This window comes from Micromonospora sediminicola (genome assembly GCF_900089585.1).
Lineage (GTDB): Bacteria > Actinomycetota > Actinomycetes > Mycobacteriales > Micromonosporaceae > Micromonospora > Micromonospora sediminicola.
Window position 1 is genome coordinate 386,606 of the sequence record NZ_FLRH01000003.1, and the last position, 113,653, is coordinate 500,258.

Here is a 113,653-nt window from a genome sequence, read left to right on the forward strand (position 1 = left end):
GGCAGGGTGAACCGGGCGCTGCCGCAGACCAGCTCCAGGTGGGCGCCGACGGCGGCGATGTCCACCGGCTTGGCCGGCAGGGCCTTGGTGATCTCGGCGAGCAGTCGACCGGAGACCAGGGCGGCGCCGTCCGCGTCACCCTGCACCTCGACGGTCACCTGGCTGGAGACCTCGTAGTCGAAGCCGGAGACCTGGAGGTTGCCGTCGGTCACCCGGAGCATCACCCCGGCCAGCACCGGTACGGAGGGTCGGTTGGGCAGGCTCTTGGCGGTCCACGCGACCGCCTCGGCGAGCGCGTCGCGCTCCACTCGGAACTTCATCAATGCCTCCGCGTCGACGTCAGCGACAACTCTCTCATGCCGACCGCTGCCACCCGTCCCGCCCGACCGTGCGGGTACCCATCGCACCTTAGGGCGCGTGGGCATCGGCTGTGCGCCCGACCCCGTGGATCCAGGTGCCCGGGCGACTGCCGGCGGCAGTGCTCCGGCCCGATCCACAGGAAGTCCAACGGTGATGATTGGTTTTTGTTGTTTAGAAGAGATAACTCATCGTCTTCATCGCACCTGTGCAAACTGTGGAGAACCCGCGTCCGCGCAGGTCAGACAGGTTATCCACCGGTGGTTTGGCTGTGGAGAACCAGGGGTACAACCCGTGTCCCGGTCCACAGCCGTCGCCAGCTCCCGGGTTTTCCACGGCTGTCCACCGGTTGTCCACCGGTAATCCACCGGGTTTCTCCCCAGTGCTGTGGACAGCGCCGACGCCGTCGACCGCAGTTGTCCCCAGAACCTTCAACAGGCCGCCCACAGGCGGACCGTCGTCGGTGGACAACGGAGCCGTCGTCCCCAGGCATCCACAGCGTCGTCCCCAGGAGTTGTCCACAGTCTGTGGGTAACCGGCCGAATGCACAGGGTGGTTTTCCACCGCCTGTGACACAGGGGGTGTGGACAACGGGCACGAGCTGTGGACGAGCACGCGACCGATCCTGTGCCCTTCACCGGGTCGAGGGTCAACCGCTCCCGCCGCCCGCTCCCCGCAACCACGGATCTCGGCCCCTCCGGAGGCGAACACGTCCATGACCGGTGGCCCGTCCGGGCGGAAAGAGTGCGCGAGCGGGTCGCGCGGCAGGACGACCGGCCACCCGCGCGGCCGATTTTTCGTGTCGCCCGAGGAGTCCGGGTCACCGAGAACGGGGCGCCCCGACACAAAGGCCTTGATCACCGCGCCGGAGTGACGGGCGGGAGGGCGGGAGGGCGGGAGGGCGGGAGGGCGGGAGGGGTGGGGCTCAGGTGTTCTGCTTGATGCGGTTGGTCAGCTCGGCGATCTGGTTGTAGAGCGAGCGTCGCTCCGCCATCTGCTGACGGATCTTGCGGTCGGCGTGCATCACCGTGGTGTGGTCCCGGCCACCGAACGCCTGGCCGATCCGGGGCAGCGACAGGTCGGTCAGCTCACGGCACAGGTACATGGCCACCTGCCGGGCGTTGACCAGCACCCGGGAGCGGGAGTGACCCCGCAGGTCCTCCAGGCTCACCCCGAAGTAGTCGGCGGTGGAGACCATGATCTGGTCGGCGGTGATCTCCGGGCCGGCGCCGTCCGGGATGAAGTCCCGCAGCACCTCCTCGGCCAACGACAGCTCGACCGAGGAACGGGTGAGGCTGGCGAACGCGGTGACCCGGATCAGCGCCCCCTCCAGTTCCCGGATCGAGTTCGACACCCGGGACGCGATGAACTCCAGCACGTCCGGCGGGGCGTAGAGCCGCTCCTGCGCCGCCTTCTTCTGCAGGATCGCGATCCGGGTCTCCAGGTCCGGCGGCTGGATGTCGGCGAGCAGTCCCCACTCGAACCGGGTCCGCAGCCGGTCCTCCAGCGTCGCCAGCTGCTTCGGCGAGCGGTCGGAGGTGATCACGATCTGCTTGTTGGCGTTGTGCAGCGTGTTGAAGGTGTGGAAGAACTCCTCCTGCGTCCGTTCCCGGTTCTCCAGGAACTGGATGTCGTCGATCAGGAGGATGTCCACGTCCCGGTAGCGGCGCTGGAACGCGCTGGTCTTGTCGTCCCGCAAGGAGTTGATGAAGTCGTTGGTGAACTCCTCGGTCGAGACGTACCGGACCGAGCGGGCGTTGCCCAACGTGGTGGCGTAGTGCCCGATGGCGTGCAGCAGGTGGGTCTTGCCCAGCCCCGAGCTGCCGTAGATGAACAGCGGGTTGTACGCCTTGGCCGGCGACTCGGCCACCGCCACGCTCGCCGCGTGGGCGAAGCGGTTGGACGAGCCGATGACGAACGTCTCGAACATGTACTTCGGGTTGAGCCGGTTGCCACCGCTGTCCCCGGCACCGGGCAGCCGGCGGTCGGCCTGGCCGCCGGGACGGTGGTGGTCGGCGCCGCCGCGACCCGGGCCGCTGTCCGTCGCGCCGTCGCGGGGCAGACCGCGCATCGGGGGAGGGTCGACCGGTCCCGGGGCCTCCCGGTAGCGGGGCTCGTACCCGCCGGCGTCGGGAGCGGCCGGCTCGATCCGGGGCCGCTCGTCGTAGGGGCGGCGTTCCGGCGCGGCCCGCATCGGCTCGGCGAACGCGGCGCCGAACAGGGTGTCCTGTCCGTCCCGGCCGGCCGGGATCAGCTGGGGTCGTCCGCCGTCGGCGGTCCGCTGCCGGGGGGCGGGCTCGTCCACCGGCTGCTCCGGCCGCACCTCGGCGAACCCGGGCTCCTGGCGGGGCGCGGGATAGGCCGGTGCGGCCGGCTGGTCGAAGCCGGGAAGCAGGTCCGCGGGGCCGTCCGGTTCGGCGAGCGGTTCCGGAGCGCTGCGGTACACCGTGCCGGCCGGGCGTCCGGCCGGGTCCTCGGCGACCCGCACCGTGACGGCCACCTGGATCGGCCGGCCGAGCCGGCGACTCAGGGCTTCCGTGATGGCGGGGCGGAGACGGGACTCGATCACGTCCCGGGTGAAGGCGTCCGGGACGGAGAGCAGGGCGGTGTCCTCGACGATCGCCCGGAGCCGGGTGAGCCGGAGATACGCCCGCTGCTGCGCGGAGATGATCTCGTCGGCGAGTTCCTCGGTGGTCGCCGTCCACACCGCGGCGAGGTCGTTCGCTCCGGTCACCGTCGTGCCACCCCCTCGCCTGATCCTCACGCCCGCCCGGACGGCTGACCGGTCGTCATCCACAAGTTATCCACAGCCTGTGTGTACCGACCGATTGTGGCCGCCCACCGGACGCGGGTCGGACCTGCCCCCTGGTTCGCGGAGGCGTTGAAGCGGGTTCACCGTGCCGAACGATTCAACAGCTTGTCCGGTCTTGCCGGTCGGCGACAAACTCGGACCCCCGACGCCGACCGCAATCGCGCACGCTAACAGCGGGGACCCCACACCATCAACCGCCGACACCCTGGCGGCGTTGGCAACATCAGTGAAAACCGCCCCTTCGGTCGCCATTCCGGCGCAGGTCGGAGCCGGAGTGTGACGTTTGACGGTCGTTGCGCCCCTGCGTAGGCTGGAGCGGCTGCTCTCTCGCCCTCTGCTAGGGTGATGGATGCTTGCTGTCCGTGGCTGTCGCCCCGCACCGTCGGGGGTCGCGTCACCGGGCAGCGCCGATCGGAGGTCACCGCCGAGGTGATCTGGACCAGCACACGACCCCGGGCGATCCGCCGCGCGGGGCGTACGACAACGGAGAGCCTGACGTGAGCAAGCGCACCTACCAGCCGAACAACCGCCGGCGCGCGAAGACCCACGGCTTCCGGCTGCGCATGCGCACCCGTGCCGGCCGCGCCATCATCTCGACCCGTCGCACCAAGGGCCGCACCCGCCTGTCGGCCTGAGGCCGACCGGTCCGGTCCGGGGACGTGGGCAGTCGTGCTGACCGCCGCGCAGCGACTGCGGCGCAGTAGCGACTTCGCCGCAGCGGTTCGCGGTGGCCGACGCGTCGGCCGTGGGGCCGTCGTGGTCCACCTGAGCCTCCCCGAGCCGACCAGCCCCACCGGGACCACCTCGCCGGAGCCGGCGCGGAGCAGCGGTGCGGAGAACTCCGCACCCCGCCGCGCCGGCTTCGTCGTGTCCAAGGCCGTCGGCGGCGCGGTGGTCCGCAACACGGTCCGCCGCCGCCTGCGGCACCTGGTCCGGGAACGCCTGGCCGAACTGCCCGCCGGCACCACCCTGGTGGTACGCGCGCTGCCCCCGGCCGCCGACGCCACCTACGCCCGGCTCGGGGCCGACCTGGACGCCGCCCTCGCCGCCGCGCGGTCGCCCCGGGGACGGCGGTCGCGGTGAACGGCGCGCCCCCGACCCCGTCGCCGACTACCGGTGCCCGCATGCTGCTGGCGCCCATCATCGCGTACCGTCGGTGGATAAGTCCGGCGCTGCCGGCCCGCTGCCGGTTCTACCCGTCGTGCAGTGCCTACGCCGTGGAGGCGGTGTCCCGGCACGGTGCGCTGCGGGGGGCCTGGCTGACGGTCCGGCGGCTGTCGCGCTGCCACCCCTTTCACCCAGGTGGTCACGACCCGGTGCCGGAGCCGGGCGATCGCCGCCGTGCCGACGTGACTGGAGCCTGAGAATTGAGTCTCGACTGGATCTACTACGCGATCTCGTGGATCCTGCTGACCTGGCACTCGGCCTGGGACGCCATCGGCGTGCCCGTCGACGCGGTGATCGGCACGAACTGGGCCTGGATCCTCGCCATCGTCTTCCTCGTGGTGACGGTCCGGGTGATCCTCTTCCCGGTCTTCGTCAAGCAGATCAAGTCGCAGCGTGCCATGCAGGCGCTCCAGCCCAAGGTGAAGGAGCTCCAGGAGAAGCACAAGGGTGACCGGGAGACGCTCCAGAAGGAGATGATGGAGCTCTATCGGAAGGAAAAGGCCAACCCCCTGATGGGCTGCCTTCCGATGTTCCTCCAGATCCCGGTCTTCCTGGGCCTGTTCCACACGCTGAAGCGGCTCAACCCCGACAACCCGGGCAAGACCCTGTACGGCTGGACCGTCGAGCAGTTCAACAGCGCGTCCAACGCGAGTCTCTTCACCGCCCCGATCTCCGGCAAGTTCGGCTCGACCGCCGAGGAGCTGTCCCGGCTGGGCGCGAACACCGGCACGGTCAAGGTGGTCGCCGGCATCCTGGTGCTCATCATGATCGCCACCACCTACCTGACCAGCCGGCAGATGATCCTCAAGACCGGCTGGGCCGAGGACCCGCAGCAGCGGATGGTGCAGCGGCTGATGCTCTACGGCATCCCGCTCTCCCTGCTGGTCTCGGGCGCGATCTTCCCGATCGGCGTGATCATCTACTGGGTCACCAACAACCTGTTCACGCTGGGCCAGCAGCAGTGGGTGCTGCGGAAGTTCCCGCCGCTGGTGCCGCCGAAGAAGAACGCCACCCCGGGCAAGAGCCCCGTCCAGCCGGCCAAGACCGGTCTGCTCGGCCGCAAGACCGCCCAGCCCGCGGTCAAGGCGCCGGCCGCCGCGCCGAAGGTGGCCGGTCCGAAGCCGGGCGCCAAGCCGGTCAACCCGAAGAAGGGCACCGGCCGACCCGCCAAGCGTCAGGGCTGAGCCCCGCCGGGCCACCGCCACCCGGCGGTGGCCCGTCCGGTTCCCGAGCTGCCACCGAGGGTCGGCGCCGGGCCGGAACCGCCGCGCGCAGCGCGGCCACGGGCGAAACTGGCCCGTACAGACGTGCCCGTGGGCACCCGGCGAACCTCCCGCCGGCCCCCGGGAGACCAGCGGACCCCGACGGTCCGGCCGAGCGAGTACGGAGATGAGACCGTGACCGACACCAGCATCCCCAGCGCCGACCAGTCCCTGGACGAGGAGACCCCCACGGCCACCGCCACCGAGACCGAGGAGGGCACGGCCGAGGCCCGGGAGAAGAAGGCCCCGGCCGACAGCGACCTGTTCCGGCAGAGCGAGATCGCCGCCGACTACGTCGAGGGCCTGCTGGACATCCTCGACTACGACGGCGACATCGACGAGCTGGTCTCCGGCGGCCGCCCGGTCGTCGAGGTGGTCGGTGGCCGCCTGCAGAACCTGGTCGGCCAGCGCGGCGCCACCCTGGAGGCGCTCCAGGAGCTGACCCGCCTGGCGGTGTTCCGGCAGACCGGTACGCCCAGCCGGCTGCTGCTCGACGTCGGCGGCTACCGGGCCGCCCGGCGCAAGGAGTTGGCGGCGGTGGCCAAGAACGCGGTCGAGAAGGTCAAGGAGCACGGCGAACCGGTGCGCCTGGAGCCGATGTCCGCGTTCGAACGCAAGTGCGTGCACGACGTGGTCAACGCGATGACCGACGTGGAGAGCGAGTCCGAGGGTGTCGAGCCGAACCGGCGCATCATCGTCCGCCCGGTGGCGGACTGAGGCAGTGGTCTCCGACGACACGACGGCTGACGCCGTGGCCGGCCCGGGCGGTACGCCGCCCGGGCCGTCCGCTGTGCGGCCCGACCCGAGCGCCGACCCGGTCTTCTCCGACGAGGACCGGTCGGCCGACCCGGCGTACCGGCCCGCCGCGTCGGTCGAGCCCGCCTTCTCCGGCGAGCCGGCGGCGACCGGCGATGCCGTGGCGACCGATCCCGCGGCCGACGTGACGCCGGCCTTCTCCGGTGAACCGCCGGTGGACGCGGCGTCCGACGCCCCGGCAGGCCCGGTCGGCCCGGTCTTCGCCGAGCCCGCACCGTCCTCGGTGGACGGTGCGGACGCGCCTCTCGGGGACGCGGCGCCCGATCCGGCCGAGGCGACCCTGCCACCCGAGCTGGCGGAGGCGGCCAGGACGCTCTTCGGTGAGCGGCTGGACCTCGCCGCGGCGTACGCCGAGTTGCTGGCCACGGAGGGCGTGGTGCGTGGTCTGATCGGACCTCGCGAGGCGCCCCGGCTGTGGGACCGGCACCTGCTCAACTGCGCGGTCATGGCGGAGCGGATCCCGGAGGGGGCCAGCGTGATCGACGTCGGCTCCGGAGCCGGACTGCCCGGTCTGGTGCTGGCGATCGCGCGCCCCGATCTCACCGTCACCCTGGTCGAACCGCTCGCCCGTCGGGTGTCGTTCCTGATCGAGGCGGTGCAGCGGCTCGGACTCACCCGGTCCGTTCGCGTCTTCCGGGGACGGGCCGAGGAGGCGGCAGCCGGGTCGCGGGACCGGGACCCGTTGGCCGCCGACATCGTCACCGCCCGTGCGGTCGCCGCGCTGGACCGGCTCGCCGCCTGGTGCCTGCCGTTGACGGTGCCGGGTGGTCGACTTTTGGCGCTCAAGGGCGCCTCGGCGGCGGACGAGATCGCCGAACACACCGACGCGGTGGTCCGCCTGGGTGGCGGGACACCCGAACTCCACCGATGCGGCGCCGGGGTGATCGAGCCGGCGGCGACAGTGGTCGAGGTGGTCCGGGAGCGCGTGGTGAACCCGCCGCGCGCGAAGAAGCCGAAGCGTTCGCGTGGGGGCCGCAATCGGGGCGGTCGTAACCGGGATCGCTGACCCGGGCGGGCTTTCCCGGCACCCCACCCGGTCGTTGGACCGGGTGGGCGTGACCTGATCGATCGCAACCCGACGTGGACCCGCCGCGCCCGTCGGCCGTAGGCTGACCGCGCGTCGATAGTGTGGAGCGGCGGTGCCGGGCGGCGTCCGAACCCGACCGCTCCCACCGGGCCGATGACGTCGCGCGAAGCGCGAGGCCTGATTGACGGGGTGCGGACCGACCATCCGGAGCGGGTAGGGATGACAGGTGCATGACGACGGCAGGTACGACGATCCACGGCTGACCGGGCCCGACGGGCAACCCACCGGTGATCCCGTTTCACGTGAAACCAGCTACCAGGAGTGGGTGGTGAACGATCCCCACGACGCGGCACCGCATCAGCCCGTCGACCCGACGCCGCGGCGGGACGCTCCCGCGGCGGGCGCCGTACGCCCGGTGTCTTCTGTTCCGGTCAACGTGCCGCCGGCCCGCGACCCGCTCGACCCGAGCGAGGGCCCGGTGAACGCGCCGACCCCCCGTCCGGCGGTCGCGCGGGGGAACGCGGCGGTGTCGGGCCGGTTCGAGCCCCAACCGCCGGTGTCCGCAGTGCCGCATCAGCCCACCCCTGACTCCGCCCCCGTGTCGGCCGTGCCGGCCGACACGCCACCGGCAGCCGGGTACGGGGACGACACCGGGACCACCACGTACGTTTCACGTGAAACCCCGACGCGCGAAGAGGATGACCCACCGTTGGCTATGGAGGCGATGCGCGCCGTGCAGATCCTGAATCCCAGTGGCGAGGTCACCATGCCGCGCCCCGACCGGACCCGGGTGATGTGCGTCGCCAACCAGAAAGGTGGCGTGGGCAAGACCACCACCACTGTGAACTTGGCGGTGGCGCTCGCGCTGCACGGCAACCGGGTGCTCGTGGTCGACCTCGACCCGCAGGGCAACGCGTCCACCGGGCTCAACGTGCCGCACCACACGGGCGTGCCGGACGTCTACGACTGCCTCATCGACAGCGTGCCGCTGGAGGAGGTGGCCCAGGCGGTGGAGGGCATCCCCAACCTGTGGTGCGTGCCCGCCACCATAGATCTGGCCGGTGCCGAGATCGAGCTGGTCTCGGTGGTCGCCCGGGAGTCCCGCCTGGCGCGGGCCATCGCCGCGTACCCCGGTCACTTCGACTACGTCTTCATCGACTGCCCGCCCTCGCTCGGCCTCCTGACGGTCAACGCGCTCGTGGCCGCGCAAGAGGTGCTGATCCCCATCCAGTGCGAGTACTACGCGCTGGAAGGGCTCAACCAGCTGATCAACAACATCAACCTGGTACGCCAGCACCTGAACCCGCAGCTCGAGGTCTCGACCATCCTGCTGACCATGTACGACCGGCGTACCCGGCTGGCCGACGCGGTGGAGCAGGACGTCCGGAACCACTTCGGGGACAAGGTGCTGCAGGCTGTCATCCCCCGGAACGTGCGGGTCTCCGAGGCGCCCAGCTACGGCCAGTCGGTGATGACCTACGATCCCGGTTCGCGGGGTGCCACGAGCTACTTCGAGGCCGCCCAGGAGATCGCCGAGCGAGGCGTCAAGGAGCCGGTGAGCCGGAATGCGTAGTGCGGAGATGTCGCTGGGAGGCGTCGCATGAAGAACCGTCCCCGCGGCGGTCTGGGCCGAGGGCTCGGTGCCCTCATCCCCACCGGGCCGGTGGCAGGAGCCGACTCGGAAGGTGGCGAGTCGACGGCGGCGACCCCCGCGTCGGTGACCCCCGCCAACGGCGCCACGGCAGCAGTCACCCGAGCGAGCGGCGGGACCGCGTCCCCCGCCGTCGCGCCGGAGCCTCAGCTGAGCCCGGTGCCGGGCGCCCGCTTCGCCGAGATCCCGGTCGACGCCATCGTGCCGAACCCGAAGCAGCCCCGGCACGTCTTCGACGAGGACGCGCTGGAGGAGCTCAAGACCTCGATCCAGGAGGTCGGCTTCCTCCAGCCGATCGTCGTCCGGCAGCTCGACCCGGAGAAGTACGAACTCGTCATGGGTGAGCGGCGCTGGCGCGCCGCCCAGGCGGTCGGCCGGGAGAACATTCCGGCGATCGTCCGGGAGACCAAGGACGACGCGATGCTCCGGGACGCGCTGCTGGAGAACATCCACCGCGCCAACCTGAACCCGCTCGAAGAGGCGGCCGCGTACCAGCAACTGCTGGAGGAGTTCGGGGCCACCCACGAGGAGTTGGCTCGGCGGATCGGCCGCAGCCGCCCGCAGATCTCCAACACCATCCGGCTGATGAACCTCCCGGCCGCCGTACAGCGCAGGGTCGCCGCCGGCGTGCTTTCGGCCGGTCACGCCCGGGCGTTGCTCAGCCTGGAGGACGCCGAGGCCCAGGAGCATCTCGCCACCCGGATCGTCGCCGAGGGCATCTCGGTACGCGGCACCGAGGAACTGGTGGCGCTGGCGCTCGCGGACGGACCGGCGAAGGCACCCGCGGCGAAGCGGCGGACCAAGCCACACGCCCCCGCGCTCTCCGATCTGGCCGACCGGCTCTCGGACCGGTTCGACACCCGGGTGAAGGTCGACATCGGCCGGAGCAAGGGCAAGATCACGATCGAGTTCGCGACCGTCGACGACCTTGAGCGGATCGTCGGCATCATCGGCGTGGGCGAGGAAGAGCAATCCGGCGACTGAGTTCCGGCCCCCTCGTTCGTTCCCGGCCGCACCGCCCGTGAGGGAGGTGCGGCCGGACTCGTTCGGTCCGGCGTCTCGCGAGTCTCCGCGTTGCTCGGTCCTCGGCGAGCTGCGAGCCGAGCCGATGTCCGCAACGGGCGGCCAGGGTGAACGGTGCCCCGTGCCCCTCGCTGGCGGCCGGTTTCACGTGAAACGGCCAACCTGGATGTCGAAAGCAGAAAGAGGGGATTGTCGGAGGGGCGCGACGGTCGTCAGCCGACCGAGGTGGCGGTCGTGACGGCGTCCGACCGGCGGGGGTGGGCCAGTACTGCACCCCGGCGGCTGACAGGGGATCGCGTCTGGGGTTCACAGTCCGCCACTCGCGACCCGTCCTGGATCGCCTGGCCTTCGAGGGGCAGGGCTGTTGGTGGGCTCGGGCGACAGCGGCTCCCGGCCCAACCGTCGTCGGTCACCACATCCCCGAGTTCGCCGAGCGGCCGTGCCGACCTGTGACGGTCCACCGTGCGTCGAGCCGTCCTGTGTCGGGCGGGCCGGCTGGCGGATCGCCGGCTTTGGCGTCCTGCGGGCCGGGCCGCCGGGCCGACCGTCGACGGACCGCCTCTCCGCCGAGGCCCCCACCTCCCCGCCACCCCCGCCCAGCCGGACCGGTAACGGCGGACGGTCGGCGTCCCGGCGCGGAGGCCGACCGCCGTCGCTGCTGCCCGACCGACGTCGGCCGTCACTGCTCGCGGTCCGACGTCGGCCGTCACTGCTCGCGGTCCGACGTCGGCCGTCACTGCTCGCGGTCCGACGTCGGCCGTCACTGCTCGCGGTCCGACGTCGGCCGTCACTGCTCGCGGTCCGACGTCGGCCGTCACTGCTCGGGGTCGGGCGAGCGGACGGCGTCGAACCGGCACCCTCGGGATGGCGGACCGCCAACGGCAGAGAGTCGGCCGACATCGCGAGCGCCCGCTCGCCCCCTGCCCTCAGCCCAGAGATTGCGCGTCGCCCCACCCCCGCCGCCGCCTTGACGCGCCCAGGCCGCTGAGTCGTCACCAGGCAGGCGAGATCGCCGAGCCGGGGTCTCAGGAGGCATTCGCCCCGGAACGGGCTTCCTGGGCACCTGAGGCCGCCGTTTCACGTGAAACGGCGGAGGGGAGCCGGACGCCCCGAACGCCCCTCCTGTCGGCGGCTACCCTGACCGGCCCGCCGCACGGGCCTGGGACCGGGTCCGCACCCGTTGCGCCCCGTCATTTCCGTGGCCCGGTTTCACGTGAAACGAACGCCGCAGCAGCCGGCGGTCGGCGACGAAAGCCCCCGGAGTCCCGGCCGCGACTACCGCCACCTTTCCGCACCGACAACGCCGGCACGGATCGATGCGTCGCTCGTTGAGAGGGGAGGGCCGAGGATCCGAACGATCTCCCTCGGTTATCCACAGGCGTTGTCCACAGGCTGGCTCCGTTTCACGTGAAACACGGCGCGGAAACCGTTGCTGAGCTGTGGATGACGGTCCGTACTGGTGATCTCGGCACCCTGTGGACAACGTGGTGGACAAGGGCTGTGGATCGTCGCTCAACTACCGATGGCCCGGGGGAACGGGTAGGGACAGGCGTCGCCAACTCGGTTAGGGTCAGCGTCGTGCAGGACACCCCTCCCTCAGTCCCGGACTTCACCCAGTGGCCCTCCTTCCCCTTCGAGGGCGATCTCCGCGTCAAGCAGATCGACGATCCCGTCGCGGTCGAACCTCCCCGCCGGGGAGAGGCGGACCGCGAGTGCACCGCCTGCAACGCGCCCGACGAGGCGTACATCTGGGTCGGCGAACGGTGGCGGGTGCGCGCCATGGACCGGCCGACCGGGCTGCCGATGGTGCTGATCCTGGAGTCCCGCTCCCACCTCGATCTCGGTGACCTGCCGAACCTCCTCGCCGCCGAGCTGGGCGTGATGACCGTCCGTCTGGAGCGGGCCGTCCGCTCGCTGGACGGGGTGGCCCGGGTGCACGTCAACCGGTGGGGCGACGGCTCGGCGCACCTGCACATGTGGTTCCTGGCCCGGCCGTACGGGCGACTGCAACTGCGGGGCACGTTCCTGTCGCTCTGGGACTCGATCCTGCCGCCGATCTCCGAGGAGCAGTGGCGGGAGAACCTCGCCATGGTCGCCGCGTGGCTCGCCGAGTTCGGTGGCCGTCCGCTCGCCGAGCCGCCCCGCATCCGGTGGGAGGCGCCGTCCACCCTCTCCCCGTCGCCCACGAGCGTGACCGAGGAGCCCGAGGAGGAGTCCGCGTCGGTGATCGAGGCGGCGGACGAGATCCCCGAGTCGGAGGCCGCGGAGCAGACCGCCGAGGCGGATGTCGCGGAAGACCTGGAGATGCGCAGCGGCCACCCCGCCGATGCCGCCGCCGACGAGCACGCCGACGGTGATCCGGTGGGCGAGGAGAGCGGGAGCGCCGAGACCGGAACCGCCGGACGCGCGGACGTGGGCGACGAGCCGGAGGGTGGGAGCGACGAGCCGTCCGCCGGCGTCACGGACGAGGACGGCCGGTCCGCCGGGAACGGCGGGCGGGCGGCGTCGGCGCGTACCGCCGGCTGACTCGGGTCAGCGGCGGCGGGCGGCCCGGCTCACCAGCGTGCCGAGCACCCGGCCGAAGTCGAGCCCGGCCGCCTGGATGGCGAGCGGCAGCAGCGAGGTCTCGGTCATGCCCGGCGACACGTTGACCTCCAGCACGTGCGGCCGGCCCTCCGCGTCGACGATCAGGTCGACCCGGGACAGGTCCCGCAGGCCGAGGGCGGTGTGTGCGGCGAGCGCCACCTCGGTCACCTGCGCGGTGGTCGCGGCGTCGAGTCGGGCGGGGGCGTGCCACGTGGTGCGTCCCGCCGTGTAGCGGGCGGCGTAGTCGTAGACGCCGTTGCGCGGCACGATCTCCACCGGCGGCAGGGCTCGCGGCCCCTCGCCCAGGTCGAGCACGGAGACCGCGACGTCCATCCCGGGCACGTAGCGCTCCACCAGCGCCGTCTGGTCGTAGGCGAAGCAGCCGACCATCGCGGCCGGCAGCGACGCGGCCTCCCGGACCACGGCGGCGCCCAGGCCCGACCCGCCCTGCGCCGGCTTGACCATCAGCGGCAGCCCGAGGCGGTCGACGATCCGGTCCAGCACCGCCACCGCACCCAGCTCGGAGAAACGGTCGTGCGGCAGGGCCACCCAGTCGGGGGTGGGGATGCCCGCCTCGCGCAGCACCGCCTTGGCCGACGGCTTGTCCCAGGCGAGCCGGGAGGAGCGGGCGTCGCAGCCGACGTAGGGCACGTCGCAGAGGTCGAGGACGCCGCGCAGCGAGCCGTCCTCGCCGGTCGCGCCGTGCAGGGCGATCACCACCGCGTCCGGCGGGTCGGCGGTCAGGGCGGGGAGCAGCGCGACGTCGGCGTCCCGGAGGTCCGCCTCCACGCCGACCGCGCGCAGCGCGTCGAGCACCCGGCGGCCCGACCGCAACGAGACGTCCCGTTCGTAGGAGAGTCCGCCGGCGAGCACCAGCACGCGCAGCTCGTCGGAGGTGGGTCCGGTCACGGGAGTCGGTGCGGCAGGGCTGTCGGCCATGCGGGAATCATGCCAAGTCGGGGCCGGGCGCGTCCGAGCCGCCCTGGCGTCGGCGCGGACCGGCGCCGCCGACCGCACCGAAGACCTTCCGCATCGCGATCTCCTGCTCCATCACGCCGGCCAGCCGGCGGACGCCCTCCCGGATCCGCTCCGGCGGCGGGAAGGAGAAGTTGAGCCGCATGTTCCCGGCGCCCGTGCCGTCCGCGTAGAAACCGGTTCCCGGCACGTACGCGACCCGGGCGGCCACGGCGCGCGGCATCATCGCCTTGGAGTCGAGGCCCTCGGGCAGGGTCGCCCAGACGAACAGGCCGCCACCCGGCGTGGTCCAGGTGGTGCCCTCCGGCATCAGGTCGGCCATCGCGTCGAGCAGCGCGTCCCGGCGCTCGCGGTAGACCTCCCGGTAGACCTTGAGCTGCTGCCGCCACGGCATCGTGCCCAGGTAGGTCGAGACGGCCGCCTGCGCGTAGCCGCTGGGACAGAGGATCTGCGCCTCGCTGGCGATGACCAGCTTGTCGCGGACCGCGTGCGGGGCGAGGATCCAGCCCACCCGCAGACCGGGCGCGAAGGTCTTGGAGAACGTGCTCAGGTAGAAGACGCCGTCGCGCCGCCGGGCCCGCAGCGGCGCGGGCGCCTCACCGGAGAAACCGAGCTGACCGTACGGGTCGTCCTCCACCACGAGCAGCCCCGCGCGCTCACAGATGTCGAGCACCCGCTCCCGCCGCTCCTCGCTCAACGTCACGCCGGTCGGGTTCTGGTAGGTCGGGATGGTGTAGAGGAACTTCACCCGCCGGCCGGCCCGGGCCAGGTCGGCGATCGCCACCTCCAACGCCTCCGGGATGAGCCCCTCGTCGTCCATCGGCACGTGGGCCACCTGAGCCTGGGCGGCCTGGAACACCCCGAGCGCGCCGACGTACGTCGGGCCCTCGGCGAGCACCACGTCACCCGGGTCCAGGAAGAGGCGGGCCACCAGGTCGAGCGCCTGCTGACCGCCGACGGTCACCACCACGTCCTCCGGGGAGGCGCCGCACGACGCGTCGATCCCGGACAGGGACATCACCTCGCAGATCCGCTCACGCAGCTCCGGGGTGCCCTGGCCGATGCCGTACTGGAGGGTGGTGGCGCCGTGCTCCGCGCCGAGCCGGCCGAGCATCTCGCCGACCGCGTCCAGCGGCAGCGCCGCGATGTAGGGAGCCCCACCGGCGAGCGAGACGACCTCCGGGCGGCTGGCGACCGCGAAGAGTGCCCGGATCTCCGACGCGGTCATCCCCCGGACGCGCCGGGCGTACCGGTCGGTGTAGTCGTCGAGCGTCGTGCCGGTCATGACATCACCTCGATCGGGTGTCGGCGGGGCTGCCGCCCGGTGTGGTACCCGCGATGCCGGCATCCATTGGCGGCGCGCGCGGCCGGTTGGTCGATCGTAGTCCCTGGTGACCGTCACGGGACCCACCGTGTGGACACGTCCACATCCCGGACCGGCGGTCCGCCGCCCGGGTGGAGGTTCGCGCGTCCTCTCCCGTACCGGCGGGTGGCGGCGTACGATCGCTCGTCGGGGGCAGGAGGGCTGCGGGACACCGCGCAGGCCGACGCTCCGAGACTTGTTGGTGGGGTGCGCTCATGTCGCGACGTCTGGTCAGCCTGACCCTGGACACCCTGGAGGACCTTCCCCGATCCTGCCGGCGGTGCGTCTACTGGGAGCTGGATCCGGTTTCCGCCGAGCGGGCCTGCGCGGCCGGCGACCCGGGCCTGGAGAAGGAGGCGTGGGTCTCCCAGACACTGCTGGAGTGGGGCTCCTGCGGCAAGCTGGTCTACGTCGACGGCATGCCGGCCGGTTTCGTCATGTACGCCCCACCGGCGTACGTCCCGCGCTCGATGGCCTTTCCCACCTCGCCGGTCTCGGCGGACGCGGCGCTGTTGATGACGGCGCACGTGGTGCCCGCCTTCGCCGACGGCGGCCTGGGCCGGATGCTCGTCCAGGGCGTGGCCCGCGACCTGACCAAGCGCGGCATCAAGGCGATCGAGGCGTTCGGTGACGCCAAGTTCGGCGACGACGCGGACAGCCCGACCCGGGCGTGCCTCGCGCCGGTCGACTTCTTCCTCTCGGTGGGCTTCAAGACCGTCCGCCCGCACCCGCGCTACCCGCGGCTGCGGCTGGAACTGCGCACGGCGCTGAGCTGGAAGTCCGACGTCGAGTACGCGTTGGAGAAGCTGCTCGGCTCGATGAGCCCGGAGACGCTGCTGCGCCCGGTGCGGCCGGCGCCGGCCACCCGCTCGACGAGCTGACCCGGTCAGTCGACCACGGTGCCGGCGGCCACGATCGCCCGCAGCTCGCTCACGTCGATCGAGCCGGTCGGCACGTCCCGCTCGATCGGCAGGTACATCCGCTGCACCCCGGCCACGATCGCCTCGACGACCCGGTCCCGGAACCGGGGGTCGACCAGCCGGCCCAGGTCGTCCGGTGAGGTCAGGTAGCCCACCTCGACGCGGACCGCCGGCATCCGGGTGAGGCGCAGCAGCTCCCACGCCTTCGCGTGGGTGCGGCAGTCGCGCAGCCCGGTGCGGGCCACGATCTCCCGTTGCACCAGCCCGGCCAGGCGTTCCCCGGTGGCCGAGGTGACGCCGTTGTCGGTGCCGTAGTGGTAGGTCGCGACGCCGTCGGCCTCCGGGTTGGCGTGCCCGTCGACGTGCAGCGAGATGAACACGTCGGCGCCGAGCGAGTTGGCCAGCTGGGCCCGGTCCGCGTCGGGCAGGCAGGCCGCCGGTGACGGACCGCGGGTCAGCTGCACCCGTACGCCGGCGGCGGCGAGCCGTCCCTCCAGTCGGCTGGCCAGGTCGTGCACCAGGTCCGCCTCGGTCCAGCGCAGCGTGCCGTCCGGCACCACCACGCCGGGGTCGGTGCCGCCGTGACCCGGGTCGATCACCACGGTCCGGCCGACCAGGGTCGGGCCGGCCTGGCGGATGGCGTCGGACTCGCGCAGCCACTGCGGCCGCCCGCCGACGACCTTGCGGCCGAGGCGGCGCAGCGCGTTGACGGTGTGCGGACCGCAGGAGCCGTCCGGCTTGAGCCCCATCTCGCGCTGGAACTGGGCCACCGCCCGGGAGGTGCGGATGCCGTAGATGGCGTCGGCCCGGCCGACGTCGTACCCCATCTCCAGCAGACGTTCCTGGAGGGACCGGACGTCCTCGCCGGTGAGCGGCTCGGGCACGGCGTGGTAGAGGGCGCGGGCGCCGAACCGCCAGCGCGCCGCGTCCAGCGCCCGCCAGGTCTCCGCGCCGACCCTCCCGTCGACGCTGAGGCCCCGGGACTGCTGGAAGGCACGGACGGCGCGTTCCGTCGCGGTGTCGTAGTCGTCGTGGCCCGGGCCGTCGGCCGGGAGAAGTTCCAGGCCGGCGAGGACGGTGCGGATCTCGGCCACCGCGGGTCCCCGGTCACCGGGTCGGATCGGACGCACGACGACCCCCTCTGCACGGACGTTGGCGGACCGGGAACTCCGACGGACGCTTACGGAGCGTACCGTGACCCGTCACTGTCCGGGTTCGTGTTCACGCAGGTCAGGAAAGCCGGAAGCCCCGCCACCCGGGTGGGGTGACGGGGCTTCCGACGGTGTCGGTCCGGGTCAGAGCGCCGACTCGATGAGTCGGACCAGCTCGCCCTTGGGCTTGGCCCCGGCGATCGACTGGACCGGCTCGCCGTTCTTGAAGATGGTCAGCGTCGGCACGGACATCACCCGGTAGGTGCGCGCCGTCTCGGGGTTCTCGTCGATGTTGAGCTTGACGATGGTGACCTGGTCAGCCATCTCGCCCGCGATCTCCTCCAGCAGCGGCGAGACCTTGCGGCACGGACCGCACCACTCCGCCCAGAAGTCGACCAGAACCGGCTTGTCGGACTTCAGCACGTCGCTCGCGAAGCTCGCGTCCGTGACCGCCTTGGTGGCTCCCACTATGAAACCCCTCCTCCTCGTGAAAATTCTCAGCCCTGCAGGGTGGCGATGAAGCGCTCGGCGTCCAGCGCGGCGGCGCACCCGGTGCCGGCGGCCGTGATGGCCTGCCGGTAGGTGTGGTCGACCAGGTCGCCGGCGGCGAACACGCCCGGCACGTTCGTGCGGGTGCTCGGCGCCTGGACCTTCACGTAACCCTCGTCGTCCATCTCGACCTGGCCGCGGAACAGCTCGCTGCGCGGGTCGTGACCGATCGCCACGAAGACGCCGGTGACGTCGAGCACCTTGCTCTCGCCGGTGTGCACGTTGCGCACCCGGACGCCGCTGACCTTGCCGTCCTCGCCGAGGATCTCCTCGACGGTGGTGTTCCACTCGACCTTGATCTTCTCGTTGCCCAGCGCCCGCTCGGCCATGATCTTGCTGGCGCGGAACGAGTCGCGGCGGTGCAGGATCGTCACCGACTCGGCGAAGCGGGTGAGGAAGCTCGCCTCCTCCATGGCCGAGTCGCCGCCGCCGACCACCACGATGTGCTGGTTGCGGAAGAAGAAGCCGTCACAGGTGGCACAGGACGACACACCGTGGCCCAGGTATTCCTGCTCGCCCGGCACGCCCAGCGGACGCCACGCGGAGCCGGTGGAGAGGATGACGGCCCGGGCCCGGTAGGCGGTCTCGCCCACCCAGACGGTGCTCACCGCGTCGGAGCCGATCTCGCCGGTGTCCTTCAGCTCGACCCGGGTCACGTCGTCGGTGAGGAACTCGGCACCGAACCGCTCGGCCTGCTTACGCATGTTGTCCATCAGCTCGGGGCCGAGGATGCCGTCCGCGAAGCCGGGGAAGTTCTCCACCTCGGTGGTGGTCATCAGCGCGCCACCGGACTGCACGCCCTCGATCACCAGCGGCTTGAGGTTGGCACGCGCGGCGTAGACCGCCGCGGTGTAACCGGCCGGCCCGGAGCCGATGATGATCAGGTTGCGGACCTCGTCCACTGCCGTCTCCCGATGTGTGTGTTCGTCACCGGTGCGCACCGATGTCGATCCCTAGTGCCGACGGCTCTCCGAGGCGCCGGCGCCTGACTTGCAGAACGCCATCGTACGAAGCGGGGATTCCCGAGCCGGTCATCCGGTGGGTCACGTCACGTGGCGGGACAGGCGCGGTGACCGCGGTTTCACCCTACCCGCGTACGGAACCGGGTGTCCGCGCCGGACCCGGGTACGCCGCATTCCGGGCCGCTCACCCACCCCCATCGGGTGCCGCCGGCGTCGGAGAACGTCACCACCAGCGCCGGCGCGCCCTGGAACCGGGCGTAGTCGACCAGGTCGACGGTGAGGGGTGGGGCGCCGTGCTCGGCGCCGATCGCGGTCAGGCAGCCGGCCAGCGCCTCGGGCCGGGCCAGCCGGTCCAGCCCGCCGACGGCGCCGAGGCGGTTCTTCTCGGCGGAGAGCGGGGTCTGCCGGCCGTCGTCCGCCGCACCCGACGGCCCAGCCATGTCCGGTCGCATCGACTTCGGCGACGGGACGGCTGCGGCGGCGGCGGCCCGGCTGCCGGCGAGGCGCTCCGGGGTCCAGTCCGTGCCGCTGCGCAGCGTCGGCCCGGTCGTCCGGTAGGGCGCGGCGGCCATCGGGGCCGCCTCCCCGGCCGCCCGGTCGGCAGTGCTGCCGGAGCTGTCACCCCCCACGTCCGCCAGCCGGCCCACACCCAGGCCCACCGCCGCGACCGAGGCCGCGGCCAGCGCCACCGGGCCGGCCAGTCGGGCCCAGCGTCGGGAGCGTCGGCCCGGACCGGTGCTCCGCCCGGGCCGCTCCGCCGCGCCCGGCGGGCGGGTCACCCGGCCCGGCTGTGCCGGTACGACGTCCCGCAGCGCGCGGTCCGGGTCGGTGGCCGGTGCCGGTCCGGCGCCGGCGAGCGCGGCGGTGATCCGGTCCGCCACCGCCACCGGCATCTCCGGCGCGGGCTCGGCGGCCCAGTCGGCCAGGTCGGCGTGCACCAGGTCGACCGCGTGGGCCAGGCTCGCGTACGCCTCGCGCCACGCCGGGTCCCGCTCGACCAGCCGGGCGACGGTCGCCTGCTCGGGGGTGCCGTCCAGCGCCCCGCCGAGGTAGTCGGCGAGCAGGTCGTGGTCGACCTCGCTGAACTCCCGGGACGTCACGGCTCCTCCTGGCTGACCGAGTGCCGGGACGCTCCCGACGAGGATCCGACGCCCTCGGACGGCCGGCGGTTCCCCGCCGTGACCCGGGGCACGTCCACGGCGTCGTCCGAGCCGGTGCGCAGGTGCCCGAGAAGCACGGCGAGTCGGGCCCGGCCCCGGGCGCAGCGGCTCTTCACCGTCCCCTCGGCGACGTCGAGCATCCGGGCCACCTCGGCCACCGGGTAGCCCTGCACGTCCACCAGGACCAGCGCGGCCCGCTGCTCCGCCGGCAGCGCCGCGAGCGCCTGCCGGACCACCAGCGCGGTCTCGTGGTCCCGGGCGGGCGCGGCCGGCTCGACCCCGCCGGTGTGCCGGCCCGGTTCGCCGTCGGTGTGCACCCCGTCGGGCAGCGGGACGGTGGCGTGGGTCTGACGTCGACGCATCCGGTCCAGGCAGGCGTTCACCACGATCCGGTGCAGCCAGGTGGTGACCGCCGAGTCGCCCCGGAAGCGGGCCGCGGCGCGGTGGGCCGACAGCATGGCGTCCTGGAGCGCGTCGGCCGCGTCCTCGCGGTCGCCGATGGTCCGCAGGGCCACCGCCCAGAGCCGGTCGCGGTGGCGGTGGAACAGCTCGGTGAAGGCGTCCCGGTCGCCCGCGACATGGGCCCGGAGCAGCTCCAGGTCGGATCTGCCCGGCTCGCCGCCGCCGGAGCCCGCCATCACCACGTCCGGCGGAGGTGGCGCGACGGGCACGGCGGACGGATCACGAGCCCTGGACCGTGATCTCCTGGACCCCGAGCTTCCACCCGCTGCCGTCGTCCTTCTTCGGCAGCTCGGTGACCCAGAAGAGGAGGTACTGGTACTTCTGGCTCGGGTCGAAGCCGTTGAACGTCATCGTGGTGCCGTCGTGGTCCTCGAACGGCTGCCCGATCACGGTCGGGTACGCCGCGACGAGGTCCTTGTCGCCCTTGGAGGTGGACGGGAACTCACCGTTGGTGCCGGCGCGCAGCTCGGCCGACGCGCCGGTGGACGACAGGCTGGCCTGGAGCGACTTGACCGTGTGCGGAGCACCGAGGTCGATCCAGATTCCCATGCCCTTCTTGAGGCCACCGAACTTGCCGTTGTTCCGGTAGGTCTGGGTCTCCCAGCCCTCGTCGTCGTTGCCGTCCATGACCTTCTCGGCGTCGCGCACCTCGGCGCGGTCCCCGCTGTCCGGGTCGATCACCCGGACGTCCTGGATGGTGAGCTTGCGGACCGGTGCGGCGGCCTCGCTGCTGCCTCCGCCGGCGGGCGCGCTGCTGGACGGCTGGGCCACCGGCTCCTTGTCGCCGTCGTCCCCGCCACCGAGGGCGTTGACGCCGATGAGCAGCCCGATCAGGGCGACCGCCAGGAGGCCGGCGATGCCCATGGCCACCCGGCGTCCGCCGGCGGCGGCCAGCGGCGACGGCTCCTCGCCGGGGTCGGCGGTGAAGCGCAGCGGGCCGGCCTGCTCCAGGAACTGCTCGTCGGCCGGGATGTCCAGCCGGCTCAGCTCGGCCGCCAGCACGTCCGACGAGGGCGGGGCGATCTCCGGGTCGAGCAGGTCCATGGTGAGGTCGTCGAGGTAGGCCGGCACGCCGGCGCGTACCTGCCGGGGCGCGGCGATGGCGCCGCTGGCGTCCCGGACGGCGTCCGGCAGGGCGGCCCGGCCGTGCCCGGCCGTGGCGCCGTGCAGCGGGGCCTCGCCGTGCGGCCAGTGCCCGGTGAGGGCGAAGTAGAGCACCCCGCCGACGGCCCGCAGATCGCTCTCCTGGCTGTCCGCCCCGTCGGTGCGCGCGTCGGCCAGGACCACCCGGCCGTCGTCGCTGATCATCACGGTGCCGGGGTGGAGGTTGCCGTGCACCATGCCGGTGGCGTGGACGGCGGCGAGGGCGCTGGCGACGGCGTTGCCGATCGCGGTGGCCCGGGTCGGGTCCATCGGGCCGTCGGCGGCGACGATCTCGCGCAGCGACTGCCCGTCCACCCACTCGCGGACCACGTACGCCCGGTCGTCCTCGTCGATCGCGTCATAGACGCCGACCAGGTTGGGGTGGATGACCCGGCTCGCCGCGACCGCGGCCTGGAGCATCTCGGTGGCGGAGTCGCCACCCGGGTAGCGGAGGACCACCGCGACGGGACGGCGCAGGATGACGTCGACCCCGCGCCAGACCAGCCGGCCCGCGCTGTCGTTGTTGATGTGCTCGACCAGCTCGTAGCGCTCGGCGAGGAGCTCACCGACCGAGGGAGCACCGAAGGTCACGACCGCAGGAGAGGTTTCCTCCGCTTCCTGACCCTCGCCGACCTGGGTCACCCGTCCTCCCTCGGTGATCGTGTCGATCGATGGACCCGTGTTGCTGGGCATGTGTTTCCCGCTCTGGCCTCGGTGGAACCGGCACGCCGGCGCCGACGCCCACGTCGGCACCTGCCGTACCCGTCGAGAGCGACCTTACCCGGGATGCCCGGTTCTCCGACATGTCATCTTCCCGCTGTGGCCGGTGGGAAGCCAGTCAGCGCGGTTCCGAACAGGTCGGAACACCCGCGCCGGCGCCCGACCCGGACACGCACCGCCAATCTAGAGGTTGACGGCAAGTAGCCGACGCAGGGGCCGTACCGGTGTGGCGGCCGGTCAGTTTCCCGGCTCCGGCCTGGGCACCCTCGTCCGTACGGTTGGTTGTCCACAGGCCGAGAGGCCCACTGGACGGCGGAATTCCGAGTTATCCACAGCCGTATCCCCAGCCTGGTGATCCTCGTTCACCGTCGGTCACCGGCGGCGTGTCAGCGCCCGAGTCGCCGCCGGACCATCCCGACCACCTCGGTGATCTCGCCGATCCGCAGCAGCATGGCCAGCCCGAGGTAGGTCGCGCCGATCGCCGCGCCGCCGATCACCAACTGGACCGCGGCGGCGGCCCAGCTCAGGTCCGCCGGGTCGCCGGGGAGCACCGCCACCACGAGCACGCCGACCAGCGCCGCACCCAGCGCGGCCACCACCACCCGACCCAGCGTCCGCATGATCCGGCCCAGCCCGATCCGGCCCACGCGGGGCCGCAGCAGTATCGCCGAGATGATCGCCGCGGCCAGGTACGACACCGCGTTGCCGAGCATCATCCCGGCCGCCGCGAACGTGTTTGAGAAGAGCAGGAAGAGGCCCACCTGGAGCAGGACACGCAGGATCACCACCGGGATGTTGACCAGGGCCGGGGTGCGGGTGTCCGGCAGCGCGTAGAAGGCGAACGTGAAGAGCTGGCTGACCGCGAACGGCACCAGGCCGAGCGCCGCCACCAGCAGCACGGTCGAGGTGGCCACCGCGTTGTCGCCGGTGAACGCGCCGTAGCGGAACACCACCACGGAGATCGGGGCGGCCAGCACCGCGTAGCAGACCGCGATGGGCGCGAGCACCGCGCTGACCATCCGGGTGCCCCGGGACAGGTCGGCGGTGACGTCGCCGAACCGGTTCTCGGCGGCGGCCGCGCTCATCCGGGGCATCAGCGCGGTGATGATCGAGACGGCGATGATGCCGTGCGCCATCATCAGCAGCAGGAAGACGTTGTTGTAGATCAGCAGGCCGGCGTTGTCGCCGCCGGCGGCGCGGGTGAGCAGGTTGACCACCACGAAGAGGCCGAGCTGGTTGACCCCGACGTAGCAGAACATCCAGCCGCCGAGCCGGGCCAGCTCGCTCAGGCCGAGGGCGCGGAAGTCGAACCGCCACTTCCAGCGGAAGCCGACCTTGCGCAGCGCCGGCAGCAGGCCGGCGGTCTGCACGGCCACTCCGAGCAGCGTGCCGCCGCCGATCAGCAGGATGCGGTCCCAACCCATCTCGCCGGGCTGGATGATCTTGGCGCCGAAGACCGCGATGTAGAGCGCGCAGACGCCGATGACCACGAGGTTGTTCAGGATCGGCGCCCACATCGGGGCGGCGAAGTGCCCGCGCGTGTTCAGCACCGCGGCGATCAGCGCGCTCACGCCGGTGAAGAACAGCATCGGCAGCATCAGGTAGGACAGGCCGGTGACGAGGCCCTGGTAGTTGTCGTCCTTGCCGCCCGCGTAGATGGAGGTCAGCACCGGCGCCCCGACCATGGCGATCAGCGCGACGGCGGCCAGCGCCAGCACGGCCAGCGTGAGCAACCGCTGGGAGTATGCCTCGCCCCGGTCCGGGTCGGCCTTGCGTCGCCGGACCAGCACCGGGATCAGCACGCTGGTGAGCACGCCGCCGAGCAGGAACTCGTAGACCTGGTTCGGCAGGAAGATGGCGGTGGTGAACGCGTCACCGACCAGCGCGCCGCCCAACGCCGCACCGATCATGAGGTTGCGGATGAAGCCCGTGCCCCGACTGACCAGGCTGCCGACCGCCATCACCGCGCTGTTCGCGGCGGCGCTGGTCTCGCCGACCACCTCCTGCGGCGGCGCGACCGACTCGACGCCGGGCTGGTTCAGCGGCTCCGCCGAGATGAAGGTCGCGCCGTCGTCCGGCGGCAGGCCGCCGTCGTGCGCGTTCGCGCTGCGGTAGAGCCCGCCGCCGCTCATCTCCACAGCCTCCAAGGGGTACGCCGGAACCGGGCCCCGCCGGCCCCGCACAACCGGAACCTTAGTCAACCTCGACCCGTTACCCGCGCCCGGCGCGGTCGATCCACCCCCGGCCCGATAGGCTGGCGCTCCCATGTCCGAAGCCTCCGCCTCCGCCGCCGCCGACCGCCGTGAGCTGACCGCCGCACAGCGCAACGCCGTCGCCGAGCTGCTCCGCGTCTCCCCGGTCGCCGACGAGCTGGGTCGGCGGTTCGCCCGGGCCGGTCACGAACTGCACCTGGTGGGCGGATCGGTCCGCGACGCGCTGCTCGGCCGGCTCGGCAACGACCTCGACTTCTGCACCGACGCGCACCCGGACGACACCGTCCGGATCATCCGGGGCTGGGCCGAGTCGATCTGGGAGACCGGGCGGGAGTTCGGCACCATCGCCTGCCAGCGCGACGGCCTCAACCTGGAGATCACCACGTTCCGCGCGGAGGTCTACGACCAGGTCAGCCGCAACCCGGTGGTGCAGTACGGCACCAGCCTGACCGAGGACCTGAAGCGCCGCGACTTCACCGTGAACGCGATGGCCGTGAGCCTGCCGGACCACCGGTTCACCGACCCGTACGGCGGCCTGGCCGACCTGGCCGCCAAGGTCATCCGTACCCCCGGCACGCCGCAGGAGTCGTTCCGCGACGACCCCCTGCGGATGCTGCGGGCGGCCCGGTTCGCCGCCCAGCTGCGCTTCGCCGTCCACCCGGACGTCCGGGCGGCGATGACCCGGATGGCGACGGACCTGGACCGGATCACCGCCGAGCGGATCCGCGACGAGTTCACCAAGCTGCTCTGCGGCGCCGACCCGATCACCGGGCTGCGGCTGCTGGTCGACACCGGCCTGGCCGAGCGCTTCCTGCCCGAGCTGACCGGCCTGAAGCTCACCATCGACGAACACGCCCAGCACAAGGACGTCTACGAGCACACGCTCACCGTGGTCAGCAACGCCATGTCGCTGGAGGAGGACGGCTGCGACTTCGTGCTGCGGATGGCCGCGCTGATGCACGACGTCGGCAAGCCGGCCACCAAGGCGGTCGGCTCGGACGGCCGGGTCAGCTTCCACCACCACGAGGTGGTCGGCGCCCGGCTGACCAAGGCCCGGATGAAAGCGATGCGCTACTCCAAGGAGATCACCTCCCAGGTGGTCAAGCTGGTCGGGCTGCACCTGCGCTTCTACGGCTACGGCCGGGGCGAGTGGACCGACTCGGCGGTGCGCCGTTACGTCACCGACGCCGGTGACCTGCTGTCCCGGCTGCACAAGCTCACCCGGTCCGACTGCACCACCCGAAACCGGCGCAAGGCGGCCCAGCTCGCGGCCGACTACGACGCGCTGGAGGAGCGCATCGCCCGGATCGCCGCCGAGGAGGACCTGGCCCGGGTCCGGCCCGACCTGGACGGCAACGCGATCATGGAGCTGCTCGGCGTGCCGCCCGGGCCGGTGGTCGGCCGGGCCTGGCAGCACCTGAAGGAGCTGCGCCTGGAGCGCGGGCCGCTGGACCGTGACGAGGCGGAGGCGGAGCTGCTGCGGTGGGCACGCGCCGAGGGCATCGTCGGCTGACCCTCCGGCGGAGAAACGACGACGATACGCCGGCGTGTCGACCGAACGGTTGACGCGTTCCGGTCGATGTCTCCCGCATGATGTTGGTCATCACCAGCCCCCCGGATCGACGGGCGCGGCTGTCCTGATCACATCCGCCCGTCCGATCCGGACGGTCGCTGGACACGGGGAGACAATTCGGTGTCACGTTCCGGCGCGCTGCGCCGCTCCGCGCTGGTGGGGCTCGCCCTCACCTCCGCCACCTCGATCATCTGCGCCGCCACCGGCGGCACCGCCTCGGCCGACCCGGCCGACGCGAAGCGGGCCCCGGTCCGGGGCGCCGACACGCCCGGCGCCGTGCCCGGCCGCTACATCGTCGTCCTGAAGGACGGCAAGGCCACGCCGGCCAAGGTGAAGTCCGCCGCGTCGGCGCTCGCCGGGGAGCACGGCGGCTCCGTCCGCCGGGTCTTCGGCAAGGCGCTGCACGGCTACTCGGCCGCCATGGACCGCCGGCAGGCCGAGCGCCTCGCCGCCGACCCGGACGTCGCGTACGTGCAGCAGGTCCAGCGCTACACGGCCACCGACACCCAGACCACCCCGCCGTGGGGCCTGGACCGCCTCGACCAGCTCAAGGCCAAGACCGACGGCAAGTACACCTACTCGTCGACCGGCGCCGGGGTGACCGCGTACGTCATCGACACCGGCATCGACATCGACCACCAGGACTTCGGCGGACGGGCCAGCAACGGCTACGACGCGGTCGAGTCCGACGACGTCGCGCAGGACTGCGACGGGCACGGCACGCACGTGGCCGGCACCATCGGCGGCACCACCTACGGCGTGGCCAAGAAGGTCAAGCTCGTCGCCGTCCGGGTGCTCGACTGTGAGGGCAACGGCACCACCGAGGGCGTGATCGCCGGCATCGACTGGGTCACCGGTCACGCCAGCGGCCCGTCCGTGGCGAACATGAGCCTCGGCGGTGACAACGACCCGGCCCTCAACGACGCGGTGGCCCGCTCCATCGCCTCCGGCATCACCTACGCGGTAGCGGCCGGCAACAGCTGGACCGACGCCTGCGGCTCCTCGCCGGCGAACGTGCCGGCCGCCATCACGGTCGGCGCCACCGACCGGCTGGACATGCGCGCCTGGTTCTCCAACTACGGCCCCTGCCTGGACACGTTCGCGCCGGGCGCGGGCATCGTCTCGGCGAAGGCCGGCACCACCTCCGGCTCGACGTCCATGAGCGGCACCTCGATGGCGTCCCCGCACGTGGCGGGCGCCGCCGCGCTGCTGCTGGAGGACCACCCCACCTGGACGCCGAAGCAGGTGCGCGACTCCGTCGTCACCACCGGCATCGGCGGCGCGGTGCACGACACCATGGGCTCGCTCGACCGGCTGCTGCACCTCGGCACGGTCCCCACGGCCCGCGGCTCGTACGCCCTCAAGGCCCGGGTCAACGGCCGCTACGTGGTCGCCGAGAGCGCCGGGGCGAAGCCGCTGATCGCCCGCGGGACCGCCATCGGCGCCTGGGAGAAGTTCGACGTGGTCGACGCGGGTGGAGGCCTCTTCGGCCTGCGGGCCCGGGTCACCAACAAGTTCGTGACGGCGGAGAGCGCCGGCGCGAAGCCGCTGATCGCCCGCTCGGCCACCATCGGCGCCTGGGAGAAGTTCCAGATCGTCGACAACATCGACGGCACGATCAGCCTCAAGGCCTCGGTCAACGGCCGGTACGTCACCGCGCCGAGCACCACCTCCCCGCTGATCGCCAGCAAGACCACCATCGGCACCGCCGAGAAGTTCGACTTCGACGCCCCGGCCCCGATCGTCGGTGTCAAGGCGGTCGTCAACGGCAAGTTCGTGACGGCGGAGAGCGCCGGCGCGAAGCCGCTGATCGCCCGCTCGGCCACCGTGGGCGACTGGGAGAAGTACGAGGTGGTCAGCGTCGGTGACGGCTTCTTCGGCCTGAAGGCGCTGATCAACGGCAAGTTCGTGGCGGCGGAGAGCGCCGGCGCGAAGCCGCTGATCGCCCGCTCCACCTCGATCGGGCCGTGGGAGGCGTTCGACTTCCTCGACTACAACGCCGACGGCTCGGTCTACCTGCGGGCCAACGCCAACGGCAAGGCGGTCACCGCGGGCAGCACCGGCACCAGCCAGCTCATCGCCGGCCGCGTCATCGACTGGGAGAGCGAGACCCTCGGTCTGGGCGCCGGCGAGAAGTTCGTCGTCAGCGTGCTCTGACCCGTACCACCACACGGCGCCCGCCGGCTCCCTTCGGGGAACCGGCGGGCGCCGTCGTCGTCACGGGGTGACGGTGCTGCCGTCCACGGTGTTCTTGCCGTTGGTGTGTGCGCTGCCCAGCCGCGCCAGCAGCCCGGCCAGGTCGATGCCGGTCAGGTCGCTGCCGAGCTGGAGGCCCTGGGCGACGTTGCCGGCCACCGACTTGGTCAGCGACGACGCGCCGTCGGTGGAGATGACGGTCATCTTGTCGATCGCGCCGATCGGGGCGCTCGCCGCGCCGACCACCTCGGGCAGCACCTTGACCAGCAGGTCCAGGACCGCGGCCTCGCCGTACGCGGCGAACGCCTCGGCCTTGCGGGCCATCGCGTCGGCCTCCGCCTGGCCCCGGGCGAGGATGGCCGCGGCCTCGGCCTGGCCCTCCCGCTCGACCGCCTCGGCGATCGCGGACCGGCGGCGCTGCTCCGCCTCACCTTCCTTGGCGCCCTCGATCGCGTTCGCCTCGGCGAGCGCGGCGCGCCGGGCCCGCTCACCCTCACCGGTCAGCCGGGACTGCTCGGCGACGGCCTGGGCGGCGGCGATGGTGGCCTGCCGCTCGGCGTCGGCGCGCAGCACCGCCGCGTTGCGGGCCGCCTCGGCCTCCTGCTCCACCTTGTACCGCTGGGCGTCGGCCGGCTTGCGCACCTCGGTGTCGAGCTGGCGCTGCTTGAGTTCGGCGTTGCGCTCGGCCACCTTCTGCTGCTCGGAGAGGATCGCCTGGTCCCGCTCGGCCTGGGCGAGCGGCCCGGCCGCGGCCGACCGTGCCTTCGCCGCGTCGATCTCGGCCTGGATGCCGGCCTGCTTGAGCGACAGGTTCCGGTTCGCCTCGGCGATCGCCTCCTCGGCGAGCAGCCGCTCCTGCTCGGCGGCCTGGCGGGCCCGGGCCTCGGCGATGGCGGCGTCCTTGAGCACCCGGGCGGCCTCCGGCCGGCCCAGGTCGGCCAGGTAGGAGCCCTCGGCCAGGATGTCCTGGAGCTGGAACGTGTCCAGCACCAGGCCCTGGTTGGTCATCGAGTGCTCGGCCTCCTCGGCGACCGCGCTGGCGAACGCGGCCCGGTCCCGGATGACCTCCTCGACGGTGAGCCGACCGACGATCGAGCGCAGCGCGCCGGCCAGCACCTCGCGGGTGAAGTTGTCGATCTCGTCCTGCTGGTGCAGGAACCGCTGCGCGGCGGCCCGGATCGCGTCCTCGGTGCCGCCGACCTTGACGATCGCGACGCCGTGCAGGTCGGCGCGGATGCCCTGCTTGCTCACCGCGCCCCGGATGCCGACGTCGATCCGCCGGCTGGACAGGTCGAGGGACTGCAGCTTCTGCACCACCGGCAGGACGAAGACCGAGGCGCCGAGCACGACCTTCTGCCCGGACATGTCGGTGGAGCGCTGGCCGTCGGCGGTCTGGGTGGTCCGGCCCTTGCGACCGGTGACGATGAAGGCCTCGTTCGGCCCGGCCACCTTGATCCGGGAGAGCACGAAGAGGACGAGCAGGACGGCGAGGAGGACCGCGCCGCCGATGGCGACGAGCAGGGGCATGGGGGTTCCCGTCTGTGCTGAGGGATCAGTAGGTCTCGACGTGCACGCTGGTCTCGCTGAGCGCTTCGACCACGAAGATGCGGGCGCCGATCGGGATCGGTCGGTCGGCTCGGGCGTTGAGCTTCACCGGCTGCCCGGCGAGGCGTACCCGGACCTCGCCGTAACCGCCGGTCGGGATCGGCGTGACCACCAGGCCGATCGCGCCGGCCAGGTGGTCGCGGGTGGGGGTGGGGTCCGTGCGCATGGTGCGGGCCGCGCGGCTCAACCGGGCCGCCAGCCAGGCGGTGGGCACGGCGGCGAGCGCGCCGCCGGCCGCCGCCACCGCGATCATCCCGGAGGTACGCCCTCCGAGCAGCTCGTTGACGATCGCGGCGCCGAACCCGAACGCCCCGGTGAACCCGGCGACCGCCTCCAGCGACACCGGGCCGTCGACGTCCGGGTGGCCCAGGTGCAGCACTCCCGAGCCGAGCAGGGCCAGCGTCAGCACGCCGACCCCGGCTCCGCCGATGATCAGGAAGATGAGCGTCCCCGTGGCCACGACCTGCACGGTATCGACGTCGCGCAACATCGACTACGTGCAGCGAACGTCCAGCTTCCGTCGATCGACCGCTCAGCGCGGTGCGATCGTCACCTCCAGACCGACCAGTTGCTTCGGCAGCGGCTGGCGGACCAGTTCCCGGCCGGTGGTGTCGGCGAGCACGAAGTCGCCCGCGCCGAGCGGCCGACGGTAGAGCAACCGGTCGTCGGTCACCCAGGCGACGTCGGCGGTGGGCAGCGGGTTCACCACCCGGCCGGTCGCCGTCTCCACCAGCAGCGGCTCCTGCCGGCCCTGGACCACCACCAGCTTCCCGTCCGGTGACCAGGCGTCCGGACCGACCGGACCGCCCGGCATGTCGATCAGGCGGGTGGGTCGGCCGTCGTCGACCGACAGGAGCTGCACACCCTTGGCGAGGTCCCGGGGCCACGCCTCCGACTTCTGCCTGCTCAGCGTCAGGGCGACCTCCCGACCGTCGCGCGTCCAGGAGAACTCGCACCGGTCGGCGCACGGCCAGCCGAGCAGGCCCACCGGATGCGTCCTCTTCGTGCCGTCCAGGTCGAGCACGACGAAACCGAAGTGGTCGACCTGCTGACTGGTGAACAGCAGCCGCCGTCCGTCCGGGGACCAGCGTGGGGCGGTCAGCGCGCGGCCGACCTCGTACCAGCGGGTCTGTCCGGTGGCCAGGTCGAACAGGCCGATCTCCCGGGGGCGGTCGTCGTCCCGGACCGCGACGAGGGAACCGGTCGGCGCCGGGAAGATGCCGTCGTAGCGGTCGGTGGCGAAGTATCGGCCGCGTCCGCGGTCGAGCAGGAGTCCGCTACCGGAGCCGCCCGCCACCTGGGCTCGGGTGACCACCCAGTCGCCGGGCAGCACCAGCGGCCGCTGCGCCCAGTCCGCGCCGGGCACGGCTCGGAGCGCGGGCGAGGGGGTGACGGTGACCTGCGGCGTCGTGGGCGTGGTCGGCGGTGGGCCGGTGCGGGGGCGCAGCAGCACGAACGGCAGGGTCACCGCCACCACGGCGACCAGCGCGGCGGCGGCCGCCGCGACGCGCCGGCGCCGGCGCAGCCGGCGGCCCCGACCGAGCGCCCGCGACGCCAGGTCCGGCGCGGGCGCGGCGCCGTCGGCGAGGTCGCGTACGGCGCTGCGGAGCATCTCGTCCAGCGGCGAGTTCATCGGGTCACCTCCGAGCGGTCGGCCAGCTCGTCGAGCGCCGGCACGAGGTGCCGGAGCCGGGCCAGCGCCTTGGCGCTCTGGCTGGCCACGGTGCCGGGCCGGCAGCCGAGCAGCGCGGCGGTCCGCTCGACACTCAGGTCCTCCAGGTAGCGCAGCGTCAGCACGGCGCGCTGGCGTGGCGGCAGCGCGCGCAGCGCGTCGCGCAGCAGCAGTCGCAGGTCGCTGTCGTCGCCGGCCGCCGGCCGCTCCGGCAGCTCCGGCACCGGCACCTCCGCCCGTCGCGCCCGCCGTCGCCAGCCGGAGACCTGGTCGTGGTACAGGATCCGCTTCACGTACGGCTCCGCGTCGCCGCGGATCCGGGGCCACCGGGCGTACGCCTTGGCCAGCGCGTTCTGGAGCAGGTCCTCCGCCGCGTGCTGGTTTCCGGCGAGCGCGTACGCGACCCGCAGCAGGACCGCTCCGCGCTCGCTGACGAACGCGGTGAACTCCCGGTCGACCTCCGCCACCGTCCACCTCCGTCTCTCCGACGCCCGGGGTGGGGAAAACTTTGCCCGCCACGCGACAATGGGTGGCATGCGCTGGACCGTGCTCGACTCGCCGATCGGGGAGTTCTCCGTGGGGACCGACGACGACGCCGTGCGCGGCGCGCACTTCGGCCGGGTGGTGTCGGCGGCCGACGAGCCCGGCGACGACCTGGCCCGGCTGGCCGTGGCCGAGTTGCGGGCCTACTTCGCCGGTGAGCTGACCGAGTTCAGCGTGTCGGTGTCGGCGCCCCGGGGCTCGGAGTTCGAGCGCGCGGTCTGGCGGGAGATGACCCGCATCCCCTACGGCGAGACGACCACCTACGGCGAGGTGGCCCGGGCGCTCGGCGACCCGGGCGCGGCGCGGGCGGTCGGGGTGGCGTGCAACCGCAACCCGGTGCCGGTGATCGTGCCCTGTCACCGGATCGTCGGCGCGGGCGGCAAGCTGGTCGGCTTCGGCGGCGGGCTGCCGCGCAAGGTGACGCTGCTGGAGTTGGAGGCGGCCTCGGCGCTGCGGCGCGCCTGGTCCTGACGTACCGAAGAGGGAAGGCCGGGTCCGTGCGGACCCGGCCTTCCCTCGGTGTCGTTCAGCGCGTCAGCGCTCGACCTCGCCGGCGATGAACGCCTCGACGGCGGCGTGCGCGTCGTGGTCGGCGTACTGCTCCGGCGGGGACTTCATGAAGTAGGACGAGGCGGAGAGGATCGGGCCACCGATCTTCCGGTCCAGCGCGATCTTCGCGGCCCGGACGGCGTCGATGATGACACCGGCCGAGTTCGGCGAGTCCCACACCTCGAGCTTCAGCTCCGCGTTGAGCGGGGTGTCACCGAAGGAACGACCCTCCAGGCGGATGTACGCCCACTTGCGGTCGTCCAGCCACGGCACGTGGTCGGACGGGCCGATGTGCACGTCGCTCTTGCTCATCTCGTGCGGGATCTGGGAGGTGACCGACTGGGTCTTCGAGATCTTCTTCGAGACCAGGCGGTTGCGCTCCAGCATGTTCATGAAGTCCATGTTGCCGCCGAAGTTGAGCTGGTACGTGCGCAGCAGCTCGACCCCGCGGTCCTCGAAGAGCTTCGCCAGGGCGCGGTGCACGATGGTGGCGCCGACCTGGCTCTTGATGTCGTCACCCACGATCGGCAGGCCGGCGTCGGTGAACTTCTGCGCCCACTCCGGGTCGGAGGCGATGAAGACCGGCAGGGCGTTCACGAACGCGCAGCCGGCGTCGATCGCGGCCTGGGCGTAGAACTTGTCGGCCTGCTCGGAGCCCACCGGCAGGTAGGAGACGACCACGTCGACCTGCGCGTCGCGCAGCGCCTGCGCCACGTCGACCGGCTGGGCGTCCGACTCCTCGACGATCTCCCGGTAGTACTGGCCGAGACCGTCGAAGGTCGGCCCGCGCTGCACGGTCACGCCGGTCGGCGGGACGTCGCAGAGCTTGATCGTGTTGTTCTCGCTGGCGACGATCGCCTCCGCGAGGTCCATGCCCACCTTCTTGGCGTCCACGTCGAACGCCGCGACGAACTTCACGTCGGAGACGTGGTAGTCGCCGAAGGTGACGTGCATGAGACCCGGGACGCGGTCGTTCGGGTCGGCGTTCCGGTAGTACTCCACGCCCTGTACGAGGGACGAGGCGCAGTTACCCACACCGACGATGGCGACGCGGACGGAGCCCATAGCGTCTGCCTCCTTCTTCTTCATCACGGCCGCTCTGACCTGGACGTGCCAGGCGTGGGCGGGCTGTCGTTGTCTCCTCGGCCACCGGTCGTCCCGGGTCGCGGGGCGGTCGGGGCCCGGCCGGAGCGCTCGTTGGCGATGAGCTCCTCCAGCCAGCGGACCTCACGCTCACAGGCGTCGAGCCCGTGGCGTTGCAGTTCCAGGGTGTACGCGTCGAGACGCTCGGCTGCCCGGCCGAGCACGTCGCGAAGACCTTCGCGGCGTTCCTCGATCTTTCGACGACGACCTTCCAGGATCCGGAGCCGGGTGGCCTGGTCGGTCCGGGCGAAGAACGCGAAGTGCACGCCGAAGCCCGTGTCGTCGTACGTCTCGGGTCCAGCCTGCGCTATGAGCTGGGCGAAGCGTTCCTTGCCCTCCGCGGTAATGGTGTAGACCACCCGACCGCGTCGGCTGGTCAGCGCGGGAACCTCCTCGGCGGTCGCGGGTGTCTCGGCGGCTTCGGTGATCCATCCCGCCGCCTGCAGCCGGCGCAGGGTCGGGTATAGCGTGCCGTAGCTGATCGCCGCCCGGATGGCGCCGAGTTTGGCGGTCAACTCCTTGCGCAGCTCGTAGCCGTGCATCGGAGCCTCCTGGAGGAGGCCCAGGATGGCGAATTCGAGCACGGGCCATCCCTTCTTTCCCCCTGCGCGGAGCGCTAACCACCGCGATGTATCGGACCGATACATCGCACGGTAGCGGAGAGGGGTGGGCAGGGCAAACCCCGGGTTACGCGACATCGCCGTCACCGATGGTGACCATGGTCGCCTCGGTTAGCCGGAGCGCGTACCCTTTGCCGCATGCGTACGCAGCGCCAGGTCGTCGACTACTCGCTCCAGAAGCGGGCGGTGCTGCGTGAGCTCCTCGCCGGGCGGATCGGCACGTACGACGTCTGCGACGCCTCGCCGTACCTGAAGAACGCCGCCCGCTTCCACGGTGAGCCGACCGACCACCGCTGCCCGATCTGCCGCAGCGAGAACCTGATCCACGTCCACTACATTTACGGTGACGAACTCAAGCAGTCGGCCGGCCAGGCGCGTACCCGGGCTGAGTTGCCCGTCCTGGCCATGACGCTGCGTGAGTTCCAGGTGTTCGTGGTGGAGGTGTGCCCCGGCTGCGACTGGAACCATCTCGTCGAGCAGTTCCTGCTCGGCCGGGACGGTCTCGCGGGCGAGGCGGAGGACGCGGGCGAGTCGGTCGCGGCCAACGGCTCCACCCCTCGGCGAAGGCGAGAGGCGCAACGGTGAACGCGGCTGTCCCGACCGCTGCCGGCCCGGTGACCGGGCGGCACGAGCGACAGCCATTAAGCGTAATTGGTCCGATTAGGTCGGATTTGACGGGCGTACGCTGGCACGGCCGGCAGGTAACGTCCCGTGTTCCAGCTCACGGCAACCCGGTGGTGGCGCCCCCGCGCCCCACCGCGACCGGCAGGGTGTGAGGAATGAACTACGGCGATCCCAGTTCTTCGCGTGGGCGGGCCCAGATCCCGGGCCCGAACGGCGACCCCGGTTCCGAGCGGAGTCCGCGCGGGAACGGTTGGTCCGGCGCACCGGAGGGTGGCGCCTCGGCGCGCGCCTCGGTGACACCGCGCGGCACCGGCGGCCGGGCCTCGGTCGGTGGCGCCGCGCCGGCACCGCGTGGTGCCTCGGGCTCGGCCTCGGTGGGCCGGGCCGGCGCGGGCCGGGCCTCGGTGCCGGTCTCGCCGGCTCCCGGCGCGCCCGGGCGCGCGGGCCGGGCGTCCGTGCCGATCTCCCCGGCCGGTCCGGCCGGCCGCGCCTCGGTGGGCGCGGCGAGCGTCGGCGGCGCCGGGCGGGCGAGTGTCGGGGCGGCGTCGATCGGCGGCCGGGCCCCGGTGTCCGGCTTCTCCGGCGGTGGCCCGGTCGGGCCCGGTGGCCCGGGTGGACCGAACGGCCCCGGCCGCTCCGGCCGGGGCGGCCGCGGTGGTGACCCGGCGCAGGCGAAGAAGCGGCGGCGGATCAACATCCTGATCGCCGGCTTCGCGGTGTTCATCATGCTCGCCGGCATCGGCGTGGTCAGCTTCACCTGGTACTCGCAGGGAGTGCCGCTCCCGCAGGACACCATCCCGCCGCTGTCGACCACCATCTACGACTCGAGCGGCAAGTCGCCCATCGCCCGGATCGGCGACCAGAACCGCCAGCTGGTCACCATCGACCAGATCCCGGAGCACGTCCAGCACGCGGTCGCCGCGGCCGAGGACCGGAACTTCTACCGGCACTCCGGCGTGGACTACAAGGGCATCACCCGGGCCGCCTGGAACAACCTCACCGGCGGCGACAAGCAGGGCGCCTCGACGATCACCCAGCAGTACGCGCGCAACGCGTTCGACAACCTGAACCAGGACACGTACGGCCGGAAGGTCAAGGAGGCGATCCTCGCCTCCAAGCTGAACGACCGCTACGACAAGCCGACGATCATGCAGCACTACCTGAACGTCATCTACTTCGGCCGCGGCGCCTACGGCATCCAGTCGGCGGCCCGGACGTACTTCGGCAAGGACGTCAAGAGCCTGACGGTGGCCGAGGGCGCGGTGCTGGCGGCGCTGATCAAGCAGCCCGAGCCGAGCGCCTCGCACCAGGGTTACGACCCGGCGATCAACCCGCAGGCCGCGCTGGACCGGTGGAACTACGTCATCAACGGCATGATCAGTGAGAAGTGGCTGGACGCGCCGAACATGCCGGAGCACCCCACCGAGTATCCGACCAAGTCGCTGCAGAAGCCGACCAAGAACAGCGCCGGTGGCTTCGGCATCGACACGCCGTACGGCAACGTCGTCAACTACGTCTCGCAGGAGCTGCGCGAGATGAACCTGTGCACCGACAACGAGGCCGAGGCGACCGACGCCAAGCCGCTCTGCTCCAAGGCGCTCAGCCGTGGCGGTTACAAGATCACCACCACGATCGACCGGAAGATGCAGGAGGCGGCGCTCGACGCGGCCCAGCGGGCCCGGAAGGGATCCGAACTCTCCGGGCAACGAGAGAACCTGATGGCGGCCGTGGTGTCGATCGACCCGAAGACCGGTCGGGTGCTCGCCTACTACGGCGGCGACAACGGCACCGGCACCGACTACGCCGGCAAGAACGTCGAGAACGGTGTGGTCAGCGGCGGCCACTCGCCGGGTTCGAGCTTCAAGATCTACACGCTGGCGGCGGCGCTGAAGGCCGGCATCTCGATCAAGTCGCGGTGGAAGGGCTCGGCGTTCACCCCGAAGGACACCAAGTTCAAGGTGAGTAACGCCGGCGCGGACAAGGTGTCCTGCGGCGACTCCTGCACCCTCGAACTGTCCACGCTCAAGTCGCTGAACGTGCCGTTCTACTACATCACCGAGAAGATCGGTCCGGACAAGGTGCTCGACATGGCCAAGCAGGCCGGCGTCACCACCATGTGGCAGACCGACACCAACCCGGCCAAGGCCCACGACCTGACCGAGGCCGACCCGAAGGACCTGGCCCCGAACCCGTTCTTCCACGTGATCGGCTACGGCCAGTACCCGATCACCGTGCTCGACCACGCCAACGGCGTCGCCACGTTCGCCAACCAGGGCATCTACAACAAGGCGCACTTCATCCGGAAGGTCGAGAAGCAGAATCCGGTGACCGGCAAGTGGGACCTGGTCGGCGCCGAGAAGCTGAAGGGGCAGCGGCGGATCGACAAGGACATCGTCGCCGACGTGACCTCCGTGCTGGAGCAGTACCCGGCGCAGGTGAACCACCGGCTCGACGACGGACGCAAGGCCGCCGAGAAGACCGGCACCTGGGAACTCGGCGACGGCAGCACCGACAACGGCGACGCCTGGATGATCGGCTACACGCCGCAACTCGCCACCGCCGTCTGGGTCGGCAACAAGGGCGCCCGTAAGGCGATCAAGTACAAGAACGGTACGAGCATCAGCGGCGCCAAGATGCCCGGTGACATCTTCGAGCGCTTCATGAACGCCGCGCTCAAGGGGGAGAAGAAGGAAGACTTCCCGCCCGCGGCGAACGTCGGCAAGGACGACACCGGCAACGGCGAGGCGCCCCCGCCGCCGCCCACCCAGCCGGGTCAGCCCGGCGGCCCGGGCTGCGACCCGCTGGGCCTGTTCTGCCCCGGTGGCACCCCCGGTGGGGGCACCCCCGGCGGCGGCAACCCGGGCGGTGGCGGCGACCAGGGCGGCGGTGGCAACCCCGGTGGGGGTGGCTTCCCCGGTGGCGGCGGTGGTGGCGGGTTGCTCCCGAGCACACCACCGACGCGACAGACCAACTGACGCGTACGACCTGACGGCGGCGGCCGGACCCCAGCGGTCCGGCCGCCGCCGTTTCGCGGACCGGAATTTCTCCGCGCGCGACGGGACGGCGACCCCCGGCGTACGGCAGGATGCCTCTCCATGAGCACCCAGTCGCCCGCAGGCATCGACGAGCCCGGCGAGTCCGGGGCCGTGCCACGACCCGCAACGGCCGTGGACCACCCGTCCCGGTCGGACTGGTTCGTCCGGGGCACGTCCGGTCTGATCGGTGGGCCGCTGGGTGACCACGCCGCCGTGCTGGACCGGCCCGCCGGCCGGGAGGGTCGGTTCTGGACCGCCGCGCGGATCGTGCTGGCGCTGGTCTGCCTGACGCTCGCCCTGCACTGGGTGCAGAAGTCGCCGTGCCAGGACGGCGCCTGGCAGAACAACGTCCAGTACACCCGGATGTGCTACACCGACGTGCTGGCGCTCTACTACGCCGAGGGGCTCAACGAGGGCAAGGTGCCCTACGCCGACCACCCGGTGGAATATCCGGTGCTGACCGGCTACTTCATGGGGGCGATCGGCCTGCCGGTGCACGCCGTCGGCGTCGACAACCCGGGCATGAACCAGGGGCAGTGGTTCTACAACCTGACCGCGCTGGTGCTCGGCGCGCTCGCCGTCGCCACCGTCGCGGTCATCCTCAACCTGCGTCGGCGACGACCCTGGGACGCGGCGCTGTTCGCGCTCTCCCCGGCCCTGGTGCTCACCGCCACCGTCAACTGGGACCTGCTCGCCGTCGGCCTGGCCGCGTTCGGGCTGCTGGCCTGGGCGCGCACCCGACCCGACCGGTACGGCATGCTGCTGCCCGGGGTGGCCGGGGTGCTGATGGGGCTCGGCGGCGCGGCGAAGATGTGGCCGCTGTTCCTCCTCGGGCCGATCCTCGTCCTCTGCGCGCGGGCCGGCCGGCTGCTGGCCGGGCTCGTCGCGACCGGCTCCGCGCTGGTCGCGCTGGTCGCGGTGAACCTGCCGGTGGCCATCCCCTACCGGGAGAATTGGGAACGCTTCTTCGACCTCAACACCACCCGCCCCATCGACTGGGGCACGCTCTGGTACATCGGCCGCTACCTCGACGGCCGGATCAGCCCCTCCGCGCCCGGCGAACTCGGGCCGTTCGAGTGGCTCAACGCGAACATCTCCACCCTCAACTGGGTGTCGTACCTGCTGTTCGGGGCGGCCTGCCTCGGCGTCGCCGCGCTGGCGCTGCTCGCCCCGCGCCGGCCCCGGCTGGCGCAGCTCGCCTTCCTGGTGGTCGCCGTGTTCCTCATCTTCAGCAAGGTCTGGTCGCAGCAGTTCGTGCTCTGGCTGCTGCCGCTCGCGGTGCTCGCCCGGCCCCGCTGGGGCGCGTTCCTGGCCTGGCAGTTCGCCGAGGTCTGCTACTTCGCCGCGTTCTACGGCGAACTGCTCGGCACCGCCACGTCCCGGCCGGTCTTCCCCGAGGGCGTCTTCGTGCTGGCGTCCAGCCTGCGCCTGATCACCGTGGCGGTGCTCTGCGGCTTCGTGATCCGGGACATCCTGCGGCCCGAGCGGGACGCGGTCCGCCAGACCTACGCCGACGACCCGGACGGCGGGCTGCTCGACGGCGCGCCCGACGCGCCCTGGCACCAACGCTGGCGCTCGGGCGCGGTCGACCGCCCCGTCGAACCCGTCCCCGTCTGAGCGGAGCCGGCCGGCGCTACAGCCGGTAGACCACCGCCCCGGCGACCTGCTCCCGACTCACGCCCAGCCCCTCGACCGGCCGGTCGAGCATCCCCTCCCACGGGGTGCCGCCGAGCCGCTCGGGGAGCACCACCACGGTCTTCACCCCGACCCGCCGCAGGTAGTCGATGCTGGCGAAGTCGGGGAAGCTGACCGTGGCCTCGCGGATCTGGGTCTGCGAGTTCGGGGTGAAACCACTGCCGCCGTTGACCATCGGTTGGAACCGGTCGGTCGACCAGAGCATCACCGGCTGGTCCAGGTTCTGGCTGCTCGGCAGCACCAGCATCGGGCCGTCGACGACCCGCATCACCGCCGGCTGCTGCGGCACCACCGGGTGCGGGGTGACGTTCAGCCCCTCCGCCAGCACCAGCAGCAGCGGCACCAGCGTGGCCAGCCGCAGCCACGGGCCGGGCCACGGCGGGACCCGCTCGGCGGCCAACTCGCGCACCCGCATGCAGAACGCGGTGACCGCGCCGGCCGCGAGCAGACCGAGGAGCAGGGTGGTCCACAGCATCATCCGGCCCGGCGTGCGCAGCCCGTTCCACCCCGGCAGGTAGTCGAAGAGCGGCACGTAGGTGAACCGGCCGCCGAGGAACCGGGTGCCCATGCCCAGCGCCATCGTCACCAGCACCCCGGCGAGCAGGAACAGCCGGTGCCGGACCCGCCAGACCGAGAAGAACAGCCCACCGGCGGCCAGCGCGTAGAGCACGAAGCCGGGCAGCAGCGTCATCTCCGGGCTCCAGGGCAGCACGGCCCGGGCCCCCTCGTGCAGCTCGCCCCAGACCCGGGACTCGGCCGGCGCGGTGAAGAACCCGCTGGCCGGCGGCGAGTAGAGCTGGATCTCGGCGAGCGTGCGCGCCGCGTTCGGGTGCAGCTCGGCGACCTTGAAGAACGGGATCGCCAGCAACCCGCCCACCACCGCGAAGACCAGCCCGCCGAACAGGTCGGCCAGGAACAGCCGCCGACCGAACGGACGCTTCACCCGGCGCCGCCGGACGAACCACAGCACCGCCGCGACCAGCACGACACCGGCCAGCAGGTAGGCGAACGGCAACCCGATGCCGAAGCCCAGGCTGAGCTGCCAGGCGGCCACCAGCCAGCCGGCGAACGCCCACCCCGCGTGCCGGCGACGCGGCCGGTAGCCGTACCGCAGCGACCAGCCGTGCCCCCGGGCCAACATGGCCAGCGCCAGCGGGATGCCGCCGTTGGAGATGATGTGCAGGTGGCCCGCCTGGGCCAGCAGCCACGGCGCGTACGCGAAGCCCGCCCCGGCCACCGCGCCGCCGATCCGGCCCGCGCCGAGCTGCCGCGCCAACGCGTACGCCCCGAACGCGGCGAGCGCGTGCGCCAGCACGAACATGATGTTGTAGCGGAGCACGGCGTGCTCCGGGCCGACCCCGATCAGGCCCGCCGGGGCGTAGCCGAGCAGGGTGTCGGAGAACGCGAAGCTCCAGTTCTCCGGGAAGAACGCGTTGGAGTGCCACAGCATCGCCGGGTCGGTGCGCAGAATGTGCCCGGACCACGCCATCTGCCACGCCTGCAGGCTCGGGTCCCAGTAGTCCTGCGGCAGCGTGTAGCGCGGGTAGCGCAGCGTGGGCCAGGTCATCGCCACGGCCAACGCCAGCGCGGCGACGGCGGCGAGCGTCCACTCGTGCACCAGGAACCGACCCACCGCGCGGGTGGCGCGGCGCACCCGGCCGAACACCGGCTCGGGCGCCGGCCCGAACGCCGAGAAGGGATCGGCCGGCTTGTCGTCACGGTCCCCGTCCTCGGCGTCGTCGGTGCCCGGGGCGTGGTCGCCGGTGCCGTCGGCCTTGGCGGTGGCGTCGTCGGTGGCACCGGCCTCGTGCGGCGCGTCGGCGGTCGCAGGCGGCTTCTCCGCCTCGGTCTCCTCCGGCGCCGGTCGCGGGTCGGCGTCGGACCGGCCGGTGGCGCCGGACTGCTCGGTGGTCATGCCGTGGCACCCAGCTGGCCGCGCAGGAACGCGATGTCGGCCGCCTGCCCGTCGACACCGCCGGGCGTCTCCACGATGACCGGTGCGCCGGCGGCCCGGATCACCGCCACCAGCAGCTCCGGGTCGATGGTGCCGCCGGTCAGGTTGTCGTGCCGGTCCTGGCCCGAGTTGAAGGCGCCCTTGGAGTTGTTGGCGTGGATCAGGTCGATCCGGCCGGTGATCGCCTTGACCCGGTCGACCAGGCCCAGCAGCTCCTCGCCGCCGGCGTACGCGTGGCAGGTGTCGAGGCAGAAACCGACCTCGTGGTCGCCGAGCGCGTCCCAGAGGCGGGCCAGCGCGTCCAGGTGCCGGGCGCAGGCGTTGTCCCCGCCGGCGGTGTTCTCGATCAGCACCGGGAGCGGGAAGCCGCCGGAGTCCGCCGCGTACGCGAAGGTCTTGCGCCAGTTGTCGAAGCCGACCGCCAGGTCGTCACCGGCGTTGACGTGGCCGCCGTGCACGATCAGCCCTCTGGCCCCGACCGCCGCCGCGGCGGTGGCGTGACCGAGGAGCAGCTTGCGGCTCGGGATGCGGATCCGGTTGTTGAGCGTGGCCACGTTGATCACATACGGCGCGTGGACGTAGAGGTCGACGTCGGCGGAGCGGAGGCGTTCGGCGTCCTCCCGGGGCTTCGGGGCCTTCCAGCCCTGCGGGTCGGCGAGGAAGAACTGCACCGCCTCGGCGTCCCGGGCGGCCGCCTCGGCCAGCGGGTCGGTCGGATCGACGTGGGCTCCGATTCGCATGCAGGGCAGCCTACGTCTCGCCTGCGACGCGCGGTACGCACGCGCGCGGGGGGTTCCGGCGGGCCGACGCGTCACCACCCGCCCCGGCGGTCGTTGTCCGAGGTGGGATCGATGGTCGACGCTCCGCCGGACGTGGTCCACAGCACGGACGGACGAGCGGAGACCCCCGGTAACGGGACGCCCCGCCGTGCGGCCCGGCACGACGGGGCGGGATCCGCCGGTACGCCGGCACCACCCGGAGCCAGATGGACGAATTCCTCCATTTACCCCAAGTGGTGACGAGAGCCGCTGTATGGTCAGACCAGGTGACAACACGATAAAGCTCCGCGGGGCGTCCTCGATCCAACCTCATCGGTGTGGTCGTTCCTCCCCAGGTCCCACCCAAGGAATGCGGACGGGACGCCCCGCGGCCCCGTGGACAGGGGTCCACCGCACGGCGCGCGACGCCGACGGTGGGCCCCTGTCACCGCGTCCGGGCCACCGGCCCGGGCATGATCGTCCGGACCGGCTATCCTGGTCCGGTTGTCCGCGTCCGGCCGGGTTCCCCCGGCACCGGGCGGGCAGCGACGCACGACCTCCTGCCACGGAAGGACCGTGGCCGCTTAGCCCACAGGAGGTGAGCACGTCTTGCGTCATTACGAAGTCATGGTGATCCTCGACCCCAGCCTCGAGGAGCGCACCGTCGCCCCGTCGCTCGACACGTACCTGAACGTGATCCGGACCGCGGGTGGCTCGGTGGAGAAGACCGACGTGTGGGGCCGCCGGCGCCTCGCGTACGAGATCAACAAGAAGGCCGAGGGCATCTACGCCGTCATCGACCTCCAGGCGTCGCCGGAGGCCGTGGCCGAGCTGGACCGTCAGCTCCGACTCAACGAGTCGGTGCTGCGCACCAAGGTCATCCGCCCGGAGATGCGCTGAGCATCTAGACCCGGCACGTCCGGATCAAGCCTCATCCGCGATGTCGGAGGGCTCTGAGAGCCTGTACGGCACAACGATGAGTGCGCGAGGAGATGGTCATGGCAGGAGACACCACCATCACGGTCATCGGCAACCTGACCGATGACCCCGAGTTGCGGTTCACCCCCTCCGGCGCGGCGGTCGCCAAGTTCCGGGTCGCTTCGACGCCCCGGTTCATGGACAAGGCGTCCGGCGAGTGGAAGGACGGCGAGCCGCTGTTCCTCTCGTGCACGGTCTGGCGCCAGGCCGCCGAGAACGTCGCCGAGTCGCTGCAGCGCGGCGCCCGGGTGATCGTGTCCGGCCGGCTTCGTCAGCGGTCGTACGAGACCCGCGAGGGTGAGAAGCGCACCGTCATCGAGCTGGAGGTCGACGAGATCGGCCCGTCCCTGCGCTACGCCACGGCGAAGGTGCAGAAGATGTCCCGCTCGGGTGGCGGTGGCGGCGGCTTCGGTGGTGGTGGCGGCCAGGGTGGCGGCGGAGGCAACTTCGACGACCCCTGGGCCTCGGCTGCCCCGGCCCCCTCCCGCGGTGGTTCGGGCGGCGGAAACTTCGACGAGGAGCCCCCGTTCTGATGGCGCCGAGCGCCCGCGATCGCAAACCAGGAGCAAGAGCAATGGCGAAGGCTGCGGCACTGCGCAAGCCGAAGAAGAAGGTGAACCCGCTCGACAAGGACGGGATCACCTACATCGATTACAAGGACACCGCGCTGCTGCGCAAGTTCATCTCCGACCGCGGCAAGATCCGCGCTCGACGGGTGACCGGCGTGACCTCGCAGCAGCAGCGGCAGATCGCCCGTGCGGTCAAGAACGCCCGCGAGATGGCGCTCCTGCCGTACACGGCCACGACCCGCTGAGAGGAGGCACGGACATGAAGATCATCCTGACTCAGGAGGTGTCCGGCCTCGGCTCTCCGGGCGACATCGTCGAGGTGAAGGACGGCTACGGCCGTAACTACCTGCTGCCGCAGGGCTTCGCGATCGCCTGGACCAAGGGTGCCGAGAAGCAGGTCACGGTCATCAAGCGGGCCCGCTCGGCCCGCGAGGTCCGCGACCTCGGCCACGCCAACGAGATCAAGGGCCAGCTCGAGGGCCTGAAGGTCAACCTCAAGGCCCGCGCCGGCGACGGCGGGCGGCTCTTCGGCTCGGTCACCCCGGCCGAGATCGTCGAGGCCGTCAAGGCCGCCGGCGGTCCGACCCTGGACCGTCGCCGGCTGGAGACGCCCGGCCACATCAAGTCGCTCGGCGCCTACCCGGTCAGCATCCGGCTGCACCCCGAGGTGACCGCCAAGTTCGACCTGAACGTGGTCAAGGGCTGACGCCACCAGCACGACGCGAGGGCCCGCACCGGACACCGGTGCGGGCCCTTCCGCATCCCACCGCGCCCCGCGCCGACGTCAACCGATCGGCTGGCCGGTCACCGCGCTGATCACCACCGTGGACAGCCCGCCACCCACCACAGCAGCCGCCAACGCCACCGTCGCCGACCGCCAGGTCGTGCCGACCTGTCGCAACAGCACCGCCACCACGAGGCTGCTCACCATCGCCAGCCCGAACCGCGGCGCCGCCGCCAACAACGACGCGAGCGCATGCGCCCGCGGCGAGTCGCAACCCCCGCCGGTGAGGTCGGTGACACAACCCGCCGGAGCCTGCCCGTTCAGGAACACCAGACCCAGGAAGAGCAGCACCGCCGGCACCAGATAGCAGGCGGCCGTGTAGACCAGCGGCCGCAACGGGCCACCCGGATCCGGGTCCAGCAGGTCGTCCTCCAGCCGCCGGCTCCACGAGCCGCCGCCGATCGTCTCCACCCGCTGCCGCAGCGCCGACCCGCCCGACCGCACCGGCTCCACCGGCCGCCGGCGCGGCGCGGCACGCGGACGCGGAGCCGTGTACGCCACCATCGGCGACCGCGGCGCCGACGGAGGTGTCTCCATCCAGCGCGGATCGTCACCCGCCAGCCGGGTACCCGACCAGAACTCCTCGGCCCGCTGTGGAGACGCCCAGCCCTCCCGGACCGGCGGCGCCGTCCGATCCCAGGGATCGACGTCCGCATAGCGGTCGCCGCCGTCGCGTACCCGCTCCAGATAGCCCGTGTCGGTGAACCGGTCCCACTCACCCGTGTGCTCCGTGCGGTCCCACCGGCTCTCCGACTGGTCCCACCTGCTCCCGGTGGCCGCCCGACCCCACGCGTGCACACCCGACGCGTCCCACGGATCCACCGCCGGCGGTTCCGCCGGACCAGGCTCCCCCGCCCGGCCCCGCTCCCACGGGTCGACCGCGGGCCGCTGCCACGACGGCTCCACCGCCGCGGGCCGAGACCACGACGGCTCCGCCGCCGCCGGCGGTGACCAGGACGAGTCGCTGCTTGCCCGCCGGCTCCGCCGGGTCGGCCGTTCCGCCTCCCACCCACCGGAGTCACCGACCGGGCCGGCCTCATCCGCCAGCCCCGACCAGGTCACCTCCGGCTTGCGGCTCGCCGCACGACGGGGACGCGCCCGCGGCGCCACCCCCGACACCGGCCCGTCCTCGGCCCCCTCGGCGCGCCGGCTCCCGACGTACCCCTGCTCCTGCGGGGCGTCCATCGTCCACTCGGCGGTGTGGTCCGACACCGGGCCCGCGCCGATCGCCCGCAGCTCACGCCGGCCGTCGTCCCGACGCCGGCCGGCCTCCGGCCGCCGGTCACCGACGGAGTAGGGCTCGACCTCGTCGTCGTCCGGCGCGGCATGCCGCCCGCCACCGTCCGCCCGACTGATCCCCGACTCCACCGCCCACCGCGGGAGGTAGGCGTCCACCGGCTCGTCCTGGCCACGCTCGATCGCCCGCCGCCGGCTCTGGGTGCGGGAACGTTCCGACGCGTACGGCTCGACACCGCGCGGACCGGCGGGATTGTCCCAGGAACCGCTCGGCCGGCGCTCGCGCGGGCTGTCCTCCCCGCTTCCCCAGTCCCGGTGTCTCACGGCCGGAGCGTGACCCTTCTCAACCCGAAAGTGCAACCCGCTGTCCAGGTGTAGCCGTTCGCAGCGATAGTACGGGACGATCGGCGGCAAGGCTCGACCCGAAATCTTCCGTCCACAGGGTGGGGATGGGAAAAGCCCAGGTCAGGAGCGATAGGCCCGGAATTCCCCGTCACTTTTCCACACCCCTGTGCACACCCTGCGCACATGTCGCCCCCCGTGCGTCCACAGGTTGTCCCGAGGCTCGTCCACCGGCCCTGTTGGTGGCTGACCTCGGGTTCCGTATCGTGGCCACCGACCGCCGGACGATGCCCCCCGATCGACCGGAGGGTCGGCGGAAGTTGTCGTACCCAGGCGATAGAGCTGGACTCGACCCGACGCAACAAGGGGGGACCCGTGTCGGTCACCGACGAGACACGGGCGGAACGGGCCGGGGGGCCACCGTCCGAACAACCGCCACGCGAGGCGCCGTTCGAGAAGACGCCGCCCCAGGACGTGGCCGCGGAGCAGTGCGTCCTCGGCGGCATGCTGCTCTCCAAGGACGCCATCGCGGACGTCGTCGAGATCCTCAAGACCAACGACTTCTACCGCCCGGTGCACGCCACCATCTTCGACGCCATCCTCGACATCTACGGTCGGGGCGAACCCGCCGACCCGATCACGGTGGCGGCGGCGCTCGCCGACTCCGGCGACCTCGCCCGCATCGGCGGCGCGCCCTACCTGCACACGCTGATCGCCAGCGTGCCCACCGCCGCGAACGCCGCCTACTACGCCCGCATCGTCGGCGAGCGGGCCGTGCTCCGCCGCCTGGTCGAGGCCGGCACCCGGATCGTGCAGCTCGGCTACGGCACCGGCCAGGGCGGCAGCCGGGACGTGGACGACGTCGTCGACCTCGCCCAGCAGGCCGTCTACGAGGTCACCGAGAAGCGGGTCAGCGAGGACTTCGCGGTCCTGGCCGACATGCTCCAGCCGACCCTGGACGAGATCGAGGCGGTCGGCGCCCAGGGCGGGGTGATGACCGGCGTGCCGACCGGCTTCACCGACCTCGACCGTCTGCTCAACGGCCTGCACGCCGGTCAATTGATCATCGTGGCAGGCCGACCTGGTCTCGGAAAGGCTCTCGCACTCGACACTCCTCTCCCCACGCCGCAGGGGTGGACGACCATGGGTGAAGTGCGTGTCGGCGACCAACTCCTCGCGGCCGACGGCACCCCGACGACCGTCACCAACGCCTTCGACGTGATGCACGACCGACCGTGTTACGAGGTCGAGTTCTCCGACGGCTCCGTCATCGTGGCTGACGCCGAGCACCTCTGGAAGACGACGACCCGGGCCAGCCGACGCCAACCTGAGTCGCGTCAGCGGCGCTACTGGTCCGAGACGGCCTTGGCGAAGCTGCGGGCCGTCGAGAGGACTGTGTCCGTCGAACCCCAGCGCCTGGTCACCCTCGCGGAAACCCTTGAACACGTCGGTCCCGAATTCCGGAACGTGCTGCACACAGTGGCGCAGCAGGTCGGCGCGAACGGCCGGATCTCCCGACCGGTCACCCGTGCCGGTAAGGCACGCAACTGGACGGCACCCGGCTATCCGGCCGGAGCGTTGGTCACAGGGCTTCGCGAACGGGCCGAACGACAGGTCAACGCCGGGTCCCGCACCGTGCACGACGGGGTGGTGACGACCGCGCAGATCGCCGCAACGCTGCGCACCGACACGGCGGACCGTCGCCTCAACCACGCCGTGGACAACTGCGCGCCGCTCCAGCTTCCGGAGCGTGAGCTGCCGGTTCCGCCGTACACCCTCGGGGTGTGGCTCGGTGACGGCAGCACCGGGGCAAGCCGCTTCACCACGGCGGACGCCGAGATGGTCGACCTCGTCGCCCGGGACGGCTTCGTGGTGCGACCCAGCGGGCCGCTGGTCTTCACCGTCCTCCTGCCCACGCGGCCGAGGGCGCTGGACCGCACCTGCGTCGACTGCGGCGGCTCCAGCCGAGCGTTGCGGGAGAACCCGGAAGTACGCCGCTGCGCCGAGTGTCATGAGCGTGGTGGCTCGTTCGTCGCCCTTCTCCGCCGGGCCGGGGTGGCCCACAGCAAGCACATCCCGCAGGAATATCTCCGCGCCTCCGAGGCCCAACGGCGGGCGCTCCTCGCGGGACTGATGGACACCGACGGCACGGTGGCCCCCACCGGGAACCTCCAGTACACGTCCACCTCGAAGCGGCTGATCGCCGGTGTCCGGGAACTCGTGGTAAGCCTGGGTTACCGCTGCACGATGACCGAGCGGAAGGTGCGTGGGCGCACGGAGGACTCGTCCATCGCGTACACGCTGAACTTCTCCACCCCGGAACCGGTCTTCCGCCTGGAGAGGAAACGGGAGGCCCATCAGGCCCGGCGGCGGACGTCGTCGGACGTACGCTCGGGCTCCCGTTTCATCGTGGATGTCCGACCGGTGGCCAGCGTCCCGGTGCGTTGCGTGACCGTCGACAACGACGATCACCTCTACCTGGCGGGCCGGTCGATGATCCCGACCCACAACAGCACCGCGAGCATGGACTTCGCGCGGAACGCCGCCATTCGCGCCAACCAGGCGTCGGCCATCTTCTCGCTGGAGATGAGCAAGGTCGAGATCGTCATGCGACTCCTCTCGGCCGAGGCGCGCGTACCGCTGCACGTGCTGCGCAGCGGGCAGCTCTCCGACGACGACTGGACCAAGCTGGCACGCTGCATGGGCGAGATCAGCGAGGCGCCGCTCTTCGTCGACGACACCCCGAGCATGAACCTGATGGAGATCCGGGCGAAGGCGCGGCGGCTCAAGCAGCGGCACGACCTCAAGCTGATCGTGGTCGACTATCTCCAGCTGATGACGTCACCGAAGCGCACCGAGAGCCGGCAGCAGGAGGTCGCGGACCTGTCCCGTGGCCTGAAGCTGCTGGCCAAGGAGGTCGAGTGCCCGGTGATCGCGGTGAGCCAGCTGAACCGTGGCCCGGAGCAGCGTACGGACAAGCGACCGCAACTGTCTGATTTGCGCGAATCCGGCTCTATTGAGCAGGATGCTGACGTTGTAATCCTTTTGCACCGTGATGACTATTATGACAAGGAGTCACCCCGCGCTGGGGAGGCGGACTTCATCATCGCCAAGCACAGAAATGGGCCGACGGACACCGTCACCGTCGCGGCGCAGCTGCACCTGTCGCGGTTCGTGGACATGGCCATCGTTTGACGGCGTCAGCCCATCAGCGGGAACCACCCCGCGGCCTCGCCCAGCTCCACCCGGTCCCGGTCGGTCAGCGGCAACCGCCCGGTGGCCTTCAGCAGATACTCGTGGTCGTCCCACCCGGCCGGCCGCACCGCCTCGTCACTGAGCAGGCCGTCCATCGTGGTCACCGCGACCCGGGTCGGGTCCGCCGCCGGCAGCGGCGCGTCGGGCAGGTCCACCACCAGGTCCAGGTGGTGGACGACCGCCTCGGTGGTCAGGGTCGCGAGCAGATCGGGTACGCGCAGCACGTGGCCCTGCGTGCTCACGTACCCGTCGGGGTCGGCGGTCGCGGCCGCGCGGACGGCCGCGGGGGCGGTGTCGGTCCAGATCCGCACGATGCCGGTGGGCCGGTCGAAGGCGGCGGCCGAGCGCCGGGCCCACCAGGCGTGTGCCGCGCCCGCCCCGTCGTCGTCGGGGGTGAACGCCCGCCAGTAGCTGACGTCGTCCACGTCGGCCGGGCCGGACGCCGGGCTGGCCAGGGCGACGAGTGCGCGCTGGGCGTCGCAGAGCACGTGGAAGAGCAGGTCGGCGACGAGCCAGCCACGGCACCGGGTGGGCCGTTGCAGGCCGGCGTCGTCAAGTGGGGCGACGACCGTGGTGATGCCGTCGTAGGCCTGGGCCAGCGTCTCGTGCGGCCGGATCGGGCTCATGCCGAGCAGCCTGCCACGGCGCGGGACGGTCGGCACGGCGGCGAGGCGTCGGGCGGGGGCTCTCCAGGCCGTGGAGACGACCGGAAGGACCCCCGCCGACAGGAACGGCGAGCGGTCAGTCGAACAGTTCGCCGAGGAAGCCGTGCTTCTTCTTGCGCCGGTAGTGACCGTGGTAGCCGTAGTGCTGCTGCTGACCGTGGCCGTACGCGGGCTGCGGGTACCCGTGGCCGGGCGGGGGCGGCGGCGGGGGCGGGGGGACGGCGCCGTAGCCGGGCTGGTGCGGCGCGGCGGCCGGCGGGGGTGGCGGCGGCGGGTAGCCGGCGCCGGCGGGTGCGGCCTGCGGGGCGCCGCCCTGCTGACGGTTCCAGTTGGCCTCGGCCTCGAACAGCTTCTCGAGCTCGCCGCGGTCGAGGAAGATTCCGCGGCATTCGCCGCACTGGTCGATGACTACTCCGCTGCGCTCGTACTGGCGCATCTCTCCGTGGCATTTGGGACAAGTGAGCTGCATGACATCGACGGTACCGGGTGATTTCACGCGGTGGCGGTCAGCGCCTGCGTCACCTCGTCGTCGGAGACCTCGTGGAAGTCGTCGTAGTAGGCGCCGACGGCGGCGAAGTCCGGCGGGAGTTGGCAGCTCACGACCGTGTCGGCGGTGTCGGTGAGCATCTCGTACGCCTGCTCGGAGCCGACCGGGACGGCGACGAGCACGCGGGTGGCGCCGAGGTGGCGGGCGACCTGGACGGCGGCGCGGGCGGTGGCGCCGGTGGCGAGCCCGTCGTCGACGACGACCGCGGTGCGTCCGGTCAGGTCCAGGGGTGGGCGGCCGGCGCGGTAGCGCTGCTCGCGGCGCTCCAGTTCGGCCTGTTCGCGGCGGCGGACCTGGGCCCGGTCGTTCTCGCTGATCCGGCCGGCGACCATGTCGTTGAGGACCTGCACGCCGCCGGGGCCGAGTGCGCCGTACGCGACCTCGGGTGCCCAGGGCACGCCGAGCTTGCGGACGACCAGCACGTCGAGGGGGGCGCCCAGTCGGTCGGCGATCACCCGGGCGACGGGTACGCCGCCGCGTACCAGGCCGAGGACGATGACGTCGGGTCGGCCGGCGAGGTCGGTGAGTCGTTCGGCGAGGTCGCGTCCCGCCTCGGCCCGGTCGCGGTAGGTGGTCATCCCTCAGGTGTACGCCCTCCGGCCGCGTCGCGGCGGGCGGTTGCCGGGAATGGCGGGGCGCCGACGTCCCGGTTCGGGCGTTCGGTGAGCGTCAGCGCCGGGGCAAGGACGAGCAGGGCGACCGGGTAGAGCAGGTAGCCGAAGCGGGTGGAGGGCATCAGGAGGATCGCGGCGAGCAGCCCGTACCCGCAGATGGCAGCGGTGGCGGCGGCGGTGCGCGGCGGTCGGCGCAGCAGCCGGACGGCGATCGCCAGGCCGACCGCGACGAGCAGCGCGGCGGCGACGGCGCGGCCGGCGGGCAGCGTCTCGGCGATCAGGTGGCCGGGGAACGGGGACTGGGCGGGGCTGGTCACCAGGCCGTGGCCGAGGGGGAAGCGCAGCACGTTCTCGACCAGGGCGTCGCGGTCGACGAGGAGGACCGGCACCAGGGCGAGGACGGGGAGGCCGAGGGCGCCGAGGGCGGTGCGGCCGGCGGCGCGGCGGGTGGCGGCCCAGCAGACCAGCACGATCGCCACCGGCCAGGCGAAGAGTTTCAGGGCGCCGGCGGCGCCGACCGCGAGGCCGGCGCGGCCGGGTCGGTCGGCGGCGGCGAGGGCGAGGGCGAGCAGGCAGAGCGCGAGTACGGGGAGGTCGTCGCCGCCGGTGGCGAGGGTGAGCGCGCAGACGGGCAGCACGGTGGCGGCCTGGACGGCGCGCAGCACGGCGGCGGTGCGGCGGGACGTGGTCGGGCCGCCGGTGGTGCGCAGCGTGGTGACCAGGGCGGCGAGGACGAGCGCGGTGACCACGGCGAACCAGACGCGGGCGTCGGTCCACCAGGCGTCGACGGCGGCGCGGGGCAGCCCGAACAGCGCCATGCCGGGCTGGTAGGGGGTGTAGCCGAGGAGCTGTTCGCCCGGCGGCAGGGCGGCGATCGCGTCGGGTCCGAGGTAGGGGGTGCCGTGCTCGGCGAGGCGCGTCCCGGCGTGTTCGACCACGATCACCTCCTCCTGGGCCCGGTCGGTGCGTCCGCCGGCCCGTTGGACGCTCTGCACGACGACGGGCAGCAGGGCGGTGGTGGCCCAGGTGAGTCCGGTGACCGTCCAGCGGGCGGGCAGCCCGGCCACTGTGGTGTCGGGGGCGCGGCGGCGGGCGAGGAGCTGGGTGGTGGCGGCGACCGTGGCGAGGGCGTACCCGACGGTGGCGATCGCGCCCCAGGCGCGGTGCGGCGGCAGGGTGGAGGTGGCGGCGGTGATCGCGGCGAAGATCGTGGCGGCGGCGTAGAGCCCCAGGTCGAGGGCGAGGCCGCCGGCGGCGGTGTCGAGTGCCGACCAGCGGCGGGAGGCGGGGCCGGGCGGGTCGGCGTGGGCGGTCACGCGGGCCAGTCTGGCAGACCGGCGGTGCGGCCCGGCCGGGTCAGGGCTGCCGGGAGTCGGCGGCGGGTGCGGCGGGGCGGGTGCGCGGGCCGCCGGCGCGGCGGCCGGGCAGGCGGATGACGGCGCCGGTGTCGTGCAGGGGCGGCGCGAGCGCGCCGGGTCGGCCGCCGGCGCCACGCTGGAGGGCGGCGAGGAGCGCGCCGGCGGGTAGCGGTCGGGCGAACAGGTGGCCCTGCCCGGCTGCGCAGCCCAACTCCCAGAGCGCGCGGCGTTGCGGTTCGCTCTCCACGCCCTCGGCGACCACGGTGAGGTCGAGGCTGCGCCCCAGGTCGAGGGTGGAGCGGATCACGGCGGCGGCCTCGGGTGCGGTCTCCATGGCGGTGACGAAGCTGCGGTCGATCTTGAGTTCGTGGACCGGGATGCGGGAGAGCAGGGAGAGGGACGAGTAGCCGGTGCCGAAGTCGTCGAGGGCGAGCCGGACGCCGGAGTCGCGGAGCCGGCTGAGCACCCGGTCGACCACGTCGAGCTGGCTGAGGGTGAGGGTCTCGGTGAGTTCCAGCACGAGTCGGTCCGGTGGCAGGTCGTGGGCGCGCAGCCGGGCCAGGACGGCGCCGGGGAAGCGGGCGTCGAGCAGGCTGCGGGGTGAGACGTTGACCGAGACGGGCAGGTCGAAGCCGGCGTCGCGCCAGGTGCCGGCCGCGATCAGCGCCTGGTCGAGGATCGCCTCGGCGAACGCGGGCAGCAGCCCGGAGCGTTCCACCGCTTCGAGGAAGCGCAGCGGGTCGATCAGCCCGTGGGTGGGGTGGTGCCAGCGGGCCAGCGCCTCCGCGCCGGTGACCTCGCCGCTGGCCAGGTCGACGATGGGCTGGAAGTTGACGGTGAACTCGTGGTCGGCGACGGCCCGGGGCAGTTCCCCGCCGAGGGTGAGCCGGCCCAGGTCGGCGGTGTCGCGGGCGGGTGCGTAGGTGGCGATCCGCTGGCCGGCCCGTTTGGCCTGGTACATGGCCACGTCGGCGCGGCGCAGCAGCTCGGCCATCCCGCCGGTGGCGGGGGCGACGGCGATGCCGCCGCTGGCCTCCACGCTGATCCGCATGCCGTCCAGGTCGAGCGGGTCGTGCAGGGCGGAGAGCAGGGCCTCGGCCCGGTGGGCGGCGACGGCCGGGGCGGGCAGGGCGCGCAGCAGCACCGCGAACTCGTCGCCGCCGAGCCGGGCGACCAGGTCGTCGGGTCGGGCCGCGCCGCGCAGCCGTTCGGCGACCTGGATCAGCACCCGGTCGCCGGCGCCGTGCCCGAGGGTGTCGTTGACCTCCTTGAAGTGGTTGAGGTCGATCAGCACCAGGGCGGTGATGCCGTCGGCGTGCCGGGCGGTGAGGTGGGTGGTGCCCTCGTCCAGCAGGTGGCGGCGGTTGGACAGGCCGGTGAGGGCGTCGTGGGTGGCGGCGTGGGCGTGGGCGTCGGCGATGCGGGCGAGTTCGGCGTACGCCTGGGCGTTGCGCACCGCGGTGCAGAGGGCGGAGGCGAAGGTGCGCAGGGTGTACTGCTCGCGTTCGGAGAGTTCCACCGGCCCGGCGAACCGGAGCCGCAGCACGCCGATGTCCACGGTCTGGTCGTGGCCCTCGAGCCTGCTGGCGAGCACCGACCCCTCGACCGCGCTCGGTTCGCCGGCCGGGCCCCGGTACGTGATGGCTCCGCCCACGCCGCGTACCACCCGGCCTTCCTCACGCAGCTCGATCTCGACCTCGTCGGCGGAGAAGAGTTCGGTGGCCTGCGTGACCGCGGTGGTGAGCACCTGGTCGAGGTCGACCACGTTCAACGCGTCGGTCGTGCGGGCCAACCGCTGCCAGGCTTGCCGCTCGGCACGACTGCGCAGGCGGCTGGAGTAGGCGAGGTGCAGGCTCAGGACCAGTGGTGGGACGACGACCAGGAAGGTCGGGTTGATCCGCAGGATGAGCAGGGTGCACAGGACCACCGAGAAGCGGGCGAGAACGCTCGCCAGGCGGAGGTCCACCTGCTCGCGGAAGCGTTTGCGGATCGGGGTTCCGGTCGCGAAGGCGAGAACGGGGAAGGTCAGCAGTTCGTCGAGGACGACGACGGTCAGATAAGCCAGCACCAGGGCGGGCAGTGAGCGGCCGATCGAGCCCGACCAGGGCCATGACCAGCCGGCGAGTACGAGGACCAGCCCTCCGGCGGCGGCCAGCGTCATCTCCTTGGCGACGCCGAAGGCCAGCTTGATCGGGGTCAGCCGACCGATCAGACGGGCGATGGCGACGCCTACGCCGGTGGCGACCACCACCCACGGCACCGGTGCGACCGCGAGCCCGATCACGGAAGCCGCGTCGGTCCACGAAACACCGTGGGTGGTGGCTCGAATGCGGATTCGCACATTCACGGTCGCCGCGACGGCGACGAGGAAGGCGATCGTGATGGCGCGGGTGAGGTTCTTCTGCGTCGCCAGGTCGCCGGTGTCGATTAGCCGGATACTCACCAGGGTGGCGATGCTGGCGGAAAACACGACGAGACCGACAAGCAGCAACAGCCGCCGATCGGTCCCATTGTCGCGTGCATGGACGCGAGTCACGTGTCCGCCTCCACCGTGCTCGTCCGTAGCGGTGCGTGTACCCGTACTGTACGGCCCGCTCAGACGCCCGGGAAGTTCGCTTCACAGCCAGTCGTTGCCGCGCATCTGCGTTGCCCTTCGTCCGATCTGCGGAGCCAGGAGATCTGGCCCGTCCGACGCACGACATCTTATGGCCTTTTAGGCAGGGTTAGTTCTATTAGATGTCCATATGCGCATATTGCGCCAATGTCGCCGCTTCTCGTTACGCAGTGTCTTTGCGTCGAGACTGAACGCGTATTTGGCCGCACTGTTCCAGTGGGATTATCGAGCCCTCCAACACCGATGTCTGTAGCCCTTCGGTTCCGCCTTCCGTAACATGCGGCACGTCAACTGACAGAAAAAGCGTCGTCGCTCTCTGATATGTTTCGAACGGGTGCGACGGATCGGGCGGTATATTCCATAAGTACGCATTGCGCATATCCCACACGGAATGCGATGCCATTCAATTCCTGACGCCGGGCGGGGGGAGCATTGGCGGAAATCCGGCTGCTGGGCGCGCCGGAGGCGCGGCAGGGGTCGACCCGGCTGCCGCTGGGGACGCCGAAGCAGCAGGTGGCGTTCGCCCTGCTGGCACTGCAGAGCGGCCGCCTGGTCACCACGGACATGCTCGTGGACGAGCTGTGGCCGGATGATCCGCCCCGTTCCGCCCTGGCGAATGTCCGTAGCTACGCGGGGAACCTGCGGCGGGCGTTCGAACGGCTCGGGGGGCCGAAGCTCGTCCGGCTCCCCGGCGGGTACCGGCTCGATCTGAGCGACGAGCAGGTCGACGTGCACCGGTTCGAGCGCCTGACCGATGCCGCCAGATCCGCCCGGTCCGTCGGAGAGGTCGCCCGCGCCGACCTTCTGCTCCGACAGGGCGAGCGTCTCTGGCGGGGCTCGCTGATCGCCGGCCTGCCGGTGGGACCGGTGCTGTGGGCACGCAGGGCGGCGCTGGAGGAACAGCGGCTGAGCGCGATCGAACTCCGGGCCGGCCTGGACATCGAGCTTGGTCGCACCAGGGCCGCGATCGCCCTCCTCACCGACCATGCGGAACGGCATCCGTACCGAGAGCAGGCGCAGGCGCTGCTCGCCGGTGCGCTGTCGGCGGACGGGGATCCTGCCGGGGCGCTCGCCGTCCTCGACCGGGCCGAGGCCGTGCTCAGTGAACAACTCGGCGTGGAGCCCGGGTCGGAGCTGCGCGACTTACGGACATCCTTGCTGGGTCGCGTTCCCCCGGCAAGGTCGCGCGAGGACCACGGGCACCGCCTCGGCAGCGGACGCCCGGCCGATCCGACCGGCAGGTCCCGGGCGAAGCACGATCACCTCCCGCGGTCCGTCGTCGAGTTCGTGGGACGTCGGGAGCTCGTCGAGCGGACGGTGACCGAGATCGAGTCGGCCGGCGACCGGAGTTCGACTGTCCGGGTGATCGACGGCATGGCCGGCAGCGGCAAGACCGCCTTCGCGCTTCACCTGGCACGCCTGCTCGCCCACCGGTACCCCGACGGGCAGCTCTTCATCGACCTGCGCGGGCACAACGAGAAGGCGCCGGTCGACCCGGCCGACGCGTTGACGATGCTGCTGCGGCAGATGGAGGTGCCGGCCGGCCGGATTCCGAGCGATCGGGACGAGCGCGTCGAGTTGTGGCAACGCGAGCTGCGGGGCCGCCGCGTCGTCCTGGTCCTGGACAACGCGGCCGGCGGGCACCAGGTCCGACCGCTCCTACCCTCCGCCGGAGGCTCCGTCGTCCTCGTGACCAGCCGCCGCCGACTGTCCGCCGGTGACGTCGGGCCACCCGTCTCCCTCCCCGTGCTGACCTCGGACGAGGCGGTGCGGCTTCTGGCGCGTACCGCCGGCGAGGCGCGGGTCAGCAGCGAGCCGGATGCGGCGGCGGCGGTCGCACGACGGTGCGGGCACCTGCCCCTGGCCGTTCGGCTGGCGGGTGGTTGGCTGGCGCACCGACCGACGTGGCGAGTCGCGGATCTCGCGCGGCGGCTGGATGCCGGTAGCACCGTGCTGCGGCAGCTCGCGGTGGAGCAGCAGACCGTGGCCGACGCCTTCTCCGCTTCCTACGAACAGCTGGCCGAGCCGGTCAGGAGGCTGTTCCGGCTGGTCAGCCTCCACCCCGGGGATCCGTTCGACGCCCGGATGGCCGCTGCCCTGGCGGAACTGCGGCTGGATCACACCGAACGGATGTTGGACGACCTCCTCGACCAGCACCTGATCGAGGAGCCGGCTCCGGGGCGGTACCGGTTGCACGATCTCATGCGTCAGTACTCGGCCGAGCTGTTCCGGGAGGCGGCGGAACCGGCGGAACGCCACGAGGCGGTGGCGCGCCTGCTCGATCACGTGCTCCACCAGGTGGCGGCCCGGGCCAACACCCTGGACCAGCAGGTGCTTCGCGCTCATCTCCGGCTCGACCCGCCGGCCCGGGCGGACCTGATCGACGCGAGCGACGCCTCGGACGTCGAGTGGCTGGAACGAGAGCGGCCGAACCTCGTCTCCCTCATCCGGCTCGCCGAACGGGAAGGGCACCTCGGACACGCGTGGCGCCTGGCCCGGGCCATGTGGCGGTTCTGCTACATGCGCGGCTACTTCGACGACATCGTCGCCACCCATCGGGTCGGCCTGAGCGCGGCGGAGCGCAGTGGCGACCGGTCCGCGCAGGCGATCATGCACAACTATCTGGCCTCCGCCTACACCCGCACCGGCAGCTACCTGGACTCGCTCCGGCACCTGGAAACCGCCGTGTCCATCTCGCGTGACCTGCACGACCGGGGCAACGAACACCGCTACCGGGCGAACCTCGTGGTGGTGCACTGGTTGACCGGCGATCCCGAACGGTCGGTCACCCTCGGGCGGCAGTTGCTCCGGGAGGATCCACGGGGCGGGGTCGAGCCACTGCCGTCCCTGCCGAATCTCGGCTACGCCCTGACCGCGGTCGGACGGTACGCCGAGGCGCTCGAAGCCCACCGCCAGCACCTCTTCCTCGCCCGCTGCCAGGGCAGCCAGTACCACATGTCGAACGCCCTCGGTCACATCGCGTCGGTGGAGAACCGACTCGGCCACCATGCCAAGGCGGTTCGACTGCTCACCGCCTCGATCCGGTTGCGCGACCGGACCGGGCACCGGTTCGGCGAGGCGGAGGCACGCAACGACCTCGGCATCGCGTACCGGCACCTGGGCCGGTTCGACGACGCGCGCGTTCAGCACGAAATGGCCCTCGACCAGGCGAAGGACTCCGGTGAGCGACACGTCCAGGCGGCGGCGTTGAATGATCTCGGCCTGACGCTGGCCGCTGCCGGGCGGGTCGCGGCGGCGGTGACGGCGCACGGTCAGGCTCTCGCCCTGGCCACCCGGATCGCGCACCCGTACGAGCAGGGTCGGGCGTTGTGCGGCCTCGCCGAGCACCTGGAGGACGACCGGCCGGCCGAGGCGCGCCGGTACCGGCAGCGGGCGTTGGCCATCTTCGACCGGATGGGCGTGCCCGAGCGCCACGAACTCCGCCGACGTCTCGCGGAACCGCCGTCGACAGTCGCCTGAACCGGTTTATCGATTTCTTATCGCGGTGCCGTCTAGCGTCCCCCCATCGGCCAACGGGGAGGGTCCCCGCCTGTGCGGGACCCGGCCGACGAGGCCCCCACCGTCCGTCCACCCCAGCGGATCGACGGTGGGTAGGTGAGGGAGGGGCGTCGCCCGGTACATCGGCACCCGCCGCGACGTCCCTCCCCGCCGACGGCCCCGAGCGACGCCCGTCGTCGTACCCGGCGGATAGGGTCGAGCGGTGACCGAACCCGCGCAGCTCACCCACGTCGATCCGGCCGGCGCGGCCCGGATGGTCGACGTCTCCGCCAAGCCGGTCTCCGGCCGGCTCGCGGTCGCCGCCGGCCGGCTCCGCACCACCGCCGAGGTGGTGGAGCTGTTGCGCCGCGACGGCCTGCCCAAGGGCGACGCGCTCGCGGTCGGCCGGCTCGCCGGGATCATGGGGGCCAAGCGCACGCCCGACCTGATCCCGCTCTGCCACCCGATCGCGCTGCACGGCGTCACCGTCGACCTGCGCCTCACCGCCGACACCGTCGAGATCACCGCCACCGCGCGGACGGCCGACCGCACCGGGGTGGAGATGGAGGCGCTCACCGCCGTGGCCGTGGCCGGGCTGGCCCTGGTCGACATGGTCAAGGCCGTCGACCCGGCCGCCTCGGTGGACGCCGTCCGGGTGCTCCGCAAGTCCGGCGGCAAGACCGGCGAGTGGATGCGCCCGGAGGACCGGCCGTGATCCGGGCCCGGGTGGTGGTGGCCTCCAACCGGGCCGCCGCCGGAATCTACGAGGACACCAGCGGTCCGCTGCTCGTCGCCGGCCTGCGCGAGCTGGGCTGCACGGTCGACGCGCCGGTGGTGGTGCCGGACGGGGAGCCGGTCGGCGACGCGCTGCGGGCGGCCCGCGACGAGGGCGTCGACGTGGTGGTGACCAGCGGCGGCACCGGCATCACCCCGACCGACCGCACCCCCGACGTGACCCGTTCACTGCTCGACTACGAGATCCCGGGCATCGCCGAGGCGATCCGGGCGCACAGCCGCGACACGGTGCCGACCGCCGCGCTGTCCCGGGGCCTGGCCGGGGTGGCCGGCCGGATGCTGGTGGTCAACCTGCCCGGCTCCCGCGGCGGGGCGCGCGACGGGCTGGCCGTGCTCGGGCCGATCCTGCGGCACGCGGTCGACCAGCTCCGTGGGGGCGACCACTGAACCCGCGGCGCGCGTGCCCCGGCGCTAGGCTCGCCGGATGAGCACCGAAACCGAGACCACCGGGGCCGAGGTGGGCACGCCGCCACCGGCTGGGTGGGAGGAGGCCCGCTCCCGGGTGTACGCGGTCGGTCTCTCCGCCGCGCTGCCCGCGGTCGCCCGGCCGCTGGCCGACACCGACGGGCACACCCTGGCCGAGCCGCTGACCACGCGTACCGACCTTCCGGCGTTCCCCACCTCCAGCGTGGACGGGTGGGCGGTGCGCGGGGCGGGGCCGTGGCGGGTGGCCGGTCGGGTGCTCGCCGGGCAGACCGCGTCCCCGCTGGACGAGGACGGCAGCACCGTGGAGATCGCCACCGGCGCGATGGTCCCGGCGGGCACGACCGCGATCCTGCGGATCGAGGAGTCGACCCGCACGGCGGACGGTCGGGTCGCCGGCACACCCCGCTCCCAGCCGGAGTGGCGGGAGCCGGCCGAGGAGGCACACCTCGGCGAGGAGCTGGTGCCGGCCGGCACGCCGGTGGATCCGGCGGTGATCGGCCTGGCCGCCTCCTGCGGGCACGACACGCTGCGGGTCCGCCGCCCACCCCGGGCGGCGCTGCTGGTCTTCGGCGACGAGCTGCTCACCTCGGGCCCGCCGGGCGCCGGCCGGGTCCGCGACGCGCTCGGCCCCTCGGTGCCGGGCTGGCTGCGCCGCTACGGCTGCCAGGTGCGCGGCGGCGACGTGGTCGGCCCGGTCGCCGACACGCTGCCCGCGCACGTGGCGGCGCTGCGCGGCGCGCTGGCCAACGCCGACCTGGTCTGCACCACCGGCGGCACCATGCACGGCCCGGTCGACCACCTGCACCCGACGCTGGAGGCGCTCGGCGCCGACTACGTCGTCAACACCGTGGCGGTGCGCCCCGGCTTCCCGATGCTGCTCGCCCGGTTGGTGGACGGCGACGGCCGGGTGCGTTTCGTGGCCGGCCTGCCCGGCAACCCGCAGTCCGCGGTGGTGGCTCTCGTCTCGCTCGTCGCACCCCTGCTCGCCGGCCTCACCGGTCGGCCGATGCCGGTGCTTCCGCAGGTCACCCTGGCCGAGCCTGTGCCCGGCCGGGGCGACCACACCCACCTGGCGCTGGCTCGCTGGGACCGGGTCGCCGGCACCGCGCACCCGGTGCGGCACGTCGGCTCGGCGATGCTGCGGGGTCTGGCCGGCGCGGACGGCTTCGCGGTGATCCGGCCCGGCACGAGCGGCGCGGCCGGCGACCGGGTGCCGCTCGTCCCGCTGCCGCTGATGCCCGGGGAGCGGTCGTGATCGATCCGGTGGGGATGGTGCTCGGGGCGGTCACCGACCGGCCGCTGGACCTGGCCGCGCACGAGGCGGCCGTCGGCGACCGCCGGGCCGGTGCGGTGGTGTCCTTCCAGGGCGTGGTCCGCGACCACGACCACGGGCGTGCGGTCACCCGGCTGGAATACGAGGGTCACCCCAGCGCCGAGGCGGTGCTGCGCGAGGTCGCGGCGGAGATCACCGCCGACCCGGCGGTCTACGCGGTGGCTGTCTCGCACCGGATCGGGCCCCTGGAGATCGGCGACGTCGCCCTGGTGGCCGCGGTCAGCACGGCGCACCGGGCGGCGGCGTTCGACGCCTGCGCCCGCCTGGTCGACGAGGTCAAGGCACGGCTGCCCATCTGGAAGCGGCAGGTCTTCGACGACGGCACCGAGGAGTGGGTGAACTGCCCCTGAGCGGGGTGGCCTCAGCGCCGGGCGGCGAGCGGGGCGGTGCGGGCCAGCCGGTCGGGATAGAACGCCGGCTCCGCGCCGGGGCGCCACGGCAGCGCCGCGACCAGCACGATCAGCGCGATGGCCAGGGAGTTCTCCATCAGCGCGCCGAACAGGCCGTCCTGGTAGTGGGACACCTCGGGGAGCTGGTGCTCGTACGGCCAGATCGGCGAGATCAGGAAGAGCAGATAGAGCCCGAGCGCGCCGACGCCGTGCCGGAGCCCGGTCAACGTCGGGTACCAGATCGGCGGGCGCAGCGTGGGCACGCCGTTGGCCGAGAGCATGCCGTTGCCGCGCGGCGGCAGGCGGCGGCTGGCGTCACGGCGGCGTACCGCGGCGTCGGCCAGCACGATGATCGCCGGGATGACCCAGACCAGGTGGTGCGACCAGGAGATCGGGCTGATCACGTTGGCGGTGAGCCCGACCAGCGTGAACGCGGTCAGTTCGTCGCCGTCGGCGCGCGCGCTGAGCGCCCGGGACAGGCCCAGCGCCAGCACCAGCACCGAGAAGGCGAGCCAGAGCAGCCCGGGCGTCTCGATCGAGTCGTAGAGGCGCGCCAGCAGGCCCGCGAGGGACTGGTTGGCGGTCATGTCCGCCGCGCCGACCCGCTCGGTCTGCCACAGCACGCTGGTGAAGTAGGCGCGGGACTCCGCGCCGAGCACGCCGAACGTCCCGAGCGTCACCCCGACGGCGGTGCCGGTCGCGATCATCGCGGCCCGCCACTGCCGGGTGAGCATCAGGTAGAACACGAACAGCGCCGGGGTGAGCTTCACGGCGGTGGCGAGCCCGATGCCGACCCCGGCCCAGGCGCCGCTGTAGACGAACCGGGCCAGCGGTGAGTCGGCGGTCTCGTGGTGGGTGCCCCGCTTGGCCCGCCACCGCAGCCCGACCAGGTCCGCCATGATCAGCGCGAAGAGCAGCAGGTTGACCTGGCCGTAGCCGAGGGTCTCCCGGGACGGCTCGATGGCCAGCGCCACCGGGGTGGCGACGGCGACGGTGAACCACAGCGGCCAGCCGAGCCGGTCCACGATGGGACGCAGCAACGCGGCCAGCACCACGGCGAGCGCGGCGATGCTGGCCAGGGCGTTGACGAACCCGGCCCCGTCGACCGGCAGCCAGGACATCGGCAACATGACCAGGGCGGCGAAGGGCGGGTAGGTGAAGCCGAGGGTGGTCGAGGGAGCGACGAAGTCGTACAGCTCGTTGCCACCCGCCCACCACAGCACCGCACCGTGGTAGATCTTCATGTCGAAGAAGTTGTAGGGGCGACCGAACGCACCGACGGCGAGCCACGCGGCGTACGACACGGCGGCCACGACGCCGACGCGGACGACGATCCGACGGTCGACACCGCGCGGGACGCGGGAGGCCGGGGCGAGGCGGTCCGTCCGTCTACCGACTGTCGTCGGCATGGCGTGGCCACCCCCGTACCAAGGTCGTCGTGCCCGTCCAGGTCCAGAACGGAGCCTAGAACGGTGCCTCACGTCGCTGCCTCCCGCGTTACACGACCGTGTCCGATCCCACACGTCTTCGCGACATTTCCACCGCGTTAACGGGTGTCGGACGGTTCAGGTGATTGGTGGCGTTGCGGGGGGTGGTGGCGGTACGGGGTGCAGGTCAGCCGGGCATTCGGCGGGCGGTCGCCGCGGAGCGTACGGCGATCTTCGCCTCCCGGCGGGCGGTGCGGACCGCGCGCTTGACCGACCGGCGCGAGTGGTCGATCCGGTGGCCGGCGCGCCAGCGCAGCCCCGGCCTGCCCTCGGTGTCCGCGGCGGCGAGGAGGAGCCCACCGAGCAGGCCGAGGTTCTTCAGGAAGTGGATCTGGTTGTTGTTGCGCGCGGCGGGGTCGTCGTTGTTCCAGAAGGGATGACCGGCGGCGGTGGTCGGCACCAGCGTGGCGGCGAGGACCAGCGCGGCCGGGCGGCTGAACCGGCCGGTGGCCAGCATCAGGCCGCCGACGAGCTGGGTGGCGGCGTTGGCCCGGATGAGCGTCGCGGTGTCGGTCGGGATGCGCGGGTGCAGGTTCTGGATCAGCGGGGCGATCTTGTCGGTGACCGGTTCGGAGGCGGGGACCAACCGTTCCGGGTTGCGCAGGTTTCGGGCGCCGCTGACCACGAAGATGCCGCTCAACATGACTCGGGCGAGGGAGCGCACGGGCTTCATGGCTCAGTCATACCCCGTCGCGGGCGTCGTCACCCCCGCAACACACGAAAGGTATCGGCCGACGTGGACGTCCGGGCCACGCCGATTTCAGCGACCGTCGCGGATGGACCGGCCGTGTTCGGTAAGGTCGCGCGGGTGACGACGCTGCGACTGCGCCCGGAGGACCCGGCGGACGAGGCGCCGGTGGCCCGGGTGCTCGCCGCCGCCTTCGCCCGGCCGGATGTGGCCACCCCGCCCGAGGTCGGCCTGGTCGAGGAACTGCGGCACGGCCCGGCGTGGATCCCGGAGCTGGCCATGGTCGCCGAGTACGGCGGCGAGGTGGTGGGCTTCGCGCTGCTCACCCGCGTCGGCGTACGCACCGACGGCGGCACCTGGCCGGCGTTGGCGCTCGGACCGGTGGCGGTGGCCCCGCACCGGCAACGCGTCGGGCACGGCACGGCGGTGGTGCAGGCGGCGCTCGAGGCCGCCACCGAGCTGGGCGAGCGGCTGGTGGTGGTGCTGGGCGACCCGGCGTACTACCGGCGGTTCGGGTTCGGCCCGGCGGACCGGTTGGGCCTGACCAGCCCGTGGTCCGGGCTGGGGGAGCCGTGGCAGGCGCTGGTGCTGCCGCCGTCCACCGGCGAGGAGCCGCCGCCTCCGGCGGGCGAGGTGGTCTTCCCGCCGCCCTGGTCGCGGGTGTGAGCGTCGCTCAGGCGGGCTGGGTGCGCAGGTAGCGGCCGAAGTGCGGGACGGTGAACGCGACCGTGCCCCGCTCGCCGGAGTAGATCAGGCCCTTCTTGATCAGCGCGTCCCGGGCCGGGGAGAGGCTGGCCGGCTTGCGGCCGAGCGCCCGGGCGATCTCCGCGGTGGGCACCGCGGCGTCCATGTCGTCCCGGCCGCCCTCCTCGCCGTCCACCAGCGCCAGTGTGGCCATCGCCCGCATGTACTCGCGTTCGGCCGGCGTGGCCCGCTCGAACCGGGAGCCGAAGAACCCCACCGCCAGCTCCGCCTCCGCCTCGGGCGCGGCGACCCGCACGTCCGCCGCGGTGATCGGTGAGCGCGGCGCGTGGTCCCAGGTGGCCTTGCCGTACGCCTGGACGAAGTAGGGATAGCCGCCGGACTTCTCGTAGAGCAGGTCGAGCGCCTTCTGCTCGTACTCGACCTCCTCCCGCTCGGCCGGCGCGCAGAGCGCCTGGTCGGCGGCGATCCGGTCGAGCCGGTCGATCCGCTGGTAGCGGTAGAGCCGTTCGGAGTACGACTTGGCGGCGCTGAGCACGGCGGGCAGGTGCGGCAGCCCGGCACCCACCACGATCAGCGGCGCGCCGAGCTGGGACAGCTCGTGGCAGGCGGCGCAGAGCGCCGAGACGTCCTCGGCGCCGACGTCCTGCATCTCGTCGATGAACACGGCGATGCCGGTGCCCACGTCGGTGGCGACCGCCGCCGCGTCGCTGAGCAGCTCGACCAGGTCGATCTCGATGTCGCCGGAGTCGGCCCGGCCGCTGCTGGCCGGCACGTCGATGCCGGGCTGCCAGCGGTCGCGCAGCTTCGGCGCCGCGCCACCCCGCCCGCTCGGCGGCGTCGACCGTTGCGCGAACGCCTTGAGCACGCCCAGGAAGGCGTCGATCCGGTCGGGCGCCCGGTGCCGGGGGGCCAGCTCGCGGACCGCCATGTGCAGTGCGGCGGCGATCGGCCGGCGCAGCGACTGGTCCGGTCGGGCCTCGATCTTGCCGGTGCCCCAGAGGCGGTTGATCGCCTCCGAGCGCAGCGTGTTGAGCAGGACCGTCTTGCCGACTCCGCGCAGCCCGGTGAGCATCAGGCTGCGTTCCGGCCGGCCGCGGGCGATCCGTTCCAGGACCACGTCGAAGACGTCCAGCTCCCGCCCCCGCCCGGCGAGTTCGGGCGGGCGCTGGCCGGCGCCCGGCGCGTACGGGTTGCGGACCGGATCCACGAATCGCACAGTATCGGGTCGTCTAGCGGCCAGGCTAGACGTGCGTAGAGGTGGCTACCGCGTGTCGGCCTCGACATAAAACTAGGGCTGTCTAGCGTGGACGCTAGACAGCCCTAGTTTTGCCTACCGGCTCACCGCCGCTTCAGGCAGAGGACGAAGTCGAGCGTGTCCAGCTCGCTGTCGAAGAAGTACCAGTCGGTGTAGCCGGTCACCTTGCCGCACTTCGCCTCGGCGTCCTTCTTGCCGCTGGTCGCGCCGTCGATCCGGCGCAGCACCTGGTAGGTCTTCGGCGCACAGTCGGCGATCACCAGCTTGGGCTGGCCGCCCCCGCCCTCGTTGGCGACGCACTGGCCCGCCTTGACGAAGCGCGGGTCGGTCGACGAGGCCGGAGCCGGCGCGGTCGGCGTCGCCTCCGCCGGATCGCTCGGCGCCGCCGCCGTCGGGTCCGCGGCCGGCGCGGTGGCCGCCGTCGTCCCGGCCGTCGGGCTCTTCTCGTTCCGGCCGAGCAGCCAGTAGGCCCCGGCGCCACCCAGCAGCAGCACCGCCAGCACGACCAGCACCACCACCAGCAGCGGACCCTTGCCCCGCTTCGGGGGCGTGGGCTCGGCGTAGGGCGGCTCGCCGCCGGCGTACGGGGGCTGCCCGCCGGCGTAGGGCGGCTGCCCCCCGTAGCCGGGGTCGGCGGGGTATCCCTGGTACTGCGGCGGACCGGGCGCCCACCCCGGCGCGGCCGGCTCGTACTGCTGGGTGGGGGGCCCGTACTGCTGGGGCGGGACGCCGTACTGCTCGGTGGGAGGGCCGTACTGCTGCGGCGGCCCGTACTGCGGACCGCCGGGCGCCGGGCCGTAGTGCGGGTCGGCCGGCTGCGGGGCGTACCCGTCGTCGGGCCGCCGTCCCCCCCACGGCTCGGGTGAGCCGCCGCCCGGTGGTCCGAAGTTCGACATGAACGCCTCCTGCGTACGCCAGTGCTGAGAGGCCGGCCACCAACACGGGACGCCGACGCCGTGGTCACCGTAGCGTGGTCCACCGATGAGCTCACGCCCCGAGAGTGCGACGACCGCCGCCGACAGCCCGGCGCGGTCGGCCCGCCCCGCCCTGATCTGGACCGCCCTCGCCCTGGTCTACCTGCTCTGGGGTTCGACCTACCTGGGCATCCGGGTCGCGGTCGAGTCCCTGCCGCCGCTCACCTCGGCGGCGATGCGGTTCGCCGCGGCCGCCGTGGTGCTCGCGCTGGTGCTGCGCCTGCGCCGCGGGCCCGGTGCGCTCCGCGTGCCGGCCCGACGCCTCGGCTCGGCCGCGCTGGTCGGCGTGCTGCTGCTGGCCGGCGGCAACGGGCTGGTGGTGCTCGCCGAGTCCGGCCCGGCGGGCAGCGCCGTGCCCTCCGGTGTCGCCGCGCTGCTGGTGGCCACCGTCCCGCTCCTGGTGGTGGTGCTGCGTACGGCCGGCGGGGACCGGCCCCGGGCCTGGACGTTCGCCGGCGTGGCGCTCGGCTTCGTCGGGCTGGTCCTGCTGGTCCTGCCCCGCGACGGCGTGGACGGGGTGCCGCTGGTCGGCGCGCTGATCGTGGTGGCCGGAGCGGTCAGCTGGTCCGTCGGATCGTTCCTGTCCGGACGGATCCGGATGCCCGCCGACCCGTTCGTGGCCACCGTCTACGAGATGGTGGCCGGCGCGGTGGCGCTCGCGGTGGTCGCGGCCGCACGCGGGGAACTGGCCGACTTCTCCCCCGCCGAGGTGACCACGCGGTCCTGGGTGGCTCTGGTCTATCTGATGGTGGCCGGCTCGCTGGTCGCCTTCACCGCGTACGTCTGGCTGCTCGCGCACGCGCCGCTCTCCCTGGTGTCCACGTACGCCTACGTGAACCCGGCGGTCGCGGTGGCGCTCGGCGCGCTGCTCGTCGCCGAGCCGGTCACCGCGCAGGTGCTGCTCGGCGGCGCGGTCATCGTGGCCGGCGTGGCGGTGGTGGTGAGCACCGAGCGTCCGCGCCGGACCGCGCCGGCTGCCGTGGACGGGACGGCCCGGGAGACGGCGGAGCGGTAGCGTCCCGGCCCGTGTCGGCGGCGCTGGTGACCGGGGTGGCGCTGCTCGGCGCGCTCGCCGGGCTGGTGGCCGTACCGGTGGGTCGGTCCCTGGTGGGCGGCGGCCCCGCTCCGCGCCGGGCGGTCCTGACCGCGACCGGTGCGGTGGTGTTCGGCGGGCTGGCCGCCGCCCACGGGGCCGGGCCCGCGCTGCCGGCCCTGCTGCTGGTCGCCGGCGTCGGGCTGCTGCTCGTGGTCACCGACCTGACCGCCCTGCGGCTGCCCGACCCGCTGGTCGGCGCGCTGGCGCTCGGCGGCGGGCTCGGCCTCGCCGGCGCCACGCTGGCCACCGGCGAGCCGGGTCGACTGACCACCGCCGCCGCCGGCGCCGCGCTCTCCCTCGCCGGCCACCTGCTGCTCGCGCTGCTGCCGGGCGCCCGGCTCGGCTTCGGTGACGTGAAGCTCGCCGCCGCGCTCGGGCTCCCGCTGGGCTGGCTGGGCTGGCCGACGCTCCGGCTCGGGCTGCTCCTCCCGCACGTGCTCGCCGGGGTGACGGTGCTGGTCCTGCTGGCCGCCGGCCGGGTACGCCGGGACACGCCGCTGCCGTTCGGCCCGGCGCTCCTCGCCGGCGCCTGGCTCGCCGTCCTGCTCACCTGAGGCCGCCGCGCGTGTCGGCGGGCGGCCCGCCGGTCAGATCAGCCGGAGCTGGTGATCCCGGGGCCGGCGTGGCTCCGCCGTGCCGAGCCGGTCGAACAACGCCGGGTCGATCACGTCGAGGAACGGCGACGGCCGGGTCTCGCGTTCCGCGCCGTGCCGGGCCCGCCGGGCGGCGTGGCTGACGTAGAGCCGGTCCTGCGCCCGGGTCAGGCCGACGAAGAAGAGCCGGCGCTCCTCGGCCACCGCGTCCTCGTCCGGCTCGCTGCCGGGCCAGCGCAGCGGCAGCAGGCCGTCCTCGGCGCCGACCAGGAACACCACCGGGAACTCCAGCCCCTTCGCCGCGTGCAGCGTGAGCAGCGTGACCGCCTCGGCGCGCGGATCCAGGGCGTCCACCTCCGCGCCGGTCGCGAGCTGGTTGAGGAACAGCCCGAGGTCGTCACCGCAGCGCCGGGCCAGTGGCGTGAGCAGGTCCACGGCGGTGCGGACGTCCTCGGGGCGTACCGCGCCGGCGCCGTCGAGCGTGGGCACGGCGAAGCGCTCCGCCAGGAGCTGACCGGCCTGGCGTACCCGGGCGGCCAGCGATCCGTCGAGACCGGCCTGGCGCAGCTCGCGGGCGACGGCGGTGACGCCGGGCCGGTCGCGCAGCCGGTCGTGCGAGCGCTTCTGCACCGGGATGTTGGCCCGGGCCAGCGCGTCCACGACCGGCGCGGCCTGGGAGTCGGTGCGGTAGAGCACCGCGATGTCGGAGAAGGAGAGTGACGTCGTCCGCCCGTCGATGCGGCCCGAGTCCAGCGACCGGTGGGACAGGCCACCGACCAGCTCGTCGACGGTGCGGACCACGAAGTCGGCCTCGTCGGCCACCGAGGTCGCGGCGTACCGGCCGACCAGCGGCGCCTCCGGGTCGAGCCGGGCCGGGTCGAGGCGGCGACCGCGCACCAGCGACGACGGCGCGATGGCCTGCACCGCGGCGGCCAGGATCGGCGCGGACGAGCGGTAGTTGCGGTTCAGCCGCACCAGCCGGGCGTCGGTGAAGTCCTGCGAGAAACGCAGGAAGTAGCCGACGTCGGCGCCCCGGAACGAGTAGATCGCCTGGTCCGGGTCGCCGATCGCGCACAGGTTGCCGTCGGCGGGGCTGAGCAGCCGCAGCAGGTCGTACTGCACCGCGTCGACGTCCTGGTACTCGTCAACGAAGATCCACTTCCACCGTTCGCGGTACTCCCGGACCAGCTTCCGGTCCCCCTTGAGCAGCGCCACCGGCAGGGTGAGCAGCTCGTCCAGGTCGACCAGGTCCTTCTTGCGCAGCAGCGCGACGTACCGCTCGTCGTCCTCGCCGGCCTCGGCGCGGGCCGCCGCCCGGTCCGTCTCGTCGGCGATCCGGAAGTCCGCCGGCAGCCCGGCGGCCGCCGCGTTCTCCCGCAGCACGGTCAGGCCGAGCGAGTGGAACGTGCCCACGGTGACGTCCTCGGCGACCGGGCCGAGCAGCCCGTCCAGCCGGTGCCGCAGCTCCTCGGCCGCCCGGCGGGTGAACGTGATCGCCAGGCACTGGTCGGGGAAGACGTTCAACTCCGCGCAGAGATACGCGATCCGGTGGGTCAACGTCCGGGTCTTGCCGGTGCCGGGCCCGGCCACGATGAGCAGCGGACCGCCCGGCGCGGACGCGGCCACCCGCTGCATCGCGTCCAGGCGGTCCAGCAGGCCGGTGCCGACCTCCTCCATGCCGGCGAGCATCGGCTCGAACGGCTCGTGCGGGGAGGGCGGCGGCGCGATCGGGCGAGCCGGCGGCGGCGTGCGCTTCGGCTCGGGCCGGGCCGCCGCCGGGCGCTTGGCCCTCGGTTTCGGCGCCGGCTCCGCGGGCCGTCGCTGCGCGGGCACGGGTACGTCGAAGAGCGCGTCCTGCCCCGACCCGCCGGCCGTGGCGCCCAGTTCCGCCGGATCGAACAGTGTGATCACCCCGTACTCGCCGTCGTAGCCCGGCACCCGGCGGACCTCGCCGCGGCGCAGCCGGCCGATGCCCTCGGCGAGCAGCTCGCCACCGACCCGGCCGATCTCCTCGACCGGCGTACGGGTCAGGATCTCCAACTCCGGGCCGAGCGCGGCGACCAGCTCGTGGAGCTTGCCCTCCACCTTCTTCGACCGCGCGCCCACCCGGTTGATCTCGCCGAGGATCTCGGCCAGCGGCACCAGGTGCGCCACCGCGCGGGCGTGCGCCGGACGGTGCCCCACCGGACGGTCGGCCAGCTCCTCGACCCGGCTCAGTACGCCGACGGTGAGCGGCTTGCCGCACTCCGGGCAGCGCCCACCCGCCTCGCGGGTGCGCTCGGGCGACCAGTTCACCCCGCAGAGCCGGTGCCCGTCGGCGTGGTACTTGCCCTCCTCCGGGAAGAACTCGACAGTGCCGGCGAGCCCGTCCCCGGTGCGCAGCGCCTCCCGGATCGCGAAGTAGTCGCGGGCCGCCGTGAGGACCGTGGCCTCCCGGGCCAGCGCCGGCGGCGAGTGGGCGTCCGAGTTCGACACCAGCTGGTAGCGGTCCAGGCTGCCGACCCGCCAGTTCATCTCCGGGTCGGAGGAGAGGCCGGTCTCCACCGCGAAGATGTGCTCGGCCAGGTCGGCGTAACAGTCGGCGATCGCGTCGAAGCCGGACTTCGAGCCGAGCGCGGAGAACCAGGGCGTCCAGATGTGCGCCGGCACCAGGTAGCCGTCTCCGCTGGCCTCCAGCGTGATCTCCAGCAGGTCGCGGGAGTCCAGCCCGAGGATCGGCCGGCCGTCGGAGCCGAGGTTGCCGATCCGGCCCAGCGCGGCGTTGAACCGGCCCACCGCGTCCAGGTCCGGCAGGTAGATCAGGTGGTGCACCTTGCGGGTCCGGTCGTCCCGCTTGTAGATGGTGGAGATCTCCACGCTCAGCATGAACCGGACCGGGTCCGCCTCCGCCGCGCTCGCCAGCCGGGGCGGCAGCCGCCGGGCGATGTCCCGCTCCGCCTCCGGCGACAGCCGGTAGAGGCCGGGCTCGGCCGGGTGCAGCGTCTCGCGCAGGTGGTCGTACCAGGCGGGGTGGGTGAAGTCTCCGGTGCCGAGCACCCCGATGCCCTTGCGTCGGGCCCACCAGCCGAGGTTCGGCAGGGTCAGGTCGCGGCTGCACGCGCGGGAGTATTTCGAGTGGATGTGCAGATCCGCGACGTAGGGCGGGAGGCCACCGGGGGGTGCGGCGCTGAACGGAGGCACGCCGCATCCTGTCACGTCCGGTTGCCCGCCCGCCCGCCGCCACGCGTACGCGTGACCTGAGCAATGCGGTGCTGGACGCGGCGCCCCCGGCGCGCTATGGGGCGCGCAGCTCGACCAGCGTCACCTGCGGCGGGGCGCCGACACGCACCGGCGGACCCCAGAAGCCGGCGCCGTTGGTGACGTACACCTTGGTGCCGTCCACCTCGCCCAGACCGGAGACCACCGGCTGCTGGAGCTTCACCGCCAGGTTGAACGGCACCATCTGGCCGCCGTGGGTGTGCCCGGAGAGTTGCAGGTCGACGCCGAACTTCGCCGCCTCGTGCGCGGCCACCGGCTGGTGGGCCAGCAGCACCACCGGGCGGCTCGGGTCACGGTCGCCGAGGGCGGCGGCGTAGTCGGCCGGCGCGGCCAGACCGGTGCCGGCGGCGGTCACGTCGTTGACCCCGGCCAGGTCCAGCACCCCGCCGCGGGCCTGGATCTCCTGCCGCTCGTTCTGCAGCACCCGCAGGCCGAGCCGGTCCACCTCGCGGACCCACTCCTCCACGCCGGAGTAGTACTCGTGGTTGCCGGTGACGAAGAAGCTGCCGTAGCGGGAGCGCAGGTCGCGCAGCGGCTCCGCGGCCGAGCCCAGCTCGGCCACCGTCCCGTCGACCAGGTCGCCGACCACCGCCACCAGATCGGCGTCCAGTTGGTTGATCATGGCGACGATCCGCTCGGTGTGCGCCCGTCCGCGCAGCGGCCCGAGGTGGATGTCGGAGACGGTGGCGATCCGCAGGCCGTCCATGCTCCGGGGCAGCTTGGCCAGCGGGATCCGGACCCGGTCCAGTCGGGGCGGCCCCATCGCGGTGCGGACGCCGTACCCGGTGACGCCGGCGGCGGTGAGCCCGGCGAAGATCGCCGCGCCGCGCGCGAGCAGCAACCGGCGGGACGGATCGTGGTCGGCGGGCACGGTGTCCGCCGGCGGGACGTCGCCACCGTCGGCGGTCCCGCCGGCCGGAATGCCGACGGCGTCGCCGGTCGGCCCGGGCGGGACGGCCCCGGCCCCGGCGCCGATCAGCGCCGGCTCGGGCTCGGGGCCCGTGGCGGCGGCGCGGGCGCGGCGGCGCAGGACGAGCCGGACCACCGCGGTCGGCACCTCCAGCACCAGCAGCAGCACCAGCAGGTAGAACATCAGCGCCAGCCAGAGGTAGCCCGGCCAGGCCAGCCAGAACCAGCCGTTCCTCGTGCCGGCCATGGTCGCCGGCACGAGCAGGGCGAGCAGGGCGACCACGGCCGCGCCGAGCCGGCGCCACCGACCCGGTCGGGTGGTGTCCCGGACCAGCCGCTTCCACAGGTAGAAGTGGATCAGGCCGATGACGAGCACGACGAAGATCAGGAATGTCGCCATCGCCAGCACGTCGGCCTCCTCAGCCGCCCGCGAAGGGCGGCAGCACGTCCACCGTCACCCCGGCCGGCAACAGTGCCTGACGATCATGACAGGCCACGCCGTCGACCAGGAAACTCGCCGCCTTCAGCACCACTGACAGTCGTTCGCCGTGCCGGGCGGCCAGGTCGTCCAGGAGTTCGTCCAGCGACCGGCCGGCGGATGCGGTCTCCTCGGCGCGGCCGGCCGCGGCCCGCGCCCCGGCGAAGTAGCGGACGGTCAGTTCCACGCTCACCCTCCGATCGCGGACATCGGCCGGGCCGGCTGGAGAAAGGTCGGATCGTCGATGCCGTGGCCCGCCCGCTTGCCCCACATCGCGGCGCGCCAGCGCCGGGCCAACTCGTCGTCGTCGGCACCGCCGCGCAGCGCCGCCCGCAGGTCGGACTCCTCGGTGGCGAAGAGGCAGTTGCGCACCTGGCCGTCGGCGGTGAGCCGGGTGCGGTCGCAGTCGCCGCAGAACGGCCGGGTCACGCTGGCGATCACCCCGACCCGGGCCGGCCCGTCGTCCACCAGCCAGGTCTCGGCCGGTGCGGCACCCCGCTCGGCGGGATCGGGGCGCAACGCGAACTCGCTGCGCAGGGCGGCGAGGATCTCGTCGGCGGTGACCATGGTCGAGCGGTCCCAGCCGTGCTGGGCGTCCAGCGGCATCTGCTCGATGAAGCGCAGCTCGTAGCCGTGCGCCAGGGCGAACCGGAGGAGGGTCGGGGCCTCGTCGTCGTTGACACCGCGCATCAGCACCGCGTTGATCTTCACCGGGGTCAGCCCCGCCTCCGCCGCGCCGGCCAACCCGGCGAGCACGTCGGCGTGCCGGTCCCGCCGGGTCAACGTGGCGAACCGGGCCGGGTCGAGCGTGTCCAGCGAGACGTTGACCCGGTCGAGACCGGCGGCGCGCAGCGCCGGCGCGAGACGGGCCAGCCCGATCCCGTTGGTGGTCACCGAGATGCGCGGCCGGGGCGTCAGCGCGGCGACCGCCGACACGATCCCGGGCAGGCCGGGCCGGATGAGCGGCTCACCGCCGGTGAAGCGCACCTCGGTGACGCCGAGGCGGCCCACCGCGACGCCGACCAGCCGGACGATCTCGTCGTCGGTCAGCAGTTGCGGGCCGGCCAGCCAGGGCAGGCCCTCGGCCGGCATGCAGTAGGTGCACCGCAGGTTGCACTTGTCGGTCAGCGAGACCCGCAGGTCCCGGGCGACGCGACCGTACCGGTCGGCGAGGACCCCGTCGGCCGGCGTCCGGGGGGCGGTCATCCGTCGACCGTAGCGCGTCGGACGCCCCGCAGGGCGCCTCGGGCGGCGGAGACCACCGCGTCCGCGTACGCCGTGCCGAAGAGCGCGGTGTGCACCAGCAACAGGTGCAGTTGGTGCAGCGGCACCCGCTCCCGCCACCCGTCGGCCGGCGGCCGGGCCTCCCGGTAGGCGGCCAGGATCCGCTCCAGGTGCGGCGGGCCACCGAAGAGGGCCAACTGGGCCAGGTCGGTCTCGCGGTGGCCGCCGTGCGCGGCCGGGTCGACCAGCCAGACCCGGCCGTCGGCGCCCCAGAGCAGGTTGCCGGGCCAGAGGTCACCGTGCACCCGGGCCGGCGGCTCGTCGCCGCCGAACTCGCCGATCCGGTCGACGACCTGCTCGACCAGGGCGGCCCCGGCGCCGTCGAGCGCCCCTCGGTCGACCGACATCCGCAGGTAGGGCAGCAGTCGACGGCGGGCGAACCAGTCCGGCCACGGGCCGGGATCGGGCGTGTTGTCCTGGGGCAGCGCGCCGATGAACCCGGTCCACTCCGCGCCGAACGCGGTCGCGCCGGACGCGTGCAGCCGGGCCAGGCCGCGCCCGAACGCCTCCGCGGCCTCCGGGGTCGGCTCGCCCGGCTCCACCCAGTCGAGCGCGAGCAGGTCGGGCAGCGCGACCAGCACCTCCGGCACCGGCACGGCGTCGGCCTCGCGCAGCCACCCCATGCCGGCCGCCTCGGTGGTGAAGAAGCCCTCCGGAACCGGCCGCGCCGACCGCTCCGGCCAGCTCTTGGTGAAGACGGAGTGCCCGTCGTCCAGGGTGAGCCGGGACGCGGTGCAGATGTCGCCACCGGAGACCGGCGTCTCCCGGATCCGCTGGTGGGTCAGGAAGGTCGGCAGGTGCTCCGGGTGTGCCCGCAGGTATGCCAGGTCCATGAGCGCAAGGTAGCCGGTACCTGGGACAGCCGGGGACCGTGGCGAAACCGCGGCGGCCGTCGATCGCCGGCCACCTGCGCCGATACGCTCCGTATCTGGGGACGGACCGCGTGTCGTCCACAGGGTCGGACGCGGGCCCCGACGACCACGGACGCTCCCGGCATGAACTCCACCGAGCGCCCACGCCTGTCCGTCCGCTCGCCCGGCGACCTCGTCGCGGCCGTGCCCTACCTGCTCGGCTTCCACCCGGCCGACAGCATCGTGGTGGTCGCGGTACGCGGCCGGCGAGTGGTCTTCGCCGCGCGGGGCGACCTGCCCGGGGCCGGCGTCGACCCCGCCCCGGCGGCCCGGCACCTGGCCGAGGTGGTGGCCCGCCAGGAGGTCGACGCCGCCACGGTCGTCGGTTACGGGCCGGCCGCCCGGGTGACCGGCACCGTGGACGCGGTCGGCGACGCGCTGGACGCGGCAGGGCTGACCGTCCTGGACGCCCTGCGGGTCACCGACGGCCGGTGGTGGTCCTACCTCTGCGCGGAGCCGGCCTGCTGTCCCGCCGACGGCACCCCGTACGACCCGGTCGCGAGCCAGGTCGGCGCGGCGGCGGTGTTCGCCGGTCAGGTCGCCCTGCCCGACCGGGCCGCGCTGGCCGCCCAGGTGTCCGCGCTCGACGGCCCGGTCCGGCTCGCCATGCGCCGGGCCACCGCACGGGCCCGCCGCCGGTTGGCCGTGCTCGCCGGCGCATCCGTCGACGGCGCCCCGCCCGAGGACGTCACGGTCGGTGTCCCCGCCGATGTCCCGCCCACCGGGGAGACCTCGGCGGAGGGGCCACCGGCCGAGGGCGACCCCGTGGTGGTCGTCGGCTCCGGCGGCGCGGCGCGGGCCGTGCGCGCGGCCGGCGTGGCGGCGGTGCGGGCGGCGTTCCGGCGGCAACGGCGCGGTGAGCGGCTGGACGACGACGAGGTGGCCTGGCTGACCGTGCTGCTCACCCACATCCCGGTTCGCGACCACGCCTGGTCCCGCACCGACGGCCGGGACACCGACATCAGCCTCTGGACCGACGTCCTGCGCCGGGCCGAGCCGGACCTGATCGGGGCGCCGGGCAGCCTGCTCGCGTTCGCCGCCTGGCGGGCCGGCCACGGCGCGCTGGCGGCGGTCGCCCTGGAACGGGTGCTCACGGCCCACCCCGACCACTCGCTCGCGGTGATCCTCGACGACGCGCTCCGCCGTGGGCTGGCCCCGTCCGAGCTGGACGGCTGGCCCGTCGTCACCGGTTCGTCGGTGCTGCGCCGCCGTCGTCGCCGTCCGCGCCGGTGAGCCGGCGCCGTTCACCCGGTTACGCGCTGCGCCCCGGCGTAGACGTTCATGGTCGGCCCGCGCAGGAAACCGACGAGCGTCATCCCGGCCTCCTCGGCCAGTTCGACGGCGAGCGTGCTGGGCGCGGAGACCGCCGCGAGCAGCGGCACCCCGGCCATCCACGCCTTCTGGGTCAGCTCGAAGCTGGCCCGGCCGGAGACCAGCAGCACGTGCCCGGCCAGCGGCAACAGGTCCTCCCGCACGGCCCAGCCGATCACCTTGTCCACGGCGTTGTGCCGGCCCACGTCCTCCCGCAGCACCACCAGCTCGCCGTCGGCGGTGAAGAGACCGGCCGCGTGCAGGCCGCCGGTGCGGTCGAACGCGCGCTGGGCGGCGCGTAGCCGGTCCGGCAGCGCGGCCAGCAGCTCGGCGCCGACCGCGAGCGGGTCCTCCCGCACCGCGAACCGGGACCGGGTACGGACCGACTCGATGCTCGCCTTGCCGCACACGCCGCAGGAGCTGGTCGTGTAGAAGTTGCGCGCCGGGTCGGTGGTCGGCTCCGGCACGCCCGGAGACAGCACCACGTCGACCACGTTGTAGGTGTTCGGGGTCTCCGCCCCGGCGCAGAGCTGCGCCGTGTGCACGTCCTCCGCCGACCGGATCAGCCCCTCGGTGAGCAGGAAGCCGATCGCCAGGTCGAGGTCGTCGCCGGGCGTACGCATGGTGACCGCGAGCGGCCGGCGTCGCCCCGGGCCGCCCGGCCCGACCCGGATCTCCAGCGGCTCCTCCACGGACAGGGTGTCCTGCCGGCGGATCCGGGCCCGGCCGTCGGTCACCGCCCCGAGGTCGATCCGCAGCACGCTCCGCCGGTCCGTCGCCCGTCCCATGCCGCCATCCTCCCTCGCGCGCCGACCGGCCCGCACCTTCGCGGCGTCCGCACCCCCGACGGCTCTGGTCCGGTCCCGCTCCCGCCGGCCCGCCCCCGCACCCGTCCCGCCGGCGCGGGACCGGGTCGGGGCGGCGCCCGTGGGTAGGGTGAGGCGGTGACGGGGTACGCGGCGGTGCTGCTCGCCGGCGGCGCGGCCCGACGGATGCGCGGCGTGGACAAGCCCGCCCGCCCCGTCGGTGGGCGACCGATGCTGCACCGGGTGCTGGAGGCGGTGGCCGGCGCGGACGAGCGGATCGTGGTCGGCCCGGCCGGTCCGGTGCCCGAAGGGGTGCGGGTGACCCGTGAGGAGCCCCCCGGCGGTGGACCCGTGGCCGCCACCGCGGCCGGGCTGGCCCTGCTGGGGCCCGGTACGACCACCGTCGCCCTGCTCGCCGCGGACCTGCCGTTGCTCACCGCCGCGGCGGTGGACGGGCTGCGGCGCGCGCTCGACGGGTCGCGGGCCGGTCTGGCCTGTTACGTCGACGGTGACGGGCGTCGGCAGCAGCTCTGCGGCGCGTGGCGGGCCACGGCGTTGCGGGCGGCCCTCGACCGCCTGGCGGCGGAGCGGGGCGGCACTGTCGACGGCGCGCCGGTACGCGGGTTGCTGGCCGGTGTCGCGGTCCGTGAGGTGGCGTGGACCGGCTCGGGACCGCCGCCCTGGTTCGACTGCGACACTGACGAGGACGTACGCCGGGCCGAGGAGTGGACGAGATGACGGTGTTGGACGACTGGGTCACCGCGGCCTGCGCCGAGCTGGACCTGGATCCGGCCGAGGTGCCGGTGTCGAGCGTGCTCGACGTCGCCCGGGACGTGGCGCACCAGGTGCTCCGGCCGGGGGCGCCGGTCACCGCGTACCTGCTGGGGGTGGCCGTGGGACGCGGCGCGGACCCGGCCGCGGCGGCCGCGCGGCTCAGCGCGCTGGCCGGTTCCTGGCCGGTGGAACTGGACGGGACCGTACCGGCGGAGTAGCCGTGCTCGGGCGCGGTTCGACGCCCACCGCCCATGGGTAGGGTGGCGGGAACGGACGGAGGCGATCATGACGGCAGACCACCCCTCGGCGCCGGTCGACCAGCCTTCCGGCGGTACGCCGGAGCAGCACGAGTCGATCCTGCTCGACGAGCCGACCACGGCCGATCTGCGGGCCAAGGTGACCGAGGCCTGGCGGGAGTTCGCCCGGGCGCTGGCCGACCGGCTGCGCGGGCTGCCCGCCGGCGGGCACCTGGAGGTCACGCTCGACCCGACCGCCTCCGGCACCGGCGACGCCGTCTACTCGGTCAGCGCGGACGTCGGCGAGGAGGGTCGCCTGTCCGCCCGGGCGGTCGGCAACGCCACCCTGCCGCAGGGCTACCGGCTGGACCGGGCCGCGGTGGCCGACATGGTCGCGCTGGGTTGGTCGCCGCCCGGGGTGGTGCCCGGTTCCGGCGAGCAGTTCGGCCTGGACTGCGGCGTCGACGAGGCGACCCGGCTGTCCGCCGTGCTCTCCCGCACGCTGCGCGACGTCTACGGCGCCCCGCACCCCGCCTTCCTGGTCTACCTGGTGCACGACGCCGAGGGCGAGCCGCTGCCGGTGGAGCCGCTGGGCACGGCCCGCAGCGAGTTCGGCCCGGACCGGGACGTCGAGGCGGACCTGGACGAGGCGCTGGCGGCCGCGGCGGCGGCCCAGGCCGGCGAGAACGACGTGCTGGCGCTGGAGGAGCGGGTCCGGACCGTCGTGTCGACGATGCTGAAGTCGAACTCCGACCAGGTCCAGGTCGACTCCGACGGGGACATCAACATCCGGGCCGGCTCGGCGATGGTCTTCGTGCGGGTACGCGACAACCCGCCGCTGGTCGACGTCTTCTCCCCGGTGCTGACCGAGGTGGAGCCGACCGAGCGGCTCTACGTGAAGCTCTCCGAGCTGACCAACCGGATGCCGATCGGCCGGCTCTACTGCGCCGACGACACGGTCTGGGCGTCGATCCCGGTCTTCGGCCGCAACTTCCAGGCCACCCACCTGATGCTGGCGGTGCAGGTGATGACCGGTCTGGCCGACGAGTTGGACGACCGGCTGCACGGCGAGTTCGGCGGCAAGCGTTTCTTCGGCGAGGGCGACAAGCCGGCGCGGGCGGAGGAGCACCGCACCGGCATGTACCTCTGAGCGCGGTCAGCGCACGTCGAGCAGCGTCTTGCCCACTGTTTCCCGGGCCTCGATCGCGGCGTGCGCGGCGGCGGCCCGGGCCAACGGGAAGCGCTGCCCGATCAGCGGCCGCAGCCGCCCGGCCGCGCCCTCGGCGAGCGCCGCCTCGGTGAGGGCGCGCAGCTCGTCCGGGCCGGGCCGGGGGCTCAGCAGCGTCACCCCGCGTGCGGCGGCGGACTCGGCCGGGATGTCCGCCCAGGCGCCGCCGGCCAGTCCGAAGCTGAGCATCCGCCCGCCGCGGTCCAGCAGGTCGAACGCCTGCCGGGCGAGCGGCCCGCCCACGCCGTCGAACACCACGTCGACGGCGCCCACGGCGTCCCGGACCCGGTCGGTCCAGCCGGCCTGCCGGTAGTCGACGACCACGTCGAGGCCGGCGGCGCGGAGCACGTCCACCTTGCGGGCGCCGCCGGCGGCGGCCACCACCGTGGCGCCGGCGGTCGCCGCCAGTTGAGTGAGCAGCGATCCGACGCCCCCGGCCGCCGCCTCGACCAGGACCCGGTCGCCCCGCCGCAGCCCGGCCGCCCCGGCCAGCATCAGGGCGGTCCGGCCGTCGGCCATCAGCGCCACCGCCGCGTCGAGCGCCAACCCCGGGGGTACGGGGACCGGCGCGCTCCGGTCGACCACGACGCGTTCGGCGTACCCGCCGGTGCCGCCGGTGGCGGTGACCACGACGCGGCCGGCGAGCGCCGGGTCGACGCCCGCTCCCAGCGCGGTGATCGTGCCGCCGACCCCGTTGCCGGGGATCACCGGCAGTTCGGCGCCGAACGGCCCGAAGCCGCTGGCCCGGAACATCGTCTCGACGAACGTGATGTTGGCGTGTGCCACGTCGACGAGCACCTGCCCCGGTCCGGGTGCCGGGTCGGGTGCCGTCCCGGGCACGAGCACCTCGGGTCCGCCGAACTCCCGCAGCCACACCGCACGCATACCGCCCCCTCGCTTCGAGCCGGTCACCAGTGCACGACATGAAGCGAGGTTGAGGTCAAGGCGTGGAGGGTCCGACGCCGGGGGACTCGACCAGCCGGGACAGCACGATGGTGCTGCGGGACGAGGTGACGAACGACTCGGCCCGGAGTCGTTCCAGGGCCTCCTCCAGGTGGGAGATGTCGGCGGCGCGCAGGTGCACCAGCGCGTCCGCCTCGCCGGAGACGGTGTAGGCGCCGACCACCTCGGGGTGCCGGCGGGCGGCGGCGCCGATCTGCGCCGGGGTGGTCCGGCCGGCGCAGAACAGCTCGACGAACGCCTCGGTGGTCCACCCGACGGCGGCCGGGTCGACGACGGCGGTGAATCCGCGGATGACCCCGGTCGCGCGGAGCCGGTCGACGCGTCGCTTGACGGCGGGGGCGGAGAGTGACACCCGGGTGCCGATGTCCGCGTACGAGGCGCGGGCGTCCGCCACGAGCAACGCAATGATTCGCTGGTCGACCGCGTCTATCTGCAACGTTCCGCCTCTGGGAAGCAATGGTTGTGGCTGTTACCAAAGTTCTACCGTACCTACTCTTGGTGACCGTGAACCAGCAGCGAGTCTCGCGAAAGCGGACATATCTCATGTGCTCGCCCGAGCACTTCGCGGTCGAGTACGCGATCAACCCGTGGATGGACGTGACCACGGCGGTCGACGCCGACCTGGCGGTCAAGCAGTGGGACCGGCTGCGCGAGACGCTGGTCGGGCTCGGTCACGAGGTGCACCTGCTGACGCCGGAGGCCGGCCTGCCGGACATGGTCTTCGCGGCCAACGGGGCGTTCGTGGTCGACGGCACGGTCTACGGCGCCCAGTTCAAGCACGAGCAGCGGGCCGCCGAGGCCGCCGCGCACCGGGCGTTCTACGAGGAGCGGGGCTGGCGGTTCATCGCGCCGAGCGAGACCAACGAGGGCGAGGGCGACTTCGCGTACCTGCCGGAGGCGCACGGCGGGCTGGTCCTGGCCGGCCACGGCTTCCGGACCGAGCCGGCCGCGCACGCCGAGGCGCAGGAGGCGCTCGGCCGCCCGGTGGTCTCGCTGCGCCTGGTCGACCCGCGCTTCTACCACCTGGACGTGGCGCTCGCCTCGATCGACGACGAGAACATCGTCTACTACCCGGGCGCCTTCTCCGCGGCCAGCCAGCGGGTGCTGACCCAGCTGTTCCCCGACGCGGTCGTGGCGGACGACGAGGACGCCCTGGCCTTCGGCCTGAACCTGGTCAGCGACGGGCTCAACGTGGTGCTGAACAACGAGGCGACCCGGCTGGCCGGCAAGCTGAAGGCGGCCGGCTACCACCCGGTGCCGGTGGAGCTGGCCGAGCTGAAGAAGGGTGGCGGCAGCGTGAAGTGCTGCATCGCCGAGCTGCGGCACTGACCGCCGCACGCACGAAGGGCGGCCTCCCCCCGGGAGGCCGCCCTTTCTCGCGTGTCAGCCGAGCGTCGCCAGCTCGTTGATCACCACGTTGGAGAGCATCCGACCGTCGAGCTGGACCTTGCGCAGGTACCACTTCTGCTGCGGGGTACGCGGCTGGTTGAACTGCCAGGAGCCGCGCGGGCTGTCGACCTGGCCGATCTTGCCGAGCGCCAGGTTGACCTGCTGCGGGGACGGGTCCCGGCCGACCAGCCGGATCGCCTTGTCGAGGACCAGCGCGGCGTCGTACGAGGCCATCGCGTAGGTGGTCGGGGAGGCGTTGAACGTCTTGCGGTACGCGGAGGCGAACACCCGGTTCGCGGTGTTGTTCAGGTCGGCCGAGTAGTTCAGCGCGGTCTCGATGCCGAACTTCTCGATCAGCTGCCGGTCGCGGCCCTTCTCGCCGTCGTCGAGCTGGTCCAGGACGGTGCCCTCGGTCAGGAACCCGGGCGCGTAGACCGGCCCCCGGTAGCCCTCGTCGTAGAGCTGCTTGACGAACTGCACCGCCTGCGGGCCGGAGTAGTGGCAGAAGACCGCGTCCGGATTGCGCTCCAGCGCCTTGCGGATCGGGCCGGAGTAGGCCCGCTTGCTCGGGGTGGCGTAGTCGGGCGTGTAGATCGGGTCCTCGGTGAGGCGCCGGCCCTGCTCGTAGCCGCGCCGGAAGCCGGCGACGACGTCCTGGCTGCCGGGGCCCTGGGTGCCGAAGACGGCGATCGTGCTGGACGCGTCCAGGTTCTGCCGCAGGTACTGCCCGAGCGCCACGCCCGGCTCGTCGAGCACGTAGGAGGTGCGCCAGATGTAGACGACGCCCTGCAACGTGGCGGGGGAGGCGTTGGAGCCGATGAGCGGCACCCGGGCCTGCTCGACGGTGTCCCTGATGCCGGTCATGACGACCGGGTCGACCACGCCGGTGAGCGCGAGCACGCCCTCCTTGAGCAGCCGGTCGACGGCGGCCTTGCCGGTCGCGGCGCTGTTGCCCTCCTCGGCCGGCACCAGCGTGACCGGGTGGCCGCCGAGCTGCTGGGAGTGCAGGCTGAGGAAGAGCTGGAAGCCGTTGGTGATCTCTTCGCCGATGACCTTGTTCGGGCCACCGCCGGGCACGATCAGACCGATCTTGATCGGGCTGCCGGCCGGGGCCTGCTCCGTGGTGTCGTCACCGGAACCGCAGCCCGCCGCGAGCCCGGTGGTGCCCAGTGCGGCCAGCAGTTGCAGCGCCCGCCTGCGGTTCATCTGTGCCACCGAAATTCCTTCCCGACGGGGTGGCCATGATGCACACCCCTCCGGCGTTCTACCTGGTCGGCAACGCTGCGTCAATGCCCGGATGATCATTGTGAAGGGACCGCAACGCCGCGACCACCTGCGGCCACGCCGCGGAGTCCGGCGCGATCAACCCGAAATGTTCGCATTCCGGCAGCTCAACCAGCGCGGCGTCGCCTCCGGCGGCCCGGTCTGCGGCCACCCAGGCGCGGCTGATCGCGACCGGGACCTGACGGTCGAGAAGACCATGCATGACTACGGTGCGTGTCCGGACCGGCACCAACGCCGATGGATCCGCCTCGGCGTACCGATCCGGCACGTCCGCCGGGCCGCCGCCCAGCAGCGCGGCCACCGCGCCGTCGTCCAGGTCCAGCCGGTACGCCTCGGCGAGGTCCGCGACCGGCGCCAGCGCGAGCACGCCGCCGACCGTCTCCGGGGCGCGTCCGGCCACGTACAGCGCCAGGTGCCCACCGGCCGAGTGACCGACCAGGATGGGCGGGCCGGGCGCCACCCGGCCGGGCAGCGCGGCGGCGGCCAGCGCCGGCAGGGCGGCGACCCCGGTGCGCACGTCGGTGAGCGTGTGCGGCCATCCGCCGTCCGGCTGGCCGGTCCGGCGGTATTCGATCTGGGCGACCGGATGGCCGAGCGCGGCCAGCGCCGCCGCCATCGGGCCGGTGTGGGCACGGTCGTACCCGGCCCGCCAGAAGCCGCCGTGCACCACGACCACCAGCGGACGGGCGGGCCCGTCGCCGGCCGGTCGGCGCAGGTCGGCGCACTGGTCCGGGTGGTCGCCGTAGGCGACGGTCGCGTCCGGCGGGGGAGCCGGCCGGGTCAGCACGTCGCGCGGGTCGCTGGACATGCGGCGACGGTAGCCTGCCCCCGGTCCGGGCGCGTGCGCGTGGTCGGGGTGGGTAAAGATGGGTGCCATGACCGAAGCGCACTCCGCCGGACACGACGACGAACAGGGCAACGATGGCATCCCCGGCACCGTGGTGGTGGTCGGGCCGGACGGCCGCCCGGTCGGCACGGTGCAGACCGACGAGGGCAAGGGCGAGGACCCGACCCGTCTGGTCGAGCAGCCGGCCAAGGTGATGCGGATCGGCAGCATGATCAAGCAGCTGTTGGAGGAGGTGAAGGCCGCCCCGCTGGACGACGCCAGCCGGCACCGCATGCGGGAGATCCACGAGCGCTCGATCGTCGAGCTGAAGGAGGGCCTGGCCCCCGAGCTGCGCGAGGAGCTGGAGCGGATCTCGCTGCCGTTCACCGAGCAGCAGGCGCCCAGCGAGAGCGAGCTGCGCATCGCCCACGCCCAGCTGGTGGGCTGGCTCGAGGGGCTGTTCCACGGCATCCAGGCCGCGCTGGTGGCCCAGCAGATGGCCGCCCGGGTGCAGCTCGAGCAGATGCGGTCCGGCCGGCAGGCGCTGCCCAGCGGCCCCGGCGGGATGATCCCCGGCATGCCGGGGATGCCCGGCACCAACGAGGGCCACGCGCCCGGCCAGTACCTGTGACCCGTCGGCCGGGGCGCGTCACGCGCCCCGGCCGGTCAGTCCACCCCGAAGACCTCCTCCAGGTACGCGGCGACCCCGTCGTCGGTGTTCGCCCCGGTCACCTCGTGCGCGATCTCCAGCACGGCCGGGTGGGCGTTGGCCACGGCCACCGCCCGGCCGGCCCAGGTCAGCATGGGCACGTCGTTGGGCATGTCGCCGAAGGCCAGCACGTCCCGCTCGTCGATGCCCAGGCGGGCCGCGTACCAGGCCAGGCCGGCCGCCTTGGTCACGCCGGCGGCGGAGATCTCGATCAGCCCGCTGTAGGACGAGTGGGTCGCCTCGGCCAGCCCCTCCAGCGCGCCGGCCACCACTCGGACGAACAGGTCCGGATCCTGCTCACCGGCGCGGACCAGCAGCTTCACCGCCGGCGCGGCGAGCAGTTCCTCGGGCGACTCGATTGCCCGGATCGCCTCCGCGTCGGCGTCCCAGCGCAGCGGGTAGTGCGCCTCGTGCCGCATCTGCCGGCTGTCCACGATCTCCACCGCGAAGCTCACCCCGGGCACCTCGGCCCGTAGCCGCCGGGCCACCTCGGCCAGCAGCTCCGGGGCGAGCGGGTCGGCACGCAGCACCTCGTCCGCCACCGGGTCGTAGACCACCGCGCCGTTGGCGCAGATCGCCGGCAGCGGCGCGGCGAGCTGGTCGTACACGAGTTGGAGCCAGCGGATCGGACGGCCGGTGACCAGCACGACCGGCGTGCCCGCGGCGACGATCCGGGCCAGCACCGCCGACGTGCGCGGGCTGAGCGTCCGGTCGTCGCGCAGCAGCGTGCCGTCGATGTCGGTCGCGACGAGTCGGGGTGGATCTCCCATCACCGGGAGAGTAGTCGGTCCAGGTAGACCGCGACGCCGTCGTCGTCGTTGCGCAGGGTGATCTCGTCGGCCGCGGCGCGCACGTCGGGGTGCGCGTTCGCCACCGCCACCCGGGCCCAGCCAGCCCAGCCGAACATCGGCAGGTCGTTGGGCTGGTCGCCGAAGACCAGCACGTCGGCGGGGTCCACCCCGAGCTGGTCGGCGATCACGCTCAGCCCGGTGGCCTTGTCCACGCCCGGTGGGCAGATCTCGACGAAGCCCAGCCCGGCCTGGGTGAGCGTGGCCACCTCCGGCGGGACGATCCGGCGGGCCGCCGCCAGCAGGTCGTCGACGTGGTGGTCGGCGGTCCGGGCGAACGCCTTGATCACGTCGCAGGAGAGGCACTCGGCGCGGCTGCGCGCCTCGAACCGGTCCGGGTAGGGCCAGCTCGGGTGGTAGTCGCCCCAGAGCGGCGCGTCGTGCTCGTCGGACGCCTCGACCATCACGGTCAGCGGCCCGACGGCGGCCTCCAGGTCGGTCAGGAGCTGGGCCAGCACCTCACCGCGCAGGCGCTCGTCCCGCAGCACCAGCGGCCCGGCCGGGTCGCTCTGGTCGACCACCCGGCCACCGCCGGCCATCACCAGGAAGTCGGCGGCGCGGATGTCGTTGCGGGTGAGCTCGGTCAGACGCGGTCCGCGTCCGGTCGCGCCGACCACCGGGATCCCGGCGGCGCGCACCCGGTCCAGCACCCCGTGGGTGTACGCGGAGACGGTGTCGTCGCTGCGGACGAGCGTGCCGTCGAGGTCGGTGGCGATCAGCTTGGGCAGGCCCGGGCGGGTCATGGTTCCTCCTTCGCCCGCCGCCGTCACGTCGGCCGCCAGGTCCTCGGTGCCGCGACCCTCGAACGGCGGGCAGCAACCGTATCTCGCGAAAGGGGCGGCAACCACGGCTTTCCGGCGAATCGGCCGCGAATCCCCGGCGGCCGGTAGGTGGCCGCCCGGCGGGAGCCCGAGCGGTCAGCGGGAGCGTTCGGGGCCGGCGAACGGCACCGTCGGTTCCACGGTCAGGTCGGCCGGCGCCGGGGGCGCCTCGTCGTCGGCGGACCGGCGCCGCCGGCGGGCCGGTGTTCCCGGCGGCTCGTCGGACGGCTCCGCTCCGACCTCCACCGGATCGGTCCCCCGGTCGCCGGTCCGGCCGGTCAGGTGCAGCGCGACCGCCAGCAGTGCGACGGCGAGGAACGCGGTGACCAGGCCACGCCCGTGCTGCACCTGGAGGCTCTGCTCGGTCGAAAAGAAGACGATGCGCCGGGCGAGCTGCTGGAGGGAGGCGGCGGCCGCGACCAGCACGCCGAGCAGGGGCGCCGCCAGACCCAGCCCGGCGATCCGGGCGTGCCGCCGCACCGCCGGGGCGCCGCGCAGCGCCAGCGCCACCGCGACCGACAGCCCGAGCAGACCCACCAGGTACGCCACCCCGAAGCCGCCGATCTCGGCGACCCCGCTGGGCAGGCGGAGGGTGTCGTCCCCGTCCTGGTCGTCGTTCGGCAGCGTGATGACCAGCCACTCGCCGATCAGCGAGGCGAGCGCGGCGACCGCGCCGAGCCCGACGAGCACCGGCGGCAGGCGGTGGTCGCGGCCCAGGCCGGCCAACGACCGGCCGACCCGGCCGGGCGGCGCCTCGTCGGCGTCACCCCACTCCACGACGGTGGTGCCGTCGTGCCGGTCGTCCTGCCTGGGGATGGGGAGATCCTGCGACATCGGCCACCCTTCCCGTACGCGGGCCTGCGTCGAATCATGGCACAGCTGACACCCGGGCACCCGGACCGCGAGCCGCCGGACCGGTGCGGGGCGGCCCGCTTTCGGTTAGCGTCGGTGCCATGCCTATCCGTACCGCTTCCGCTCGTTGGCAGGGCAACCTGACCGAGGGGTCGGGCACCGTCCGCACCGGCAAGGGCGGCCTGTCCGGCAACTACTCCTTCAAGTCCCGCTTCGAGGAGGGCGAGGGCACCAACCCCGAGGAGCTGATCGGCGCCGCGCACGCCGGCTGCTTCTCGATGGCCCTCTCCAAGCAGCTCGCCGACGCGGGCGCCACCGACACGTCGGTGGAGACGACCGCCAAGGTGCACTTCGACAAGACCGACGCGGGCATGACCGTGACCCGCATCGACCTGGAGACCGTCGGCCAGGTCCCCGGCCTCGACGAGGCGGAGTTCACCAAGCTGGCCGAGGCGGCCAAGGAGAACTGCCCGATCTCCCGGCTGCTCTCCCCGGGCGCGCAGATCACGCTGAACGCCCGTCTGGCCTGACACCACGTACGGGACGGCGGGGGTGTCCTCCGGGGCGCCCCCGTCGCACCGCGTGCCGACCGCGAGGGAGTGACCGGGCCGCGTGGCCGTGGAGATGAGCCGGGACCGGTTCGAGGAACTGGTCGGCGAGGCGCTCGACGAGGTGCCCGAGGAGCTGCTCGGGCTGATGAGCAACGTGGTCATCCTGGTCGAGGACGATCCACCCCCGGGCGAGGACCTGCTCGGTCTCTACGAGGGGCACGCGCTCACCGAGCGCGGCTGGGACTACTCCGGCGTGCTGCCCGACCGCATCCTGATCTACCGCAACCCGATCCTGGCGATCTGCGACACCGACGAGGACGTGGTCGACGAGGTCGCGGTGACGGTGGTGCACGAGATCGCCCACCACTTCGGCATCGACGACGAGCGCCTGCACGCCCTCGGCTGGGGCTGACCGGTCCCCGGCGCGTCCCCGCTCGGCTGATCCCGTCGGTTGCGCCGGTCCCCTAACCTCCGGATCAGGCACATCCCGATGCAGGAGGAAACCCCATGCGCAGCGCGCTGTTCTCCGCGGAGAACCTCGAGAAGGAGTCCCAGCAGCCGGGCATGCGGCTGCAGAACTCCAAGATGCTGAAGATCGAGCTGAACGGCGAGGCGATGGCCCGCGTCGGGTCGATGGTCGCGTACCAGGGCCAGGTGCAGTTCCAGGCGCTCGGCTCGGGCGGCATCGGCAAGTTCATCAAGCAGCGGCTGACCGGTGAGGGCGTCCCGCTGATGAAGCTCACCGGACGCGGCGACGTGTTCCTGGCCGAGCTGGCCAAGGACGTGCACATCATCGACCTGGAGCCCGGCGACGCGCTGTCCATCAACGGCTCCAGCGTGCTCGCCTTCGACTCCAGCCTCCAGTACGACATCAAGATGGTCGGCGGCGCCGGGATGGCGTCCTCGTCGGGCCTGTTCAACTGCGTCTTCACCGGGCACGGCCGGATCGCGATCACCACCAAGGGCACCCCGGTGGTGCTCAACGTGGACGCGCCGACGTACGTCGACCCGCAGGCGGCGGTCTGCTGGTCGGCCAACCTCCAGACCGGCTACCACCGGGCCGAGCAGCTCGGCCTCGGCACGCTGCTCGGGCGCAGCACCGGCGAGGCGTTCACGATGAGCTTCGCCGGGCAGGGCTTCGTGGTGGTGCAGCCGTCGGAGGAGCCGCCGGTGGCCGGCAGCGGCGCCCAGCAGCAGCAGGGTGGCCTGCTCGGCGGCCTGCTCCAGTGACCGGCCGCGCCGGGTGCGCCCTGGGGGAGCACCCGGCGCGGTCTCAGTTCAGCTCGCCGGCGCGCAGCCGGGCCAGCCAGGCCGCCGCGTCGGCGTAGTCGGCGTCGGAGAGGCCGGCCGGCGCGGGCGTCGGCCGGTCGGCCGCCGCCGTGCCCCAGCGGTGCCGGGGGTACGACCCGAGGAAGCGCACGTCGGCGCAGACCCGGCGGAGCCCGCGGAGCGCCTCGCCGAGGCGTACGTCGGCGACGTGCCCGGCGCAGTCGAGGAAGAACACGTAGCGGCCGAGCGCCTCGCCCGTCGGGCGGGACTCGATCCGGGTCAGGTTGACCCCGCGCACGGCCAGCTCCATGAGCACCCCGAGCAGCGCGCCCACCCGGTCGTGCGCGATGTAGACCGCCAGCGAGGTGAGGTCGTCGCCGGTGGGCGGTGGGGGCGGCCCGGGGCGGGAGACCAGCGCGAACCGGGTCACCGCGTCCGGATGGTCGGCGATCTTGTCGGCGAGGACGGTGAGCCGGTGCCGGGCGGCGCCGATGGGGGCGCAGATCGCGGCGTCGTACTCGCCGCTCGCCGCGCCGGCCGCGGCGGCGCCGTTGGAGAGCACGTCGACCACGGTGGCGTCGGGCAGGTGGTCGCGGAGCCAGCCCCGGCACTGGGTGGACGCCTGCGGGTGGGCCGCCACGCTGCGCACGTCGGCCGGGGTGACGCCGGGTCGGCCGGCGAGGACGAACTCCACCGGCAGGACCACCTCGCGGGTGATCACCAGGGGGTCCCCCTCGGCCAGCTCGTCGAGCGTGACGCCGACCGCTCCGCCGATCGAGTTCTCCAGCGGCACGAGGGCGGCGTCCGCCTCCCCGGCCCGTACGGCGTCCAGCGCCTCGCCGACGCTGCGGGCCGGCGTCCGGTCCCCCCGCTCGGCGGCGGGCACGGTGCGCAACGCCTGCTCGGCGAAGGTGCCCTCGGGGCCCAGGTAGACGAAGCGGGTCGGCGGTGTTCCCGGCATGGCGACCAGCCTACGCACCCGGGGCACCGTCGCAGGCCAGGGTGCGGATGCCGGGGGGACCGGCGGCGCGCACCTCGACGCCGCACACGTCGGTCCCGGCGGTGACCAGGGTGGGTGCGCCGGTCGGGCCGCGCGTGACCACCTGGAGTTCCTCGTGCCCGGTGACCGCCAGGACGGTGTAGTGCCAGCCCTCGGCGCAGAGCGGTCCGGTGCGGACGGTGACCTTCACGTCCCGGGGCAGCACCCCGGCGGAACCGCGCAGCAGCGCCACGATCCGGTCGCCGGACGGCTTGCCCCGGCAGGGTGTGGCAGCCGGATCGGGGGTCCGGGTGGTGGGCGGCGGCGCGGCCGGGGTGACCGGTGGGGTCGGCGGCGCGCTCGGGGTGGGCGTGGCGGACGCCGAGGCGCGGGGGCCGGCGGTGGCGGCGGGCTCACGCAGCTCGGGCGGGGTGCCGCACGCGGTGAGCGCGAGCAGGGCGAGCAGTGTCACCGGGGCGGACCGGCGGCGGGGTGCGGTGCGGGGCACTGTGCAGTCCTCGGCATCGAGGGGCGTCGACGCGGCCCGAGGGCCGAGCCCATCGTAGGAGGATCATCCGCCGGGGTGAAGCCCGGTGGTCAGACCACCGAGAAGAACGTGAGTGAGCCGGCCACCGAGGCGCCGGTCAGCACCGGTGTGGAGATCGCGTCGACCGTGGTGCCGGCGTCGGAGCCGGGCCTGCGGACCCGGAGCAGCCCGCGGGCGAGGCGGCCGGAGTGCAGCGCGAGCAGCGGCGGGATCTTGTCGGTCTCCTGCTCGGTGAGCTCGCTCGGGCTGGCGGTGAAGTCGACCAGGCGCAGGCCGCCCTCCAGCAGCGGCAGGCCGATCACGTCCTCCGGGGCGCCCAGGCAGAGCAGGTCGCAGCCGGACGAGGAGATCGCCACCACGCAGGTGTCGGCGTCGATCAGCAGGCACGGCTCGGCGGCCCGGGAGACGGTGCCGGACCACTGCCCGACGTTGTCGGACTCCTGCTCGGCCGGTGCCTCCCCGAACACTTCCGAGAGTGAGAGCTCGACGTGGGCCACCGCGCCTCCTATGTACACCGACGGTCTGTCCACGCTAGCCGGTCGGCACGGCGGCCTTCCGGCCGCGCTGCGCTTCCGGTCGCCGGTGCCACCCGTGGGTCGGACGGCTCGGGGACCGGGGGACAGGCGTCGGTGCGACGGGAACCCCGGGGCCGGGCGGCCGGCGACGACGCGGACCGACGGAACCGGTCGGGGCGGAGCCGTGGACCGCGTGGCGTCGTCGGAGACGTTACCGGCGGGCGGCCCGCTTGTCAGCGGCCGTTCGGCCCTCGTCATACCACCGGTAGTCGGCTGATGGACGGTACGTGCCGTTGAGCCACGTCGACGGTGCCTGGGCGACCCGGGACAGCTTCTCGGCGGTGGCCGGGCTGATCCGGTTGCCGGCGGCCACGAGCAGCCGGTCCAGCTCCCGGTGGGTGGCCATGAGGCAGTCCTTCGGCAGGCCGTAGACGCTGATCACCCCGGAGCCGACGAACGTCAGCACCGGGGTGACCGGGATCGGCAGGCCGACCGCGTCGGAGAGCGCCTTGCTGGCCCGCTTGGCGTCGCGACGCGCCTCCGCCACATAGGGCGGACGCTTGCCGTTGATCTGCACCACGTCGCCGGCGACGAGGACGCGGGCCCGGCCGTGGTCGGCGATGGTGACCGCGAAGAGCCCGCTCGGCCCGATCGCGAGGAACCCGGCCCGGTCGTCGTGGCCGTGGTCGAAGAGGGCGTCGGCGGGATCCGTCCGGGGCCACTCGATCACGTGCCACGCGGGGCCGAGGTGGTCGAGCTGCCCCAGGGCACGGGCCCCGGCCGCTTCCAACCGGCGGGCACCTCGCTCGGCCCGACGGCGGCGCGCCCACTCCAGGGGTGTGGGTCGGGCCGGCTCGAGCACCGACGTGGCCTCGACCCGGGGATGCGGCACCGAGCGGGGCGGCAGTGCCCGGCTCGGTACGGCTCGACGAGCGGGAAAGACAGTCATCGCGACCTCCGGCAAAAGGTCTCTCGAAGTTATGTCTCCACTACCCTACGTTGCACCCCGGGGGGCTCGGCAAGTTGGAGCGCCGGAGTGAGTGCGGATGAATGCCATATTCATTCACACTTCTTTTCCGGATGGTGCGGAAGCCTGCCCTACGCTGCGAGGGTGACCCACTACGTGGACAGCGAAGTGGCCCGACTCGGCACGGTGCTGCTGCACCGCCCGGGACCGGAACTCGCCCGCCTCACCCCACGCAACAACGACAGTCTTCTGTTCGACGCTATCCCATGGGTGGGACGGGCGCAGGAGGAGCACGACGCCTTCGCGGCCGCCCTGCGCTCGCGCGGGGTGGAGGTGCTCTACCTGGCCGACCTGCTCGCCGAGACGCTCGCCGTGCCGGACGCCCGGGCCGAGCTGACCGAGCAGGTGCTGCGGTCCCGCCGACTCGGCGACACCCTCCGCCGCCGGGTCGCCGACCACCTGGCCTACCTCGATCCGGCCGCCCTGGCCGACGTCTTCGTCGCCGGGCTCGCCCACGAGGAGCTGCGCGTCGGCGCCGACCGGCCCGGCGGTCTGGTCTGGACGCTGATGGACCGGCACGACTTCGTCATCGACCCGCTGCCGAATCTGCTCTTCACCCGCGACTCGTCGGTGTGGATCGGCGACCGGGTCGGGGTCACCAGCCTGGCCATGCCGGCGCGCCGGCGGGAGACCACGCTGACCGACGCGATCTACCGCCACCACCCGCGCTTCGTCGGCACCGAGTTCGTCTACCACCCGCGCCTGGAGCACCTGGAAGGCGGCGACGTGCTGCTGCTCGCCCCCGGCGTGCTCGCCGTCGGCGTCGGCGAGCGCACCACCCCGGCCGGCGCGGAGCGGCTGGCCCGGCAGGTGTTCGCCGCCGGGCTGGCGCACACCATCCTGGTGGTGCCGATCGCCCAGGAACGCGCCACCATGCACCTGGACACGGTCTGCACGATGGTCGACGTCGACGCGGTGCTGATGTATCCGAACATCGCCAGCGAGCTGTCCGCGTACACGGTCATCGCCGGCGCGGACGGCGACGAGCCGCGGGTCGACGGGCCGGCGCCGTTCCTGCGGGCCGCCGCCGACGCGATGGACCTGGACCAGCTCCGGGTGATCGACACCGGCCTGGACCCGGTCACCGCCGAGCGCGAGCAGTGGGACGACGGCAACAACACGCTCGCGCTCGCGCCGCGGCTCTGCGTCGGCTACGAACGCAACGTGGAGACGAACGCGCAGCTGGAACGGGCCGGCATCGAGGTGATCGCGATCGCCGGCTCGGAGCTGGGCTCCGGCCGGGGCGGCCCCCGCTGCATGTCCTGCCCGCTGGTACGCGAGCCGCTGCGCGGGTGAGGCCGGCCCGGCCGGAGCCGCTCAGCGCAGCGTCAGCTGGCGACCGAGCAGGCCCTGCCGGGCGCGGCGGCCGGCCGCGTCCAGCGGCTCCCGCTCCGCCACCGCCTCGGCGTAGCGCTTGGCGAACTCGGCGACCGGCGCCTCCCACTCGGCGGCCGGCGTGTCCTCCGGCAGGTCCCAGACCGGCACCAGGCGGCCGTGCGCCCGGAACATGCCGGCGAACCGGGTGTCGTCGCCCAGCGGCAGCGAACCGGCCGCGGCCAGCCGGGACAGCGCGTCCAGCGCCGCGTCCTCGTCCTCCGGCAGCACCCAGCGCACGTGTGCCTTCTCGGTGACCTGGCACCAGTACGCGGCCCGGGCCGCCGCCAGCTTGACCGTCGGGTAGATCGCCGCGTTGGCCCGCTCCAGGGACGCCTGCACGTTCGGGTCGTCGGTGGCGCCCGGGTCCAGCCAGAACTCGAACCCGTCGTGCATGCCGATCTCCAGCGGGCCGTCCACCAGGACGTCCTGGAGGCGGGGGCCCGGCCCGGGCAGCGGCGGCACGCTCACCTGGCCGCCCGGCTCGGTGCGCAGCGCGCTGAGCAGCGCGTCGGCCAGGTCCCGGGAGACGTCGCCGGACTGCTGGTGCCGCTGCAGGCCGATGAAGACCCGCCCGTCCGGCTTGGTCATCGCCGGCGCGGCCATCGGCAGGACGGTGGCCAGGGTGACCGGGCGGTCGCCGTACTCCTCGACCAGCTCGGGGGTCAGCCGCAGCGGCGCGGACGCGGCCGGCACCAGCTCGCGGAGGGCGATCCACTCCGGCTCGTCGGCCAGACCCTCGAACGGTCGGGGCACGAAGACGTCGCGCACCTTCTCCCGCTTCGGGGTGGCATCTGCGGCCCGTTGGCTCTTTCGACGCTTGCTCACGGCCCCACAGCCTAGATGCCGACCCGGACCCGCCGGGGCCGGACCCGCGGGCCCGGCCGGCTCAGCCGGCGGCGACCAGGTCCGGTCGGTGCGATCCGGCCGGGTCGAACTCCGCCCAGACGCTCTGACCGAGGCCGTCCCGGTCGACGCCCCACCGGCTGGAGAGCCCGGAGACGATGTGCAGACCCCGCCCGTCGACCGCGTCCGGGGACGCGACCCGGATCCGGGGACCGGCGCCGGAGTCGCCGTCGGTCACCCGGAGCTGGACGCTCGGCCCCCGCTCGGTCGTCCGCAGCCGCCAGGCCACCCGCACCACCCCGCCGGGCAGCGGGTCGGCGTGCCGGACCGCGTTGCCGACCAGCTCGGCGAGGACCGCCACCAGGTCGGCCAGCAGGGCCGCAGGGACGAGGCCGGTCAGCTCGTCGGCGAGCCGGTGCCGGGCCAGGCGCGCACCGGTCGCGTGGTGGGGCACCACCACGCACCACGATCGTTCGGCCGAACCCGTCGACACGTCGTTCCTTCCACCCCCGTGGGCGCCCGGGTCAACCCCGGGGCAGCCGCACCTCCGCGACCGTACCTCCACCGGCCCTTGGTCGGAGGGATACCCATCCATTCTGCTGTTCAACGATCTGGCGGACGAGATAGAGCCCCAACCCGGCCCCCGGATAGCGCCGACGGTCGCCGGACTCCCCCTGCCAGAACCGGTCGAAGGCGCGTTCCACGTGCTCCGGCCGGATGCCGATGCCCCGGTCGGCGACCCGGAACGACACGGTCCGCTCGTTCGCCTCGGCCCGGATCTCGATCGGGGTGTCCGGCAGCGAGTACTTGCCCGCGTTGGTGCCCAGCTCGGTCAGCACGGTGCTCAGGCTGTGCCGGTCGCCGAGGGCCTTCGGCAGGTCGGCCGGCAGGTCGAGCACGACCCGGTGCCGGATGTCCGCCGGCAGGTCGGCGACCGCCGCCCGCAGCGCGTCGACCAGGTCGAACGGGGCGGTCGGCTCACCGCCGGAGCGGTGCTCGGTGGCGGCGGTCAGCAGTCGGTCGACCAGCCGGGCCAGCTCGTTGGCGCGCTGCCCGATGATCCGGGCGGCCTGCCGCCGGTCGTCGTCGCTGAGCGACTCCCAGTGGTCGGTGAGCGTGTCCGCGTACCCCTTGATCACGGTGACCGGGGTACGCAGCTCGTGGCTGGTCACCGCGACGAACAGGTCGCGGTCGTGGTCGCGCCGCTGCTGGTCGGTGATGTCCCGGAAGGTGACCACCCGCAGCGCGGTCGGGCCGGGCAGCTCGCCCGAGGTGATCCGCAGCCAGCGCCCGTCCGCCATCCGGTGGTCCAGCACCTGCCCGGGCGGGGGCAGCGGGAACGGCAGCGGCCGGCTCAGCGCCTCGTCCGCCGGCCGGCCGGTCACCTGGGCCGCGGCCGGGTTCCAGAGCCGGACGCGGTGGTCGCGGTCGACCACCGCCAGGCCGTCCGCGAGCGCCGCCACGACCGGGCCGTCGCCGTGCACCGGCAGGCCGGTCTGGTCGCCGTACATGTGCGCGATGCAGGCGGCGACGTAGCCGACGACGGCGCGCTGCGAGGCGTCCAGCGGCTCGCCCGCCGGGTAGAGGGCGTGCAGGCTGCCGACGGTCAGCCCGCCGATCTCCGCGCGCGCCACGATCATCCGGCTCAGACCCCGGCCGGCCACCTCGTCGGCGAGCGCGCCGGGGATCGCGTCCACCCGGACCTCCCGCACCGGTGGGCCCGCCAGGAGGCAGACGGTGGCCGGGTCGGTGGCCGGCAGCGGGCGGCCGATCACGAACTCGGCGCTGCCGGTCGCGGCGATCACCCGACCGCCGGCCGGGGTGAACTCCACGAAGACCAGGCCCGCCGCGCCGACCGCGGGTTCGACCTCACGGAGCAGGCTGGTGAGCACGGCGAGGCCGGACTCACCCGAGTTGATCATCTTGATCACGGACGTGTGACCGGCGATGAGGGCGGGGTAGTCGGTTCGCTCCGGCATGTCCCGAGTGTGCCGCGCCGTCCGCGCCGTGGACACCCCCGCCCGGGCGACCGTCCGCCGGACGGATCGACGAGGTTCACCGGCCCAACCGGGCCAGGGTACGGGCGGGCCGGTCGGTGATCACCCCGTCCACCCCGGCGGCGAGCACGAGTTCCAGGTCCTCCGGCTCGTTCACGGTCCAGACGTAGACCGAGTTCCCGGCCGCCCGCAGCGCCGGGACCAGCTGCGGGCGGGCCCGCACCAGCTCCACCCCCGGCCCGGCGATCCGGCTGCCGAAGGGCAGCCGGCCCAGCCGCAGCCAGCGCGGCAGCACCTCCAGCAGCAGCACCGTGGGCAGCGCCGGGGCGAGTTCCCGGATCCGCCGCACGGCCAGCGGGGAGAACGACATCACGGTCACCTGGACCGGGTCGTCCGGGCCGGGCTCGGTGAGGCCGTGCCGGCGCAGCAGGGCGACCAGGCGACGCTCGACGTCGCCCCGGTGACGCGACGGGTGCTTGGTCTCGATCAGCATCCGGACCGGTCGCCCGGCGGACCGCACCGCGTCGAGCAGCCGTTCCAGCGTGAGCAGGCGGGTGTGCGACTCGTCGAGCGGCGCGGCGCCCTTGGCCACCGCCGCGGCGGGGTGCCAGGAGCCGAAGTCCAGCGCCTCCAGCTCGGCGAGCGTACGCGCGCTGACCAGCCCACGGCCGTTGCTGGTCCGGTCCAGCCGGCGGTCGTGCACGCACACCAGGTGACCGTCGCGGGTCAGCCGGACGTCGCACTCCAGCCCGTCCGCACCCTCGTCGAGCGCCCGCAGGTAGGCGGCGAGGGTGTGTTCCGGCAGGTCGTACGAGGAGCCGCGATGGGCGAAGACCAGGGGGGCGGTCATGGCCGGGACGTGCCTCAGGCGACCCGGCCCGGCTGCCCGTCGTCGGTGACCACCGGGCGGCCGGCGGCGGCCCAGTCACCCATCCCGCCCTCGACGTTGCGCACCTGGTCCCAGCCGTTGCGGAGCAGGTAGCCGACGACCTGGCCGGAGCGCCCGCCGGAGCGGCAGATCACCGCCACCTCACGGTCGTCGGGGATCTCGGCGAGCCGGGCCGGCAGCTCGGTCATCGGCAGGTGATGGGCGGCCGGCGCGTGGCCGGCGGCCCACTCGTCGTCCTCACGGACGTCGAGCAGGTAGACGTCGTCGGGCACGGCCGACGCGGGGACGCTGGGAAGCTGGGCTCCGAACACGATTGCCAAGCCTAGCCGCCCGGACCGGTCAGAGCCGGGTGACCCAGCGGGAGTTGGCGCCGGCCCACTCCGGCACCCGCCGGTCGCGCAGCGCGGTGAAGAGCCCGTCGCCGCCGTTGTCCAGCACCACGTACGACACCTGGTCGATGGTCTGCGGGTAGGAGGGGACCCGGACGCCGCGCAGGGCGTCCGCGGGCAGGCCGCGGAGCGCGAACAGCAGCTCGTCCAGGGGTACGCCGTTGGTGTCCACGGTCAGCGCTCCGCCGACGGCGCGCAGCACCCGGTCCAGTTTCACCGGGTCGGTGCGCAGGTGCGTCTCGCCGGCCCGGTCGAGCACGGCCCGCAGCATCTGCTGCTGGTGCCGTTGCCGGTCGAAGTCGCCCCCGGGCAGGTCGTAGCGCTGCCGGACGTAGTCCAGCGTCCGGGCCCCGTCCATCTGCTGGCAGCCGACGTCGAACCGGGTCTTCGTGTGGATCGAGCGGACCGGCGTGTCCACGCACATGGTGATGCCGCCGAGCTGGTCGATCACCTGCTTGAAGCCGGAGAAGTCGATCAGCGCGGCGCCGTCGAAGCGGATGCCGGTGAGCCGGGTGAGGGTGGCGCTGAGCAGCCGCGCCCCGCCCTCGCCCCCGCCGCCGTGCTCGTACGCGGCGTTGACCTTGTCCTGGCCGCCCGGGAAGCCGGGCGCGGCCGGGACCGCGACGAGCAGGTCGCGCGGGACGGAGATCAGGTACGCCTGCCGCATCCCGGCCGGCACGTGCACGATCAGGATGCTGTCCGAGCGCTGGTCCTCCGGGTTCGCGCCGGGGCGGTGGTCGGAGCCGATCAGCAGGTAGTTGAGCGCCCCGTCCAGGTTCGTCCGCTTCTTGCGGGCGGTCGGGTCGAGCAGCTGCTCCTTGGCCACCGTGCGGTCGTACCGGTGGGTGAGCCAGTTCAGCCCGGCGACGCCGAGCGCGGCGAGCAGGACCAGGGCGAGCCCGGCGCCGAGCAGGAACCGGGGCCAGCGGGCCGGTCGGGCCGGCCCGCGTCGGTTCCGTGCTGGCCTGGACGTGACGATCCCCCCGTGGTCGCGACATGAGACCCGCTCACGTCAGGCTACGGGGGGATCGGCCGGCGGATGCCGGCTTCGGTCATTTACGGGTGGAGAGAACGGTCGGGTTGGCCACGATGAAGTCGGCCAGTTTGTCGTTCTTGACCGCCTGGAACATCTCCATGGTCGTCGCGTTGAACGTCTCCCGGCCGTTGCCGTTGCCGGCGAACGTCCCGCCGTTGGTGCGCAGCGTGACCAGGTCGTTGCCGCTCAGGTTCTTGAGCGTGAAAATGAAGTCGGCGATCGGCACGCCGCCGGTGTCCAGGACGAACGCCTTGCCGGCCGCCTTCATCAGCGAGTTCAGCTTGATCGGGTTGGTCAGCATGCCGCCTTCGGTGGCCTTCTTGGCCATCGCCTTGATCAGCTGCTGCTGGTTCTGCTGCCGGTCATAGTCACTGTTCGGCAGGCCGTAGCGCTGGCGGGAGTAGTCGAGCGCCTCCCAGCCCTCCATCTCCCGGCAGCCCTTCTTGTGCACCACGGGCTTGTAGGGCTTGCCGGTCTTCTTCGCGTCCGCGTTCCACATCGGCTTGCCCTCGACCATCGACATGTGGTGGGAGGGAACCTCGTGGCTGACGCAGATCCGCACGGTGCCGAGCGCGTCGATGACGTTCTTGAACCCGCCGAAGTTGATGATCGCGGCGCCGTCGAAGCTGATCCCGGTCATGCCCTTGATGGTCTTGGCCATCAGCTGGGCGCCGCCCTCCCAGCCGCCGCCGTTCTGCGCGCCGTGGAAGAAGGCAGCGTTGATCTTGTCGGTGCCGCCCTTGTAGCCGCTGTCCTTGAACGCCGGGATGCGCGCCTCGGTGTCCCGCGGGATCGAGATCAGGTACGCCTGGTCGTGGCTGGCCGGGATGTGCAGGATGATGATCGTGTCCGACCGCACGTCGTCGGCCGCCCAGCGGGCCCGGGCGTCGACGCCGAGCAGCAGCATGTCGATCGGGCCCTCCAGGCTGGCGCCGCCCTCGGCCTCGCTCTTGCCCGCCTCGCCGAGCAGGTTGCGCTGGGCGATGTTGTTGGTCGCCTGGCCGATCACGGCCTTGCTACCGACGATCGCGACCCCGCTGGTCACCATCAGAACGGCGCCGAGCACCAGGGTGAGCTTGGCCCAGAGCGGGTCCTTGCGCTTGGTGCGCTTCTTCTTCCCGCCACCGGGTCCACGGCCACCGGGGCCGGGCTGGGTGGGGATGATCGGGGGGACCCGCCCGGATGATCCGGGCTCCAGTGAGTGCGGGCGGCGGCTGGTCTGGACCGACATGCGTGCTCCAGCTCGATGATCGGGGGCGGGACCACTGTACGTATCTGTTCCCGTTCTCGCGACCTCCTGAGGCGGCTATTCCCGTCAATACCGGCCGATCTCCCCGAGTTGTGGCCGAACGGGCGAGGGAGAGCGACCGGACGACGGTTGGCCGGTGTGGCGCCCACGGTGGGGTCAGTCGCCCGCGCTCTTCTGGTTGGCCCGCATCCACTCGGCCATCTTGTCCCCGACGATCGCCTGGTACATCGCCAGCGCCTTCTCCCGGTCGGAGACCACCACCGACTGCCCGTCGATGGTCTGGCCGCCCAGGTTGGGGCTGGTCACGAACGTCAGGTTCTCGCCGCGCAGGCTGCGGAACTGCACCGCCATGTCGGTCAACGAGAACCCCTGGTCGACCGTGACGGCGGCGGTGACCGCCTGGAGGAAGTCGTTCAGCTTCTTCGGGTTGCTCAGCGTCCCGGTGCTCGCCGCCTTGTCCATCAGCGCCTTGAGGAACTCCTGCTGGTGGCGCATCCGGGCGAAGTCGCCGTCGGGGAACTGCTTGCGCTGCCGGACCCAGTCCAGCGCCTCGGCGCCGTTCATGTGGTTCACGCCCTTGGTGAACGTCCGGTACGGCTTGTGGATCGAGGTGATCGTCCGCTCCACCTTGAGGTCGACCCCGCCCAGGGCGTCCGTGACGTCCTTGAAGCCGGCGAAGTCGATCGCCATGACGTGGTCGATCCGTACGTCGGTGAAGCACTCCACGGTCTTGACCGCGAGTGGGAGGCCGCCGAACGCGAACGCTGCGTTGATCTTGTTGCGCGATCCGGAGTCGCAGGTCGCGCCCGCGTTCTCCGGGATCGGCACGTACAGGTCGCGCGGAATGGAGACCAGGTAGGCGCTCTTGTGGTCGGCCGGGATGTGCATGACGATCACGGTGTCCGCGCGCCACTTGCCGGCGCCGTCGACCGGGGCGTCCGGGTCCCGGGAGTCGCTGCCCACGAGCAGGATGTTCAGCGCGCCGTCGACCTGCTTCGCCGGCCGCCCGCCGGTGATCTCGGAGAACGGGTCGGTGCGGGCCAGGTCGCCGTCGAGGTTGCGGGCGTAGAGCCAGGCGCCGACGCCGCCGAGCAGCGCCAGCACGAGCACCGCGATGCCGGCGACCAGGCCGATCCGGCCCCAACGCGGGCGGGGGCCGCGCCGACCCGGTCCGCCCGGTCCGCCACCGGATCCGCCGGGCCCGGTCGGTCCCACCGGGCCGCCGGGGCCGCCCGAGCGGGGCGCCTCGTCGGCTGAGGGGTACCAGCGGGCATCCGTGGCGCGGGCACGCGCGGTGGTGCCGCGGCCGGGGCCGGGAACCTGGGCGCGGCCCGCACCCCGGTTCAGGGGACGCGGGAGCGGGGCGCCGGCAGACGAGGTCGCTGACATGTAACCGAGGGTAGGTCGGCCCGGCCACCGTCGCCCTCAGGCGCGCACCGGTGTCCGCCGGCGGCCAGGCGGGTTCAGTACCCTAGCCGCCCGCGGAAGTACTCGATCGTGCGTCGGAGGCCGTCTTCGGGCGTCACGGTCGGCTCGTATCCCAGCAGCTCGCGGGCGAGAGTCAGATCGGGGCGGCGCATCTCCGGGTCGTCCGAGGCGCGAGTGATGTAGCTCACCTCCGACGTGCTTCCGGTGAGTGACACGATCGTCTCGGCGAGTTGCCGCATCGACATCTCGTGCTCGGTGCCGCAGTTGATCGGGCCGGTCTGCGTCGAGTCGAGCAGCAGCAGGATGCCGCGCACCAGATCGTCGACGTAACAGATCGAGCGCGTCTGGTCACCGGTGCCGTGCACGGTGATCGGCTCGCCGCGCAGCGCCTGGGAGATGAAGGTCGGGATGGCGCGGCCGTCGTCCGGGCGCATCCGCGGGCCGTACGTGTTGAAGATCCGCACGATCGCGGTGTCGGTGCCCCGGCTGCGGTGGTAGGCCATGGTGGCCGCCTCGGAGAAGCGCTTCGCCTCGTCGTAGACGCTCCGGATGCCGATCGGGTTGACGTTGCCCCAGTACGTCTCGCGCTGCGGGTGCTCCTTCGGGTCCCCGTACGCCTCGGAGGTGGAGGCCATCAGGAACCGGGCGCCGTCGGCGGTGGCCCGCTCCAGCAGTGCCAGGGTGGCCACCGAGCCGACCCGGAGGATCTCCACCGGCAGCTTCTCGAAGTCGGTGGGGCTGGCCGGCGACGCCATGTGCAGGATCGCGTCGAACCGCTCGGCCACCGCCGGGTGGTCGGTCGGCAGGCCGTCCGAGATGTCCGCCTCGACCAGCGTGAAGGTCGGCTCCTCCAGCAGGTGGACCAGGTTGTCCTTGGAGCCGGTGACGAAGTTGTCCAGCACCACCACCGTGCAGCCGCGCTCGACGAGCCGGTCGACCAGGTGGGACGGGACGAAACCGGCGCCGCCGGTGACGAGGATGCGGTGTCCGGCACCGAAGCGGGGAGCGACCTTCATGCCGGCCAGCCTATACAGGTGAGGAGGGGCCCCCGCCCATGACGGGGGCCCCTCCTGTCCACCGTGTCGATCAGTGCGCGCCGGCACCGGTCAGCGAGCGCACCTCCAGTTCGGCGTACTTGTCGTCGTCGCTCTCCTTGGACAGGATCGTGCCGAGCCAGCCGCACAGGAAGCCGATCGGGATCGAGATGATGCCCGGGTTCGACAGCGGGAACCAGTGCCAGTCGTGGTCCGGGAACATCGCCGTCGGCGCCCCGGAGACGACCGGGGAGAAGAACACCAGCAGCACCGCGGAGACGAGGCCGCCGTAGATCGCCCAGACCGCGCCCGAGGTGTTGAACCGCTTCCAGAACAGGCTGTAGAGGATCGCCGGCAGGTTGCCGGAGGCGGCGACCGCGAACGCGAGCGCGACCAGGAACGCCACGTTCAGGCTCTGCGCGAAGATCGACAGGACGATCGAGACCGCGCCGATCACCAGCGCGGAGACCCGGGCGACGGTCACCTCCTGCCGCTCCGACGCCGACCCGTTCTTGATGACGTTGGCGTAGAAGTCGTGCGCCAGGCTGGACGACGAGGCCAGGGTCAGTCCGGCGACCACGGCGAGGATCGTGGCGAACGCGACCGCCGCGATGATCGCCAGCAGTGTCGCGCCGCCCAGGCTCCCGCCGAGGAAGTCCACGCCCAGCGCCTCGGCGAGCTGCGGCGCGGCCGTGTTGCCGGCCTTGTCCTGCGCGGTGATCGCCTGGCCGCCGACGATGGCCGCCGCGCCGAAGCCGAGGGCCAGCGTGAGCAGGTAGAAGCTGCCGATGATGCCGATCGCCCAGAGCACGCTCTTGCGGGCCGCCCGCGCCGTCGGCACGGTGTAGAAGCGGATCAGGATGTGCGGCAGGCCGGCCGTGCCGAGCACCAGCGCGATGCCCAGCGAGAGCAGGTCCATCTTGCTGTAGAACGTCTTCAGCGCGTCGCCCGGTGTCTCCACGCCGTAGCGCAACCCGGGTTCGAGGAAGGCCGCTCCCTTGCCCGAGGCGTCGGCCGCGTCGCCGAGCAGCGAGGACAGGTTGAACTTGTACTTGGCGAGCACCAGCAGGGTCATCACCAGCGCGCCGCTCATCAGCAGGAACGCCTTGACGATCTGCACGTAGGTGGTGCCCTTCATGCCGCCCACCGTGACGTAGATGATCATCAGGGCGCCGACCAGGATGATGGTGGCGACCTTCGCGGTGTCCGCGTCCATGCCGAGGAACGTGGTGCCGGGCTTGATGCCGAGCAGCAGGGCCACCAGCGCGCCGGCGCCGACCATCTGGGCCAGCAGGTAGAAGATCGACACGGTGATGGTGGAGACCGCCGCCGCGGTCCGGACCGGCCGTTGCCGCATCCGGAACGCCAGGACGTCCGCCATCGTGTACCGGCCGGAGTTGCGCAGCAGTTCGGCCACGAGCAGCAGCGCCACCAGCCAGGCGACCAGGAAGCCGATCGAGTAGAGGAAGCCGTCGTACCCGTAGAGGGCGATGATGCCGGCGATGCCCAGGAAGGACGCCGCGGACATGTAGTCGCCGCCGATCGCCATGCCGTTCTGGAAACCGGAGAAGGACCGGCCGCCGGCGTAGAAGTCGGTGGCGGTCTTGGTCTGCCGGCTGGCCCAGACGGTGATCGCGAGCGTGATCGCCACGAACACCAGGAACAGCGTGATGGTGAGGTTCCGGGCGGTGGTGCTGCCCGCCTCAGCCGCGAGGACCGTGTTCATGGGTCACCTCCCCCATCTCGGCCCGGATCCGGTCGGCGACCGGGTCGATCCGCCGGTTGGCGAACCGCGAGTAGAGCCAGGCGATGACGAACGTCGAGACGAACTGGAGCAGGCCGAAGATGAGGGCGACGTTGATGTTGCCGATCACCTTCGTCCCCATGAATCCCCGCGCGTACGCGGAGAGGATGACGTAGAGCGCGTACCACAGGAAGAACGCGACGGTCATCGGGAAGATGAAGCCGCGCAGCGCGCGCCGCAACCCGGCGAACTCGTCCGACCGTTGGACGGCGAGGTACCGGTCCGCCGTCGACTCGGAGGGTGCGGACGCGGGTGTGTCCGTGGACATCTGTGGATCACCACCTTCGCAGGCGTGGGGAATTTCCGCGCACGCTAGAGAGCGCGCTCCCCACCCCGGAAGCCCCGGCCGACCCCCGGCAGACGCCTGCGCCGAACGGCGCCCCCGCTGCGCCGAGTGACCCACATCACTCCGCTCACCGGTCCGCCCCTTCCGCGTCGATCATGAAGTTGACGGCAGCGGACGCCCGATTTGTCACCGCCAACTTCATGATCGACGGGGTCAGTCGGTCAGCTCGCGGTAGCGGCCCCGGTAGTGCAGCAGTGGAGGGGTGTCGCGGGGGAGGTCCACCGCTTCTATGGTGGCCTCGACCAGGAGGGCCCAGCCGTACTCCCGGGCGGTGTCGAGCCGGCAGCCGACCCAGCCGCCGGCGTCCGTCGGCACCGGCCCGTACGGCGTCTCGGTCCACGCGTCGAGTGCGAACAGCCCGCCGGGCGACGGGAACAGGCCGGCGAACCGGTCGGCGAGCTGCCGGTGGTGCGGGCCCAGCGGCGTGACCGCGAACCGTCCGGCCTCCTCGACCGTCGCCCACAGGTCCGACTCCGGGTCGACCAGGCCGAGCAGCCGGTCCGGCTCTCCCTCGGCCACCAGCGTGGACGAGACGGTCAGCCCGGCCGGGCCGGGCGCGGTCCAGAGCGTCACCGGGGCGGCCAGCCGGCCGCGCAGCCGGCGTACCGGCGAGCGCTGCCCGGCCGGCACCGCGAACGGATCGGTGTGGTGGATCTCGGCACCCGGCTCATGATTCACGTGAAACATTGTGCCGCCCCGGACCCGGGCCCAGCCCAGGAAGCGCCGGTGCAGGTCGGTGGCATCGGTGAGCTGCGCGTTCGCCTCGGCCAGCAGCCCGCCCAGGTGGAACAGCAACGCCGTCCGGTCGCCCCGGAACTCGACCAGCAGCCCGAGCCGCGCCGGCTGGCAGGGCCAGGGCGCCCCGCACGCCCGGCACCGCCACGCCGGCCGCATCGGCAGGTGCCCCCGCCCCGCCCGGATCTTGGAAGATCCGGGCCCCTCCAGGGGCCCTTTCCTTCCAAGATCTCCGCGTTCACTCCGCATGTGCGCCTCCTGGGGAGAGGGTCGCCCCGGCCGGGAGTGGTCGGGGCGACCCTGCGCAGGACCGGCCGCCGGGTCGTCGCCTCCACCGGCCGGGCCGCGTGCCTCCACCCTGGACTCGGCCGTGTCGGCGAGGGAGGATTCCAGGGCTTACTACGCAGCGCGGTCACGTACTTACCGGAGAGGTAAGGATGAACATCGAGGTGTGGATCCGGGCGTTGAAGGCCGCCCGGGCCGGGGCCGACGTCTCCCAGGAGGCGCTGGCGGCCACCATCCGCTGGAGTCCGTCGACGGTCGCCGCGATCGAGACCGGCCGCCGCCGGCCGACCATGGAGTTCGCGGTCGCCGCCGACCAGGCCCTCACCACCGGCGGCCTCCTCGCGAGCCTCCTCAAGGAGTACGAGGGCGACCGCTCACCGTCCTGGTTCCTGCCTTGGCAGGGATACGAGGATGAAGCGGTGCTCCTGCGCAACTTCGAGCCATGTGCGGTTCCTGGACTTCTTCAGACCGAGGAGTACGCCCGAGCGATCTTCGAGGCGGGACGCCTGTATCGCACGGAGCAGGTCGCGGAGCTGCTGGCGCTGCGTATGGCTCGGCAGAACGTGCTTGCGAAGTCCAATCCACCGGAGTGCGTCTTCATCATCGACGAGAGCGCATTGCAGCGATCCATCGGCGGGCCCGAGGTGATGAACGGCCAATTCGTCCGTCTGCTCGAAGCTGCGGAGCACCCCCAGGTGCGTCTTCACGTGCTACCGCTCGATGTCGGTGCACACCTCTCGCTGGGCGGTGGGTTCGCCATCGCCGAGCTGCCCGATGGTGAGCATGTGCTCTGCCTCGACAACCCCGCCCGTGGACAGATCGCCGACTATCCGGAGTGGATTCGCCTGATGCTTCGCAAGTGGGAGATCCTGCTCGGCGAGGCGCTGCCGGAGCATGCCTCACTTGACCTGATTCGAAAGTTGAAGGTGACGGCGTGAACCAACCGAGGTGGCGTAAGTCGACCCGATCCGACAACGCCGGCAACTGTGTCGAGGTGGCGGACAACGTTCCCGGGGTGGTGCTGGTCCGGGACAGCAAGGACCGATCCGGCCCGACCCTCACCCTCACCGCCGACACCTGGCGGTCCCTGGTCGCGCACCTGCGGCGGGCGAAGCTGGACTGATCGGCCTACCCTGCCGGCATGGCTCTCGTCCCACCGCAGAAGCTCGCCCAGGACCGGGTGGTCACCGCCGAGGCTGTCCTCGGCGGGCAGGTCGACCTGCGCGCCTACCCGTACAAGCACCTGATGGTCATCGCCCGGCACAAGTGGGGCAGCAGCGGGTTCCCGCCGCTCATGGAGGCGGTCGAGCACCTGTCGAACTACGGCTGGGAGCTGGTCAACGTGCTCAGCGTCGGCGACGGCCACCACGTCTACGCGGCCGTGCGCCGCACCACCTGAGCCCGGGAGGCTCCGTGGCACTGCTGGAGATCGCCGTGACCACCATCGGTGGCGCGCTCTCGGCAACCGTCGGCGTGCTCGCCGGCGGGATGCTCACCCGCCGCGCCCAGGACCGGCACTGGCTACGGGACCGGCAGCTCGTGGCCTACCAGGACCTGCTGCGGGAGTACGCCACGTTCACGATGATCCTGCGTCGCGCGCACCTGGGACGAACGGGTTGGGACTACGACTGGGGGGCGTGGAGCGCCGCGCTGATGTCGGCCAGCCTCGTCGCCCCGACCTCGGTGGCCACCGAGATCGACAGGTTCGGTCAGGCGGTGCAGGGGCTCCTGGACACCACGGCGGTGGACACCACCACCGCGCCGCTGTCCCAGGAGCAGTTCGAGCGGGCGATGGCCGCGCCGGCCCGGGCGCAACTGGACCTGGTCAACGCCATGCGTCGGTCGATGGGTCGGAACCAGGGTCCGCTGTCGGTGTGGTTGGGCGGAGCGGGCGGCCGCGCCCCCCACTGGCAGGACGGCGTCGTCAGCCCTCGCCGGGCCTGACCGGCCCCGGGCCCGGTTCGGCGAGCGCGCGGCGGGCGGCGGCCAGCACCTCCGGGTCGGCGCAGCCGGCCGCGTAGCCGGCGATCCGGCGGCGGATGTCCCGGCCGAGCAGCCAGACGCCGATCCGGTCGGCCACCGGGCGGAGGAACGCCGGGCGGCAGCGGAAGTTGTACCGCCAGGTGGCGACCGTGGTGCCCGGGTCCGGCCCGGGCGCGAAGCGCCACCCGCCGCCGAACCGTTCGAAGAACCACGGCCCCCGCACCATCTTCATCCCGACGTTCGTCGGCGGAGCCCAGGAGACGTACTCGCTGACCATGACCAGGCCGTGCCGGGAGCGGGTGTACGTCCGCACGCCCCGGCCCGGCCGGGTCGCCCCGTCGACGAAGTGCTGCTCGCGGACGAACGGGTCCCAGCGGTAGCGGACCGGGGCCACGGTCTGCGAGACGGCGAACGCCAGGTCCGGCGGGACCGGAACCGTGGTGACCGCCTCGACGACCGGCATCAGCGCCTCGGCGTGACCGCGGCCAGCAGCTCCGGCTGCCGGCGGTCGAGCGCGTCCCCGGCCAGGTACGCGCCGAGCAGCGCGGCCCCCGCCCCGTACGCCAGGCCGAGCGGCAGCGCCAGCCAGAGCCAGACGTCGCCGAGCAGCGCGGCGGCCACCACGAACGGCACCGCCGCCACCGTCGAGGCGACCATGGAGAGCAGCGTGAACATGCTCTTCGCGATCCCCGCGCCGGTGTTCATGGCGAACGGGTTGCTCGTCTCCGGCAGCGAGTAGGCGCCCAGCACCGAGATGAACCCGTTGATCGCCAACCCGCACCCGTACGCGGCGAACAGCCCGCCGGCCATCACGCCGAGCCACTGCGGGCGACCCAGCACCAGGGCCAGCACGACCGCGACCACGACCAGGATCGGCACCACGTAGAGCGAGAACGCGACCATCCGGGCGCGCAGCTCCACCCGCCCCGGCACACCGGCCACCACGTTCGCCGCGTAGCCGCTGCCGTCGAAGCCGAACTGGTTGGCCAGCGTCACCGACGCGAGCACCCCGACGAAGACCATGGAGAGGCTGACCACCACGGGGCTCGCGTCGGCGGTGGCCTCGCCGAACGCCGCGCCGCCCTCGACCACGAAGCTGGCCCCGCCGAGGTTGACCATCACCGGCACGAACACGCCGACCACCGCGACCGTGATCAGGTTGGCCCGCCGCCGGGCGTCCCGCCACCAGTAGCGGCACTCCCGGGCGACCAGCGCGCCGAACCGGTCCCGCCGGGTCCAGCCGACCGCGCGGGGAAAGAGCTGCGCGACCGCGCCGCCGACCGCGCCCCGCGGCGCGCGGGCCGGCCCCGCGCTCGCCGCGCCCACCATCGCCGACTCCAGCGACCGCGACCACCAGAGCAGGAGTACGCCGAGCGTCGCGGCCGTGATCAGCAGCTTCGCCACCGCCGCGCCGGCCCGGCCCTCGGCCACGTCGACGCCGGCGGTCCAGGGCGCGCCGAACGGCGTCCAGCCGACCACCCGGGCCACCCCGGTCAACCGGTCCCAGTCGGCCTGCTGCACGGCGGCGACCACGAACAGCTGCAACGGCCCGAGCAACGCGGCCAGCACCGCGAGCAGCACCGCGGCCAGGTCCCGCACCCGGCGGGAGCGCAGCATGGTGGCGAACGCACTGGTCACCGCGCGCGCCCCGGCCACGCAGACCAGCAGCCCGCCGAGCGCCCCGAGCGTGCCGACCAGCGCGGCCGACCATCCGCCCAGCGCGCCGGCGGTGACCACCAGCCCGGCCACCGTGACCACGGTGGCCAGTGCCGGCACGCTCACCAGCGCGGCGGCGAGCAGGCCGGTGACCAGGGTGCGGCGGGAGAGCGGGAGCAGCGCGAACCGGGCCGGGTCCAGCGTCTCGTCCACGCCGAAGAAGACGAGGGGCAGGAGCAGCCAGCCGAGCGTCAGCACGCCGCCGCCGAACGCGGCGGCCATCAGCGCGTACCGGGACTCGCCGGCCAGGCCCGGCGCGGCCAGCAGGAAGAACCCGACCCCGGCGAACCAGAGCCCGAACAGGACGCCCAGCACGAACAGCGCGATCCGCCACGCCTGGCCGCGGAAGTTGTTGCCCAGCACCCGCAGCTTGAGCCGGACGAAGTGCCGGGGCGAGACGGCCCGGGCCGGCGGTTCGACGGCGGTCACCGGGACAGCCACGACAACTCCTCACCGGTCGCGGTCCGGCCGCCGACCACCTCGACGAAGACCTCCTCCAGCGACCGGTCGCCGCGCACCTCGCCCAGCGTGCCCACCCGCTTGATCCGGCCGTCGGCCAGGATGGCCACGTGGGAGCAGAGCCGCTCGACCACCTCCATCACGTGGCTGGAGAAGATCACCGTGCCGCCACCGGTCACGTAGCGGTGCAGGATGTCCCGGATCAGCGCCGCCGACACCGGGTCGACGGCCTCGAACGGCTCGTCGAGCACCAGCAGGCGCGGGCCGTGCAGCAGCGCGCAGGCCAGGCCGATCTTCTTCTTCATGCCGGCCGAGTAGTCGACCACCAGCGTGCGGCCGGCGTCGGAGAGCGCCAGCACGTCGAGCAGCTCCGCCGCCCGCTGGTCGACCACCTTCGGGTCCATGCCCCGCAGCAGACCGTGGTACGCCAGCAGCTCCGCCCCGCTGAGCCGGTCGAAGAGGCGGACCCCGTCCGGCATCACGCCGAGCAGGCTCTTGGCGCGTACCGGATCGGCCCAGACGTCGTACCCGAGCACCCGCGCCTCGCCGGCGTCGGGCCGCAGCAGGCCGACGGCCATGGAGAGGGTCGTGGTCTTGCCGGCCCCGTTCGGGCCGAGCAGGCCGTAGAACGAGCCGGTCGGCACGGCCAGGTCGACGCCCGCCACCGCGACCTTGGTGTCGAACCGCTTGGCCAGGCCACGCAGGGAGAGCGCCGGGTGCTGATCGGTCATGGTCCGACCGTAGCCCGCGCCGGCCACCGCGCAGTCCGGCCCGAGGACGATCTTCCCGTCATACCTGAGAGGGACCGCGCTACAGGCGCAGCGACTCCGGGGTGTGCAGGCGGAGCATGGTGGCGCCCACGTCCCGGGGCAGTCGTCGCCGGCTGGCCATGGAGACCACCACCATCACGGTGAACGCCAGCGGCACCGTCCACGCGGCCGGTTGGGTGGTCAGCGTCGCGGGCCAGCCGCTCAGCGGCGGGCCGAGCACGGTGAGCAGCACCGCGCCGATCGCCGCGCCGCCGCCGACCAGCACCCCGGCGGCGGCGCCCAGGTCGGTCAGGCCACGCCACCAGATGCCCAGCACCAGCAGCGGGCAGAAGCTCGACGCGGCCACCGCGAACGCCAACCCGACCACCTGGGAGACGTCCAGCCCGGATACGTTCAACGCGAGCACCGCCGGCACCCCGCCGGCGATCACCGTGGCGATCCGGAAGCCGCGTACCGAGCCCCGGCCCAGGACGTCCGTGGAGATCACCCCCGCCACGCTGGTGAGCAGGCCGGACGAGGTGGACAGGAAGGCCGCGAACGCGCCGGCGGCGACCAGCGCGGCGAGCAGCCGGCCGGTGGTGCCGTCGCCCAGCGCCGCGCCGGGCAGCAGCACCACCACCGCGTCGGTCTGCCCGGTGACCAGCAGCTGCGGGGTGTAGATCCGGCCCAGCACGCCGTAGATGGTGGGTAACAGGTAGAAGACGCCGACCAGGGCCAGCACCACCAACGTGGTGCGGCGCGCGGCGGCGCCGTCCGGATTGGTGTAGAAGCGCACCAGCACGTGCGGCAACCCCATGGTGCCGAGAAACGTGGCCAGGATCAGCGAGTACGTGGCGAACAGGCTCCGGTCGTCGTCGCCGGCGGTGTCCGGCAGCAGCCAGTCGACGGCGGCGGTCGCCGCGCCGGACACCTCGGGCACCGGGTCACCGGCGGCGAAGTCGAGGCGGTCGCCGGGGCGTACCTCCCGGACGTCGCCGTCGGGCAGGGTGAGCGTGGCGCGGTGCTCGACCACCACGGTGGTCGCGGTCCGGAACGTCGGCCCGTCGGGCGGGGCCACCGCCGGACGGGCGTCGGCCTGCCACTGCAAGGCCAGGAAGATCGCGGGTACGGCGAGCGCGGTGAGCTTCAACCAGTACTGGAAGGCCTGCACGAAGGTGATCGCCCGCATCCCGCCCAGCGCCACGTTCGCGGTGACCACCACGGCGACCAGGAGCGCGCCGACGGCGTAGGGCGCGCCGGTCAGCGTGGCCAGGGTCAGTCCGGCGCCCTGCAACTGCGGCACCAGGTAGAGCCACCCGATGAAGATCACGAAGACGGTGGCCAGGGTGCGCAGCCGGCGCGAGCCGAGCCGCACCTCGCAGAAGTCGGGCAGGGTGAACGCGCCGGACCGGCGCAGCGGCGCGGCCACGAACAGCAGCAGCGCCAGATAGCCGGCGGCGAAACCGACCGGGTACCAGAGCACGTCCACGCCGTACTTGAGGATCAGCCCGGCGACGCCCAGGAAGCTGGCCGCGGACAGGTACTCGCCGCCGATCGCGGCGGCGTTCCAGGTGGGGCTGACCGCGCGGGAGGCGACCAGGAAGTCGGAGGTGGTGCGGGCCAGCCGCAGCCCGTAGAAGCCGATGCCGAGGGTCACCAGGGTGACCGCCACGATCGCCGGGACCACGTAGCCGTTGGACATCAGCGCTCCGGCCGGTGGACCAGGTCGACGAAGTCCTGCTCGTTGCGCTCGGCCAGCCGCACGTACGCCCACCCGACCACGATCAGGAACGGGAAGGCGGCCACGCCGAGCAGCAGCCACGGCAGGTTGACCCCGAGCACGGTGACCCGGCCGACCGACGGCGCGATGGCGAACAGCCAGGGCAGCCCGCCCAGCCCGATCAGCACCAGCAGGCTGAGCCGCAACGCGAGCGAGAGTTGGGCCCGCACGAGCCCCTGCACCAGCGTCTCGCCGACCCGGGTCTGCTGGGTCAGCTCGGAGCGGGTGCGGTCGGCCCGGCTGCCGGACCGGGACACCTCGGCCAGCACGATCCGGGTCCGCCGCGGCGGGTCGGCCGGTCGCGGCGGGCGCGGGCCGGGCACCGGGGTCGCCTCGACGGGCCGCCCCGGCCGACGCTCTTCCTCGGCTCCGGTCACCCCCGGCAGTCTCGCCTGCTCAGCCCGAATGTCAAGAGCACGCCGACCACGCCTGTGCACAACCTGTGGATAACGCTCCGGACCTGTGGACAAGCCGGTGGACGAGCGGGAAGTCGTTGTGGACCGGGAACCTTCCAACCGCCCCGTGAGTGGACAGGTGGGGAGAGGGGGTGACGGTGTCCGACGGTGATCTGATCGCGGAGCTCTACGCGGGGTCCTTCCGCCGGTTGGTGGTCCAGCTCTACGCGGTGACCGGTGACCTGAGCGAGGCCCAGGAGGCGGTCCAGGAGGCGTTCACCAAGGCGTTGGTCGCACCCGGGCGGTTCGCCCGGCTGGACAACCCGGAGGCGTGGCTGCGGCGGGTGGCGGTGAACGTCGCCCGGAGCCGGCACCGGCGGCGGCGGGTCCTCGACCGGCTGCTGCTCCGGATCGGTCCCCCGCCCGCCGTCGCCGACCGGTCGCCGGAACACCTGGCCCTGCTGACCGCCATGCGGGATCTGCCCGAGGGGCAACGGACCGCGCTGGCGCTGCACTACCTGGTCGACCTGCCGGTGGACGAGATCGCCGCGACTCTCGGCGTCTCCGCCGGCACGGTGAAGTCGCGGCTCTCCCGGGGGCGGCAGGCCCTCGCCGCGCTGCTCACCGAGCCCCACGTCACCGGCGGCGCCGGCCAAGGGAGGATCGATGTCCGATCGTGAGTTCTCCGGCTTCGAGGTCGAGACGATCGCCGACGCCGTCCGTCAGCCGCCGCTGCACGAGCTGCGTGCCGTGGCACGTTCCCGTCGCCGTCGATCGGCCGCCCTGGGGTCGGCCGCCCTGGCCCTGCTGCTGGCCGTGGTCGTCGCACCGGTGGCCGCGCACCCCGAGCGATTCGGGTCGCCGAGCCGGCCCGTCCCGTCACCCGAGCGGGTGCTG

Annotated in this window: 108 protein-coding genes (2 of these 108 cut by a window edge); 45 read left to right on the plus strand and 63 right to left on the minus strand. The window is 73.0% G+C overall.

The features are described 5' to 3' along the window. Both dnaN and dnaA read right to left on the minus strand, forming a co-directional pair. Nucleotides 1-320, minus strand: partial view of a DNA polymerase III subunit beta gene (dnaN, locus tag GA0070622_RS02310; RefSeq protein ID WP_091567631.1) — the beginning only. It extends 814 nt beyond the left edge of the window; the window shows 320 of its 1,134 coding nt (coding positions 1-320); its start codon is at nt 318-320; its stop codon lies off the left edge, out of view. A 962-nt stretch (nt 321-1,282) separates the two neighbouring features. Continuing rightward, nucleotides 1,283-3,154, minus strand: coding sequence for a chromosomal replication initiator protein DnaA (dnaA, locus tag GA0070622_RS02315; protein ID WP_369700173.1), 1,872 nt, complete (start codon nt 3,152-3,154; stop codon nt 1,283-1,285). A gap of 512 nt (nt 3,155-3,666) precedes the next feature. On the opposite strand from dnaA, the gene rpmH reads away from it, so the two are divergent. The 9 genes from rpmH (at nt 3,667) to GA0070622_RS32950 (ending at nt 12,641) form a co-directional block, all read left to right on the plus strand. Further along, on the plus strand, nt 3,667-3,804 hold the full coding sequence (gene rpmH / locus GA0070622_RS02320; RefSeq protein WP_091567639.1) for a 50S ribosomal protein L34: 138 nt from the start codon (nt 3,667-3,669) through the stop codon (nt 3,802-3,804). Nucleotides 3,805-3,838: 34 nt separating this feature from the next. Continuing rightward, nucleotides 3,839-4,252: a ribonuclease P protein component gene (gene rnpA / locus GA0070622_RS02325; RefSeq protein ID WP_091567643.1), complete on the plus strand. Its 414-nt coding sequence runs from the start codon at nt 3,839-3,841 to the stop codon at nt 4,250-4,252. 41 nt (nt 4,253-4,293) lie between these two features. Then, complete coding sequence (gene yidD / locus GA0070622_RS02330; protein WP_091567651.1) at nt 4,294-4,533, plus strand: membrane protein insertion efficiency factor YidD; 240 nt, start codon at nt 4,294-4,296, stop codon at nt 4,531-4,533. Nucleotides 4,534-4,536: 3 nt separating this feature from the next. Continuing rightward, nucleotides 4,537-5,520, plus strand: coding sequence for a membrane protein insertase YidC (yidC, locus tag GA0070622_RS02335; protein ID WP_091567661.1), 984 nt, complete (start codon nt 4,537-4,539; stop codon nt 5,518-5,520). 213 nt (nt 5,521-5,733) lie between these two features. Further along, complete coding sequence (locus GA0070622_RS02340) at nt 5,734-6,315, plus strand: Jag family protein (RefSeq protein WP_091567666.1); 582 nt, start codon at nt 5,734-5,736, stop codon at nt 6,313-6,315. A 322-nt stretch (nt 6,316-6,637) separates the two neighbouring features. Continuing rightward, entirely contained in the window at nt 6,638-7,420 is a 783-nt protein-coding gene (gene rsmG / locus GA0070622_RS32350) for a 16S rRNA (guanine(527)-N(7))-methyltransferase RsmG (RefSeq protein WP_245666516.1), read from the plus strand. 247 nt (nt 7,421-7,667) lie between these two features. Next, nucleotides 7,668-9,014: a ParA family protein gene (locus GA0070622_RS33405; protein ID WP_091567673.1), complete on the plus strand. Its 1,347-nt coding sequence runs from the start codon at nt 7,668-7,670 to the stop codon at nt 9,012-9,014. Nucleotides 9,015-9,041: 27 nt separating this feature from the next. After that, the gene (locus GA0070622_RS02355; RefSeq protein WP_091567677.1) at nt 9,042-10,076 is read left to right on the plus strand and encodes a ParB/RepB/Spo0J family partition protein; all 1,035 of its coding nucleotides are present in this window, start codon (nt 9,042-9,044) and stop codon (nt 10,074-10,076) included. A 1,617-nt stretch (nt 10,077-11,693) separates the two neighbouring features. Next, complete coding sequence (locus GA0070622_RS32950; RefSeq protein ID WP_245666103.1) at nt 11,694-12,641, plus strand: hypothetical protein; 948 nt, start codon at nt 11,694-11,696, stop codon at nt 12,639-12,641. Nucleotides 12,642-12,647: 6 nt separating this feature from the next. On the opposite strand, the gene GA0070622_RS02365 is transcribed toward GA0070622_RS32950, so the two are convergent. Together GA0070622_RS02365 and GA0070622_RS02370 are read right to left on the minus strand one after the other, a co-directional pair. Then, nucleotides 12,648-13,640 (minus strand): D-alanine--D-alanine ligase family protein, encoded by a 993-nt coding sequence (locus GA0070622_RS02365; protein WP_091567682.1) that lies wholly within the window; start codon nt 13,638-13,640, stop codon nt 12,648-12,650. Nucleotides 13,641-13,647: 7 nt separating this feature from the next. After that, a complete protein-coding gene (locus GA0070622_RS02370; RefSeq protein WP_091567686.1) occupies nt 13,648-14,961 on the minus strand; it encodes an aminotransferase-like domain-containing protein in 1,314 nt (437 codons plus the stop codon). A gap of 293 nt (nt 14,962-15,254) precedes the next feature. On the opposite strand from GA0070622_RS02370, the gene GA0070622_RS02375 reads away from it, so the two are divergent. Continuing rightward, nucleotides 15,255-15,920 carry a GNAT family N-acetyltransferase gene (locus GA0070622_RS02375; protein WP_091567690.1) on the plus strand — a complete coding sequence of 222 codons (666 nt, stop codon included), beginning with the start codon at nt 15,255-15,257 and terminating at the stop codon, nt 15,918-15,920. A gap of 5 nt (nt 15,921-15,925) precedes the next feature. On the opposite strand, the gene GA0070622_RS02380 is transcribed toward GA0070622_RS02375, so the two are convergent. From GA0070622_RS02380 to murJ, 7 genes are all read right to left on the minus strand, one after another. After that, entirely contained in the window at nt 15,926-17,089 is a 1,164-nt protein-coding gene (locus GA0070622_RS02380) for an N-acetylmuramoyl-L-alanine amidase (RefSeq protein WP_091567695.1), read from the minus strand. Between the two features lie 165 nt (nt 17,090-17,254). Continuing rightward, on the minus strand, nt 17,255-17,578 hold the full coding sequence (gene trxA, locus GA0070622_RS02385; protein WP_091567699.1) for a thioredoxin: 324 nt from the start codon (nt 17,576-17,578) through the stop codon (nt 17,255-17,257). A gap of 29 nt (nt 17,579-17,607) precedes the next feature. Further along, nucleotides 17,608-18,561: a thioredoxin-disulfide reductase gene (gene trxB, locus GA0070622_RS02390; RefSeq protein WP_091567702.1), complete on the minus strand. Its 954-nt coding sequence runs from the start codon at nt 18,559-18,561 to the stop codon at nt 17,608-17,610. A gap of 179 nt (nt 18,562-18,740) precedes the next feature. Beyond that, the gene (locus GA0070622_RS02395) at nt 18,741-19,721 is read right to left on the minus strand and encodes a hypothetical protein (RefSeq protein WP_091567706.1); all 981 of its coding nucleotides are present in this window, start codon (nt 19,719-19,721) and stop codon (nt 18,741-18,743) included. Beyond that, nucleotides 19,718-20,419 carry an RNA polymerase sigma factor SigM gene (gene sigM, locus GA0070622_RS02400; RefSeq protein WP_091567709.1) on the minus strand — a complete coding sequence of 234 codons (702 nt, stop codon included), beginning with the start codon at nt 20,417-20,419 and terminating at the stop codon, nt 19,718-19,720. Before sigM ends, GA0070622_RS02395 begins: the two co-directional genes overlap by 4 nt. Nucleotides 20,420-20,462: 43 nt before the next feature. Further along, nucleotides 20,463-22,079: a protein kinase family protein gene (locus GA0070622_RS02405; RefSeq protein WP_091567714.1), complete on the minus strand. Its 1,617-nt coding sequence runs from the start codon at nt 22,077-22,079 to the stop codon at nt 20,463-20,465. A 413-nt stretch (nt 22,080-22,492) separates the two neighbouring features. Next, nucleotides 22,493-24,238 carry a murein biosynthesis integral membrane protein MurJ gene (gene murJ / locus GA0070622_RS02410; protein ID WP_091576777.1) on the minus strand — a complete coding sequence of 582 codons (1,746 nt, stop codon included), beginning with the start codon at nt 24,236-24,238 and terminating at the stop codon, nt 22,493-22,495. Between the two features lie 133 nt (nt 24,239-24,371). Here murJ and GA0070622_RS02415 point away from each other — a divergent pair, with 133 nt between their 5' ends. Then, nucleotides 24,372-25,832 carry a CCA tRNA nucleotidyltransferase gene (locus tag GA0070622_RS02415; RefSeq protein ID WP_091567719.1) on the plus strand — a complete coding sequence of 487 codons (1,461 nt, stop codon included), beginning with the start codon at nt 24,372-24,374 and terminating at the stop codon, nt 25,830-25,832. Between the two features lie 180 nt (nt 25,833-26,012). Further along, nucleotides 26,013-28,049, plus strand: a complete 2,037-nt coding sequence (locus GA0070622_RS02420) for a S8 family serine peptidase (protein WP_091567724.1) — start codon at nt 26,013-26,015, stop codon at nt 28,047-28,049. A gap of 60 nt (nt 28,050-28,109) precedes the next feature. Here GA0070622_RS02420 and GA0070622_RS02425 read toward each other — a convergent pair whose 3' ends face one another. From GA0070622_RS02425 to GA0070622_RS02440, 4 genes are read right to left on the minus strand one after another with little or no spacing between them, the layout of a single operon-like run. Then, the gene (locus GA0070622_RS02425) at nt 28,110-29,615 is read right to left on the minus strand and encodes a flotillin family protein (protein ID WP_091567728.1); all 1,506 of its coding nucleotides are present in this window, start codon (nt 29,613-29,615) and stop codon (nt 28,110-28,112) included. Nucleotides 29,616-29,640: 25 nt separating this feature from the next. Continuing rightward, nucleotides 29,641-30,183: a hypothetical protein gene (locus GA0070622_RS02430; RefSeq protein ID WP_091567732.1), complete on the minus strand. Its 543-nt coding sequence runs from the start codon at nt 30,181-30,183 to the stop codon at nt 29,641-29,643. Between the two features lie 42 nt (nt 30,184-30,225). After that, complete coding sequence (locus tag GA0070622_RS02435; protein WP_091567735.1) at nt 30,226-31,326, minus strand: TolB family protein; 1,101 nt, start codon at nt 31,324-31,326, stop codon at nt 30,226-30,228. Then, a complete protein-coding gene (locus tag GA0070622_RS02440; RefSeq protein ID WP_245666104.1) occupies nt 31,323-31,832 on the minus strand; it encodes a SigE family RNA polymerase sigma factor in 510 nt (169 codons plus the stop codon). The genes GA0070622_RS02435 and GA0070622_RS02440 overlap by 4 nt, the downstream gene beginning before the upstream one ends. A gap of 67 nt (nt 31,833-31,899) precedes the next feature. Between GA0070622_RS02440 and GA0070622_RS02445 the strand changes: the two genes are divergently transcribed. After that, on the plus strand, nt 31,900-32,379 hold the full coding sequence (locus GA0070622_RS02445) for a methylated-DNA--[protein]-cysteine S-methyltransferase (RefSeq protein WP_091567744.1): 480 nt from the start codon (nt 31,900-31,902) through the stop codon (nt 32,377-32,379). Nucleotides 32,380-32,442: 63 nt separating this feature from the next. On the opposite strand, the gene GA0070622_RS02450 is transcribed toward GA0070622_RS02445, so the two are convergent. Together GA0070622_RS02450 and GA0070622_RS02455 are read right to left on the minus strand one after the other, a co-directional pair. Then, on the minus strand, nt 32,443-33,522 hold the full coding sequence (locus GA0070622_RS02450) for an inositol-3-phosphate synthase (protein ID WP_091567747.1): 1,080 nt from the start codon (nt 33,520-33,522) through the stop codon (nt 32,443-32,445). Between the two features lie 23 nt (nt 33,523-33,545). Continuing rightward, nucleotides 33,546-34,184 (minus strand): PadR family transcriptional regulator, encoded by a 639-nt coding sequence (locus GA0070622_RS02455; protein WP_091567752.1) that lies wholly within the window; start codon nt 34,182-34,184, stop codon nt 33,546-33,548. Nucleotides 34,185-34,358: 174 nt separating this feature from the next. On the opposite strand from GA0070622_RS02455, the gene GA0070622_RS02460 reads away from it, so the two are divergent. The 3 genes from GA0070622_RS02460 to GA0070622_RS02470 all read left to right on the plus strand — a co-directional run bounded on the left by GA0070622_RS02460 (nt 34,359) and on the right by GA0070622_RS02470 (nt 39,496). Then, a complete protein-coding gene (locus GA0070622_RS02460; RefSeq protein WP_091567755.1) occupies nt 34,359-34,805 on the plus strand; it encodes a DUF5318 domain-containing protein in 447 nt (148 codons plus the stop codon). Nucleotides 34,806-34,999: 194 nt separating this feature from the next. Next, nucleotides 35,000-37,819: a transglycosylase domain-containing protein gene (locus GA0070622_RS02465; RefSeq protein ID WP_091567760.1), complete on the plus strand. Its 2,820-nt coding sequence runs from the start codon at nt 35,000-35,002 to the stop codon at nt 37,817-37,819. Between the two features lie 120 nt (nt 37,820-37,939). After that, a complete protein-coding gene (locus tag GA0070622_RS02470; RefSeq protein WP_091567763.1) occupies nt 37,940-39,496 on the plus strand; it encodes a glycosyltransferase family 87 protein in 1,557 nt (518 codons plus the stop codon). A gap of 16 nt (nt 39,497-39,512) precedes the next feature. Here the strand turns inward: GA0070622_RS02470 and GA0070622_RS02475 are convergent, their stop codons facing one another. Beyond that, a complete protein-coding gene (locus tag GA0070622_RS02475; RefSeq protein ID WP_091567766.1) occupies nt 39,513-41,489 on the minus strand; it encodes an ABC transporter permease in 1,977 nt (658 codons plus the stop codon). Continuing rightward, nucleotides 41,486-42,268, minus strand: a complete 783-nt coding sequence (locus GA0070622_RS02480; protein WP_091567770.1) for a deoxyribonuclease IV — start codon at nt 42,266-42,268, stop codon at nt 41,486-41,488. The genes GA0070622_RS02475 and GA0070622_RS02480 overlap by 4 nt, the downstream gene beginning before the upstream one ends. A gap of 627 nt (nt 42,269-42,895) precedes the next feature. Here GA0070622_RS02480 and rpsF point away from each other — a divergent pair. The 4 genes from rpsF to rplI all read left to right on the plus strand — a co-directional run bounded on the left by rpsF (nt 42,896) and on the right by rplI (nt 44,539). Continuing rightward, nucleotides 42,896-43,186, plus strand: coding sequence for a 30S ribosomal protein S6 (gene rpsF, locus GA0070622_RS02485; protein ID WP_046563719.1), 291 nt, complete (start codon nt 42,896-42,898; stop codon nt 43,184-43,186). Nucleotides 43,187-43,266: 80 nt separating this feature from the next. Next, a complete protein-coding gene (locus GA0070622_RS02490) occupies nt 43,267-43,797 on the plus strand; it encodes a single-stranded DNA-binding protein (RefSeq protein ID WP_172967885.1) in 531 nt (176 codons plus the stop codon). A 41-nt stretch (nt 43,798-43,838) separates the two neighbouring features. Continuing rightward, complete coding sequence (rpsR, locus tag GA0070622_RS02495) at nt 43,839-44,078, plus strand: 30S ribosomal protein S18 (RefSeq protein ID WP_013289355.1); 240 nt, start codon at nt 43,839-43,841, stop codon at nt 44,076-44,078. Between the two features lie 14 nt (nt 44,079-44,092). After that, complete coding sequence (gene rplI, locus GA0070622_RS02500; protein ID WP_091567774.1) at nt 44,093-44,539, plus strand: 50S ribosomal protein L9; 447 nt, start codon at nt 44,093-44,095, stop codon at nt 44,537-44,539. A gap of 78 nt (nt 44,540-44,617) precedes the next feature. On the opposite strand, the gene GA0070622_RS02505 is transcribed toward rplI, so the two are convergent. After that, entirely contained in the window at nt 44,618-46,177 is a 1,560-nt protein-coding gene (locus GA0070622_RS02505; RefSeq protein ID WP_091567780.1) for a hypothetical protein, read from the minus strand. 393 nt (nt 46,178-46,570) lie between these two features. On the opposite strand from GA0070622_RS02505, the gene dnaB reads away from it, so the two are divergent. Next, nucleotides 46,571-49,390, plus strand: coding sequence for a replicative DNA helicase (dnaB, locus tag GA0070622_RS02510; protein ID WP_091567786.1), 2,820 nt, complete (start codon nt 46,571-46,573; stop codon nt 49,388-49,390). A gap of 5 nt (nt 49,391-49,395) precedes the next feature. Here the strand turns inward: dnaB and GA0070622_RS02515 are convergent, their stop codons facing one another. The 5 genes from GA0070622_RS02515 to GA0070622_RS02535 form a co-directional block, all read right to left on the minus strand. Further along, complete coding sequence (locus tag GA0070622_RS02515) at nt 49,396-50,076, minus strand: maleylpyruvate isomerase N-terminal domain-containing protein (RefSeq protein WP_091576779.1); 681 nt, start codon at nt 50,074-50,076, stop codon at nt 49,396-49,398. 115 nt (nt 50,077-50,191) lie between these two features. Beyond that, the gene (locus GA0070622_RS02520) at nt 50,192-50,584 is read right to left on the minus strand and encodes a TFIIB-type zinc ribbon-containing protein (RefSeq protein ID WP_091567789.1); all 393 of its coding nucleotides are present in this window, start codon (nt 50,582-50,584) and stop codon (nt 50,192-50,194) included. A 23-nt stretch (nt 50,585-50,607) separates the two neighbouring features. Next, nucleotides 50,608-51,240, minus strand: a complete 633-nt coding sequence (locus GA0070622_RS02525) for a phosphoribosyltransferase (protein ID WP_091567798.1) — start codon at nt 51,238-51,240, stop codon at nt 50,608-50,610. Next, nucleotides 51,237-52,592 carry a glycosyltransferase 87 family protein gene (locus GA0070622_RS02530; protein ID WP_091576781.1) on the minus strand — a complete coding sequence of 452 codons (1,356 nt, stop codon included), beginning with the start codon at nt 52,590-52,592 and terminating at the stop codon, nt 51,237-51,239. Before GA0070622_RS02530 ends, GA0070622_RS02525 begins: the two co-directional genes overlap by 4 nt. A gap of 40 nt (nt 52,593-52,632) precedes the next feature. Next, nucleotides 52,633-55,170: a putative bifunctional diguanylate cyclase/phosphodiesterase gene (locus GA0070622_RS02535; protein ID WP_091567805.1), complete on the minus strand. Its 2,538-nt coding sequence runs from the start codon at nt 55,168-55,170 to the stop codon at nt 52,633-52,635. Nucleotides 55,171-55,680: 510 nt separating this feature from the next. Here GA0070622_RS02535 and GA0070622_RS02540 point away from each other — a divergent pair. The 5 genes from GA0070622_RS02540 to GA0070622_RS02560 all read left to right on the plus strand — a co-directional run bounded on the left by GA0070622_RS02540 (nt 55,681) and on the right by GA0070622_RS02560 (nt 61,650). Beyond that, nucleotides 55,681-58,728 carry an AfsR/SARP family transcriptional regulator gene (locus tag GA0070622_RS02540; protein ID WP_091567809.1) on the plus strand — a complete coding sequence of 1,016 codons (3,048 nt, stop codon included), beginning with the start codon at nt 55,681-55,683 and terminating at the stop codon, nt 58,726-58,728. Between the two features lie 241 nt (nt 58,729-58,969). After that, nucleotides 58,970-59,461: a cyclic pyranopterin monophosphate synthase MoaC gene (gene moaC, locus GA0070622_RS02545; RefSeq protein ID WP_091567813.1), complete on the plus strand. Its 492-nt coding sequence runs from the start codon at nt 58,970-58,972 to the stop codon at nt 59,459-59,461. Then, nucleotides 59,458-59,928: a MogA/MoaB family molybdenum cofactor biosynthesis protein gene (locus GA0070622_RS02550; protein ID WP_091567817.1), complete on the plus strand. Its 471-nt coding sequence runs from the start codon at nt 59,458-59,460 to the stop codon at nt 59,926-59,928. The genes moaC and GA0070622_RS02550 overlap by 4 nt, the downstream gene beginning before the upstream one ends. Before the next feature lie 37 nt (nt 59,929-59,965). Next, the gene (locus GA0070622_RS02555; RefSeq protein ID WP_091567822.1) at nt 59,966-61,222 is read left to right on the plus strand and encodes a molybdopterin molybdotransferase MoeA; all 1,257 of its coding nucleotides are present in this window, start codon (nt 59,966-59,968) and stop codon (nt 61,220-61,222) included. 14 nt (nt 61,223-61,236) lie between these two features. Continuing rightward, a complete protein-coding gene (locus GA0070622_RS02560; RefSeq protein ID WP_091576783.1) occupies nt 61,237-61,650 on the plus strand; it encodes a molybdenum cofactor biosynthesis protein MoaE in 414 nt (137 codons plus the stop codon). 11 nt (nt 61,651-61,661) lie between these two features. On the opposite strand, the gene GA0070622_RS02565 is transcribed toward GA0070622_RS02560, so the two are convergent. Together GA0070622_RS02565 and GA0070622_RS02570 are read right to left on the minus strand one after the other, a co-directional pair. Then, on the minus strand, nt 61,662-63,098 hold the full coding sequence (locus GA0070622_RS02565) for a glycosyltransferase 87 family protein (protein WP_091567825.1): 1,437 nt from the start codon (nt 63,096-63,098) through the stop codon (nt 61,662-61,664). Nucleotides 63,099-63,303: 205 nt separating this feature from the next. Continuing rightward, nucleotides 63,304-63,849: a DoxX family protein gene (locus GA0070622_RS02570; protein WP_091567828.1), complete on the minus strand. Its 546-nt coding sequence runs from the start codon at nt 63,847-63,849 to the stop codon at nt 63,304-63,306. Between the two features lie 135 nt (nt 63,850-63,984). Here GA0070622_RS02570 and GA0070622_RS02575 point away from each other — a divergent pair, with 135 nt between their 5' ends. Next, nucleotides 63,985-64,530 carry a GNAT family N-acetyltransferase gene (locus GA0070622_RS02575; protein ID WP_091576785.1) on the plus strand — a complete coding sequence of 182 codons (546 nt, stop codon included), beginning with the start codon at nt 63,985-63,987 and terminating at the stop codon, nt 64,528-64,530. A 7-nt stretch (nt 64,531-64,537) separates the two neighbouring features. Here the strand turns inward: GA0070622_RS02575 and GA0070622_RS02580 are convergent, their stop codons facing one another. Continuing rightward, nucleotides 64,538-65,776 (minus strand): ATP-binding protein, encoded by a 1,239-nt coding sequence (locus tag GA0070622_RS02580; protein ID WP_091567832.1) that lies wholly within the window; start codon nt 65,774-65,776, stop codon nt 64,538-64,540. A 131-nt stretch (nt 65,777-65,907) separates the two neighbouring features. After that, the gene (locus GA0070622_RS02585; protein ID WP_091567835.1) at nt 65,908-66,720 is read right to left on the minus strand and encodes an LppU/SCO3897 family protein; all 813 of its coding nucleotides are present in this window, start codon (nt 66,718-66,720) and stop codon (nt 65,908-65,910) included. 85 nt (nt 66,721-66,805) lie between these two features. Here GA0070622_RS02585 and GA0070622_RS02590 point away from each other — a divergent pair, with 85 nt between their 5' ends. Both GA0070622_RS02590 and GA0070622_RS02595 read left to right on the plus strand, forming a co-directional pair. Continuing rightward, the gene (locus GA0070622_RS02590) at nt 66,806-67,813 is read left to right on the plus strand and encodes an EamA family transporter (protein ID WP_091567838.1); all 1,008 of its coding nucleotides are present in this window, start codon (nt 66,806-66,808) and stop codon (nt 67,811-67,813) included. Nucleotides 67,814-67,824: 11 nt separating this feature from the next. Further along, nucleotides 67,825-68,448 (plus strand): prepilin peptidase, encoded by a 624-nt coding sequence (locus GA0070622_RS02595; RefSeq protein ID WP_091567841.1) that lies wholly within the window; start codon nt 67,825-67,827, stop codon nt 68,446-68,448. A 33-nt stretch (nt 68,449-68,481) separates the two neighbouring features. Here GA0070622_RS02595 and GA0070622_RS02600 read toward each other — a convergent pair whose 3' ends face one another. From GA0070622_RS02600 to GA0070622_RS02620, 5 genes are all read right to left on the minus strand, one after another. After that, a complete protein-coding gene (locus GA0070622_RS02600) occupies nt 68,482-71,667 on the minus strand; it encodes a UvrD-helicase domain-containing protein (RefSeq protein ID WP_091567846.1) in 3,186 nt (1,061 codons plus the stop codon). A gap of 94 nt (nt 71,668-71,761) precedes the next feature. Beyond that, nucleotides 71,762-73,054: a metallophosphoesterase gene (locus GA0070622_RS02605; RefSeq protein ID WP_369700220.1), complete on the minus strand. Its 1,293-nt coding sequence runs from the start codon at nt 73,052-73,054 to the stop codon at nt 71,762-71,764. A 19-nt stretch (nt 73,055-73,073) separates the two neighbouring features. Next, nucleotides 73,074-73,319, minus strand: a complete 246-nt coding sequence (locus GA0070622_RS02610; RefSeq protein ID WP_091567854.1) for a MoaD/ThiS family protein — start codon at nt 73,317-73,319, stop codon at nt 73,074-73,076. 2 nt (nt 73,320-73,321) lie between these two features. Continuing rightward, complete coding sequence (gene moaA, locus GA0070622_RS02615; RefSeq protein WP_091567857.1) at nt 73,322-74,338, minus strand: GTP 3',8-cyclase MoaA; 1,017 nt, start codon at nt 74,336-74,338, stop codon at nt 73,322-73,324. Further along, on the minus strand, nt 74,335-75,249 hold the full coding sequence (locus GA0070622_RS02620) for a fructosamine kinase family protein (protein ID WP_091567861.1): 915 nt from the start codon (nt 75,247-75,249) through the stop codon (nt 74,335-74,337). The genes moaA and GA0070622_RS02620 overlap by 4 nt, the downstream gene beginning before the upstream one ends. Before the next feature lie 162 nt (nt 75,250-75,411). Between GA0070622_RS02620 and GA0070622_RS02625 the strand changes: the two genes are divergently transcribed. After that, the gene (locus GA0070622_RS02625; RefSeq protein ID WP_091567865.1) at nt 75,412-76,560 is read left to right on the plus strand and encodes a DUF4192 domain-containing protein; all 1,149 of its coding nucleotides are present in this window, start codon (nt 75,412-75,414) and stop codon (nt 76,558-76,560) included. An 11-nt stretch (nt 76,561-76,571) separates the two neighbouring features. Here the strand turns inward: GA0070622_RS02625 and fdhD are convergent, their stop codons facing one another. After that, nucleotides 76,572-77,426 carry a formate dehydrogenase accessory sulfurtransferase FdhD gene (fdhD, locus tag GA0070622_RS02630; RefSeq protein ID WP_091567869.1) on the minus strand — a complete coding sequence of 285 codons (855 nt, stop codon included), beginning with the start codon at nt 77,424-77,426 and terminating at the stop codon, nt 76,572-76,574. Nucleotides 77,427-77,582: 156 nt separating this feature from the next. Between fdhD and mobA the strand changes: the two genes are divergently transcribed. The 3 genes from mobA (at nt 77,583) to GA0070622_RS02645 (ending at nt 79,604) form a co-directional block, all read left to right on the plus strand. Next, complete coding sequence (gene mobA, locus GA0070622_RS02635) at nt 77,583-78,182, plus strand: molybdenum cofactor guanylyltransferase (protein ID WP_091567873.1); 600 nt, start codon at nt 77,583-77,585, stop codon at nt 78,180-78,182. Next, nucleotides 78,179-78,436 (plus strand): DUF6457 domain-containing protein, encoded by a 258-nt coding sequence (locus GA0070622_RS02640; RefSeq protein WP_091576787.1) that lies wholly within the window; start codon nt 78,179-78,181, stop codon nt 78,434-78,436. Before mobA ends, GA0070622_RS02640 begins: the two co-directional genes overlap by 4 nt. Nucleotides 78,437-78,503: 67 nt before the next feature. Beyond that, nucleotides 78,504-79,604, plus strand: a complete 1,101-nt coding sequence (locus tag GA0070622_RS02645; protein WP_091567876.1) for a T3SS (YopN, CesT) and YbjN peptide-binding chaperone 1 — start codon at nt 78,504-78,506, stop codon at nt 79,602-79,604. 6 nt (nt 79,605-79,610) lie between these two features. Here GA0070622_RS02645 and GA0070622_RS02650 read toward each other — a convergent pair whose 3' ends face one another. Both GA0070622_RS02650 and GA0070622_RS02655 read right to left on the minus strand, forming a co-directional pair. Then, nucleotides 79,611-80,567, minus strand: a complete 957-nt coding sequence (locus GA0070622_RS02650) for a zinc-binding dehydrogenase (RefSeq protein ID WP_091567880.1) — start codon at nt 80,565-80,567, stop codon at nt 79,611-79,613. A gap of 55 nt (nt 80,568-80,622) precedes the next feature. After that, entirely contained in the window at nt 80,623-81,081 is a 459-nt protein-coding gene (locus GA0070622_RS02655) for an Lrp/AsnC family transcriptional regulator (protein WP_091567885.1), read from the minus strand. A 59-nt stretch (nt 81,082-81,140) separates the two neighbouring features. Here GA0070622_RS02655 and ddaH point away from each other — a divergent pair, with 59 nt between their 5' ends. Next, entirely contained in the window at nt 81,141-81,974 is an 834-nt protein-coding gene (gene ddaH / locus GA0070622_RS02660) for a dimethylargininase (RefSeq protein ID WP_172967886.1), read from the plus strand. 54 nt (nt 81,975-82,028) lie between these two features. Here the strand turns inward: ddaH and GA0070622_RS02665 are convergent, their stop codons facing one another. Both GA0070622_RS02665 and GA0070622_RS02670 read right to left on the minus strand, forming a co-directional pair. Further along, nucleotides 82,029-83,249: an ABC transporter substrate-binding protein gene (locus GA0070622_RS02665; protein WP_091567892.1), complete on the minus strand. Its 1,221-nt coding sequence runs from the start codon at nt 83,247-83,249 to the stop codon at nt 82,029-82,031. A 49-nt stretch (nt 83,250-83,298) separates the two neighbouring features. Further along, on the minus strand, nt 83,299-84,126 hold the full coding sequence (locus tag GA0070622_RS02670; RefSeq protein ID WP_091567896.1) for an alpha/beta hydrolase family protein: 828 nt from the start codon (nt 84,124-84,126) through the stop codon (nt 83,299-83,301). 58 nt (nt 84,127-84,184) lie between these two features. Here GA0070622_RS02670 and GA0070622_RS02675 point away from each other — a divergent pair, with 58 nt between their 5' ends. After that, entirely contained in the window at nt 84,185-84,775 is a 591-nt protein-coding gene (locus GA0070622_RS02675) for a bacterial proteasome activator family protein (protein WP_091567901.1), read from the plus strand. 35 nt (nt 84,776-84,810) lie between these two features. On the opposite strand, the gene GA0070622_RS02680 is transcribed toward GA0070622_RS02675, so the two are convergent. The 3 genes from GA0070622_RS02680 to GA0070622_RS02690 all read right to left on the minus strand — a co-directional run bounded on the left by GA0070622_RS02680 (nt 84,811) and on the right by GA0070622_RS02690 (nt 87,356). Further along, nucleotides 84,811-85,623: an HAD family hydrolase gene (locus tag GA0070622_RS02680; protein WP_091567905.1), complete on the minus strand. Its 813-nt coding sequence runs from the start codon at nt 85,621-85,623 to the stop codon at nt 84,811-84,813. After that, complete coding sequence (locus tag GA0070622_RS02685) at nt 85,623-86,444, minus strand: HAD family hydrolase (RefSeq protein ID WP_091567909.1); 822 nt, start codon at nt 86,442-86,444, stop codon at nt 85,623-85,625. Before GA0070622_RS02685 ends, GA0070622_RS02680 begins: the two co-directional genes overlap by 1 nt. 174 nt (nt 86,445-86,618) lie before the next feature. Next, nucleotides 86,619-87,356: a hypothetical protein gene (locus GA0070622_RS02690; protein WP_091567914.1), complete on the minus strand. Its 738-nt coding sequence runs from the start codon at nt 87,354-87,356 to the stop codon at nt 86,619-86,621. Between the two features lie 119 nt (nt 87,357-87,475). Here GA0070622_RS02690 and GA0070622_RS02695 point away from each other — a divergent pair, with 119 nt between their 5' ends. The 3 genes from GA0070622_RS02695 (at nt 87,476) to GA0070622_RS02705 (ending at nt 89,155) form a co-directional block, all read left to right on the plus strand. Further along, nucleotides 87,476-87,904: an OsmC family protein gene (locus GA0070622_RS02695; protein WP_091567918.1), complete on the plus strand. Its 429-nt coding sequence runs from the start codon at nt 87,476-87,478 to the stop codon at nt 87,902-87,904. 88 nt (nt 87,905-87,992) lie between these two features. After that, on the plus strand, nt 87,993-88,337 hold the full coding sequence (locus GA0070622_RS02700; RefSeq protein ID WP_172968049.1) for a metallopeptidase family protein: 345 nt from the start codon (nt 87,993-87,995) through the stop codon (nt 88,335-88,337). 95 nt (nt 88,338-88,432) lie between these two features. After that, a complete protein-coding gene (locus GA0070622_RS02705) occupies nt 88,433-89,155 on the plus strand; it encodes an AIM24 family protein (protein WP_091567924.1) in 723 nt (240 codons plus the stop codon). A gap of 43 nt (nt 89,156-89,198) precedes the next feature. Here the strand turns inward: GA0070622_RS02705 and pheA are convergent, their stop codons facing one another. The 4 genes from pheA to GA0070622_RS02725 all read right to left on the minus strand — a co-directional run bounded on the left by pheA (nt 89,199) and on the right by GA0070622_RS02725 (nt 92,184). Further along, the gene (gene pheA / locus GA0070622_RS02710) at nt 89,199-90,155 is read right to left on the minus strand and encodes a prephenate dehydratase (protein WP_091576790.1); all 957 of its coding nucleotides are present in this window, start codon (nt 90,153-90,155) and stop codon (nt 89,199-89,201) included. Between the two features lie 10 nt (nt 90,156-90,165). Then, nucleotides 90,166-90,681: a hypothetical protein gene (locus tag GA0070622_RS02715; protein ID WP_091567927.1), complete on the minus strand. Its 516-nt coding sequence runs from the start codon at nt 90,679-90,681 to the stop codon at nt 90,166-90,168. An 89-nt stretch (nt 90,682-90,770) separates the two neighbouring features. Continuing rightward, nucleotides 90,771-91,217 carry a hypothetical protein gene (locus tag GA0070622_RS02720; RefSeq protein ID WP_091567937.1) on the minus strand — a complete coding sequence of 149 codons (447 nt, stop codon included), beginning with the start codon at nt 91,215-91,217 and terminating at the stop codon, nt 90,771-90,773. A 229-nt stretch (nt 91,218-91,446) separates the two neighbouring features. Continuing rightward, nucleotides 91,447-92,184, minus strand: coding sequence for a hypothetical protein (locus GA0070622_RS02725; RefSeq protein ID WP_091567941.1), 738 nt, complete (start codon nt 92,182-92,184; stop codon nt 91,447-91,449). 162 nt (nt 92,185-92,346) lie between these two features. On the opposite strand from GA0070622_RS02725, the gene GA0070622_RS02730 reads away from it, so the two are divergent. Further along, nucleotides 92,347-93,558 carry an arginine deiminase gene (locus GA0070622_RS02730; protein WP_091567945.1) on the plus strand — a complete coding sequence of 404 codons (1,212 nt, stop codon included), beginning with the start codon at nt 92,347-92,349 and terminating at the stop codon, nt 93,556-93,558. Between the two features lie 21 nt (nt 93,559-93,579). Here the strand turns inward: GA0070622_RS02730 and GA0070622_RS02735 are convergent, their stop codons facing one another. The 12 genes from GA0070622_RS02735 to GA0070622_RS02790 form a co-directional block, all read right to left on the minus strand. Further along, nucleotides 93,580-94,464: a DUF5926 family protein gene (locus GA0070622_RS02735; protein WP_091567948.1), complete on the minus strand. Its 885-nt coding sequence runs from the start codon at nt 94,462-94,464 to the stop codon at nt 93,580-93,582. A 61-nt stretch (nt 94,465-94,525) separates the two neighbouring features. Further along, a complete protein-coding gene (locus GA0070622_RS02740) occupies nt 94,526-94,942 on the minus strand; it encodes an ATP-binding protein (RefSeq protein ID WP_245666105.1) in 417 nt (138 codons plus the stop codon). Between the two features lie 64 nt (nt 94,943-95,006). Further along, nucleotides 95,007-96,461: a sensor histidine kinase gene (locus tag GA0070622_RS02745; RefSeq protein WP_091567954.1), complete on the minus strand. Its 1,455-nt coding sequence runs from the start codon at nt 96,459-96,461 to the stop codon at nt 95,007-95,009. Nucleotides 96,462-96,537: 76 nt separating this feature from the next. Continuing rightward, entirely contained in the window at nt 96,538-97,329 is a 792-nt protein-coding gene (locus tag GA0070622_RS02750) for a glycerophosphodiester phosphodiesterase (protein ID WP_091567959.1), read from the minus strand. A 14-nt stretch (nt 97,330-97,343) separates the two neighbouring features. After that, nucleotides 97,344-97,679: a rhodanese-like domain-containing protein gene (locus GA0070622_RS02755; RefSeq protein ID WP_091567965.1), complete on the minus strand. Its 336-nt coding sequence runs from the start codon at nt 97,677-97,679 to the stop codon at nt 97,344-97,346. Between the two features lie 28 nt (nt 97,680-97,707). Beyond that, nucleotides 97,708-98,583, minus strand: a complete 876-nt coding sequence (locus GA0070622_RS02760; protein WP_091567969.1) for an LCP family protein — start codon at nt 98,581-98,583, stop codon at nt 97,708-97,710. A 226-nt stretch (nt 98,584-98,809) separates the two neighbouring features. Next, nucleotides 98,810-100,024: an LCP family protein gene (locus GA0070622_RS02765; RefSeq protein ID WP_091567974.1), complete on the minus strand. Its 1,215-nt coding sequence runs from the start codon at nt 100,022-100,024 to the stop codon at nt 98,810-98,812. A 174-nt stretch (nt 100,025-100,198) separates the two neighbouring features. Beyond that, nucleotides 100,199-101,431, minus strand: a complete 1,233-nt coding sequence (locus GA0070622_RS02770; RefSeq protein WP_091567977.1) for an LCP family protein — start codon at nt 101,429-101,431, stop codon at nt 100,199-100,201. A gap of 74 nt (nt 101,432-101,505) precedes the next feature. Continuing rightward, nucleotides 101,506-102,486 carry an NAD-dependent epimerase/dehydratase family protein gene (locus tag GA0070622_RS02775; RefSeq protein WP_091567981.1) on the minus strand — a complete coding sequence of 327 codons (981 nt, stop codon included), beginning with the start codon at nt 102,484-102,486 and terminating at the stop codon, nt 101,506-101,508. Nucleotides 102,487-102,556: 70 nt separating this feature from the next. Then, complete coding sequence (locus GA0070622_RS02780; RefSeq protein ID WP_091567986.1) at nt 102,557-104,230, minus strand: solute symporter family protein; 1,674 nt, start codon at nt 104,228-104,230, stop codon at nt 102,557-102,559. Beyond that, complete coding sequence (locus tag GA0070622_RS02785) at nt 104,208-104,576, minus strand: DUF485 domain-containing protein (RefSeq protein WP_091567991.1); 369 nt, start codon at nt 104,574-104,576, stop codon at nt 104,208-104,210. The genes GA0070622_RS02780 and GA0070622_RS02785 overlap by 23 nt, the downstream gene beginning before the upstream one ends. 231 nt (nt 104,577-104,807) lie before the next feature. Continuing rightward, nucleotides 104,808-105,548, minus strand: coding sequence for a flavin reductase family protein (locus tag GA0070622_RS02790; protein WP_091567995.1), 741 nt, complete (start codon nt 105,546-105,548; stop codon nt 104,808-104,810). 278 nt (nt 105,549-105,826) lie between these two features. Here GA0070622_RS02790 and GA0070622_RS02795 point away from each other — a divergent pair, with 278 nt between their 5' ends. From GA0070622_RS02795 to GA0070622_RS02810, 4 genes are read left to right on the plus strand one after another with little or no spacing between them, the layout of a single operon-like run. Next, complete coding sequence (locus tag GA0070622_RS02795) at nt 105,827-106,612, plus strand: helix-turn-helix domain-containing protein (RefSeq protein ID WP_091567998.1); 786 nt, start codon at nt 105,827-105,829, stop codon at nt 106,610-106,612. Continuing rightward, nucleotides 106,609-106,797, plus strand: a complete 189-nt coding sequence (locus GA0070622_RS02800) for a DUF397 domain-containing protein (protein ID WP_091568001.1) — start codon at nt 106,609-106,611, stop codon at nt 106,795-106,797. Before GA0070622_RS02795 ends, GA0070622_RS02800 begins: the two co-directional genes overlap by 4 nt. An 18-nt stretch (nt 106,798-106,815) precedes the next feature. Further along, nucleotides 106,816-107,073, plus strand: a complete 258-nt coding sequence (locus GA0070622_RS02805) for a hypothetical protein (RefSeq protein ID WP_091568006.1) — start codon at nt 106,816-106,818, stop codon at nt 107,071-107,073. Nucleotides 107,074-107,087: 14 nt separating this feature from the next. Beyond that, the gene (locus GA0070622_RS02810) at nt 107,088-107,618 is read left to right on the plus strand and encodes a hypothetical protein (protein WP_091568011.1); all 531 of its coding nucleotides are present in this window, start codon (nt 107,088-107,090) and stop codon (nt 107,616-107,618) included. On the opposite strand, the gene GA0070622_RS02815 is transcribed toward GA0070622_RS02810, so the two are convergent. The 5 genes from GA0070622_RS02815 to GA0070622_RS02835 all read right to left on the minus strand — a co-directional run bounded on the left by GA0070622_RS02815 (nt 107,599) and on the right by GA0070622_RS02835 (nt 112,684). Beyond that, nucleotides 107,599-108,120 carry a type II toxin-antitoxin system RatA family toxin gene (locus GA0070622_RS02815; RefSeq protein ID WP_091568015.1) on the minus strand — a complete coding sequence of 174 codons (522 nt, stop codon included), beginning with the start codon at nt 108,118-108,120 and terminating at the stop codon, nt 107,599-107,601. The two genes, GA0070622_RS02810 and GA0070622_RS02815, sit on opposite strands and share 20 nt — an antisense overlap. Further along, nucleotides 108,120-109,814: an ABC transporter permease gene (locus tag GA0070622_RS02820; RefSeq protein ID WP_091568020.1), complete on the minus strand. Its 1,695-nt coding sequence runs from the start codon at nt 109,812-109,814 to the stop codon at nt 108,120-108,122. Before GA0070622_RS02820 ends, GA0070622_RS02815 begins: the two co-directional genes overlap by 1 nt. Next, complete coding sequence (locus tag GA0070622_RS02825) at nt 109,799-110,563, minus strand: ABC transporter ATP-binding protein (protein WP_091576792.1); 765 nt, start codon at nt 110,561-110,563, stop codon at nt 109,799-109,801. Before GA0070622_RS02825 ends, GA0070622_RS02820 begins: the two co-directional genes overlap by 16 nt. A 79-nt stretch (nt 110,564-110,642) precedes the next feature. After that, complete coding sequence (locus tag GA0070622_RS02830; RefSeq protein WP_091568023.1) at nt 110,643-112,283, minus strand: sodium/solute symporter; 1,641 nt, start codon at nt 112,281-112,283, stop codon at nt 110,643-110,645. Beyond that, complete coding sequence (locus GA0070622_RS02835; protein ID WP_091576793.1) at nt 112,283-112,684, minus strand: hypothetical protein; 402 nt, start codon at nt 112,682-112,684, stop codon at nt 112,283-112,285. Before GA0070622_RS02835 ends, GA0070622_RS02830 begins: the two co-directional genes overlap by 1 nt. A gap of 224 nt (nt 112,685-112,908) precedes the next feature. Between GA0070622_RS02835 and GA0070622_RS02840 the strand changes: the two genes are divergently transcribed. Beyond that, complete coding sequence (locus GA0070622_RS02840) at nt 112,909-113,436, plus strand: RNA polymerase sigma factor (RefSeq protein ID WP_245666106.1); 528 nt, start codon at nt 112,909-112,911, stop codon at nt 113,434-113,436. Next, nucleotides 113,423-113,653 carry the 5' end (the start) of a sialidase family protein gene (locus tag GA0070622_RS02845; RefSeq protein ID WP_091568027.1) on the plus strand. 954 nt of this gene lie beyond the right edge of the window, so 231 of the gene's 1,185 nt are visible here — the first part of the coding sequence; it begins with the start codon at nt 113,423-113,425; the stop codon falls past the right edge of the window. The genes GA0070622_RS02840 and GA0070622_RS02845 overlap by 14 nt, the downstream gene beginning before the upstream one ends.

Coding starts and splice junctions, on each gene's coding strand:
- yidD (WP_091567651.1), top strand. CDS start 4,294: ATGCTGCTGGCGCCCATCATCGCGTACCGTCGGTGGATAAGTCCGGCG.
- GA0070622_RS02355 (WP_091567677.1), top strand. CDS start 9,042: ATGAAGAACCGTCCCCGCGGCGGTCTGGGCCGAGGGCTCGGTGCCCTC.
- GA0070622_RS02365 (WP_091567682.1), bottom strand. CDS start 13,640: ATGGCCGACAGCCCTGCCGCACCGACTCCCGTGACCGGACCCACCTCC.
- GA0070622_RS02370 (WP_091567686.1), bottom strand. CDS start 14,961: ATGACCGGCACGACGCTCGACGACTACACCGACCGGTACGCCCGGCGC.
- GA0070622_RS02375 (WP_091567690.1), top strand. CDS start 15,255: ATGTCGCGACGTCTGGTCAGCCTGACCCTGGACACCCTGGAGGACCTT.
- sigM (WP_091567709.1), bottom strand. CDS start 20,419: ATGGCGGGCTCCGGCGGCGGCGAGCCGGGCAGATCCGACCTGGAGCTG.
- GA0070622_RS02405 (WP_091567714.1), bottom strand. CDS start 22,079: ATGCCCAGCAACACGGGTCCATCGATCGACACGATCACCGAGGGAGGA.
- murJ (WP_091576777.1), bottom strand. CDS start 24,238: ATGAGCGGCGGCGGGCTCTACCGCAGCGCGAACGCGCACGACGGCGGC.
- GA0070622_RS02415 (WP_091567719.1), top strand. CDS start 24,372: ATGTCCGAAGCCTCCGCCTCCGCCGCCGCCGACCGCCGTGAGCTGACC.
- GA0070622_RS02425 (WP_091567728.1), bottom strand. CDS start 29,615: ATGCCCCTGCTCGTCGCCATCGGCGGCGCGGTCCTCCTCGCCGTCCTG.
- GA0070622_RS02430 (WP_091567732.1), bottom strand. CDS start 30,183: ATGTTGCGCGACGTCGATACCGTGCAGGTCGTGGCCACGGGGACGCTC.
- GA0070622_RS02435 (WP_091567735.1), bottom strand. CDS start 31,326: ATGAACTCGCCGCTGGACGAGATGCTCCGCAGCGCCGTACGCGACCTC.
- GA0070622_RS02445 (WP_091567744.1), top strand. CDS start 31,900: ATGCGCTGGACCGTGCTCGACTCGCCGATCGGGGAGTTCTCCGTGGGG.
- GA0070622_RS02450 (WP_091567747.1), bottom strand. CDS start 33,522: ATGGGCTCCGTCCGCGTCGCCATCGTCGGTGTGGGTAACTGCGCCTCG.
- GA0070622_RS02460 (WP_091567755.1), top strand. CDS start 34,359: ATGCGTACGCAGCGCCAGGTCGTCGACTACTCGCTCCAGAAGCGGGCG.
- GA0070622_RS02465 (WP_091567760.1), top strand. CDS start 35,000: ATGAACTACGGCGATCCCAGTTCTTCGCGTGGGCGGGCCCAGATCCCG.
- GA0070622_RS02470 (WP_091567763.1), top strand. CDS start 37,940: ATGAGCACCCAGTCGCCCGCAGGCATCGACGAGCCCGGCGAGTCCGGG.
- GA0070622_RS02475 (WP_091567766.1), bottom strand. CDS start 41,489: ATGACCACCGAGCAGTCCGGCGCCACCGGCCGGTCCGACGCCGACCCG.
- GA0070622_RS02480 (WP_091567770.1), bottom strand. CDS start 42,268: ATGCGAATCGGAGCCCACGTCGATCCGACCGACCCGCTGGCCGAGGCG.
- rpsR (WP_013289355.1), top strand. CDS start 43,839: ATGGCGAAGGCTGCGGCACTGCGCAAGCCGAAGAAGAAGGTGAACCCG.
- rplI (WP_091567774.1), top strand. CDS start 44,093: ATGAAGATCATCCTGACTCAGGAGGTGTCCGGCCTCGGCTCTCCGGGC.
- GA0070622_RS02515 (WP_091576779.1), bottom strand. CDS start 50,076: ATGAGCCCGATCCGGCCGCACGAGACGCTGGCCCAGGCCTACGACGGC.
- GA0070622_RS02520 (WP_091567789.1), bottom strand. CDS start 50,584: ATGCAGCTCACTTGTCCCAAATGCCACGGAGAGATGCGCCAGTACGAG.
- GA0070622_RS02525 (WP_091567798.1), bottom strand. CDS start 51,240: ATGACCACCTACCGCGACCGGGCCGAGGCGGGACGCGACCTCGCCGAA.
- GA0070622_RS02555 (WP_091567822.1), top strand. CDS start 59,966: ATGAGCACCGAAACCGAGACCACCGGGGCCGAGGTGGGCACGCCGCCA.
- GA0070622_RS02560 (WP_091576783.1), top strand. CDS start 61,237: ATGGTGCTCGGGGCGGTCACCGACCGGCCGCTGGACCTGGCCGCGCAC.
- GA0070622_RS02565 (WP_091567825.1), bottom strand. CDS start 63,098: ATGCCGACGACAGTCGGTAGACGGACGGACCGCCTCGCCCCGGCCTCC.
- GA0070622_RS02570 (WP_091567828.1), bottom strand. CDS start 63,849: ATGAAGCCCGTGCGCTCCCTCGCCCGAGTCATGTTGAGCGGCATCTTC.
- GA0070622_RS02585 (WP_091567835.1), bottom strand. CDS start 66,720: ATGTCGAACTTCGGACCACCGGGCGGCGGCTCACCCGAGCCGTGGGGG.
- GA0070622_RS02590 (WP_091567838.1), top strand. CDS start 66,806: ATGAGCTCACGCCCCGAGAGTGCGACGACCGCCGCCGACAGCCCGGCG.
- GA0070622_RS02605 (WP_369700220.1), bottom strand. CDS start 73,054: ATGGCGACATTCCTGATCTTCGTCGTGCTCGTCATCGGCCTGATCCAC.
- moaA (WP_091567857.1), bottom strand. CDS start 74,338: ATGACCGCCCCCCGGACGCCGGCCGACGGGGTCCTCGCCGACCGGTAC.
- GA0070622_RS02620 (WP_091567861.1), bottom strand. CDS start 75,249: ATGGACCTGGCATACCTGCGGGCACACCCGGAGCACCTGCCGACCTTC.
- GA0070622_RS02625 (WP_091567865.1), top strand. CDS start 75,412: ATGAACTCCACCGAGCGCCCACGCCTGTCCGTCCGCTCGCCCGGCGAC.
- fdhD (WP_091567869.1), bottom strand. CDS start 77,426: ATGGGACGGGCGACGGACCGGCGGAGCGTGCTGCGGATCGACCTCGGG.
- GA0070622_RS02640 (WP_091576787.1), top strand. CDS start 78,179: ATGACGGTGTTGGACGACTGGGTCACCGCGGCCTGCGCCGAGCTGGAC.
- GA0070622_RS02645 (WP_091567876.1), top strand. CDS start 78,504: ATGACGGCAGACCACCCCTCGGCGCCGGTCGACCAGCCTTCCGGCGGT.
- GA0070622_RS02650 (WP_091567880.1), bottom strand. CDS start 80,567: ATGCGTGCGGTGTGGCTGCGGGAGTTCGGCGGACCCGAGGTGCTCGTG.
- GA0070622_RS02670 (WP_091567896.1), bottom strand. CDS start 84,126: ATGTCCAGCGACCCGCGCGACGTGCTGACCCGGCCGGCTCCCCCGCCG.
- GA0070622_RS02675 (WP_091567901.1), top strand. CDS start 84,185: ATGGGTGCCATGACCGAAGCGCACTCCGCCGGACACGACGACGAACAG.
- GA0070622_RS02680 (WP_091567905.1), bottom strand. CDS start 85,623: ATGGGAGATCCACCCCGACTCGTCGCGACCGACATCGACGGCACGCTG.
- GA0070622_RS02685 (WP_091567909.1), bottom strand. CDS start 86,444: ATGACCCGCCCGGGCCTGCCCAAGCTGATCGCCACCGACCTCGACGGC.
- GA0070622_RS02690 (WP_091567914.1), bottom strand. CDS start 87,356: ATGTCGCAGGATCTCCCCATCCCCAGGCAGGACGACCGGCACGACGGC.
- GA0070622_RS02695 (WP_091567918.1), top strand. CDS start 87,476: ATGCCTATCCGTACCGCTTCCGCTCGTTGGCAGGGCAACCTGACCGAG.
- GA0070622_RS02705 (WP_091567924.1), top strand. CDS start 88,433: ATGCGCAGCGCGCTGTTCTCCGCGGAGAACCTCGAGAAGGAGTCCCAG.
- pheA (WP_091576790.1), bottom strand. CDS start 90,155: ATGCCGGGAACACCGCCGACCCGCTTCGTCTACCTGGGCCCCGAGGGC.
- GA0070622_RS02725 (WP_091567941.1), bottom strand. CDS start 92,184: ATGACTGTCTTTCCCGCTCGTCGAGCCGTACCGAGCCGGGCACTGCCG.
- GA0070622_RS02745 (WP_091567954.1), bottom strand. CDS start 96,461: ATGCCGGAGCGAACCGACTACCCCGCCCTCATCGCCGGTCACACGTCC.
- GA0070622_RS02750 (WP_091567959.1), bottom strand. CDS start 97,329: ATGACCGCCCCCCTGGTCTTCGCCCATCGCGGCTCCTCGTACGACCTG.
- GA0070622_RS02765 (WP_091567974.1), bottom strand. CDS start 100,024: ATGTCGGTCCAGACCAGCCGCCGCCCGCACTCACTGGAGCCCGGATCA.
- GA0070622_RS02770 (WP_091567977.1), bottom strand. CDS start 101,431: ATGTCAGCGACCTCGTCTGCCGGCGCCCCGCTCCCGCGTCCCCTGAAC.
- GA0070622_RS02775 (WP_091567981.1), bottom strand. CDS start 102,486: ATGAAGGTCGCTCCCCGCTTCGGTGCCGGACACCGCATCCTCGTCACC.
- GA0070622_RS02780 (WP_091567986.1), bottom strand. CDS start 104,230: ATGAACACGGTCCTCGCGGCTGAGGCGGGCAGCACCACCGCCCGGAAC.
- GA0070622_RS02785 (WP_091567991.1), bottom strand. CDS start 104,576: ATGTCCACGGACACACCCGCGTCCGCACCCTCCGAGTCGACGGCGGAC.
- GA0070622_RS02790 (WP_091567995.1), bottom strand. CDS start 105,548: ATGCGGCCGGCGTGGCGGTGCCGGGCGTGCGGGGCGCCCTGGCCCTGC.
- GA0070622_RS02795 (WP_091567998.1), top strand. CDS start 105,827: ATGAACATCGAGGTGTGGATCCGGGCGTTGAAGGCCGCCCGGGCCGGG.
- GA0070622_RS02805 (WP_091568006.1), top strand. CDS start 106,816: ATGGCTCTCGTCCCACCGCAGAAGCTCGCCCAGGACCGGGTGGTCACC.
- GA0070622_RS02815 (WP_091568015.1), bottom strand. CDS start 108,120: ATGCCGGTCGTCGAGGCGGTCACCACGGTTCCGGTCCCGCCGGACCTG.
- GA0070622_RS02825 (WP_091576792.1), bottom strand. CDS start 110,563: ATGACCGATCAGCACCCGGCGCTCTCCCTGCGTGGCCTGGCCAAGCGG.
- GA0070622_RS02830 (WP_091568023.1), bottom strand. CDS start 112,283: ATGTCCAACGGCTACGTGGTCCCGGCGATCGTGGCGGTCACCCTGGTG.